101 protein-coding genes, 1 tRNA gene and 2 pseudogenes (1 of these 104 cut by a window edge) are annotated in these 113,725 nt (G+C 72.2%); 30 read left to right on the top strand and 74 right to left on the bottom strand.

Annotation, left to right across the window (positions count from 1 at the left end):
- The 11 genes from Plo01_RS02245 to Plo01_RS02195 form a co-directional block, all read right to left on the bottom strand.
- Positions 1–861, bottom strand: the 5' portion of a protein-coding gene (locus Plo01_RS02245; RefSeq protein WP_239315804.1) for an MCE family protein. It extends 288 nt beyond the left edge of the window; 861 of the gene's 1,149 nt are visible here — the first part of the coding sequence; it begins with the start codon at positions 859–861; its stop codon lies off the left edge, out of view.
- Complete coding sequence (locus Plo01_RS02240) at positions 858–1,883, bottom strand: MlaD family protein (RefSeq protein WP_203888760.1); 1,026 nt, start codon at positions 1,881–1,883, stop codon at positions 858–860. The genes Plo01_RS02245 and Plo01_RS02240 overlap by 4 nt, the downstream gene beginning before the upstream one ends.
- A complete protein-coding gene (locus Plo01_RS02235) occupies positions 1,883–2,941 on the bottom strand; it encodes an MCE family protein (protein ID WP_203888759.1) in 1,059 nt (352 codons plus the stop codon). The genes Plo01_RS02240 and Plo01_RS02235 overlap by 1 nt, the downstream gene beginning before the upstream one ends.
- 4 nt (positions 2,942–2,945) lie before the next feature.
- Positions 2,946–3,962, bottom strand: a complete 1,017-nt coding sequence (locus tag Plo01_RS02230; RefSeq protein WP_203888758.1) for an MCE family protein — start codon at positions 3,960–3,962, stop codon at positions 2,946–2,948.
- Positions 3,963–3,968: 6 nt separating this feature from the next.
- Positions 3,969–4,835, bottom strand: coding sequence for an MlaE family ABC transporter permease (locus tag Plo01_RS02225; protein ID WP_203888757.1), 867 nt, complete (start codon positions 4,833–4,835; stop codon positions 3,969–3,971).
- Positions 4,835–5,644 carry an MlaE family ABC transporter permease gene (locus Plo01_RS02220; protein WP_275415351.1) on the bottom strand — a complete coding sequence of 270 codons (810 nt, stop codon included), beginning with the start codon at positions 5,642–5,644 and terminating at the stop codon, positions 4,835–4,837. Before Plo01_RS02220 ends, Plo01_RS02225 begins: the two co-directional genes overlap by 1 nt.
- Before the next feature lie 277 nt (positions 5,645–5,921).
- Positions 5,922–7,190 carry an ABC transporter substrate-binding protein gene (locus Plo01_RS02215; protein ID WP_203888756.1) on the bottom strand — a complete coding sequence of 423 codons (1,269 nt, stop codon included), beginning with the start codon at positions 7,188–7,190 and terminating at the stop codon, positions 5,922–5,924.
- A gap of 8 nt (positions 7,191–7,198) precedes the next feature.
- Positions 7,199–8,317, bottom strand: a complete 1,119-nt coding sequence (locus Plo01_RS02210) for a branched-chain amino acid ABC transporter permease (protein ID WP_239315803.1) — start codon at positions 8,315–8,317, stop codon at positions 7,199–7,201.
- On the bottom strand, positions 8,310–9,200 hold the full coding sequence (locus Plo01_RS02205; RefSeq protein ID WP_203888755.1) for a branched-chain amino acid ABC transporter permease: 891 nt from the start codon (positions 9,198–9,200) through the stop codon (positions 8,310–8,312). Before Plo01_RS02205 ends, Plo01_RS02210 begins: the two co-directional genes overlap by 8 nt.
- On the bottom strand, positions 9,197–10,036 hold the full coding sequence (locus tag Plo01_RS02200) for an ABC transporter ATP-binding protein (RefSeq protein ID WP_203888754.1): 840 nt from the start codon (positions 10,034–10,036) through the stop codon (positions 9,197–9,199). The genes Plo01_RS02205 and Plo01_RS02200 overlap by 4 nt, the downstream gene beginning before the upstream one ends.
- Positions 10,037–10,055: 19 nt before the next feature.
- Positions 10,056–10,883 carry an ABC transporter ATP-binding protein gene (locus tag Plo01_RS02195; RefSeq protein ID WP_203888753.1) on the bottom strand — a complete coding sequence of 276 codons (828 nt, stop codon included), beginning with the start codon at positions 10,881–10,883 and terminating at the stop codon, positions 10,056–10,058.
- Positions 10,884–11,066: 183 nt separating this feature from the next.
- On the opposite strand from Plo01_RS02195, the gene Plo01_RS02190 reads away from it, so the two are divergent.
- Together Plo01_RS02190 and Plo01_RS02185 are read left to right on the top strand one after the other, a co-directional pair.
- A complete protein-coding gene (locus Plo01_RS02190) occupies positions 11,067–12,266 on the top strand; it encodes a PucR family transcriptional regulator (RefSeq protein WP_203888752.1) in 1,200 nt (399 codons plus the stop codon).
- Between the two features lie 86 nt (positions 12,267–12,352).
- On the top strand, positions 12,353–12,781 hold the full coding sequence (locus tag Plo01_RS02185; protein WP_203888751.1) for a CBS domain-containing protein: 429 nt from the start codon (positions 12,353–12,355) through the stop codon (positions 12,779–12,781).
- Positions 12,782–12,903: 122 nt separating this feature from the next.
- On the opposite strand, the gene Plo01_RS40815 is transcribed toward Plo01_RS02185, so the two are convergent.
- Entirely contained in the window at positions 12,904–16,209 is a 3,306-nt protein-coding gene (locus Plo01_RS40815; protein WP_203888785.1) for a S8 family serine peptidase, read from the bottom strand.
- Between the two features lie 402 nt (positions 16,210–16,611).
- Here Plo01_RS40815 and Plo01_RS02175 point away from each other — a divergent pair, with 402 nt between their 5' ends.
- Positions 16,612–16,866 (top strand): Smr/MutS family protein, encoded by a 255-nt coding sequence (locus Plo01_RS02175; protein WP_068922814.1) that lies wholly within the window; start codon positions 16,612–16,614, stop codon positions 16,864–16,866.
- Positions 16,867–17,024: 158 nt separating this feature from the next.
- On the opposite strand, the gene Plo01_RS02170 is transcribed toward Plo01_RS02175, so the two are convergent.
- From Plo01_RS02170 to Plo01_RS02150, 5 genes are all read right to left on the bottom strand, one after another.
- Entirely contained in the window at positions 17,025–17,396 is a 372-nt protein-coding gene (locus Plo01_RS02170) for a PTS-dependent dihydroxyacetone kinase phosphotransferase subunit DhaM (RefSeq protein ID WP_203888750.1), read from the bottom strand.
- Complete coding sequence (gene dhaL, locus Plo01_RS02165; RefSeq protein WP_203888749.1) at positions 17,390–18,046, bottom strand: dihydroxyacetone kinase subunit DhaL; 657 nt, start codon at positions 18,044–18,046, stop codon at positions 17,390–17,392. Before dhaL ends, Plo01_RS02170 begins: the two co-directional genes overlap by 7 nt.
- A gap of 1 nt (position 18,047) precedes the next feature.
- On the bottom strand, positions 18,048–19,040 hold the full coding sequence (dhaK, locus tag Plo01_RS02160) for a dihydroxyacetone kinase subunit DhaK (RefSeq protein ID WP_203888748.1): 993 nt from the start codon (positions 19,038–19,040) through the stop codon (positions 18,048–18,050).
- On the bottom strand, positions 19,037–19,465 hold the full coding sequence (locus tag Plo01_RS02155) for an STAS domain-containing protein (RefSeq protein WP_203888747.1): 429 nt from the start codon (positions 19,463–19,465) through the stop codon (positions 19,037–19,039). The genes dhaK and Plo01_RS02155 overlap by 4 nt, the downstream gene beginning before the upstream one ends.
- Positions 19,466–19,783: 318 nt before the next feature.
- A complete protein-coding gene (locus Plo01_RS02150) occupies positions 19,784–20,194 on the bottom strand; it encodes an ATP-binding protein (RefSeq protein WP_203888746.1) in 411 nt (136 codons plus the stop codon).
- A gap of 615 nt (positions 20,195–20,809) precedes the next feature.
- On the opposite strand from Plo01_RS02150, the gene Plo01_RS02145 reads away from it, so the two are divergent.
- On the top strand, positions 20,810–21,574 hold the full coding sequence (locus tag Plo01_RS02145) for a GAF and ANTAR domain-containing protein (protein ID WP_203888745.1): 765 nt from the start codon (positions 20,810–20,812) through the stop codon (positions 21,572–21,574).
- Between the two features lie 3 nt (positions 21,575–21,577).
- On the opposite strand, the gene Plo01_RS02140 is transcribed toward Plo01_RS02145, so the two are convergent.
- Positions 21,578–23,443, bottom strand: coding sequence for a CheR family methyltransferase (locus Plo01_RS02140; protein ID WP_275415350.1), 1,866 nt, complete (start codon positions 23,441–23,443; stop codon positions 21,578–21,580).
- Between the two features lie 24 nt (positions 23,444–23,467).
- On the bottom strand, positions 23,468–24,454 hold the full coding sequence (locus Plo01_RS02135; RefSeq protein ID WP_203888743.1) for a chemotaxis protein CheB: 987 nt from the start codon (positions 24,452–24,454) through the stop codon (positions 23,468–23,470).
- Positions 24,455–24,569: 115 nt separating this feature from the next.
- Between Plo01_RS02135 and Plo01_RS02130 the strand changes: the two genes are divergently transcribed.
- The 3 genes from Plo01_RS02130 (at position 24,570) to Plo01_RS02120 (ending at position 26,809) form a co-directional block, all read left to right on the top strand.
- A complete protein-coding gene (locus Plo01_RS02130; RefSeq protein WP_203888742.1) occupies positions 24,570–25,361 on the top strand; it encodes an STAS domain-containing protein in 792 nt (263 codons plus the stop codon).
- Positions 25,362–25,415: 54 nt separating this feature from the next.
- Positions 25,416–26,165 (top strand): lysophospholipid acyltransferase family protein, encoded by a 750-nt coding sequence (locus Plo01_RS02125; protein ID WP_203888741.1) that lies wholly within the window; start codon positions 25,416–25,418, stop codon positions 26,163–26,165.
- A 95-nt stretch (positions 26,166–26,260) separates the two neighbouring features.
- The gene (locus Plo01_RS02120) at positions 26,261–26,809 is read left to right on the top strand and encodes a hypothetical protein (RefSeq protein ID WP_203888740.1); all 549 of its coding nucleotides are present in this window, start codon (positions 26,261–26,263) and stop codon (positions 26,807–26,809) included.
- A 30-nt stretch (positions 26,810–26,839) separates the two neighbouring features.
- Here the strand turns inward: Plo01_RS02120 and Plo01_RS02115 are convergent, their stop codons facing one another.
- Genes Plo01_RS02115 through Plo01_RS02085 form a run of 7 tightly spaced genes read right to left on the bottom strand, consistent with a single transcriptional unit; the run spans position 26,840 to position 36,210 of the window.
- Positions 26,840–27,727, bottom strand: a complete 888-nt coding sequence (locus Plo01_RS02115) for a glutamate ABC transporter substrate-binding protein (protein WP_203888739.1) — start codon at positions 27,725–27,727, stop codon at positions 26,840–26,842.
- 11 nt (positions 27,728–27,738) lie between these two features.
- Complete coding sequence (locus tag Plo01_RS02110) at positions 27,739–29,247, bottom strand: GlnX family signal transduction membrane protein (RefSeq protein WP_239315801.1); 1,509 nt, start codon at positions 29,245–29,247, stop codon at positions 27,739–27,741.
- The gene (locus Plo01_RS40810) at positions 29,244–30,200 is read right to left on the bottom strand and encodes an FHA domain-containing protein (RefSeq protein WP_203888738.1); all 957 of its coding nucleotides are present in this window, start codon (positions 30,198–30,200) and stop codon (positions 29,244–29,246) included. Before Plo01_RS40810 ends, Plo01_RS02110 begins: the two co-directional genes overlap by 4 nt.
- 16 nt (positions 30,201–30,216) lie before the next feature.
- A complete protein-coding gene (locus Plo01_RS02100) occupies positions 30,217–31,533 on the bottom strand; it encodes a vWA domain-containing protein (protein WP_203888737.1) in 1,317 nt (438 codons plus the stop codon).
- Positions 31,530–32,564 (bottom strand): PP2C family protein-serine/threonine phosphatase, encoded by a 1,035-nt coding sequence (locus Plo01_RS02095; protein WP_239315800.1) that lies wholly within the window; start codon positions 32,562–32,564, stop codon positions 31,530–31,532. The genes Plo01_RS02100 and Plo01_RS02095 overlap by 4 nt, the downstream gene beginning before the upstream one ends.
- Positions 32,565–32,569: 5 nt before the next feature.
- A complete protein-coding gene (locus tag Plo01_RS02090) occupies positions 32,570–34,945 on the bottom strand; it encodes a serine/threonine-protein kinase (protein WP_203888735.1) in 2,376 nt (791 codons plus the stop codon).
- Positions 34,942–36,210, bottom strand: a complete 1,269-nt coding sequence (locus Plo01_RS02085) for a hypothetical protein (RefSeq protein ID WP_203888734.1) — start codon at positions 36,208–36,210, stop codon at positions 34,942–34,944. Before Plo01_RS02085 ends, Plo01_RS02090 begins: the two co-directional genes overlap by 4 nt.
- A 262-nt stretch (positions 36,211–36,472) precedes the next feature.
- Here Plo01_RS02085 and Plo01_RS02080 point away from each other — a divergent pair, with 262 nt between their 5' ends.
- Positions 36,473–37,468: a serine hydrolase domain-containing protein gene (locus Plo01_RS02080; protein WP_203888733.1), complete on the top strand. Its 996-nt coding sequence runs from the start codon at positions 36,473–36,475 to the stop codon at positions 37,466–37,468.
- Positions 37,469–37,490: 22 nt separating this feature from the next.
- Here the strand turns inward: Plo01_RS02080 and Plo01_RS02075 are convergent, their stop codons facing one another.
- Entirely contained in the window at positions 37,491–38,087 is a 597-nt protein-coding gene (locus Plo01_RS02075; RefSeq protein ID WP_203888732.1) for a DinB family protein, read from the bottom strand.
- A gap of 296 nt (positions 38,088–38,383) precedes the next feature.
- Here Plo01_RS02075 and Plo01_RS02070 point away from each other — a divergent pair, with 296 nt between their 5' ends.
- Positions 38,384–40,612 carry a transglycosylase domain-containing protein gene (locus Plo01_RS02070; protein ID WP_239315799.1) on the top strand — a complete coding sequence of 743 codons (2,229 nt, stop codon included), beginning with the start codon at positions 38,384–38,386 and terminating at the stop codon, positions 40,610–40,612.
- 85 nt (positions 40,613–40,697) lie between these two features.
- On the opposite strand, the gene Plo01_RS02065 is transcribed toward Plo01_RS02070, so the two are convergent.
- From Plo01_RS02065 to Plo01_RS02055, 3 genes are all read right to left on the bottom strand, one after another.
- Positions 40,698–40,952, bottom strand: coding sequence for a hypothetical protein (locus Plo01_RS02065; RefSeq protein ID WP_203888730.1), 255 nt, complete (start codon positions 40,950–40,952; stop codon positions 40,698–40,700).
- 116 nt (positions 40,953–41,068) lie between these two features.
- A complete protein-coding gene (locus Plo01_RS02060; RefSeq protein WP_203888729.1) occupies positions 41,069–41,845 on the bottom strand; it encodes an SDR family oxidoreductase in 777 nt (258 codons plus the stop codon).
- A gap of 195 nt (positions 41,846–42,040) precedes the next feature.
- Positions 42,041–43,255 carry a pyridoxal phosphate-dependent aminotransferase gene (locus Plo01_RS02055; RefSeq protein WP_203888728.1) on the bottom strand — a complete coding sequence of 405 codons (1,215 nt, stop codon included), beginning with the start codon at positions 43,253–43,255 and terminating at the stop codon, positions 42,041–42,043.
- 100 nt (positions 43,256–43,355) lie between these two features.
- On the opposite strand from Plo01_RS02055, the gene Plo01_RS02050 reads away from it, so the two are divergent.
- Positions 43,356–44,123 (top strand): winged helix-turn-helix transcriptional regulator, encoded by a 768-nt coding sequence (locus Plo01_RS02050; protein WP_203888727.1) that lies wholly within the window; start codon positions 43,356–43,358, stop codon positions 44,121–44,123.
- Positions 44,120–44,269, top strand: coding sequence for a hypothetical protein (locus Plo01_RS02045; RefSeq protein ID WP_203888726.1), 150 nt, complete (start codon positions 44,120–44,122; stop codon positions 44,267–44,269). The genes Plo01_RS02050 and Plo01_RS02045 overlap by 4 nt, the downstream gene beginning before the upstream one ends.
- On the opposite strand, the gene pruA is transcribed toward Plo01_RS02045, so the two are convergent.
- The gene (gene pruA / locus Plo01_RS02040; protein WP_203888725.1) at positions 44,251–45,876 is read right to left on the bottom strand and encodes an L-glutamate gamma-semialdehyde dehydrogenase; all 1,626 of its coding nucleotides are present in this window, start codon (positions 45,874–45,876) and stop codon (positions 44,251–44,253) included. The two genes, Plo01_RS02045 and pruA, sit on opposite strands and share 19 nt — an antisense overlap.
- A gap of 2 nt (positions 45,877–45,878) precedes the next feature.
- Positions 45,879–46,805, bottom strand: a complete 927-nt coding sequence (locus Plo01_RS02035; RefSeq protein ID WP_203888724.1) for a proline dehydrogenase family protein — start codon at positions 46,803–46,805, stop codon at positions 45,879–45,881.
- 76 nt (positions 46,806–46,881) lie between these two features.
- Here Plo01_RS02035 and Plo01_RS02030 point away from each other — a divergent pair, with 76 nt between their 5' ends.
- Positions 46,882–47,982 (top strand): PucR family transcriptional regulator, encoded by a 1,101-nt coding sequence (locus Plo01_RS02030; protein ID WP_203888723.1) that lies wholly within the window; start codon positions 46,882–46,884, stop codon positions 47,980–47,982.
- Positions 47,983–48,063: 81 nt separating this feature from the next.
- Here Plo01_RS02030 and Plo01_RS02025 read toward each other — a convergent pair whose 3' ends face one another.
- The gene (locus Plo01_RS02025; protein ID WP_203888722.1) at positions 48,064–49,053 is read right to left on the bottom strand and encodes a LacI family DNA-binding transcriptional regulator; all 990 of its coding nucleotides are present in this window, start codon (positions 49,051–49,053) and stop codon (positions 48,064–48,066) included.
- 193 nt (positions 49,054–49,246) lie between these two features.
- Between Plo01_RS02025 and Plo01_RS02020 the strand changes: the two genes are divergently transcribed.
- From Plo01_RS02020 to rhaI, 6 genes and pseudogenes are all read left to right on the top strand, one after another.
- Positions 49,247–50,758, top strand: a complete 1,512-nt coding sequence (locus tag Plo01_RS02020) for a sugar ABC transporter ATP-binding protein (protein ID WP_203888721.1) — start codon at positions 49,247–49,249, stop codon at positions 50,756–50,758.
- Positions 50,755–51,822 carry an ABC transporter permease gene (locus Plo01_RS02015; protein WP_203888720.1) on the top strand — a complete coding sequence of 356 codons (1,068 nt, stop codon included), beginning with the start codon at positions 50,755–50,757 and terminating at the stop codon, positions 51,820–51,822. The genes Plo01_RS02020 and Plo01_RS02015 overlap by 4 nt, the downstream gene beginning before the upstream one ends.
- 19 nt (positions 51,823–51,841) lie before the next feature.
- Positions 51,842–52,921, top strand: coding sequence for an ABC transporter permease (locus Plo01_RS02010; RefSeq protein WP_239315798.1), 1,080 nt, complete (start codon positions 51,842–51,844; stop codon positions 52,919–52,921).
- Positions 52,918–53,997, top strand: a complete 1,080-nt coding sequence (gene rhaS / locus Plo01_RS02005) for a rhamnose ABC transporter substrate-binding protein (protein WP_203888719.1) — start codon at positions 52,918–52,920, stop codon at positions 53,995–53,997. The genes Plo01_RS02010 and rhaS overlap by 4 nt, the downstream gene beginning before the upstream one ends.
- A gap of 69 nt (positions 53,998–54,066) precedes the next feature.
- Positions 54,067–54,384, top strand: coding sequence for an L-rhamnose mutarotase (locus tag Plo01_RS02000; protein ID WP_203888718.1), 318 nt, complete (start codon positions 54,067–54,069; stop codon positions 54,382–54,384).
- 13 nt (positions 54,385–54,397) lie between these two features.
- Positions 54,398–55,552 (top strand): annotated as a pseudogene (rhaI, locus tag Plo01_RS01995) (L-rhamnose isomerase).
- Between the two features lie 40 nt (positions 55,553–55,592).
- On the opposite strand, the gene Plo01_RS01990 reads toward rhaI, so the two are convergent.
- Positions 55,593–57,170 (bottom strand): aminotransferase-like domain-containing protein, encoded by a 1,578-nt coding sequence (locus Plo01_RS01990; protein ID WP_203888717.1) that lies wholly within the window; start codon positions 57,168–57,170, stop codon positions 55,593–55,595.
- Positions 57,171–57,347: 177 nt separating this feature from the next.
- Between Plo01_RS01990 and Plo01_RS01985 the strand changes: the two genes are divergently transcribed.
- Entirely contained in the window at positions 57,348–58,250 is a 903-nt protein-coding gene (locus tag Plo01_RS01985) for a DMT family transporter (protein ID WP_203888716.1), read from the top strand.
- A gap of 78 nt (positions 58,251–58,328) precedes the next feature.
- Here the strand turns inward: Plo01_RS01985 and Plo01_RS01980 are convergent, their stop codons facing one another.
- The 11 genes from Plo01_RS01980 to Plo01_RS01930 form a co-directional block, all read right to left on the bottom strand.
- On the bottom strand, positions 58,329–59,852 hold the full coding sequence (locus Plo01_RS01980) for an AAA family ATPase (RefSeq protein ID WP_203888715.1): 1,524 nt from the start codon (positions 59,850–59,852) through the stop codon (positions 58,329–58,331).
- A 163-nt stretch (positions 59,853–60,015) separates the two neighbouring features.
- On the bottom strand, positions 60,016–60,633 hold the full coding sequence (locus Plo01_RS01975) for an FMN-binding negative transcriptional regulator (RefSeq protein ID WP_203888714.1): 618 nt from the start codon (positions 60,631–60,633) through the stop codon (positions 60,016–60,018).
- 74 nt (positions 60,634–60,707) lie between these two features.
- Positions 60,708–63,842 carry an AfsR/SARP family transcriptional regulator gene (locus Plo01_RS01970; protein ID WP_203888713.1) on the bottom strand — a complete coding sequence of 1,045 codons (3,135 nt, stop codon included), beginning with the start codon at positions 63,840–63,842 and terminating at the stop codon, positions 60,708–60,710.
- A 48-nt stretch (positions 63,843–63,890) separates the two neighbouring features.
- The gene (gene lepB, locus Plo01_RS01965) at positions 63,891–64,496 is read right to left on the bottom strand and encodes a signal peptidase I (RefSeq protein WP_203888712.1); all 606 of its coding nucleotides are present in this window, start codon (positions 64,494–64,496) and stop codon (positions 63,891–63,893) included.
- Positions 64,496–66,316: an ABC transporter ATP-binding protein gene (locus Plo01_RS01960; protein ID WP_203888711.1), complete on the bottom strand. Its 1,821-nt coding sequence runs from the start codon at positions 66,314–66,316 to the stop codon at positions 64,496–64,498. Before Plo01_RS01960 ends, lepB begins: the two co-directional genes overlap by 1 nt.
- The gene (locus tag Plo01_RS01955; RefSeq protein ID WP_203888710.1) at positions 66,313–66,846 is read right to left on the bottom strand and encodes a TlpA family protein disulfide reductase; all 534 of its coding nucleotides are present in this window, start codon (positions 66,844–66,846) and stop codon (positions 66,313–66,315) included. Before Plo01_RS01955 ends, Plo01_RS01960 begins: the two co-directional genes overlap by 4 nt.
- Positions 66,843–67,385, bottom strand: a complete 543-nt coding sequence (locus Plo01_RS01950) for a MauE/DoxX family redox-associated membrane protein (RefSeq protein WP_203888709.1) — start codon at positions 67,383–67,385, stop codon at positions 66,843–66,845. Before Plo01_RS01950 ends, Plo01_RS01955 begins: the two co-directional genes overlap by 4 nt.
- Before the next feature lie 57 nt (positions 67,386–67,442).
- Positions 67,443–67,634: a hypothetical protein gene (locus tag Plo01_RS01945; protein WP_203888708.1), complete on the bottom strand. Its 192-nt coding sequence runs from the start codon at positions 67,632–67,634 to the stop codon at positions 67,443–67,445.
- Between the two features lie 260 nt (positions 67,635–67,894).
- On the bottom strand, positions 67,895–69,046 hold the full coding sequence (locus tag Plo01_RS01940) for a glycosyltransferase (protein WP_239315797.1): 1,152 nt from the start codon (positions 69,044–69,046) through the stop codon (positions 67,895–67,897).
- 115 nt (positions 69,047–69,161) lie between these two features.
- Positions 69,162–70,115, bottom strand: a complete 954-nt coding sequence (locus Plo01_RS01935) for an anti-sigma factor RsbA family regulatory protein (protein ID WP_203888707.1) — start codon at positions 70,113–70,115, stop codon at positions 69,162–69,164.
- A 135-nt stretch (positions 70,116–70,250) separates the two neighbouring features.
- Positions 70,251–72,110, bottom strand: a complete 1,860-nt coding sequence (locus Plo01_RS01930) for a SpoIIE family protein phosphatase (RefSeq protein ID WP_203888706.1) — start codon at positions 72,108–72,110, stop codon at positions 70,251–70,253.
- Positions 72,111–72,236: 126 nt separating this feature from the next.
- Between Plo01_RS01930 and Plo01_RS01925 the strand changes: the two genes are divergently transcribed.
- Entirely contained in the window at positions 72,237–72,953 is a 717-nt protein-coding gene (locus Plo01_RS01925; protein WP_203888705.1) for an ANTAR domain-containing response regulator, read from the top strand.
- A gap of 110 nt (positions 72,954–73,063) precedes the next feature.
- On the opposite strand, the gene Plo01_RS01920 is transcribed toward Plo01_RS01925, so the two are convergent.
- Positions 73,064–73,444 carry an STAS domain-containing protein gene (locus Plo01_RS01920; protein WP_239315796.1) on the bottom strand — a complete coding sequence of 127 codons (381 nt, stop codon included), beginning with the start codon at positions 73,442–73,444 and terminating at the stop codon, positions 73,064–73,066.
- Between the two features lie 196 nt (positions 73,445–73,640).
- Here Plo01_RS01920 and Plo01_RS01915 point away from each other — a divergent pair, with 196 nt between their 5' ends.
- The 3 genes from Plo01_RS01915 (at position 73,641) to Plo01_RS01905 (ending at position 76,409) form a co-directional block, all read left to right on the top strand.
- Entirely contained in the window at positions 73,641–74,417 is a 777-nt protein-coding gene (locus tag Plo01_RS01915; protein WP_203888703.1) for a SigB/SigF/SigG family RNA polymerase sigma factor, read from the top strand.
- A 62-nt stretch (positions 74,418–74,479) separates the two neighbouring features.
- The gene (locus Plo01_RS01910) at positions 74,480–75,007 is read left to right on the top strand and encodes an ATP-binding protein (RefSeq protein ID WP_239315795.1); all 528 of its coding nucleotides are present in this window, start codon (positions 74,480–74,482) and stop codon (positions 75,005–75,007) included.
- 82 nt (positions 75,008–75,089) lie between these two features.
- Positions 75,090–76,409 (top strand): NAD(P)/FAD-dependent oxidoreductase, encoded by a 1,320-nt coding sequence (locus tag Plo01_RS01905; protein WP_203888702.1) that lies wholly within the window; start codon positions 75,090–75,092, stop codon positions 76,407–76,409.
- 206 nt (positions 76,410–76,615) lie between these two features.
- Here the strand turns inward: Plo01_RS01905 and Plo01_RS01900 are convergent, their stop codons facing one another.
- The 4 genes from Plo01_RS01900 to Plo01_RS01885 all read right to left on the bottom strand — a co-directional run bounded on the left by Plo01_RS01900 (position 76,616) and on the right by Plo01_RS01885 (position 78,913).
- Positions 76,616–76,807: a hypothetical protein gene (locus Plo01_RS01900; protein ID WP_203888701.1), complete on the bottom strand. Its 192-nt coding sequence runs from the start codon at positions 76,805–76,807 to the stop codon at positions 76,616–76,618.
- Between the two features lie 3 nt (positions 76,808–76,810).
- Positions 76,811–77,506, bottom strand: a complete 696-nt coding sequence (locus Plo01_RS01895; RefSeq protein WP_203888700.1) for a hypothetical protein — start codon at positions 77,504–77,506, stop codon at positions 76,811–76,813.
- 5 nt (positions 77,507–77,511) lie between these two features.
- A complete protein-coding gene (locus Plo01_RS01890; RefSeq protein WP_239315794.1) occupies positions 77,512–78,291 on the bottom strand; it encodes a hypothetical protein in 780 nt (259 codons plus the stop codon).
- Positions 78,292–78,505: 214 nt separating this feature from the next.
- Positions 78,506–78,913 carry a hypothetical protein gene (locus tag Plo01_RS01885; protein WP_239315793.1) on the bottom strand — a complete coding sequence of 136 codons (408 nt, stop codon included), beginning with the start codon at positions 78,911–78,913 and terminating at the stop codon, positions 78,506–78,508.
- 142 nt (positions 78,914–79,055) lie between these two features.
- Here Plo01_RS01885 and Plo01_RS01880 point away from each other — a divergent pair.
- Positions 79,056–79,132, top strand: a tRNA-Pro gene (locus tag Plo01_RS01880).
- Between the two features lie 377 nt (positions 79,133–79,509).
- On the opposite strand, the gene Plo01_RS01875 is transcribed toward Plo01_RS01880, so the two are convergent.
- Complete coding sequence (locus Plo01_RS01875; protein ID WP_239315792.1) at positions 79,510–79,749, bottom strand: hypothetical protein; 240 nt, start codon at positions 79,747–79,749, stop codon at positions 79,510–79,512.
- Between the two features lie 591 nt (positions 79,750–80,340).
- Between Plo01_RS01875 and Plo01_RS01870 the strand changes: the two genes are divergently transcribed.
- The 4 genes from Plo01_RS01870 (at position 80,341) to Plo01_RS01855 (ending at position 83,126) form a co-directional block, all read left to right on the top strand.
- Complete coding sequence (locus tag Plo01_RS01870) at positions 80,341–80,727, top strand: hypothetical protein (RefSeq protein WP_203888698.1); 387 nt, start codon at positions 80,341–80,343, stop codon at positions 80,725–80,727.
- Positions 80,727–80,954: a helix-turn-helix transcriptional regulator gene (locus Plo01_RS01865; RefSeq protein WP_203888697.1), complete on the top strand. Its 228-nt coding sequence runs from the start codon at positions 80,727–80,729 to the stop codon at positions 80,952–80,954. The genes Plo01_RS01870 and Plo01_RS01865 overlap by 1 nt, the downstream gene beginning before the upstream one ends.
- An 11-nt stretch (positions 80,955–80,965) precedes the next feature.
- Entirely contained in the window at positions 80,966–82,492 is a 1,527-nt protein-coding gene (locus tag Plo01_RS01860) for an alpha/beta hydrolase (protein ID WP_203888696.1), read from the top strand.
- A 418-nt stretch (positions 82,493–82,910) separates the two neighbouring features.
- Positions 82,911–83,126, top strand: a complete 216-nt coding sequence (locus Plo01_RS01855; protein ID WP_203888695.1) for a hypothetical protein — start codon at positions 82,911–82,913, stop codon at positions 83,124–83,126.
- Positions 83,127–83,176: 50 nt separating this feature from the next.
- On the opposite strand, the gene Plo01_RS01850 is transcribed toward Plo01_RS01855, so the two are convergent.
- From Plo01_RS01850 to Plo01_RS01810, 9 genes and pseudogenes are all read right to left on the bottom strand, one after another.
- A complete protein-coding gene (locus tag Plo01_RS01850; RefSeq protein ID WP_203888694.1) occupies positions 83,177–84,418 on the bottom strand; it encodes a cation:proton antiporter in 1,242 nt (413 codons plus the stop codon).
- Positions 84,419–84,968: 550 nt separating this feature from the next.
- Positions 84,969–87,407, bottom strand: coding sequence for a PEP/pyruvate-binding domain-containing protein (locus tag Plo01_RS01845; protein ID WP_203888693.1), 2,439 nt, complete (start codon positions 87,405–87,407; stop codon positions 84,969–84,971).
- Complete coding sequence (locus tag Plo01_RS01840) at positions 87,385–87,849, bottom strand: MarR family winged helix-turn-helix transcriptional regulator (RefSeq protein ID WP_203888692.1); 465 nt, start codon at positions 87,847–87,849, stop codon at positions 87,385–87,387. Before Plo01_RS01840 ends, Plo01_RS01845 begins: the two co-directional genes overlap by 23 nt.
- A gap of 36 nt (positions 87,850–87,885) precedes the next feature.
- Positions 87,886–88,707, bottom strand: coding sequence for a class I SAM-dependent methyltransferase (locus Plo01_RS01835; RefSeq protein WP_203888691.1), 822 nt, complete (start codon positions 88,705–88,707; stop codon positions 87,886–87,888).
- A 142-nt stretch (positions 88,708–88,849) separates the two neighbouring features.
- A complete protein-coding gene (locus Plo01_RS01830) occupies positions 88,850–89,518 on the bottom strand; it encodes a response regulator (RefSeq protein ID WP_203888690.1) in 669 nt (222 codons plus the stop codon).
- Complete coding sequence (locus tag Plo01_RS01825; protein ID WP_203888689.1) at positions 89,515–90,651, bottom strand: sensor histidine kinase; 1,137 nt, start codon at positions 90,649–90,651, stop codon at positions 89,515–89,517. The genes Plo01_RS01830 and Plo01_RS01825 overlap by 4 nt, the downstream gene beginning before the upstream one ends.
- Positions 90,652–91,004: 353 nt before the next feature.
- Positions 91,005–92,360, bottom strand: coding sequence for a TrkH family potassium uptake protein (locus tag Plo01_RS01820; protein ID WP_203888688.1), 1,356 nt, complete (start codon positions 92,358–92,360; stop codon positions 91,005–91,007).
- 284 nt (positions 92,361–92,644) lie between these two features.
- Positions 92,645–93,021, bottom strand: a pseudogene (locus tag Plo01_RS01815) (hypothetical protein).
- A gap of 279 nt (positions 93,022–93,300) precedes the next feature.
- On the bottom strand, positions 93,301–93,774 hold the full coding sequence (locus Plo01_RS01810; protein ID WP_203888687.1) for a hypothetical protein: 474 nt from the start codon (positions 93,772–93,774) through the stop codon (positions 93,301–93,303).
- 215 nt (positions 93,775–93,989) lie between these two features.
- Here Plo01_RS01810 and Plo01_RS01805 point away from each other — a divergent pair, with 215 nt between their 5' ends.
- Positions 93,990–94,871: an FG-GAP repeat domain-containing protein gene (locus Plo01_RS01805; protein WP_203888686.1), complete on the top strand. Its 882-nt coding sequence runs from the start codon at positions 93,990–93,992 to the stop codon at positions 94,869–94,871.
- 289 nt (positions 94,872–95,160) lie between these two features.
- On the opposite strand, the gene Plo01_RS01800 is transcribed toward Plo01_RS01805, so the two are convergent.
- The 11 genes from Plo01_RS01800 to Plo01_RS01750 all read right to left on the bottom strand — a co-directional run bounded on the left by Plo01_RS01800 (position 95,161) and on the right by Plo01_RS01750 (position 108,699).
- Entirely contained in the window at positions 95,161–97,110 is a 1,950-nt protein-coding gene (locus tag Plo01_RS01800) for a copper-translocating P-type ATPase (RefSeq protein WP_239315791.1), read from the bottom strand.
- 58 nt (positions 97,111–97,168) lie between these two features.
- Positions 97,169–98,032 carry an alpha/beta hydrolase gene (locus tag Plo01_RS01795; RefSeq protein ID WP_203888685.1) on the bottom strand — a complete coding sequence of 288 codons (864 nt, stop codon included), beginning with the start codon at positions 98,030–98,032 and terminating at the stop codon, positions 97,169–97,171.
- A gap of 113 nt (positions 98,033–98,145) precedes the next feature.
- On the bottom strand, positions 98,146–98,757 hold the full coding sequence (locus tag Plo01_RS01790; RefSeq protein ID WP_203888684.1) for a Dps family protein: 612 nt from the start codon (positions 98,755–98,757) through the stop codon (positions 98,146–98,148).
- Positions 98,754–99,302, bottom strand: a complete 549-nt coding sequence (locus Plo01_RS01785; RefSeq protein ID WP_203888683.1) for a DoxX family protein — start codon at positions 99,300–99,302, stop codon at positions 98,754–98,756. Before Plo01_RS01785 ends, Plo01_RS01790 begins: the two co-directional genes overlap by 4 nt.
- A 34-nt stretch (positions 99,303–99,336) precedes the next feature.
- A complete protein-coding gene (locus tag Plo01_RS01780) occupies positions 99,337–99,999 on the bottom strand; it encodes a hydrolase (RefSeq protein WP_203888682.1) in 663 nt (220 codons plus the stop codon).
- Between the two features lie 176 nt (positions 100,000–100,175).
- Complete coding sequence (locus Plo01_RS01775) at positions 100,176–102,068, bottom strand: amidohydrolase (protein WP_203888681.1); 1,893 nt, start codon at positions 102,066–102,068, stop codon at positions 100,176–100,178.
- A 45-nt stretch (positions 102,069–102,113) separates the two neighbouring features.
- Positions 102,114–102,755 carry a GPR1/FUN34/YaaH family transporter gene (locus tag Plo01_RS01770; RefSeq protein WP_203888680.1) on the bottom strand — a complete coding sequence of 214 codons (642 nt, stop codon included), beginning with the start codon at positions 102,753–102,755 and terminating at the stop codon, positions 102,114–102,116.
- A gap of 79 nt (positions 102,756–102,834) precedes the next feature.
- On the bottom strand, positions 102,835–103,803 hold the full coding sequence (locus Plo01_RS01765) for an alpha/beta hydrolase (protein ID WP_203888679.1): 969 nt from the start codon (positions 103,801–103,803) through the stop codon (positions 102,835–102,837).
- Between the two features lie 265 nt (positions 103,804–104,068).
- The gene (locus Plo01_RS01760; protein WP_203888678.1) at positions 104,069–105,052 is read right to left on the bottom strand and encodes an alpha/beta hydrolase; all 984 of its coding nucleotides are present in this window, start codon (positions 105,050–105,052) and stop codon (positions 104,069–104,071) included.
- 203 nt (positions 105,053–105,255) lie between these two features.
- The gene (locus Plo01_RS39915) at positions 105,256–106,266 is read right to left on the bottom strand and encodes an AraC-like ligand-binding domain-containing protein (protein ID WP_275415352.1); all 1,011 of its coding nucleotides are present in this window, start codon (positions 106,264–106,266) and stop codon (positions 105,256–105,258) included.
- 165 nt (positions 106,267–106,431) lie between these two features.
- Entirely contained in the window at positions 106,432–108,699 is a 2,268-nt protein-coding gene (locus Plo01_RS01750) for an ATP-binding protein (protein WP_203888677.1), read from the bottom strand.
- Positions 108,700–109,553: 854 nt separating this feature from the next.
- Between Plo01_RS01750 and Plo01_RS01745 the strand changes: the two genes are divergently transcribed.
- Positions 109,554–110,252: an alpha/beta fold hydrolase gene (locus Plo01_RS01745; protein WP_203888676.1), complete on the top strand. Its 699-nt coding sequence runs from the start codon at positions 109,554–109,556 to the stop codon at positions 110,250–110,252.
- A gap of 203 nt (positions 110,253–110,455) precedes the next feature.
- Here the strand turns inward: Plo01_RS01745 and Plo01_RS01740 are convergent, their stop codons facing one another.
- The 3 genes from Plo01_RS01740 to Plo01_RS01730 form a co-directional block, all read right to left on the bottom strand.
- Entirely contained in the window at positions 110,456–110,983 is a 528-nt protein-coding gene (locus tag Plo01_RS01740) for a DUF3592 domain-containing protein (protein WP_203888675.1), read from the bottom strand.
- Positions 110,984–111,309: 326 nt separating this feature from the next.
- Positions 111,310–112,506, bottom strand: a complete 1,197-nt coding sequence (locus tag Plo01_RS01735; protein WP_203888674.1) for an NAD(P)/FAD-dependent oxidoreductase — start codon at positions 112,504–112,506, stop codon at positions 111,310–111,312.
- A 111-nt stretch (positions 112,507–112,617) separates the two neighbouring features.
- Entirely contained in the window at positions 112,618–113,562 is a 945-nt protein-coding gene (locus Plo01_RS01730) for an RNA polymerase sigma-70 factor (RefSeq protein ID WP_203888673.1), read from the bottom strand.
- Positions 113,563–113,725 lie beyond the last annotated feature (163 nt).

Raw genomic sequence — 113,725 nt, 5'->3', positions numbered from 1 at the left:
CTCGACCAGCGCGTCACCCCGCTGGACGAACTCGGCCAGGCCGGTGACGAAGCGCCGCATGCGCTCCCGCTCGTCGGCCAGGGTGGCGCTGGCCTCGGCGAAGGCGTCGATGGTCGTCTTGACCTGGCTCTCGCGCTCGTTGAGCCTGGTGGCGATCTTGTTCAGGTTCCCGGCCAGCTCGATCAGCTGCTCGTCCTGCCCCGCGAGCGTCCGGGTCAGCGAGGCCGCGTCCTCCAGCGCCTCGTTGATCTGCCGGCCCCGGCCGCGGACGCTGTCGGCCAGGTTCCCGGCGACGTCGCCCATCTTGTCGGTGTCCAGGGCGTCGGTGAGCTTGGTGAACGCCTCCAGAGCGTCGTCGATCTCCACGGGCAGGTCGGTCCGCTCCAGCGGGATCACCGCGCCCGGCCGGATACGCGGCATGCCGGGTTTCCACGGCGGGTGCAGCACCACGTTCCGCTCGCCCAGGGTGTTCTGCGGGGCGACGATCGCCTGGACGTCCGCGGGCAGCGGGACCCCGCCGTCCACCACGAGGTCCGCGCGGACCCTGTCGCCCTCGACGGTGAGCTTCTCCACCGTCCCCGCGTCCAGGCCCATCACCTTCACCTTGGCCTGCTCGTACAGGGAGGGCGCGGCGGCGAAGTAGGCGGTCAGCCGGTACGGCCCCGCCCCGCCCGGCAACAGCGAGCACCCCCCGGTCCCGGCCAGCAGCACCCCCGCGAGCAGGATCGAGGTGAGCGCGCGCCGGAGCGGGCGCGCCGGGGCCGCCGGACGGGGCACGGAGGCCGCCGGACGGAGGATGGAGGTCGCCGGACGGAGGATGGAGGTCGCCGGCGGGGCCGCCGGACGGGTCGCGGGGGTCACCGGTCCCTCCTGTCGTTGCGGATGGCGCCGAGCACCTCGGGGTTGATCGGGCCGAGCCCGACGGCGATGGCGTCCACCCACGGCCCCTGGCCGCCGGTGGTGGCCAGCCCGGAGAAGGTGGGACCGACCCAGGTCAGCACCGTGTTGAGGCCCTTGGCGCTGGTGGAGTCGAGGCGGTTGCTGATCGCGGTCACGTCGTCGACCACCGCGATCAGGTTCTTCTCGTGCTCGGTGACCAGGTCGGAGATGCTGTTGACCAGGTCGCTGCCCTCGCCGAGGAAGGTCTTCAGCTCGTCCCGCCGGAGCCGCAGCTCGTTGAGCATGATCTCGATCGAGTCGATCAGCTGGTCGATCTGCTCGTCCTTGGACTCCAGCACAGAGATGATCTTGTTGCCGTTGTCCAGCAGCTTCCGCAGCTCGGGCTCGCTCTCGCTGATGACCTCCGACAGCTCGCCGATGTTGTCCAGCAGCCGGGTGACCCGGCCCTGCGGGGCGGGCTCCAGCTCCGACAGCTCCGACAGCAGCTTGTCGACGGCGTCGGTGTCGAGCCGGTCCAGCAGCCGGGTGGTGTCCTTGAGGGCGTCGGTGATCAGCGTCGGGGTGCTGGTCCGCTCCATCGGGATCCGCCGCCGCTCCTCGGGCAGTTCGTCCATGTAGGGCCGGGTGACCGGCCCGGTGAGCTTGATGTAGCGGCCGCCCAGCAGGTTGGAGAGGGTGATCTCGGCGCGGGTCTGCGGGCCGAGCCTGATCCCGTCGTCCATCTTCCAGGTGACCACGACGTGGCCCTTGGCGTAGTCGGCCCGGACCTCGGTGACCTTGCCGACGGGCACCCCCGCCACCCGCACGTCGTTGCCCGAGCGCAGCCCGGCCGAGTCCGGCAGGATCGCCGACATCGTGTAGCCGCCTTCCAGCAGCCCCAGGTTGCCGACCAGGAAGGTGACGAGCAGCACGGTGCCGAGGGTCGCCAGCGACACCAGGCCGACGACGATCTTGTTGCGGTCACGGAACGACTTGATCGCCATCAGGGCCCCACCAGGACTCGCCGCAGGCTCCCCGTGCTGGTGAGCTTCGTGCCGTTGCGCAGCGGCGGGGGAGTGCTCATCGGATACGGGCAGGGCAGCGGGCCCAGCGCCACGCAGGGCACCGCCGTGGTGACGAAGTGGCCCCGGCCGGTCACCTGGTACGAGCGCCGCAGCGGCGGGCCGAGCGTGTTGAGCACCTTCTCGATGGAGGAGATGTTGCGCCGGACGCCGCCGGTGAGCCGGGTCATGTGGTCGACCAGGCGGCCGAACTCCTCGGAGTTCTCGCCCAGCACCCGGTCGTTGACCCGGACCGTGGTGGACAGCTCCACCAGGGCCTCGTCGATCAGCTTGCGGTTGCGGGCGAACGCGCCGGTCAGCTCGACCAGGTTGTCCACGAGCCTGGAGATCTGCTTGTCCCTGCGGGCGACCACGCCGGTCACCGTGGCGTAGTCCTCCAGCAGCCCTTGGATGATCTTCTTGCGTTCGGCGATGGTGGTGGTCAGGGCGTCGAGGTTGTTCACCAGTTCCGGGATGTTCTTCTGGTTGCCGTCCAGCGCCTCGCCCGCGGCGGTGAGCAACTGGTTGATCTGCTCGGGGTCCAGGCTCCGGGTGAGCGGGCCCAGATCGCTGACCAGCTCGCCGATGTCGACCACCGAGCTGGTCCGCTTCACCCGGGCGCCGTCGGGCAGCGTGTCCCGCGCGGTCCCGGGCTCCAGGTAGATCACCCGCTGGCCGATGGTGTTGCGCCAGCGGACCGCGGCGGAGGTGTCGGAGGGGACCCGCACCGAGGCCTGCACGCTCAGGGTGACCTCGGCCCTGCCGTTGACCACCTCGATCGTGTCGACCTGCCCGACCGGCGCTCCGGCGATCTTCACCTGGTCGCCCGTGTGGAGCCCGGCGACGTCGTCGAAGGTCGCGACGAGGGTGTAGGTGTCGCCCACGCCCACCCGGGCGATCTGCGCGCCGATCACGACGATCAGCGTGACCGTCACCGCGAAGAACAGGCCGAACTTGCCCAGCGTCCAGCGCCGCTGGATCTGCTCTCTCGACCGGGCCATCCCCTCACCTGCCGTTCGTGGGGCCGCAGGCGCCGACGAAGAGCTCGCAGATGTCGGTCGCGACGAAGGCCGCCATCTTGAGTTGGTTGGCGTCGCCGGGGCCCTGGCCCGCGATCAGGTCGTTCAGCACGGTGAGGATCTGGTTCAGCCCCCGCACCCCGTCACCGGCCAGGCCGAGCTGCGCGTAGATCAGGGAGGCCGCGCGCTCGCCGGAGTTCACCGCCGCCTTGAGGTTGCGGCGGTGCTTGCGCAGGCCGTACGCGCTCAGGCTGGACAGCTCGTCGAACTCCCGCAGCAGCGCCCGTATCTTGTCGGCCCGCTCCAGCAGGCCGGGGGTGAGCACGTTGACGTCGGCGGAGATGCCGATGATCTCGTCGCCCTTGTCGGCGAGGCTGCCGCTGAGCGCCGCGGTGTCGCCGATGAACCGCTGGAACTCCTCGCGGCGGCGGTGCGCGACGTCGATGACCTTCCCGCCGCCCTCGACGATCTCGCGGATCTGCGGGCCCTTGCCGTCCAGGCCGCGGCCCAGGGTGTGCACGATCGTGGTGATGTCCTGCGGGTCCACGGCGCTGAGGCCCTCGTACGCCTCGCCGAGGGAGTCCGACAGGTCCACCGGCGCCCGGGTCCTGGTGATGACGGCGCCGTCGCCCAGGTACGGGCCGGAGGTCTCGCCGCCGCCGGGGAGCAGGTCGACGAACTTGGGGCCGAACACCGAGGTCGGCTCGATCGCCGCGGTGACGGTCTCGGGCACCTTGACTCCGGGGTCGATGTACATCGTCACCACGGCCCGGCCGGCGGAGTCCAGGGTCACCGAGCCGACCCCGCCCACCGTGATGCCGCGGATCTTGACGGGGGAGTTGGGGTCCAGTCCCTGCCCGGCGTGGCTGAACGCGGCCGACAGGCGGGTGCCGCTCTCGGTGGAGGCGTTCCGGATGATGACCACCAGGGTCGCCAGGAGGGCGACGATCACGGCCAGGGAGATCGCCAGCCGGACCGGGAGCGGGGTCTCACCGCGGGCCATCGTCGCTCACCCCGTCAGCTTCACGCCGCTGCCCTGGCCCCAGAAGAGGTAGGACAGCAGCAGGTTGAGGATGATCACGGTGACGATCGACTGGCGGATCGCCCGCCCGGCCGCGACGCCCACGCCGACCGGGCCGCCGGTGGCGTTGAACCCGTAGTGGCAGTGGATGCTGATCACGGCGAACGCGAAGACGACGACCTTGATCACGCTGTAGACGATGTCCATCACCGGAAGGCCGAGATAGAAGTAGTAGTCGTAGACGCCCGGCGCCATGCCGAACAGGACCGTGCACATCAGCCGGGTGGCGAAGAAGCTGGCGAACAGCGCGATCATGTAGACCGGGATCAGCGCGATCAGCGCGGCCACCACCCGGGTGCAGATCAGGTAGGTGAAGGCGTTGATGCCCATCACCTCCAGCGCGTCGATCTCCTCGGAGATCCGCATCGCGCCCAGCTCGGCGGTGAAGGACGACCCGACCTGGGCGGCCAGCGCCACGGCCGCGATGATCGGGGTGATCTCCCGGACGTTGGCGAAGCTGCCCACCAGGCCGATGAACGACTCGGCGCCGATCGCCTGCAGGCCCTGGTAGCCCTGGAGCCCGACGGTGGCGCCGACGGCGAAGGCCATCGTGAACGCCACGAAGACCATGCCGCCGCCGATGACGGTCGCGCCGACGCCCACCACGACGTCGCTGACCTGGCGGAGCACGACCTTGGTGAACTTGGCCCGCAGGATGATGTCCCGGACCGAGTAGAAGATCACCTTCCAGAGGAAGAGCGGCCAGTCCGAGAGCGAGGCCACCCGCTCCGTCACGTCGCGGAACGCGCCGTACGCGCGCTGGCCCGTGGTGCGGGCCCCGGGGACCGCGGCCATCACAGCGCCCTCGGCGGGTAGGCGAGGAAGTAGATCATCGTGATGACGTAGTTGACGGCGAAGACCAGAACGAAGGTGACGACCGTGGACTGGTTCACCGCGCGCCCGACGCCGACCGGGCTGGTCTGGCAGGTCATGCCGAAGTAGCAGGCCATGATCGCGGCGATGAAGCCGAAGATCCAGGCTTTCAGGAGCGTGACCAGCAGGTCGCTGGTGACCAGCAGGGAGAGCGCGCCGTCGAAGTAGGCGCCGGGGGTGACGCCCTGGATGATGACGTTGAAGAAGTATCCGCCGGCCGCCCCCGCGACGATGACCAGCGGGACCAGCAGCACCGCCACCGTGCTCGCCGCCCAGAGGCGGGGGGTGACCAGGCGGTGGATCGGGTTGACCGCCATGACCTCCATGGCCGCCAGCTCGTCGCGGATGTTGCGGGCGCCGATGTCGGAGGTCATCGCCGACCCGCCGGCCCCGGCGATGAGCAGGGCCGAGGCCATCGGGGCGACCTCGCGGACCAGGCCGACGACGACGGCGCCGCCGGTGGCCGAGGACGCGCCGAGCTGCCAGGCCAGCTCGCCCACCTGGAGGGCGACGGTGGCGCCGAGGGGCAGCGAGACGAGGAGCACGGGCAGGCTGGTGACGCGGGCCAGGAACCAGCACTGGTGGACGAACTCCCAGAACCAGGTCCTGACATCCCAGGTGCGGCGGAATCCTTCGATGGTGATGACCGACATGTCGCCGATCCGGCCGAGCGCGTCGGTGGTTCTGCGGACGACGTAACCGGTGACCATGTCCCGCCCGCCGTCCGTCATCAGCCCGCCGTCCGCTGTGCCATGACCACCTCGGGATCCGCTCCGCCGACCGTGGATGAGTCACCTTACTGACGGGTAGTCCAGTAAGTCGATGCTTTCCTGGGAATTTGAGGAAAAGGTATGAGGCCCAGGTCACAACTTGTCAGGGCGTTCACACCTTTGTCGGGCGGCGGTGGAGCCGGGGCAGACGTACGGCCCGCACCCGCAGGTGAGAGACGCGGGCACGGGCCGTACGGGAAGGGGGAGACCGGCTCGCGGAGAGCCGGTCCGCGGGGGATCAGCCCACCGGGACCTGGTACTCCTTGACCAGATCCGACTCCGAGGCGTCCTTGAAGACGACCGCGCCGCCCAGGGCGTCCTTGTCCGGCTTGGCCACGTAGGACCGCAGCGACGCGGGCTTGTCGAACACGGTGAAGTCCATGGTGCCGCCGTACTCCTGGCCCCAGGCGTTCTGGCTGCGGTGCGCGGTGACCACCCCGGCCCGGGTCAGGTCCTTGCTCTCGCAGGCCTTCTTGAGCGCGTCGACGACGATCCCCGCGGCGGTGTAGCCGGCCGAGACGCCGCTGTCGATGGCGTCCTTGGGGTACTTCGCCTTGTAGTCGTCGGCCAGCTTCTTCAGCGCGGGCAGGTCCGAGCCGATCGGGGCGCCGCCGGTCATGTAGTAGAAGTCCTTCAGCAGGGCGGGACCGGCCGGCGTGGGCAGCAGCTGCGGGGAGTAGGCCGAGTTGCTGCCGACGAACGGGATGTCCATGCCGCCGGCCAGCGAGACGCCGACGAGGGAGGCGGTCTGACGGGGGCCGACCGAGACCAGCACGGCCTTGACGCCCGCCTTCTTGAACGCGGCGACCTGCGCGGTCATGTCCTGGTCGGTCGCCTTGATCTTCTGCTCCACCAGCTCCAGGCCGAGCTTCTCGGCGGCGAACTTCGAGCCGTTGAGGGCGCTCTCGCCATAGTCGCCCTCGAAGTACAGGTGCCCGATCTTGTCGCCGGACTTGACGCCCTTCTCCTTCGCCAGGAAGTCCACCGCGTTGATCATGTCGATGTCGTAGGTGGTGGCGGTGACCTGGATGGGCTCGCTGCCCAGCAGGCTGGTGGCCCAGGCCTGCGGGATGGTGAGCATCTTGTCGGCCTCGATGCGCTGCTTGACCGCGTTGACCATGGGCGAGCCCACGACGTGGGCCATCGCCACCACCTTCGGCCCGATCTCGGTGTAGGCGGCGACGGCCTTCTGCACGTCGTAGCCGTGGTCGCGCACGACGGCCTCGAGCTTCCGGCCGCACACGCCGCCGGCCGCGTTGACCTGCTCGAAGTAGAGCTGCTGGGCGTTGGTCAGGCTCTTGCCGAAGGAGGCGTAGGGGCCGGTCAGGTCGGTCATCATGCCGATCGAGATCGTGCCGGCGGTGACGCCGGGGCCGGTCTTCACCCCGTCGCCGGAGGCGGGGGCCTCGGCGCCGCCTCCGGTGGCCTTCTCGCTGGCGCACGCGGTGGCGGCCAGGGCGAGCAGGGCCAGTGCCGCTATCCGCCGGGAGGTTCGTGAGATTGCCATGGTCAGATTCAGTTCCTTGTCTCGGGGGTGGGAGTGAGGGAGTGCTTCGCCGCGGGCGCGGACGCGACCCGGCGGTTGATACGGAGACGCAGCTGGTTGACGAGGCCGAGGAGCCCGCCGGGCAGGAAGAGCACGACCACGACGACGGCGAGGCCGTACAGGATCTGGGCGGCCTCGGCGGCCCCGACCCCCTCCTGGCCGGGCTGGACGATCAGCGGCAGGGCGTCGCTGTAGCGGGTGAGCAGCCGGGGCAGCATCGAGACGAAGACCGCGCCGATCACCGCCCCCGCCACCGAGCCGAGCCCGCCGATGATGATCATGGCCAGGTAGGAGAGGGCGAGCAGGAGGCCGAAGTAGTCCGGCACGGTCTGCTGGAAGACCAGGGCGATCAGCACGCCGGCCAGCCCGCCGTACATGGAGGAGAGCACGAACACGCCGGCCCGGTAGCGGGCCACGGGCACGCCCATCACCCCGGCCGCGATCTCGTGGTCGCGGATGGTGTTCATGGCGCGTCCCGGACGGCCCCGCAGCACCCCGCGGGCGAACAGCCCCGCGCCGAGCAGCAGGACGATCCCGAGGAACCAGAGCCGCTCCAGCGCGCCGAACGGCACTCCGGCGATCACCAGGGGGGCGTCCGGGGTGTCGGCGAAGACGAACCCGAACACCTCCAGGGGCGGCACCGGCCGGCCGTTGTGGCCGCCGGTCACCGGCGTGGCGTTGGACATCGCGAACTGGCCGATGAAGATCAGCGCCAGGGTGGCGATGCCGAGGTAGGCGCCCTTCAGCCGGGCGGCGATGGGGCTGAACAGCCCGCCCGCGACGCCCGCCAGGAGCACCGCCAGGACGGCCGCCACCGGGGTGGGCAGGCCCAGGCCGCCGAGGGAGTGGGCGCCCTCCTCCGGGAGGGAGGCGAAGTAGACGTAGCCGAAGGCGCCGACCGCCAGGAAGAACGCGTGGCCCATGGACAGCTGCCCGGTGGCTCCGGTCAGCAGGTTGAGGCCGATCGCGCCGATCGCCGCGGCCATCGCGAACAGGCCGTCCTGCAGCCAGGAGGCATCCAGGTAGAACGGGATGACGACGGCCGCCGCGGCGAGCGCGATCGACCACAGGAGGGTGCTCCTAGACACGGGCCAGCTCCCTTGTCCCGAACAGCCCCGCGGGGCGGATGAGCAGGACGATGATCATTACGAGGAACGGCGCGACGTCGCCGAGCCCCCGGCCCAGGAAGACCAGCTCACCCTGGTAGCCGCCGACCAGCGACTCGGTGACCCCGATGATGAGCCCGCCGGCCAGGGCTCCCGTGGTGGAGTCCAGGCCGCCGAGGATCGCGGCGGGGAATGCCTTCATGGCGGTGGCCGTCACGGTGCGGTCCAGTCCGGGCGTGGGGAAGATGCACATGAACAGCGCGGCGAGGGCGGCCAGCGCCCCGGCGACCGCCCAGGCCCCCATCGAGACCCGGCCGCGCCGCACGCCCATCAGGGCGGCGGTCTCGGCGTCCTCCGCGGTGGCGCGCATCGCGACGCCCCAGTTGGTGTACTTGAACGCGAGCAGGAACGCGGCGATCACGGCGCTCGCGGCGAGCAGGGCGGCGATCCGGGCCAGCGGGATGTTGATCGCTCCGAGGTGCAGCACCTCGCTGCCCCACGGGTCGCCGAGGGCGAGGACCTCGGTGCCGATCTGCCGGGTCAGCTCCGTGGTCAGCACGATGTCCACGCCGATCGTCACGATCGCCAGGACGCTGTGGTTGACGACGTTCGCCCGGCGGATGACCAGGAACTCGATCAGGGCCCCCAGGACCGCCGCCCCGGCCAGGCCGAGCAGCAGGGCGGCCCAGAAGCCGAGGGCCTCGTGCGTCTTGGCGATGATGAAGCCGCCGACCAGCAGCAGCGAGGCGTGGGCGAAGTTGACCACCTCGGTCGCCTTGAAGATGACGACGAACCCCAGGGCGATCAGCGCGTACACCGCTCCGATGGAGATCCCGTTCACCAGGAGTTCGATGAAAGTGATCACGTGGAGGCCTCCTCGGTCTCGCTCGTCGCACCCAGGTACGCCCGGATGACCTCGGGATCGTTCTGCACCCGCTCGGGAGGGCCGTCGGCGATGCGCTTGCCGAAGTCCAGGACGGTCACCGCGTCGGCCAGCCGCATGACCATCCCCATGTCGTGCTCGACCAGCAGGATCGAGATGCCGAGGCTCTCCCGGACGGCGATGATCAGCTCGGCCATCTCGCGCCGCTCGCCGCCGTTCATCCCGGCCACCGGCTCGTCGAGCATCAGCAGCTTGGGCTCCATGCACAGGGCGCGGGCCAGCTCGACCCGCTTCTGCACGCCGTACGGCAGCAGCCCGACCGGCGTCGCCAGCTGGCCGGTGAGACCGACGAAGGCGGCGATCTCCGCCACCCGCTCGCCGTGCCGGGCGGCCTCGCGCCGGGCCGACGGCAGCCGCAGCCCGGCGGAGAGGAATCCGGCGCGGGTCAGCCGGTGGCGCCCGAGCATCATGTTGTCGCGCACCGACAGGTGCGGCGAGAGCGCGATGTTCTGGAAGGTGCGCGCCATGCCCAGGGCGGCGATGCGGTGCGGCGGCAGCGCCGTCAGCTCGGCCGCGCCGAACCGCACGCTGCCCGAGGTGGCCCGGTAGACGCCGGACAGGACGTTGAAGCAGGTGGACTTGCCCGCGCCGTTCGGGCCGATGACCGCGTGCACGCTGCCGGGCGCGACGGTGAAGCTGACCGAGTCGAGCGCGGTCAGACCGGCGAAGCGCACGGTGACGTCACGGACCTCCAGCGGGGGGATCGCCTCGGCCGGGGAGGCCGCCTCCGTACCGTCCGGTTGGTATGTGTCGCTCATGCCGAACCTCCGAGGGGGATCACGCCGACCACCTCGTCAGCGCCGGACGGGCCGGGGCCGCGCCGCTCAGCAGGGCCTCGTCGCGGTCGTCCCCGATCCCCAGGTAGCGGCGCCGTACCTCGTCGCTCTCGGCCAGCTCGGCCGCGGGACCGGACAGCACGATCTCGCCGACCTCCAGGACGTACGCGTGGGAGGCCAGGGACAGGGCCATCGCGGCGTTCTGCTCCACCAGGAGCACCGTCGTGCCCTGGGAGTTGATCTCCCGTACGGTGTCGGCGATGCGGGCCGCCATCATCGGGGCCAGGCCGAGGGTGGGCTCGTCGAGCAGGAGCATCTTCGGCCGGGCCATGAGCGCGCGGCCGATGGCGAGCATCTGCTGCTCCCCGCCGGAGAGCAGGCCGGCCCGCTGCCTGGCGCGTTCGGCGAGCACCGGGAAGAGTGTGAGCACGCGCTCCCTGGCCTCGGCGGCGGCCCTGCGGTCCCGCGCCCCGAGGGCGCCGGCCCGCAGGTTCTCCTCCACGGTCATCCGCGCGAAGACCTTGCGGCCCTCGGGGACCTGGACGACGCCGTGCGAGACGACCGCCGAGGTGGCCGCGCCGGACAGCCGGGCCCGGTCGAAGCCGATCTCCCCGGCCGTGATCCCGCCCCGGTGGAAGCGGAGCGTGCCGGATATGGCGCGCAGCAGCGTGGACTTGCCCGCGCCGTTGCCGCCGAGCACCGTGACGACGGAGCCGCGAGGGACGTCCAGGGAGATCCCCCGCAGGGCCGTCACGGGGCCATAGCTCACCGCCAGATCCCTGACCGTCAGCCCGGAGTCTCCGGGCGGTCCGGGGTCGTGGACGTTCATGTATGCCTCCTGACAACTGATGAACGCACCCAACCCAGGTGCTCCGCGCCAGTCCAGAGGGCCGGGTGAAGTCGGGACTCGTGCCCACGGGGAGACGGTGCGGGTTGTGCGCCAGCACAACCCGGGGTCACGAAACGAAACAGAACCTTGTTCCGCTCGGTGGGCGCCTGACACCATTGCCAGATGGGGATCCGCACAGCCGACGACGAAGAGGTCCGCAGAATCATGCGCCTGGCCGCCGGGCGGCTGCTGCGCCGGCTCCCCGAGCTCACCGACGAGCTCGTGGCCAGGACCCGGGACACCGACGAGGCGTATCGCCGGATGGTGGCCACCGACGACCACTGGCAGAGCGTCTACGAGGCCATGCGGGAGGGCATCGGCGCGATCCTGGTCGCCCCGCCGGAGCGGCGGGACGTGCAGCAGGCGGAGAAGACCGCGCGGCTCCGCGCCGAGCAGGGGCTGCCGATGGACTCGCTGCTGCGCAGCTACCGCATCTCCGCCCACGTGATGTGGGACGGGCTGGTCGGCGTCATCGCCGAGGAGGAGCCCGACAGCCTCCCGCTGCTCATCCGCAGCGCCACCAAGGTCTGGCACGCCGTCGACCGGCAGGCCGTCGCCGCCGCCGACGCCTATCGCAAGCGGGAGGCGGAACTGTTCGGCCGCACCGCCGAGCGGGTCCAGTCCCTGCTCGACGCCCTCCTGGAGGACCGGGCCGACGCCGCCCTGGTCCGCAGCGCCGCCGCCGCGCTGGACCTGCCCGACCTCGGCCGCTACGCGGTCGTCACCACCCGGCTGCCGGGGCGCGGCGGTCACACCGGGGAGCAGGCCCGCCCGGCGAGCCTGGGCGGGATGCGGCTGCTGTGGCGGATGCGCCCCGACTACGAGGTGGCGGTGGTCCTGCTCCAGGAGGAGGAGATGGAGGGGCTGACCGAGGCCCTCCGCCCGCACATCACCGGCTCGGCCGGGATCAGCCCGGTGGTCGAGGGCCTGGCCGAGCTGGGCCGCGCCCGCAGGCTCGCCGAGCTGGCGCTGCGGACCTGCGCGGGGGAGGGGCCCGAGATCGCCCGGCTGGAGGACCGGCTCCCGGCCGCCCTGGTGGTCAGCCAGCCCGAGCTGGCCGGGCACCTCAGCGCCGCCGTGCTCCGGCCCGTCCTGGCCCTGGACCCGGCCGACCGCGAGGTGCTGCTGGGCACCCTGGAGGCGTGGCTGCGCTGCGAGGGCTCGGCGATGCGCGCCGCCGGTCAGCTCTACTGCCACCGCAACACCGTCTTCAACCGCATCCGCAGGATCGAGCAGCTCACCGGGCGCTCCCTGACCCGCCCGCGGGACATCGTCGAGCTCACGCTCGCCCTTGACGCGGTCCGCCTCCTGCCGGTCAACTGAGGTTTGCCGCTACGGGCGCTTAGGCGGAGCCCCGGCGGGGCAAGCTACCGGATACACCTGAGCTGGGCTGAACCGAGGTGATGTGAATGCTTATCGGGACGATCCTGCAGGGCAAGGGATCGCGCGTGGCGACCGTCCGTCCCGACGCCACGGTCACTGAGCTCCTGGCCATGCTGGCGGACAACAACATCGGCGCGGTCGTGGTCTCCGAGGACGGCTCCTCGATCACGGGCATCGTCTCCGAGCGCGACGTGGTGCGCAGGCTCCACGACCGCGGCGCCGAGGTGCTGAACGCCCCCGTCTCCTCCATCATGACGACGGAGGTCCGCACCTGCCCGCCGACCGCCAACGTCGACGACCTGCGCCAGGCGATGACGACCCACCGCATCCGGCACGTCCCCGTCGTGGCCGACGGCCGCATGGTGGGGATCGTCAGCATCGGCGACGTGGTCAAGAGCTCCATCGAGATCCTGGAGACCGAGAAGGCCTCCCTGGTCGACTACCTGCACCGTTGAGCCGCCTGCACCGCTGAGCCACTTGCATGGCTGAGCCACTTGCATGGCTGAGCTACCTGCACGGCTGAGCCCGACGGGGGCCGGGACGGGCCCGGCCCCCGGGGCGTCACCGGGTCGCCGCGCTACTGCACGGTGATCCGGTCGACTTCGATGGTGATGCCCTTGACCTGCGGCGTCGACGTGCTCGTCGTCACCGTCCCGGCCCCCGGCGTGACTCCTCTGACCCTCATCGTGTAGGTCAGGGTGCCGCCGGGCGCGCCGGGCGTGCTGGTCACCCGCAGGTCCTGGGTGGGCGGGCCGCTGATCTGCTCGCCGGCGGTGCCCTCGTCGTTCTCGGCGCCGACGGTCAGGCCGTACCCGGCCGGCGGCTCACCGGGCAGGTTGGCGGGGTCGTAGGTGTAGGTGATGTCCTCGGTCCCGTTCAGCCCGATCCACTGCTGGAAGACCTTCAGGTCGGTGGTGCCGAAGACGTTGAGCCGCCACTCGACCACCAGCCAGTCGCTGGTGCCGTCGGTCAATATCGTGGCGAGCACGCCGGGCGCGCCGGTCCCGTCCAGGTCGGTCCAGTACGGGGCGAGCACCCCGTTCGGCCGTGCCGGGTCGGGCAGGGTCTGCGGCGTGACCTCGATGTCGGCCGAGCCCGTGGTTCCGCCGGCGACCGCGTAGCCGTTGGAGACGACGCCGATCCTCGTGTACGTCTTCCCGGCGAACGTGAACGCCGGGACGGTGAAGTTCAGCGCCTGCTCGTCGCCTATCGGCGTCGGGGTCACGCCGAAGGCGTCGAGCGGCAGGTACGGCGACGGCCCGGTGCCCGGGGCGATGCCCGGCCGGTCCGGCTGCCTGGCCGCCAGGGCGGTCCGCGCGGTGGCGATCTGGGAGCCGACCTGCGTGGCGCCGGTCACGCCGTTCAGCCGGAGCCGGGAGTTGAGCGTGCTGACCGCCGTCACCTCGGCGTCCTGCAGGGTGCTGTTGTTCACCGTGACCGTACAGGTCGACTCACCGGTGTTGCGGGCGATGGTGGACGGCGCGCAGGTCTGCTCGACCGGGATCGCGCCCTCCTGGCGGAAGAAGGCCACCGGCAGGTGCAGGCGCCGGTCGCCGCCGACCTGACGCAGGTTCACCTGGCCGAAGTACTGCCCGTCGGGCAGCTCGGGAGCGGTGATCACCACGGTGAGCTTGGCGCTCTTGCCCGGCGCGACGGTGAGCAGCGGGGGGAGCACCGTGATGTTCGCGCCGGCCACGGTCGTGCCGGAGGCGGTGAAGACGAGCGTCCGGTTCGTGACGTTGGTGACCGTCCGCTTGGCGGTGATCATTCCCGGCATGGTGGGGGCGTTCACCGACGGCAGGTTCAGGTCGATGCGGTTCAGCGGGTCGGCCGCCGAGGCGGTGAAGTTCGCCGCGGTCTCGTCGAAGGTCAGGCCGGGGTCGCCCGCCTTGGTCAGGTCGATCCGGCCGCCGCCGGTGTCGAACGGGTCGGCGGGGGTGACGCGGTCCTGCTTGGTGACCGACGTCTTGGCCGTCGTCTCCAGCGCGGACTTCACCTGGCCCGGCGTCCAGCCGGGGTGCAGCGCGAACAGCAGCGCCGCGGAGCCCGCGACGTGCGGCGCCGACATCGAGGTGCCCGCGATGGCCTGGTACAGGTTGCCGGGGGGACCGCCGGCCGCGTCCTCCGGCGTCGGCGTGTGCCCGGCCAGGATGTGCAGGCCGGGGGCGGTGACGTCCGGCTTGAGGAAGTCCCCGCCGGGGCCGCGCGAGGAGAAGGTGGTGATCGCGTCGCCCTGCCAGGTGGTCTTGGTCCCCTGGGTGAACGAGGCCGTCGCCCCGGGGTTGGCCGACAGGAAGGCGAGCAGGGCGTCGGTCTCGGGCTTGTCGATGTGGACGGTGGGGAGCCAGTGGTTGTCGGTCATCACGTCCAGCGGCGAGGTGTTGTAGAGGATCATCCCGGCCGCGCCGCCCTGCCGTACGTTGAAGCTCTTGATCACTCGTCCGGGCCCGCGCTCACAGGCGACGATCTTCCCGGTGAACAGGCCGGGGGGCGCCGGGGTGGTGCACAGCGCGTTCGAGTACGGCGGAGCCGACGCGAGCACCACCGGCAGCGGGGAGGCGACTCCCCCCGTGATGGAGGCGCCCTTCAGCGTGGCCGCGGCGCCGCCGGACCCGGCCAGCGTGATCGTGGACTGGAACGTCCTGGTCTGCGTGGAGGCCGCCACGGTGGTCACCCACGGGCTGACGTGGTCGACGGTGTCCGCGCCGGGACCGGCGTTGCCGGCCGAGGCCGACACCAGCACGCCCGCCGCGTAGGCGTCGAGGAAGGCCAGCTCGACCGGGTCGGTGTAGGGCGAGGAGCCGCCGGAGATCGAGAAGTTGATCACCTGCACGCCGTCGAGGATGGCCCGGCCGACCGCCTGCACCGAGTCGGAGTTGAAGCAGCCCTCCAGGCCGCAGACCTTGTAGACCGACACGTGCGCGGCCGGGGCGACGCCGTGGATCGGGCCGCGGCTGATGCCCAGCGGGTTGGCGTCGGGCGAGGGGCCGCCGGCCGCGGTGGTCGCGGTGTGCGTGCCGTGGCCGTTGGAGTCGCGGGCGCTGTCGGGGTACACCTCGCCGCCGATGACGGCGTTGTAGGTGTCCAGGAACGGCGCTCCGCCGATCAGCTTGTTGTTGCAGGGGAACGGGTCGGTGGCCGGGGTCAGCGGGTTGTCGCCGAAGTCGCAGACACGCGGGGTCCCGTCCCGGGTGGGCGGCGCGGCGGGCAGGGTGCCGGGGTCGGCGAACTGGGGGTGCTCGGGCCAGGCGCCGGAGTCGAGCACGCCCACGATGACGCCCTTGCCGGAGGAGGCGCTGCCGCCGAGCTTGCCGTAGATCGTGGGAGCCCCGATGAAGGCGGGGCTGGAGTCGGTGAGCAGCTCCTCGCGCCGGTCGTCCTGGACGGCCGCCACGCCGGGCAGCTTCAGCAGCTCGGCGGCCTTGTTGGCGGGGATGCTCAGCGCCATGCCGCCGTAGACGGTACGGAGCCGCTGTCCGGCGCGTGCCCCGGGCAGGCGCCGCTTCAGTTCGGCGAGGAAGGTGTTCTCGATCTTCTCGATGTGCACGCCGTACTTCTTGGCGTCGGCGCCCTTGACGTCGAGGGGTTTGCCGGTCTTCGCCGGGCTCGTCCCCGGAAGCCCTTCGATCCCGCCCCGGTAGGCGGCGAGGGAGTCGTAGTCGAGCTTGACCATCACGTTGACGGTCTCACCGGAGGTGGCCTTCAGCAGCTTCTCGTCGCTGCGGGCCAGCTTGCCCGTGGGCGACTTCGCGCCCTGGACGAGTTCGCCCCCGGTGAGCGGGGTGGCCGTCCACTTCTTGGGCGGCGTGGGGGTCGGCGGAGCCGGGGCGGCGCCGGCCGGCGGCGCCATCGCCACGACGAGCCCGACGCCCGCGGCGAGCATCGCCACGCGCTTCGCGCTGGATAAACGGGACTTCCTTGACACGAGACCTCCCTGTGGGGATCCGTTCAGGAAGGCGCGAGGGTGCTGCCCCGCCGCCCCGGTGAGGGCACGCTGAAGGAGGTCCTCGGCCCTCCCCGCGGGGTGACGAAGCGGCCGGCCTCCCGGTGGGAAGGCCGATCACGACAGGGACTCTAACCGGGGGTGATTTTCGCGCCTAGATCAAGAAGTTGACACAAATATCAAGGGAATTAGTCAAATCGCACGACACGCTGGGCCTGGTGCTTCAGCGGAACGTCGTCATGGCCGATCCCGGGAGCGGCCGCGCGGCGGGCGAGGCCGTAGCGTAGGCCGTGGCGGTCCCGGCGCGATCGAGTGTCCGGAACGATGGGTGAAGGAGATGGTGTGAAGCTCAAGCTGGATCTGCACCCGATCTACAACCGGGGCGGGGAGATCGACAAGGCGCTGCGGGGGATCATCGACGAGGCCATCAGGAAGCGCGCCACCGAGGTCGAGATCATCCCGGGGAAGGGGTCGGGCCAGCTGAAGAAGAAGGTCCTGCGCTTCCTGGAGCAGAAAGAGATCAAGGCTCTGTACCACCGCATCGACAAGGACGCCAAGAACCACGGCCGCCTGTTCGTCTACTTCCGCTACAAGTGACCCGGCATGCGGGAACAGCCGCAGACCCCGGTGCGGGACGGTCACCGTATCGGGGAGTGCCGCGGTTCCCGTCGCGGTCCGGGCGGGTTCCCGGGCGGCGGGCCAGAACTTGCGGGTCAGAGTTTGCGGGTCAGAGCTGATGGGTCGGAGCTCGCCGGTCAGAGCTTGCGGAAGTGCCGGGCCTCTTCGGCCGCCGCGAGGACGGCCTCCAGCGAGCCGCCCGCGCTCGCCGTGACGGCGGCGGAGATCGCGCCCTCCACGAACGGGACGTCGGCGACCACCACTCCCGGTCCCTCGAAGAGGCGGGCGGTCAGCGCCGCGCCGCCCAGGTCGGGGATGAGGAGCACGCCGTCGCCCCGGTCGGCCCGCTCGACCGCCGCCGCGACCAGGTCGGGGCTGGTGCCCAGGCCGCCGTCCTCGGTGCCCCCGGCCGCCTCCAGCACGACCTCCACCCCGCAGACCCCCGCCGCCAGCGCCGCCGTCTCGGCGGCCAGCGGGCCGCTGTGGGAGATCAGGACGATGCCTACCACCGGGCCGCCACGGTGTGGAGCGCCCTGAGGATGAGCGCGGCCGAGGTCGCGCCGGGGTCCTGGTGGCCGACGCTGCGCGGGCCGAGATAGCTGGCCCGGCCCTTGCGCGCCGGCATCGGGATCGTCGCCGCCGCTCCGGCCGCGGCCGCCGCGGACGCCGCCCCCAGCGCGTCGTCGAGTCCCCGCCCTTCCCGTACGGCCTCCGCCAGCGCCCCGGCCGCCGGAGCCAGCGCGTCCACCATGGTCTTGTCGCCCTCGGCGGCGGATCCCAGCCTCCGCACCCCGGCCACCCCGGCCGTCAGCGCCGCCGCGAGATCGGCCGCAGACACCGCCGGGGCGTCGCCCAGCGCCTTGCCCGCCTCGCGGAACGCCGTGCCGTACAGCGGCCCGGAGGCCCCGCCGACCTTGCGGATGAGCGTGCTCCCCACCAGGACCAGCACCGCTCCCGGGGTCGCGGGACACCTTTCGCCCAGGGCGCGCACCGCCTCGGTGAAACCCCGGTCGAGGTTGGTCCCGTGGTCGGCGTCGCCGATCGCGGCGTCGAGCCGGGTGAGCTCGTCCCGCTCGGCGCGGACGGACCGGGCGGCCTCCTCGATCCACGCGCCGAAGAACGCCGGGGTGAGGACCTCCGCGCCCACCTCCGCGCCCATCTCAGCGGCCCCAGCGCAGGGCCGGGGTCTCGACGGGGGCGTCCCAGAGCCGGGTGAGCTCGTCGGTCAGCCGGCAGACCGTGACCGAGAACCCCTGCATGTCGAGGCTGGTGACGTAGTTGCCGACGAGGCTGCGCGCGGCCCGCGCGCCCCGGTCCGCCAGATGCCCGGCGACCTCGGCGTAGGCGACGTAGAGCTCGATGAGCGGCGTGCCGCCCATGCCGTTCACCATGACCAGGACGTCACCGGAGAGCGGCATGTCCTCGTGGATCGCGTCGATCGCGACGCCGGTCAGCTCGCGGGCGTCGCGCATGGTGTCGCGGGTGCGGCCGGGCTCGCCGTGGATGCCGATGCCGAGCTCGACCTCGGCCTCACTCAGCTCGAAGGTGGGCTTGCCGGCGGCCGGCGTGGTGCAGGCGCTCAGCGCGACGCCGAAGGAGCGGCTGCGGTCGTTGACCTCCCGGGCGACCCGCGCCACCTCGGCCAGCGGCGCGCCGGCCTCGGCCAGGGCTCCGGCGATCTTCTCCACGAAGACCGTGGCGCCGGTGCCCCGGCGGCCGGCCGTGTAGAGCGAGTCGCGCACCGCCACGTCGTCGTCCACGAGCACGCTCGCCACCTCCACGCCCTCCTCGGCGCAGAGTTCGGCGGCCATCCGGAAGTTGAGGACGTCCCCGGTGTAGTTCTTCACGACGTGCAGCACCCCGGCCCCGCCGTGCACGGCGGTGCTGGCCTCGACGACCTGGTCGGGGACCGGGGAGGTGAAGATCTCCCCGGGACAGGCCGCGTCGAGCATGCCGTACCCGACGAAACCGGCGTGCAGCGGCTCGTGCCCGGAGCCCCCGCCGGAGACCAGCCCGACCTTGCCGGGGCGCGGGCCCCCGGCGCGGACCACGATTCGGTTCCCGGCGTCCACCCGGAGCCCGGGGTGCGCGGCGGCGAGCCCGCGCAGCGCGTCCGTGACGACCGCGTCAGCGCCGTTGATGAGCTTCTTCACGGATCCAAACTGTGCCCGCCGGCCGCCGGTGGCAAGCCCGATCGGGCGAAACCCGCGTCCGCGGGCTGTGGCCGCGGGTGGCCGGCGAGGGCGGACTGCAGGGTCGCGGCCTCCGCCGAGACGGGGAAGGACCTGCTCAGGCCGGTCATCCCGAGGATCGAGCGCACCGGGGGGGAGACGCGGGACAGCAGGAGTCTCGTGCCCATCTCGATCGCGTGGCGGCGCAGGACGACGAGGGCGCTCAGGCCGCGGGCGTCGATGAAGGTGACCGCGCCGAGGTCGAGCACGAGCGTGCCGGGGCGGGTGCCGAGGAGGTGCTCCACGCGGGCGCAGAGCTCCGGCCTGGTGGTGATGTCCAGCTCGCCCGCCACCGTGACCAGCGCGCGGCCGTCCACATGACGGGTCGTCGTTCGAAGGATGTTCATGGCCGTGTTCCCGCGGGTCGTCGGATCGGGATACGCGGCGACGGCGTGGGCCGGGCGCTCCGTCCCGGGGTAGCGGCCTCGCCTCCGCCTGCGTCACTCGGGGCCGCGGGGTCTGGACGGCTCAAGGATCGAGGAGTGTTGAATGCACCAAATGGTGCAAGTTATTGCATTCTGTAATCACCTAGCTCCATATTGAAGTATAGGAAATCCCTTCTAAATCGGCCACCGATTCGTGGAAGCCGTGGCCGGATGGCACGTCCGTCAGACCGGTTCGGTATGGCCGCCCGGTGGCGGACGGCCCGCCCTCAGGCGAAGGCCTCAGGTGAGGGAGGGGCCGCCGTCGAGGCGGAAGGCGATCCGGACCGTCGTCCCTCCGGGACCGGTGGTGAAGTCGGCGGACTCGCTGAGGCGGCGGATCAGCCAGAGGCCGCGGCCGCCGATCGCGTGGCCGGGCGGCATGAGGTCTCCGTCGATGGCGGTGACCGGTATGCCGGGTCCCCGGTCGGCTATCTCGCAGTGCAGCAAACCGTCGTCGGCCCAGAGCCGGACCAGTCCCCGGCCGCCGGCGTGTTTGACCGCGTTGGTCATGCTCTCGTAGACGGCGAGAAGGAAGTCCGAGCGCCGCACGCCCTTCAGTCCGTGGCGTGCGGCCTGTTCGGCGATGGCGCCTCGTACGGCGCTGGCCCGGGCTCGGGTGAACTCCCAGGTCGTCACCGGTTGAGTGATCATCCCGTCATGCCCGTCTCGGAAGGGGGGAAGGCCGGATGCCCACCCCCGCGGGGCACCCGGCCCCGCGGTCACATCCGGATGTCACCGGCCATGAACCGCTCGGCGGCATGGTCGTCACGATCGTTGTGACGGAACACGGAGGGGACCATCCGGAGGGGCGCCGGGGGTGTCGTCACCGGGAGGTCGGATGCGGGGGGCGGAGATCCTTCGAGGGCCGGTGGGCCGGATCTCCTCCTGTGGACGCGGCCTGGGGATCGGACGGTCGGCTCGCTGGTCATGAAGCGCTACTCCTCGCCGGCAGCAGATGGGCTCGTACCGGTCATGGAGGCGAGCGGAGATCTGGCGGCGCTCCTGGGCCGTGCCATGACCGCATCGAGGCCGCAGGGTCCGGACGGCTCGAAGATTGCGATGTTCGCGATCCCAAACAGTGCAAATCGCACTTTATGTCATAAAAAAGCCTTACGACTGATTGTAAGTGCTGACAGTGATATTTACTAGGGATAACGGGTTGCACCGGCGATGATTTCTTTCGGTGATCGGCTATATCCGCTCTTGAGAGGGTAAGGAGGGCGTAGCTCTGACCCCGTGACGCCTCTACCCCCCGGAGGAGAAAGGATGGGTTCCTCTGAGTGGCGTGTAGGTCAGGTCCTCGTGGAGCTGGCCGACACCCTGGTGGACGATTTCGACATCATCGATTTCCTGGACAACCTCGCCTATCACACCGTGGACCTGCTCGGCATCGCCGCATGCGGGGTCCTGCTGGCCGACCCCACCGGTCCGCTCAGCATGGTGGCCGCCTCCAGCGAGCAGGCGAGGGTCCTCGGGCTGTCCCAGCTCAACCACCAGGAGGGGCCCTGCCTGGAGGCATACCGCCACCGGACGCCGGTGAGCTGTCCCGATCTGGACGCCGCCGGCGCTCGCTGGCCGTTCTTCGCCCCCACCGCCCTTGCGGTGGGCTATTCCGCGGTGTACGCCCTGCCGATGATCCGGCGTGACCAGTGCATCGGCGCGATGAACCTGTTCGGCACCGCCCCGGGGATCCTCGACGAGGAGGTCACCGGGCTCGGCCGCTCCCTGGCCGACATGGCCACCATCGGCATCCTGCATCGCCGCGCCGTCCGCCACCACGAGACCGTCACCGAGCAGCTCCAGCTCGCGCTGAACAGCCGCATCCTGATCGAGCAGGCCAAGGGCCTGCTGGCCGGGCGGCTGAGGCTGGCCCCCGAGCAGGCGTTCGCCGTGCTGCGCGACTACGCCCGCACGCGCAACCTCAAGCTGACCACCGTCAGCCGCGCCCTCATCCAAGGGGAGATCTCCATCCCCCGGCCGAGGGACCTCCCGCTCCGATCCCGCCCGCCCGGCCGGGGGCGGGCCGAGTAGCGGTCACTCCTGGGGAAGCTGGTTCATCACCATGATCACGCCGTGCAGCGGGGAGTTCTCGGCGCGCAGGCGGGAGAACGCGACGTCGAGCCGGGTCGTCCGCCCCCGCCGGTTCACGGCGTTCACCACGGCGCCGTCCATCCGGCCGGCTCCGGCATCGGGTCCGGTCTCGACGAGCGGGCGCAGCCGGGGCAGGAGCTCCTCGACGGGCAGGCCGATGTCGAGGGCGGTGAGCTGGCGTCCGACGGTCTCGTCGGGACGCAGTCCCCACAGGTCCTCGGCGCCGGGGCTCCAGACGAGCACCCGGAGGCCGCTGTCGACCACGATCACGGCGTCGCCGAGGCTGCGCACCACCGAGGAGATGAAGTCGTTGGCCCGGTCGAGCTCGGCGCTGCGCGTGTTCAGCACCTCGTTGATCTGCTGGAGCTCGTCGTTGGTCGACTGCAGCTCCTCGTTCATCGTCTCGAGTTCCTCGTTGGTGGACTGCAGCTCCTCGTTGGTGGTCTCGAGTTCCTCGTTGGTGGACTGCAGCTCCTCGTTGGTGGTCTCCAGTTCCTCGTTGAGCGACTGCAGCTCCTCGTAGGCGTGCTCCAGCTCCCGGTTGGCCTGCTCCAGCTCGTCGCGGAGCCTGCTGTAGCGGGTGACGTCGTGGAAGTTGATGCCGATCCCGATCAGATCTCCCCCCGCGGAGATGAGGGGGATCACCGAGATGTCGAAGGAGCTGGTCTCCGCAGCGTTGGGGCGGCGCCAGGTGATGTCCTGCAGCTCGGTCGCGCGCAGGTCGGCCACCACCTGCTCGATCACCGAGCGGAGTTCAGCCGGGCGGTAGGAGACCTCCAGGTCCTGGAAGGGACGCCCGATGTCGCGCGGGGTGAGGTTGAACAGCACCTCGGCGCGCGAGTTGACCAGGGCGAGGTTGCCCACGCGATCGAGGACGAGCTGGGCGACCGGTCCCGAGGCCAGCGCGGCGCTCTGCAGGGCCGGATCACCGGTGTACGAGTCGCCTGAGGTCTCCCCCTCGGGCCAGGGGACGCGGGAGCCGGTGATCGGTGGTCCGACCTTCCGGAACAGCCGCATGCGCAGGTCCACCGGTTCGAACTTGTCGCCGTGGTTGAGCAGCATCTCGGCCTTGCCCAGGAACAGGTAGCCCGGGTTGCCGAGGGCGAAGTGGAACTTGCGGACGATGTTGAGCTGCGTCTCGGTGTTGAAGTACATCAGAGTGTTGCGGGCCAGCAGCAGGTCCACCCTGGAGATCGGCGCGTCGCGGGTCAGGTCGTTCCGGCCGAAGATGAGCTGCCTGCGCAGGTCGCGGCGGAAGGCGAAGCCGCCCTCCACCGGCTCGAAGTAGGTCTGCCGCATCGCCTCCGGGACCTCGCCCAGGTGGCGGTCGGTGTAGACGGCGGTGCGCGCGACCTGGAGGGCCTTCTCGTCCAGGTCGGTGGCGTAGATCTTCACCCGCTCCCGGAACTCGTCCATGCCGAGATCCCCGGCCAGCACCATCGCGAGGCTGTAGGCCTCCTCGCCGGTGGCGCAGCCCGCGCTCCACACGCGGATCGCCTTGCCCGGCCCCTTGGTCGACAGCAGTGCGGGAACCACCGCCTCGCGGAGGGTCTGCCAGGCCGCGGCGTCGCGGAAGAAGCTGGTGACGTTGATCAGCAGACTGTCGAAGAGCAGGCCGAACTCCTCGGGTTCCAGCTCCAGATAGTCGCGGTACTCCTCGTAGTCGCGGAGCTTCAGCGCCTCCAGACGGCGGCCGATGCGGCGCATGAGGGTGGTGCGCTTGTACCCCGTGAAATCAAAACCCCGAGTCTCCTTCAGCATGAGGAGGAGGTCGGTGAATTCACGTTCTTCTCCAGGCTTCACGACCATATAGCGTATGCCCGTCGCGGCCCGTCATGAAGAAAGCAGGTCGTCCTCGACCCCACCGATGCGTGATTGCAGCATGCGCATCGTCTCCAGCGCCTCGCCGACCTCCTCCGCCTGCTCCCCGAAGCGCCGCTTCGAGTGGGTCTGGCCGCGCCGCTCCGCGTCCTGGATCATGCGCTCCAGCACCCGCAGCCGCTCCTCCAGCCGCAGGATCGCCACCCACAACGCCCGCTCCACCGCCTCGGCCTGGCTGCTGGCCATGGTCTGGGCGGACCACGCGTGGCCCACCCGGCACTCGTAGCGGGGGGAGGGCCTGATCTCCGTCTCGTACAGCGGGCCGTTGCACTCCGGGCAGGTGAAGCCGGAGAGATCTCCGGCGGGCGTGGTGGGCTGGTTGGTCTTCAGGAAAAGGGACACCTCGCGTTCGACCTGCGGATCGGACACCTTCTCCTCCGCTCCGGTCGGCGTTTCGCTCTGCCCCACGATCCACCGGGCGATCTCCGTGACGGGCAGCACCTGCGGGTCGCGCGCGCTGTTCATCGCCGCGCGCGGCATCCCGTCGAAGAGGCTCTCCACCGGGTCCTGTACGGCGACCGCCCCGCCGTAGCGCTCCACGACCGCGCATCCCCGGGACCCGTCGTCGAGCATCCCGCTCAGCACCACGGCGAGGGTGCGCGGGCCGCCCTCGACCGCGGCGCTCAGGAACAGCGGGTCGGCCGCCGGGCGGTGCCCGTTGTGCCGGGGCCCGCGCGACAGCCGGACCGTCGCGTCCTGCACGAGCAGATGGCGGTCGGGGGGCGCGACGTAGACCCGCCCGTGCCGCAGGGGCTCGCCGTCGACGGCGGGGGCCGCCTTCAGCGGTCCGGAGCGGTCGAGGATCCCGGCCAGGGCGCTGCCTCCGCTGGAGGGGATGTGCAGCACCAGCAGGAGCGAGGCGGCCAGGTCGCCCGGCAGCGCGGCCATCAGGCCGCGGAGGGCCTCGACGCCCCCCGCGGAGGCGGCGATGACTACCAAATCTCGCCCGCTGAAGGCACCCATGTGCCCTACCTATCCGGTTACGGCGGATTCATTCGGTGTATTCTCGCGGTGTTGGGTAAACGTTGGCATGGACGGCCACGATGAGGTATCCATGAGCATGGATCTCACAGTGCGCGTGGTCCACCGCGATGCCGAGACCGCCTCGGCCGTCGTGGCGGTCTCGGGTGAGCTGGACGCCTGCAATCAGGGGCAGGTGGAGTCCGCGCTGGAGCTGCTGATCGCCGAGGGTGTTCTGCACGTTCTGGTGGACGCCGCCATGATGACCTTCTGCGACATCAGCGGGATGCGGATGCTGGCGCGGGCGCACCGGGATCTGCGCGACAGGGGCGGGGAACTGGTGGTCATCGCCCATGAGGCGGTGCACAAGCTGGGCCAGCTGATGTGGCCGGGGCCGTCGCCCAGCCGTCCCGCTCTCTTCCTGGCCCGTGATCAGCGGCCGGCGGTTCCGAAGAGGATGCGGCACACGTCCGTCCTGCGGGGCGTGGGGCGGCGGTCGCGGTCGCGCGGCGAGCGTAACGCGGCCGGCGCCTCCTCCGCGCCGCGACCGGCCCGGGAGCCGAATTCTCCCGTGGACAGACGTTCCGTTCTGGAGAAGTCCGAGAAACTGCGGAAGGAGATGGCGGCGGAGCGGGAGAGGATGCTCGCCCAGGCGGAGACGATCTGCGTCACGCTGGCCGCGGTGCACGAGCAGCTCGCGAGCCTGCACGTCATCATCGAGACCTGCAGGGGCGCGCTGTCCTTGGCGCGGCCGGCGGGCGCGCCCGTCCCGGAGTCGCCGGTCGTGCCCGTACGGGACCCGCTGACCTGCGACGGACACTCCCATCTGGCGGCGGCCGACAAGTTGCGCGACCGCGTCTCCCTGTTCGAGGGCTACGCCCTCTGACCCCGCCCCCGATGCCGGTCGGGGCGGGCGATCCGGCTGGGGTACGGTTCAGCCATGGCTGAGATCGTGTACCCCCCGGTCATCGGGGCGGCGTTGACCATGTTCCGGACGCTGGACATGAGGATCCGCATCGAGGGCGCCGAGAACATCCCCAGGACCGGTGGAGCGGTGCTGGTCAGCAACCACATCAGCTACCTCGACTTCATCTTCGCCGGGTTCGCCGCCCGCCCGGCCGGGCGGCTGGTGCGCTTCATGGCCAAGAAGGAGGTCTTCGACCACAAGATCTCCGGTCCGCTGATGCGCGGCATGCACCACATCCCGGTCGACAGGTCGGCCGGGGCCTCGGCGTTCGGCGCGGCGCTGAAGGCGCTGCGGGGCGGCGAGGTCGTGGGCGTCTTCGCCGAGGCCACGATCAGCAGGTCCTTCACCATCAAGGACATCAAGAACGGCGCGGTGCGGATGGCCGTCGCGGCGGGCGTGCCGATGGTCCCGATCTCGCTCTGGGGCACCCAGCGCCTGTGGACCAAGGGCCGCCCCAGGAAGCTCCTGCAGCGCCACGTGCCGGTCACCATCCTGGTGGGCGAGCCGATGAACCCCAAGCGGGGCGACGACTACGACGCCGCCACCGTGAGCCTGCGCGAGCGGATGGCGGAGCTGCTCGACCGGGCCCAGCGGACCTACCCGGAGATCCCGCAGGGCGTCTGGTGGCAGCCGCGGCACCTGGGCGGCACCGCGCCGACCCCGGAGGAGGCGGCCGCGATGGACGCCGCGGAGGCCGAGGCCCGGCGCAAGCCGGCGTCGTAGGCGGCCGGCGCGGTCCCGGCGCGCCGATCGAGGCGCGCCGCCCGGCGCAAGTTGTCGTCAGGTGAGTCGCAAGTGGGCTGGTGCACCATATGTCCATGAGTGACTCGTTTGAGAGCATCGTGGATGCCTTCCAGCCCGTGCGCCCGCAGCCGGGCAACCTGCCGGGGCCCGCCGCCCGGGTGATCCTCGTCCTGTGCTGGCTGGCGGTCGGCCTGCTGCCGATCCTGCTCGCGGTGGGCGACGTCAAGCTGGCGGCGGGCACGGTCGGCACACCCGGCACCCTCACGGTGGTCTCCTGCGAGGACCTGGGCAAGGGCCGTTACGACTGCCGGGGCAGCTTCGCCCCCGACGGCGGCGGCGCGGCGATCCCGGTGGCCGCCTCCCCGGACTCCGAGGCGGGCGACGTGACCCGCGCCCAGCTCGCCCCCGAGGGCGACCGCGCGGTCAAGGCGGGCGCGACCGGCGTGGTCGCCGCGCTCACCCTCCCCTTCGTCGGGGTCGCCGGACTGGCCTTCCTGCCCTACGTGATCATGTACTTCCTCGGCGCGCGGCGGGGCCGCCGCGCCGCGGTGGCGGCCGGAGCCCTGGTCACCGTGCTCGGCGTCACCGGGATGATCGTCGGCATGGTCGCCGCCTACTCCTGACGCCCCGCCTCCCAACCGCCGCCCGTCGGGTCAGGCGCACCCCTCGAACTGGGGGACGCTGAAGTTCAGCTCCAGGCCCGACGCGCCGAACCACTTCCTCAGCAGCTTCCCTGCGGTGCCGTCCTGGTACATGGCGGTGAGCGCCCGGTTGACGGCCTCGCAGCCGTCGAGGTCGCCCTTGCGCATGCCGATGCCCAGCCGCTCGTCGGTGAACGGGGCGTTGACGATCCGGAACGCCGACCCGGTCTCGGCGGAGAACCCCGCCAGGATCAGGTCGTCGGTGGAGACCGCGTCCACCGCCTTGTCGCGCAGCTTGTCCAGGCACTCGCTGTAGGTGGCGGCCGGGACGAGCCGGACGGCGATCTGCCGCTCCTCCTTCACCCGGCGCCAGGAGTTCGACCCGGCGGCCTGGCACAGGCGCCTGTCCTTCAGGTCCCGCACGTTGTCGACGTCCTTGTCCTCCGCGCGAACGAGGGTGTCCTGGTGGGCGACGTAGTACGGCCCGGCGAAGGTCACCTTCGACCGGTTCACCGGGGTGATCGAGTAGGTCGCGACGACCATGTCGACCTTCCCCTCCTCGATGAACCGCTGGCGGTTGGAGGACAGCACGGTGACGAACTCGACGCGGGGGGCTCCGATCCGCCGGGCCACCTCCGTGGCGACGTCGACGTCGAAGCCCTCGTAGCGGCCCTCGCCCACCTTCATCCCCAGGCCGGGCTGGTCGGGCTTGACGCCGACCACCAGGGTCTCGCGGTCCAGGATCGAGTCGGGGCGGCCGGTCCCGCACGCCCCGGCCAGCAGGACCGCCAGCCCCGCCGCCGCGGCGAGCGCGAGCGGGCGGGGCCTCCGCCCGGATCGCCGCCCGCGGCGGCCGGGGTCCGGGGGGAACGCCCCGGCGGACACGCTCACAGGTCGCATGGTCCCTCCCGTCAACGGTATTCCGAGAGCCGGGGCCAGACCCCGGCGACGATCAGCACGGCCGTGGAGATCATGGCCATCGGGAGCAGGAACCACAGTTCCTCGACCCGTTCCTCGCCGTCGCGCACCGCCCGGTCGAACGTGGTGCGGTGGATCCCGGCGAGCTTCACCAGGGCGGCGTCGTACGCCTCGAACCTCGTCGCCAGCTGTCCCACCAGAACCTGCACGGCCTCGCGTGAGGTCGCCCTGCGCAGCTGGGCGTCGCTCTGCTGGAACTCCCGGTACCGCCGGAGCACGTCGGCGATGGCCGCCTGGCGGGCGGACGGGCCGGAGCGGGCCGCCTCCTGCCCGATGAGGCCCAGGAACTCGGCCTTGGCGGGATAGGCGGCCACCCCCTCGGCCACCGCCGTGTAGTAGGCGCCGAGGTTCCCGCTGGGCGCGTAGAGCACCGACTGGGACTTGTCGAGGTAGGTCTGCTCGTAGGTGTCGGCCCGCTCCGGGTCGAGGAGGTAGCGGCTCTGGTCGCCGTGCATGCTGTTGCCCACGGCCCGCGCCCGGGCCAGGGCGAGCACGGAGTCGAACCCCTCCCGCTTGGCCTCCTGCAGGAGGCCGGCCTCCCCGCCCAGGACCGTGAACCCGGTCAGCGCGTACATCCCGGCGATCGCCGTCGCCACCAGCAGGGCCGGGTTGAACACCCGGCGGAACCGCCGGGCGAGGAACGCCTGGAGCCAGACCAGCCCGCCGAGCGCGAGGAGCCCGGCGGCGGCCACGAGCACCTGTCCCGTCCCCAGGGCGGAGGTGTGCTCGTCGTGGGCGCGGCGCACGATGGTCCCGCTCTCCAGCGTGAGGTTGTAGGCCATGGGCAGCAGTTCCAGCCGCATCAGGTCGGTCGCCTGGCGGTAGACCTCGAGGACCCGCTCCGGCGGGGGGCCCGCGGGGTGCCCGGCCTGTTCGTCCAGGAGCAGGGCGCGGGCGGCCAGCCGCTCGTACCGGCCCAGGCGGTCCAGGACCGCCTGGACGGTCCGCCGCTCGGCCGGGTCCGCGCCGGCCAGGGCCGACGCCTGGAGCACCGCCCGCCCGGCGTCGCTCCTGCGCCGCTCGTACAGCTCCAGCGCGCGCTGCCGTCCCTTGCCGAGCCCGTGCTCGTCTCCGATCAGCAGGACGTTGGCGACCTGGGTGTCCATGTCGCTGAGCGCGAAGTACAGGTCGGCCGTGGCCACGACCTGGGGTCCGGCGTCGTGGCCGATGACGTCCAGGCCGTCGTTGACGTCCTGGAAGGACGTCGACAGCGCGCCGAACAGCAGGACGAGGGCGAGAACGCAGGCGCCCGTGATGGCGAGGACCCGGCCGGGCACGCTCCGCAGCCGGGACGGCGGACCGGTCCTGCGCGGGGGCGCCGGAGGGGCCGGGGCCCCCGGGGACGGCGCCGGGCTCCGGGCGGGGGCCGCCCCCGGGGCGGGGGAGGCGGCCCGGTCCGGGGACGGGGGCGCGGGAATCTGGTTCACCGGGACGGATGTCATGCTTCTCTCCTGCGCCGCAGCGTGATGAGGGTCCACGCGCCGAGGTGGATCCGGTCGCCGTCACCCACCGGCACCGGCTCGTTCACCCCGACCTGCCTGCCGTTGACCACGGTGCCGTTGGCCGAGCCGGGATCGACCAGGGTCCACGCGCCGCCGGGGGAGGGGAGCAGGACGGCGTGCAGGTGGGAGACCCCGGGATCCTCGGGCGGGCCGCTGAGGTCGATCTCCGGGACCAGGTTCCTGGACCGGCTGGTCCGCCCGATGCGGATCTCCCCGTCCGCCAGGGGGACGTCCCGCCGGGGACAGTAGGGCGGGAACGCTATCCGTTCGGCGTCCGGCCCGCCCTGGGCGATCATCCGGTCGTAGTGGTCGCGGTCCGCCTGGACGACCGCCTCCCACCGCGTCGCCGGCCCGGCCGCGGGGACGCCCGGGAACGTCCCGGCCGGGCCCGGGGCTCCGCCGGCGGAGCCGGGGAACACGCCCGCCGGACCCGAGCCTCCGCCGGCGGTGGAGCGGGGGAACGTCCCCGCCGGACCCGAGCCTCCGTCGGCGGAGCCGGGGAACACGCCCGCCGGGCCCGGGGCTCCGGTGGCGCCGGACGCCGGGAATCCGCCGGAGGCCCCGGGACCGCTCGCCGCGCCGGGGACGGGCGCCGTCTGGTCGTGGCCGCAGTCCTCGCAGAAACGCCCGATGACCGGCGCCCCGCAGGCGGCGCACTCCTGCGGCTGCCCGGCCCCGGCGGGCGGCGCCTGCGGGCCCGGGACGGCGCCCGCCCGCCCGCCGGCGGAACCGGGACCCCAGGGGTGGGCCGTCCCCCCTCCGGCCGCCCCGGACGGCCCCTGCCCGGCTGCTCCCGCCCCGTTCGCACCGGTCAGGCGGGCGCCGCAGACGTCGCAGTACCCGTCGGCGAGGCCCGCCTCGCCCGGGGTGTGCCCCTGGGGGCAGATGACCATGGCGTCCCTCTCCCTCTCAGCCCGTGGCGCTGCGGAGCCCGGAGGTTCCCGGGTCGCCGGGATCCCGGCGCATGCGCGCCGTGCGCACGGATCCGGTGTCGAGCGCGATCTCGTCGGCCTTGTCGACGGAGCGCCGGAGCCGGGCGGTCCCGGTCCCCGGATCGATCTCGACGACCTTGGCGAGCAGCCGGGCGGTCTCGTCGTTGCCCGACTGCTCGGCCAGCGCCCTGGCCCGGCCCAGGCGCGCGGTCGCGGTGTCGAGGTCGCCCGCGGCCCGGGCGCTCAGGCCCTCCTGGATCAGGTCGAACAGCTCCGCCTGCCCGGTGTAGTGGGCCACGCCCGGGCTGACCCGGGTGGACAGGGCCAGGTCGTCGGTCCACTGGGCCAGCACGTTGCCCCGGGCGAGGATCTCACCGCCGCCCGGGACCACCAGCCGCACCCAGGCCCCCCGGATCTCCTGGCCGACCGTCCCGGGGGCCACCTCGACGCAGAGGTGGTAGACCCGCGTCTCCGCGCCCCAGGCCCCGGTCGGGTAGTCGCCGGTCAGCTGGTCGACGGGGGCGCGCATGCCCGTCAGGTCCGCCAGGGTCGGCGACACCTGCTTGAGGTAGCGCACCCTGCCGTTCTGCGGGGTCCAGATCCGCAGCGCGACCTCGGCCACGGCCTTGCCCATGGTGGTCTCGACCATCGCCCGGAAGTCGTCGGCGAGCTCCTCCGGCCTGCGGATGAACCCGGAGGTGCCCAGCAGCGCGTCGGCGACCTTGCGCAGCTCGGCCGGGGCCCAGTCGGTGCCGACCCCCCGGCTGTCGCACACGAACCTGCCCGCGCAGTGGGCGAGGGCGGCGCCGAACGTGCGCTCGTCCTCGTTGTTCTGGCCGTCGGTCAGCAGGATCGCGTGCCGGACCGCGCCGGGGTGGTCGGCCAGCAGCTCCGCGGCGAGCCGGAGCCACTTGCCGATCGCGGTGCCGCCGCCGGCGGCCAGCCTGCTCAGCGCGCTCCCCGCCTGCCTCCTGGTGTGCGGGTCGGCCCTGACCGTGCCGCGCGTCTCGGGGAAGATCTTGATCGCCTCGTGGGTGCCGGCGACGATGGCGAAGTGCACGCCGTCCCGCAGCGTGTCCACGGCGGCCTGAGCGGCCCGGCACGCCTCGGCGATCTTGTCGCCGCTCATCGAGCCGGAGGCGTCGACGATGATCACCTCGGCGGCCTCCACGGTCCCGCCGGCCATGGGCGCGCCCGTGGCCTGGACGGTGAGGATGGCGTGGATCTCCTGGCCGCCCGCGGCCAGGTACTTGTTCTGGTCGATGTCGAGCGTGAACACGGGCTGGTCGCTCATGCGTTCCTCCCCAGGTCGGCGGGTGCGGGTCCGGGCGGCGGACCGTACGGGACCACCAGGACGGTGATGTTGTCGCGGCCCCCGGCCGCGAGCGCGTGCCGCACCAGGGCGCGGGCCGCCTCCGGCGGCGCGTCCCCGGTGGCGAGAGGGGCCAGGGCCCGGGCCTCCTCCAGATAGCCCCAGAGCCCGTCGCTGCACACCAGGAGCACGCCCGGTCCCTCGGGCGCGAGCGTGCGGACATGCGCCTCCACCTCGCCGGCGTCCGCCCCGAGCCAGGCGGACAGCACACCGGGGGCGGCCGTGTCGTCCTCGGTGAGCAGCGCGGAGTCATCGGCCGGCGCGGACGCCACGGGCACGGGCACCACGGGCATGGGCACGGTGGGGGCGGATTCGGGCACCGGCGCGGTGGAGGCGGCGGGGCCGCCGGCGGGCACGGCGGAGGCATCGGCGGGCCGGTCCGCGGGGGACTCGGCACGCAGCCAGTAGGCCCGGCTGTCGCCGACCCAGCCGACGGTGATCGCACCGGGTTCCACGACGGCCGAGACATAGGTGCAGGCGGGCGCGTCCTCCGGGGACGAGGCCAGGGCGGCCACGGCCGCGGCGGCCCGGGCGACGGCGGCGCGGGTGGCGGAGGCCGGGTCCGCGCCCGAGCGGAGCTCCGCCAGGAGCGTGGCGGCGCCGGTCCCGGCGGCCGTGGACGAGGCGGTCTCGGGCCGGGGCGAGGAGGACACGCCGTCGCAGACCACGCCGATCGTCAGGCCGTCCGCGGCGACCAGCGCCATGGCGTCCTCGTTGCGGGCGTGCCGCAGGCCGCGGTCGCTCACCCCCGCCGCGCCGCCGGCCTCCACCTCGACGTGGTCGCTCTCCGCGGGCTGACGCAGGCCGCACCGCTCGCAGTACCCTTCCGGATCCACCGGCGCGGGCCCGCACCGGACGCACCGGGCCGCCTCCAGCGGCTGCCCGCAGCACTCGCAGAAGGACTCCCCGGGACGCACGCCCTCCCCGCACCGCGGGCACACGCCCGTCTCCACGCCGATCACAGCATCGTCCGGGGACGGGAGGCGTTGGCCCGGTCGACGAGCGCGTACCGCTCCGCGGGCGTGGCCGCCACCCGGGCCAGCTCGCGGTAGCGGCGTTCCAGCTCCCGGCGGAGCGAGCGCTCGGTGAACGGCGTCCCGAGCAGGGCGCCGGCGCCCGGGCCCGAGGCGGTCCGCGCTGCGGCGCCGCCCCCCGAGCCGAGCCAGTCGAGCGCTCTCTCCAGCACCTCGGCCGCCATCTCCCCCCGCCGCCGGGGATCGAGGTCGTCCAGGTCGGCGAGGCGCTCTCCCGCCGAGGCCAGCGCGGCGGCGTCCAGCGCGGCCAGGTCCCGGCTCCGGATGCTCCCCGCCACGACGGCCAGCTGCGCCGCCACGAAATGGCTGGAACTGTGCGGCACCTCGTCGAGCACCGCCATGGCCCCGTCCGGGTCGCCGGCCGCCAGCAGGGTCCTGGCCAGGCCGAAGGCGGCGCTCACGTAGGAGCGGTCGGTGCGCCACACGCTCCCGTACCGCCACGCGGCGGCCCGCGCGTCCCCGGCGCACTCCAGTGCGAACCCCAGCGCCAGCCGGGCCGCGCACTCGCCGGGCATCAGGTCGTAGCAGCGGTCGAAGATCCGTACGGCGTCCGCCGGATCGCCGGCGACGAGCGCGTGCACCCCCCGGGTCCACAGGACCCGCCAGTCGCCGGGCAGCTCCCGGGCCACCTGGCCGAGCAGGCCGCCGGTCTCCCCGGCCCCCTGCTCGGCGCTGAGCCGGGTGAGCGCGAGCAGGGTCTCCGGCGTGTGCGGGGTCGAGCCGAGCATGGTGATCAGCTCGCCGGGGGTGCGGGCGGTCAGGCCGGACAGGAACGCGGTGCCCGGGTCGGCGGGGTCGGCCAGCGGGACCGGCAGGGCGGTCCCGGCGGCGGCCCGCTCCAGCGGCGCCAGGACACGGCCGTCGCCGCGCCCCGCGACGGCGGTCCCGGCGGGGATCCGCTCGGGCCCGAACAGGGCCGACGGCGCGGGGTAGGGCATGCCGTCCTCGGCGGCGCGCACTTCCCGCAGGACCCCCATGAGCTGGTCGGCCATCTCCTCCGCGCTCGCGAAGCGGGCGGCGGGGGAGGGATCGGTCGCCCGGCGCAGGAAGCGGTGGAAGGACTCGTACCCGACCGCGGGCGGCAGCTCGCCGAGGGCGGGCAGGGGCGCCTCGGCGCCGCCGCGGACCGGGCTGAACGGGAAGCTCAGCACCGCCAGCGTCCGCCCGACCGTGTAGAGGTCGGAGGCGACCGACGGCCCCGCGGAGGCGATCTCCGGGGCCTGGTAGCCGACCGTCCCGTAGATGGGACTGTCCTGGTCGGAGGCCATCCGCACCGCGCCCAGGTCGATGAGCTTGAGCTCCCGTCCGACCTGGATCACGTTGGCGGGCTTGAGATCGCAGTAGAGCATGCCGCGGTCGTGCAGGTAGGCGAACGCGCGCAGGATCTCCAGCGCGTACGGGATCGCCTGGCGCAGCGGCAGCGCCTCGGTGTTGCCGCTCTCCCGGAGCCTGCGGCGGAGCTGGTCGTGCAGGGACTCGCCGCCGACGTACTCCATGACGAGGTATCCGGCCATCCGCCCGGCCTCGGCGCCGGGCTCCCGGTGCCGGACGAAGTTGAAGATCTTGACGATGTTGGAGTGGTCCACCCCGGTCAGGAACCGGCGCTCGGCCTCCGCCACGGCCAGCGCCTCGGCGTCGGCGGTGTTCAGCAGCCCCTTGAGCACCACCCAGCGGCCGTCGAGGTTCCGGTCGGCGGCCAGGTAGATCCAGCCGAGCCCGCCGTGGGCCAGGCAGCCCTTCACCTCGTACTGCCCGGAGACCAGGTCGCCCTCGCGCAGTTTGGGGGTGAAGGAGAACCGGGTGCCGTCGTGCGGACAGAACCCCTCGGTGCGGCCCGGGCGGCCGTTCCTGCTCCGGCCGACCGGCCTGGCGCAGTCGGGTTTGGCGCAGAACCGCTTCTCCTCGGGGACCTGGGGGTCCTGCAGCACCACCGCCATCGGGTCCCGGTAGACCACCGGGGGCACCTCGGCCAGCCCCGCGCCCAGCTGCCCGGGCCGGGTGCCCCCGGTGCCCCGGGTCCCGCGGCCGGAGGTGGGGGCGCTGCCGCGACTCCCGGACGGGATCGTGATGGGCGCGGAAGGGTGCGGGAACGGGGCGGATCCGGGCGCGGACGGGACGGAGCCGTACGGCGGCGGCGCGGAGCCGTAGGACGGCGCGGAGCCGTATGAGGGCGGCGCGGAGCCGTGCGAAGGCGGGGTGGCCGGGAGGGAGGCGGCGGGCGGCGAGGCGGGGTGGCCGCACAGGTCGCAGTAACCGTCCTCGATGGTTCCCGTGCAGTTCGGCTGGGCGCAAGCGGTCATCCGGCGGCTCCCTGGATCGCGCGTTGGTATCCGTTGACGGCCTCCGTCGCCTTGCGCAGGTCGCACGGGGCCGTCCAGAGCAGGTCTCGGGCGCGCAGGTGCGCGCGGGCGAGCGCGGGGTCCTCGGCCAGGCCGAGCCGTACGGCCCTGGCCCGGAAGGCCTCCAGCCGGCCGCGGAGCTCGTCGCGGCGCTCGATCAGCTCGCGCAGGGAGGCGGTGGCCCGCTCCGACTGGAGCAGGGCCTCCTCCGCGGCGCGCTCCAGCGCGGCGAGGAGGTCGGCGCGTTCCAGCCACCCCCCGCCGCCGTGTCCGCCCGGGTCCCCGATCGCGTCCGGGCCGCGGGCGCCGCCCTCCGGGACCGCCGCCTCCGCGGGGCCCGCGGAGCTCGCGGAGCTCGCGGAGCTCGGGGCGTCCAGCGCGGCCAGGCGCTCGTTCAGGGCGGACGCCCGGCCGGGGAGGGCGGGCAGCGCCGGAGAGGCGATCTTCGCCACCACGAGGTCGCGGGCGCGCAGGGACTCCTGTTCGGCGGCGGCCACCCGGCCGAGCAGGGACCGCAGCGCCTCGCGCCGGCGGCCGTACGCGCGCCGGACCTCGGCCGCCCGCCGCGCCCGCTCGTGCAGGCGGGAGGTGTCGGCGGCGACCCGTTCCAGGTCCCGCCCGCCGTCGCCGAGCGGGTCGTGGCGCAGCTCCTCGCGGACCCGTTCGATCTCCCGCTCGCACACGTCCAGGTCGGGGTCGCCCTCGCCCAGCTCGTGCAGGAACCGCCGGGCCGCCCCGGCCTGGGCCGCGGCGGCGTCGAGGCGCGGGAGAGCCGCGTTCCAGGCCGCGTCGACCTCGGCGACCAGGCCGGTGACGTCGTGGAAGGCCAGTTCCATCGCGGCCACGGCCTCGTCCAGGGTGAACCGCTGTTCCCCGGGCCCCAGCAACCGGCGCCGCTCCACCGGCCCGGTGTCCGGCGTGAGCCGTACGGCGGGCCCGGCCAGCAGCCAGGTGAGCTCGGCGAGCTCGTCGGCCCCGAGCCGCCGGTGGGTGCCCCGGATCCGCTCGGCCTCCTCCACGACGGCGCGGTAGGCGTCCAGCAGCGCCCAGAGCAGGGCCACGCGCCCCCGCACCTGATCCCACCGCCGCGCGGTCGCGCCGCGCAGCGGGGCGGTCTGCAGCAGCCGGACGATGGTGTGCGCGTCGAGGTCGAGGACACCGTCGGAGATGCGGTCCCGCTCCTCGCGGCGGCCGCGCAGGGCGTGATCGACACCCTCGGCGCTCATCGGCGGACCTGCCGCCCCCCTACTCCCCGTCAACGCTTCCCGTACCTCCCCGCGCGTGTTCCGACCCCCGTGGAAGCATGGCTTTTATCTGCTCTTTAACCCTTTGACGAAGGGTGGGAAGGGAAAGTTTCCGGATCGCCCGGGTCGTCTCGGCGCCGGAGAGCGGGGGGTGAGGGTGTTCTTCATGAAATTTGGTGATGCGCCAGTTTCTTCATTGCGGAAGGCTCGCCGCTAGATAAGTTCCGTCAAATTCGGAGGAACCATGTGGCAGAAAACCAGTCCTGAGAAGGCGGGGTTCGCCGCCGACCTGGCGGACCGGCTCGACGGCCTCGTCCGCGAGGGGCGCGCCCCGAACCTGCACGGCGTCGTGGTGGCCCGCCGCGGTGAGCTGGTCCTGGAGCACTACGGCAGCGGCCCGGACTTCTCCTGGGGCGTCCCGCACGGCACGGTCGACTTCGGGCCGGACACCCTGCACGACCTCCGCTCGGTCACCAAGAGCGTCACCGGCCTGCTGTACGGCATCGCGCTCGCCGGCGGCCTGGTGCCCGGACCCGGCGAGCCGATCCTGCGCCACTTCCCCGAGTATCCCGACCTGGCCGCCGACCCCCGGCGGGCGCGGCTGACCGTCGAGCACGCGCTGACCATGACGCTCGGGCTGGAATGGGACGAGAGCGCGCCGTACACAGGGCCGGAGAACAGCGAGATCGCCATGGAGATGGCGGAGGACCGCTACCGGTTCGTGCTGGAACGCCCGATCGTGGAGGAGCCGGGCGTCCGCTGGCACTACAACGGGGGCGCCACGGCGCTGATCGGCGCCCTCATCGCCCGGGGCGCCGGGCGGCCGCTGGAGGAGTTCGCGCGCGCCGCGCTGTTCGAGCCGCTCGGCATCGACTCCTTCGAATGGATGGCGGGGGACGACGGGGTCGCCTCGCCCGCCGCCGGGCTCCGGCTGACCCCGCGGGACATGGCCAGGATCGGCCGGGCCGTGCTGGAGCGCGAGGTGATCCCCGCGGACTGGGCCGACGCCATGCTCCGGCCGCGCGTGCCGGTCCGGGGGAAGACCTCCTACGGCTACCTGTGGTACGTCGACCCCGACGGGCGGGCCGCCGCGACGGGCAACGGCGGACAGCGGCTCTTCCTCCTGCCCGGCCTCGACCTCGTCGTGGCCGTCACCGCGGGCGACTACGACGGGCCCGACCAGGACGCCGCGCCCCGGGCGGTCCTGGAGGAGGTCGTCCTGCCCGCGCTCGCGCCCTGACCGCCGATCTCGCGGGGGACCCTCAGCGGGCGGCCTCGTCGGCCGCCTGTGACGGCCGCAGGGTGCGGCGGTCGCGGTAGAGGTCGCGCAGGAGCAGGATCTCGGCGCCGTGGTGGAGCACCTCGCGGTTGATGTGCAGCACGAGGGCGGCCATGGGCTCCTCGGCGTACGGCCCCTCGGCGGGACCGCACGGCCGGGCGAGGCCCTCGGCGCCGAGGCCGCGCGCGCCGTCCCGCCACGCCGCGTACGCCCCGTCCAGCTGGCGCAGGGCCTCCTCGGCCGTGCCCGCGTAGGCGAAGCTCCGGTAGTCCACGGCGGGCGCGCCGAAGTGCGAGCCGGCGCGCCCGCCCAGGACGCCGACGATGAGGTGCCCGAGCCGCCAGGCGATCGTGGTCACCGGCGCCGGATCGGGTTCCGGGATCGCGAACTCGATGACGAGGTCACCGCTCCCGGCGGCGATCGGGGCGCCGGCGGCGCCGCGCGGCCGTACGCTCCAGCAGCCGTCCACCGGCTCCCAGAAGTACTCGTCGTCGGTCAGGCCGTCGAGGCCCGGCCGCAGATGGTTCTCCCAGTGCCAGTCCAGCTGCTCGGTGAGGAGATGGTTCCAGTTCATGCTCATGTTCCTGACCGTAGGCACCATCGCGGACAGGTGGGGTCCGCTATCGGCGGAGCTCTCCGCTTCATGTCCCGCCCTCCCGGCGGAGGGCGGCGCGGGCCGCCGCGTCAGGCGGCCGTGCCCGGCCGTCCCTCCCTTACCAGGATATATATCCATTCATGTATTGATCGGATATCCATACCAATATTGGACACCTTCCGGCTGATCTGGTCTGCTTGCCGGCGATGTTTACGAACGAAGAGGTTTGGACGACCGGGGGCGGCGTCACGCCGGAACCTCGGCGGCGGGGGACGACGATCATGCGGCTCGCCGGGGCGGGGGCGCTCGCGGGGGTGCTGGCGGCCGTCCTCGCGCTGCCGGCGGTGGGCGGCGCGGGGGCGCTGGTCCTCACGGCGTCGGAAGAGCTGAACCTCGCCCCGGTGGACCTGCCGGAGCCGCCGCTGGCGGAGAAGACGACGGTCCTGGACGCCGAGGGCAACCGGATCGCGCAGTTCTACGAGGAGTACCGCGAGATCGTCCCGCTCGGCTCGGTGTCCGGGGCGATGAAGACGGCGATCATCGCGATCGAGGACTACCGCTTCTACGAGCACGGCCCGATCGACATCGAGGGGACCATGCGGGCCCTGGCCAAGAACCTCGCCTCGGGCGGGGTGAGCCAGGGCGGCTCCACCATCACCCAGCAGTACGTCAAGCAGGTGCTGCTCAACACGGCCGTGACCGAGGCGGAGAAGAACAAGGCGCTGGAGGCCAGCTACGCGCGCAAGCTCAGGGAGCTGCGCCACGCGATGGCCGTGGAGCAGAAGTACACCAAGGACGAGATCCTCGAGAAGTACCTGAACATCGCCTACTTCGGGGCGGGGGCCAACGGGATCGAGGCGGCGGCCAAGCGGTTCTTCGGGGTGTCGGCGGCCGATCTCGACCTGGCGCAGGCGGCCACGCTGGCGGGGGCCGTGCAGTCGCCCAACAGCACCGACCCCGAGGGCGGCAGGGAGAACCGGAAGCGGCTGCTGGAGCGGCGCGACGTCGTGCTCGACCGGATGGCGCAACTCGGGAAGATCACGCCGCGGGAGGCGGAGCAGGCCAAGGCCGGGAAGCTGGGCTACAAGGGCACGCCGCTGCCCGGCGGGTGCGAGGTCAGCCCGTATCCGTACTTCTGCATGTATGTACGGAATGAGATCCTCAACAACCCGAGCTTCGGCAAGACGGAGGAGAGCCGCGCCCGGTTCCTCAACCGCGGCGGCCTGACGATCGAGACCACGCTGGACCCCCGCATGCAGGCCGCGGCCGAGCGGGCGATCAGGAAGCGGGTCCACGCGGGCGACGACCCGGTCGCCGCCCAGGCGCTGGTCCAGCCGGGCACCGGAATGATCAAGGCGATGGCGGCCAGCCGCAGGTACGGGAACTCCGCGCGCAGGAACGAGATCTCGTACAACGTCGTCGCCGACGCCGCGCACGGCGGCGGCATCGGCTTCCAGGCGGGTTCCACGTTCAAGACCTTCACCCTGATCGCGGCGCTCAAGGAGGGCATGCGGCTCGACGACGGGATCAGCGTCGGCGCCGGCTACCGCGCCCCGGGCTACGCGACCTTCAAGAACTGCAAGGGCGAGAACATCGGGGACCCGACCCACACCGTCACCAACGACGAGGGGTCGGGCGGCTTCAAGACCCTGCGGACCGGCACCTGGGACTCGGTCAACACCTTCTTCCTCGCCCTGGAGGAGCGCGTCGGCCTGTGCGACACCGTGCGGACCGCCCGGTCGCTGGGCATCAAGCGGGCCGACGGCGAGCCGCTGAAGGAGTTCCAGACCTTCACGCTCGGCATCAACGAGATGGACCCGGTGACCGTCGCCACCGCGTACGCCGCCATCGGCGCGCGCGGCAAGTACTGCGCCCCGATGGCCATCACCCGGATCATCGACCGGGACGGAAAGGCGACCGACCACCGGCCCGAATGCCGCCAGGCGCTGGATCCGGAGGTCGCCGACGCCACGGCGGACATCCTGTCGGGGGTGTTCACCAAGGGCACGATGCGGCACGTGGGCGGCATCGGCCGCGACGCCGCGGGCAAGACCGGGACCACCGACGACCACGCCACCGCCTGGTTCGCCGGGTTCACCCCGGACCTGGCCGGCGCGGTCAGCATCGGGGACCCCCGGGGCTCGACGGCGCACAAGCTCCGCGGCGTCACCATCGGCGGGCGGTACTACGGCGCGGTGTTCGGGGGCGACATCCCCGGCCCGATCTGGAGGGACACCATGATCGCCGCGCTGAGGGGCGTCGGGGCCACCCCCTTCCACCCGGTGAACTCCTCCCGCTTCGGCGGGTGCGGCGCCGGCTGCGGCACCTCACGGCCGGTCGACGGCGACGGCGACGGTGGTGGTGACGGAGGTGGGGACGAGCGGCCGGCGGAGCGGGAGGGCACGCCGGACGGCGAGGAGAGGACGCCGGGCGGCGAAGGCAACACGCCGGGCGGCGGCGAAGGCAGTACGCCGGGCGGCGGGGACGGCGGGCCCGGCGGAGCGGGGTGACCGGAGGGTCCCGGCGGGGGACGGAGCAGGGCGACCGGGGGTCCTCGGGAGGGGGCGGGGACCCCGTTCGGCGCGCCGGTCCCGGTCAGGCGGTGGGGAAGGGACCCTGGTACTCGGTGTAGTCGGAGACGCCGTCGCCGTTGAGGTCGACGCGCACCTCGTCGGTGTAGCCGTCGCCGTTGTGGTCGAGGTAGACCACGTCGGTCACGCCGTCGCCGTCGGCGTCGTAGCGCTCCTCGTCGGCCACGTTGTCGCCGTCGGTGTCGATCAGCTGGGCGTCGGTTCCGCCGTCGCCGTCGGTGTCGTAGTAGTCGGTGGCGGTGACGTCGTACTCGCTCATCGGGGTTTCCCTTCCTTTCGCGGTGGTTCGTCAGATAAGAGTGGCGATTCCGGCCGATGGTTACAGCGGATTGCGAGGTTTTCCGGAGCCTTCCGCGAGCCGGGGGAGCGGGGGGCTCACCGGATGTCGGTGAACCCGTACTCCCCGGCCAGGTCGGCGACGGGGACCGTACGGCCCGCGTGCCGTCCCGCCTCCGGGTCCTCCAGCAGGGCGCGGACGGCGCGGCCGGGGAACTCCACGGAGTCGGTTCCCGGCAGGTCGTCGCCGAGCTCCGCGACGATCGCCTCGGTGCGGGTGAAGCCGGGGGAGACGGCGAGCGCGGTGACCCCGTGCGGGCGCAGGTCGTGGGCGAGGGAGCGGGCCAGGCGGCTGACGCAGGTCATGGCCAGGTCGTAGAAGAGGTGGCCGGCGATCACCTCGGCGGACGGGTCGGCGTATCCGGTGAGGACGACCATGCCCTTGCGCTCGATCAGCAGCGGGGCCGCGTGCCACGCCGAGACTAGGTGGCTGCGGACCCCGGCGTCGATCATGTTCCGCCAGTGATCGAGCGGGAGGGTCCAGAACGGGCCGCCGGCGAAGGGCAGGGCGTTGCCGTCGAAGGCGTTCGCGACCAGCAGGTCGAGGCCGCCGTGCTCGTCGCGGACCCGGGCGAAGAGCGCTTCGACGGCCCGGTCGTCGGTGTGGTCGACACGGACCGGGATCCCGCGCCCGCCGCGCTCCTCCAGCTGCTCGGCGGTGTCCTCGACCGTTCCCGGCAGGGCGGAGTGCCGGCGGTCGCGGCTCTCGCGGTCGGTGACGTAGACGGTCGCCCCGGCCTCGCCGAGCACGAGGGCGATCCCGCGCCCGATCCCCCGGGCGGCCCCGGTCACGACGGCGACGGTTCCATCTGCCATTCCATCCACCACGGCCTCCCGCGGGGTGAGGGGCGGGTGCGCCGGACGACAGGCGATCCCGTACGCAGCATAGACGGCCCCGGCCGTCACCGCCGGGTCCCCGGCGCGGTCGTGCGCCGGGACGGCCGGGACGGGACCGCGTGCAGCGGGCCGACCCGGCGGAACCGCGGCGCGGGCCGCCCGGCGGCGCGGGGGTCAGACCTGGCGGTAGCCGTCGAGGAAGCGGCCGATGCGGCTGATCGCCGCGTCCAGGTCGTCGGCGTGCGGCAGGGTGAGGATGCGGAAGTGGTCGGGGCGGGGCCAGTTGAACCCGGTGCCCTGGACGACCTGGATCTTCTCCCGGAGCAGCAGGTCCAGGACGAACCGCTGATCGTCGACGATCTCGTGCACCTCGGGGTCCAGGCGGGGGAAGGCGTACACCGCCCCCTCCGGTTTCACGCAGGAGACGCCGGGGATCCGGTTGAGCCTCTCCCAGGCCAGGTCGCGCTGTTCGTGCAGGCGCCCTCCGGGACGGACCAGGTCGGTGATGCTCTGCCGGCCGCCGAGCGCCGCCTGGACGGCGTACTGCGCGGGGGTGTTGGCGCACAGCCGCATGGAGGCCAGCGTCGTCAGGCCCTCCAGGTAGTCGCGGGCGTGCTCACGGGGCCCGGACACCACCAGCCAGCCGGAGCGGTATCCGGCCACGCGGTAGGACTTCGACAGCCCGGAGAAGGTCAGGCACACCAGGTCGGGCGCGAGCGCCGCGGTGTGATGGTGGACGGCGTCGTCATAGACGATCTTGTCGTAGATCTCGTCGGACAGGACCATCAGGCCGTGCCGCCGCGCCAGGTCGAGGATCCCCTCCAGGACCCGCTTCGGGTACACGGCACCCGTGGGGTTGTTGGGATTGATGATCACAACGGCCTTGGTCCGATCGGTGATCTTGGCGGCCATGTCGTCGAGATCGGGGTGCCACCCGGCTGACTCGTCGCACATGTAGTGCACCGCCCGCCCGCCGGCCAGGGTGGTCACGGCCGTCCACAGCGGATAGTCCGGGGCCGGGATCAGGACCTCGTCCCCGTCGTCGACCAGCGCCTGGACCGCCATGGAGATCAGCTCGGAGATGCCGTTGCCGAGGTAGACGTCGTCGACGTCCACGTCGAGCAGGCCGCGCTCCTGGTAGTGCTGGGCCACCGCCCGCCGCGCGGACAGCACACCCCGGGAGTCGGTGTAGCCGTGGGCCTTCGGCAGCATCCTGATCATGTCCTGCACGATCTCCTCGGGCGCCTCGAAGCCGAACAGGGCCGGATTGCCGGTGTTCAGCCGCAACACGCTGTGGCCCGCCGCCTCCAGGGCGTCGGCGTGCTCGATGACCGGCCCCCGGATCTCGTAGCAGACCCCGTTCAGCTTGCTCGACTGCCGGAACTCCATGTGACGGCCTCCAGTCCGTGTCCGCATCCCGTCCCACGGGCATACTTGGTTCTACCAAGTATGAACTTGGAAAGTCCAACCAAATGGCTGGAGTGGTCCCATGACGCGGCGAAGTTACGACCAGTACTGCGCGATCGCGCGAGCACTCGACGCCGTCGGCGACCGATGGGCCCTGCTGATCGTGCGAGAGCTGCTGGCGGGCGCGCGCAGATACACCGACCTGCACACCGACCTCCCGGGAATCAGCACGGACGTGCTCGCCGCGCGGCTGAAGGACCTGGAGCGCGACGGGATCGTCGCCCGCCACAAACTGCCGCCGCCCGGTGCGGCGACGGTGTACGAGCTCACCCCGCACGGCCGCGGCCTGCTGCCGGTCCTGACGGCCCTGGCGGACTGGGGCGCGCCCGCCCTCGCCGAGCGGCGCCCGACCGACGCCGTACGGGCCCACTGGTTCGCCGTCCCCCTGATGCGCCTGCTCAGCCTGAGCGCGCGGGGACGGAGCGGGGTCGTCGAGGTCACGCTGGAGGAGGGCGCCTTCCACGTACGGCTCGGCGAGGCGGATCCCGGTGAGGCGGGACCGTCCTACGGGGACGGCCCCGCCCGGGACGCGGACCTGCGGCTCGCCATGGACGCCGGCACCTGCCTGGCGATCGTCCAAGGCGCCAGGACGCTCGCGGACGCCGTCGCCGACGGCAGCGTCCGCCTCACCGGGCAGGGCCCGCTCGCCGACGCCCTGATGGGCGCCCTGCCGGCCGGGGGGACGGGCACTCCGGCGGCGGACGGGACGATGCTCAAGATCGCAGCCGATGAGCAGGCGCCGTACGGCCCCGATTTCGTCCGTGAGACCCTGCGCGAGGGCCGCCGGTGAGCCTGGTCGTCAGCGCCTCGATCGTTTTCCGCCTGCTGGCCGACGTGAAGGGCGACGACCTGCTCCGCCAGCGGCCGGCCCGCAGGCTGCACGCCCCGGCGCTGACGACGCCGAGTTCGCCGGGAGGTCAGCCCATGTGGGGGTAGCGGTGGTCGGTCGGCGGGACGAACGTCTCCTTGATCGTGCGGGCGTTCACCCAGCGGATCAGGTTGAAGATCGAGCCGGCCTTGTCGTTGGTGCCCGAGGAGCGGGCGCCGCCGAAGGGCTGCTGGCCGACGACCGCGCCGGTGGGCTTGTCGTTGACGTAGAAGTTGCCCGCCGCGAAGCGCAGCCGCTCCGAGGCCGAGGCGATCGCGTAGCGGTCCCGGGCGATGACCGAGCCGGTCAGCGCGTACGGCGAGGCGCTCTCCATCTGGTCCAGCACCCGGTCGAAGTCGCCGTCGTCGTAGACGTGCACGCCGAGGATGGGCCCGAAGTACTCCTTGACGAAGATCTCGTCCGTCGGGTCGGCGCACTCCAGCACGGTCGGCTTGACGAAGTAGCCGGCGGAGTCGTCGTAGGAGCCGGTCAGCACGCCGATCGAGTCGAGCGAGCGGGCCCGGTCGATCGCGGCCCTGTGCTTGGCGAACGCCCGGTCGTCGATGACCGCGCCCATGAACGTGGACAGGTCGGCGGCCACGTCGCCGACGGTCAGCGACTCGGCGGTGGCCACCAGGTCGTCGCGGATCGCCGTCCAGATCGAGCGCGGCACGTAGGCGCGGGAGGCGGCCGAGCACTTCTGGCCCTGGTACTCGAACGCGCCGCGGACCAGCGCGGTGGTCAGCACCGCCGGGTCGGCCGAGGGGTGGGCCAGCACGAAGTCCTTGCCGCCGGTCTCGCCGACCAGGCGCGGGTAGGAGCGGTAGGAGGCGATGTTCGCGCCCACGGCCGCCCACAGGTGCTGGAACGTCGCGGTGGAGCCGGTGAAGTGGATGCCGGCCAGCTCGGGGTGGGGCAGCGCGACCTCGGAGACCGCGGCGCCGTGGCCGGTCACCATGTTGATGACGCCCGGCGGCAGGCCGGCCTCCTCCAGCAGGCGCATGGTGTAGTGCGCGGCGAACTGCTGGGTGGGGGAGGGCTTCCAGACCACGACGTTGCCCATCAGCGCCGCCGAGGCCGGCAGGTTGCCCGCGATGGCGGTGAAGTTGAACGGCGTGATCGCCAGGACGAAGCCCTCCAGCGGGCGGTACTCCATCCGGTTCCACACGCCCGGCGACGACACCGGCTGCTCGGTGAGGAGCTGGCGGGCGTAGGCCACGTTGAAGCGCAGGAAGTCGATCAGCTCGCAGGCCGCGTCGATCTCGGCCTGCTGGGCCGACTTGGACTGGCCGAGGACGGTGGCGCCGTTCAGCGTCTGCCGCCAGGGCCCGGCCAGCAGCTCCGCGGCCCGCAGGAAGATCGCGGCCCGTTCGTCGAAGGACAGCGCCCGCCAGGCGGGGGCCGCCGCCAGCGCGGCGTCGATCGCGGCGCGCACGTCACCGGCGGTGGCGTCGGCCGTACGGCCGAGCACGGAGGCGTGGTTGTGCGGCTGCACCACGTCGATGGGGGAGCCGCCGGCCATGCGCCGCTCGCCGCCGATCGTCATGGTCAGGTCGAGCTGTGCCCCGGCCAGCTCCTTGACGCGGTTCTCGAGCGCGGTCCGCTCGGCGCTGCCCGGCGCGTAGCCGAGCACCGGCTCGTTGGCGGGGGCGGGGACGTTGGAGATGGCATCCATGGCTACTTGCCTCCAAGGGCACGGAGAAAGAAGGCGACGTTGGCCGGACGCTCCGCGAGGCGGCGCATGAAGTAGCCGTACCAGTCGTCGCCGTAGGGGACGTAGACGCGCATCGTGTGACCGGCGCCGGCCAGGGCCTGCTGCTTGTCGGTGCGGATGCCGTACAGCATCTGGTATTCGTATTCACCCCGGGAGCGCCCGAAACGGTCGGCGAGGGTCTCGGTGATCGAGATCAGCCGGTCGTCGTGCGTGGCCACCATGGGGTACCCCTTCCCCGCCATGAGGATGCGCAGGCACCGGACGTAGGCCTTGTCGACCTCGTTCTTGTCGCGGTGCGCGACGGAGGCGGGCTCGGCGTAGGCGCCCTTGACCAGGCGGACCCGGGAGCCCCCGTGCGCCAGGTCGCGGCAGTCGGCCTCGCTGCGGAACAGGTAGGACTGGATCGCGACGCCCGTGTCCGGGAAGTCGGCGCGCAGCGCGCGCAGGATGCCGAGCGTGGAGTCGACCGTGGTGTGGTCCTCCATGTCGAGGGTCACGTTCGCCCCGGCGGCGTGGGCGGCCTCGCAGATCTTCCTGGCGTTGTCCAGCGCGATCTTGTCGCCGTCGGCGCCGAGCGCCTGGCCGACCGCGGAGAGCTTCACCGACGCCTCGGCGCGGTCGCCGAGGCCCAGCTCGCGCAACGCGCCGAGCAGGGTGACGTACGCCTCGGCCGTGTGGGCGGCGGCCGCGGTGTCGCGGGTCTCCTCGCCCAGGTGGTCGATGGTGACCGCGAGGCCAGCGCCGGTCAGGCGGCGGACGGCCTCGACGGCTTCCTGGACGGTCTCGCCCGCCACGAAGCGGTCGACGACCTTGCGCGTCAGCGGGACGCCGGAGACCGCGCGCCGCACGAGCGGGATCCGCGACCCGGCGAGGAAAAGTTGACCGAACATGTCTTCAGCCTAAAACGGCAGCTCAGAACGGTCTCATGTGCATCTGCCACGATCATCGGGAGCGGGCTTCATACAGATGTATGAGAATGGCGGGGTGCTCCAGGAGACCATCGACGAGATAGCCGACGTGCTGGGCGCCTCCGCCACGCTGGAGGACCGCGCCTTCCAGTTGCTGGCCTACGCCGCGCAGAGCGGCGACATCGACGTCGTGCGCCAGGAGTCCATCCTGCGCCGGCGCGCCTCCGACGGGGTCCGCGCCTACTTCGAGGGGTACGGCATCGCCACGGCGCGCGGCCGGGTCCGCATCCCCGCCGACGCCGAGCTGGGCGTGCTCGCCCGCGTCTGCGTCCCGCTGCGGCACCAGGGGGTGACCTACGGCTACCTGTGGCTGCTGGACGACGGCACCCTCACCGAGGAGCGGCTCGACTCCGTCTCCGGGCTGGTCGCGAGGGCGGCCACGGTCCTCGCCCAGGAGGCCCGCCGCCGCCGGGACCTGGGCGGTCACCTGCGGGAGCTGTTCTCCGCCGACGCCGAGGAGCGCTCCTGGGCGCTGTCCCGGCTCGACCTGCGCGGCCCGGTGACGGCGATCGCGGTGCGCGCCTCCGCCGACCGGGTCGCCCCGTTGTGGACCCTCCCGCGCGACGTGCTCGCCGACCCCGGATTCCCCGACCCCGGCCCCGCCGACCGGGGCGAGCCGCTGGTCGCGCTGCTCGCCCCGGCGGCCCACGCGTGGGAGCTGGCCGTGCGGATCCAGGCCATGTACGGCACGGCGGCCGGGGTCGGCGACGCCCGGGCCGACCCGGAGGAGGCCTGGCGGAGCTGGCGGGAGGCGGTCCACGCGCTCCGGGTCGCCGGCCGGGTCCCGCAGCCCGCCCCCGTCGCCGCCTGGTCCGACCTCGGCGTCTACCGGACGCTCGCCAGGCTGACCCCGGAGGCCCTGCGCGAGCTGGCGGCGGAGACCGGGGGACTGGCCGCCGACCCCGAGCTGGCCAGGACCGTGGAGGGCTATCTCGACCGCGCCGGGCACGTCCAGGAGACGGCCGCGGCGCTGGGCGTGCACCGCCAGACGCTCTACTACCGGCTGGGCAAGGCCGAGCGGCTCACCGGCCGCGACCTGGCCGACGGGGAGGACCGCCTGGTGGTCCACCTCGCCCTCAAGGCCGCCCGGCTCCTGTGACCTCCCGCGTCCGCCCGGTTCCCGCGCCCCCGTGATCCCGCGCCGGGCCGTCCCCGGATCCGCCCGGTCCCGGCCCCCGGCTCACCGGGTGGACTCCCTGACGATCAGCTCGGGCTGGAACATGATCTGCTGGTGCGCGTGGGTGCCGGGGTTGTCGCACTCGTCGAGGAGGAGCTCGGCGGCCACCCTGCCGAGCTGGTAGGTGGGCTGCCGGATCGAGGTGAGCGAGACGGCCGAGGCCGCGGCGAAGTCGATGTCGTCGTAGCCGATCAGCGCGATGTCGTCCGGGACCCGGACCCCCGCGTGCATGAGGCCGCGCAGCATGCCGAGCGCGAGGAGGTCGTTGGCGCAGAAGACGGCGTCGGGCAGGTCGCCTTCGGAGAGGAGCTTCTCCGCCGCCTGCTGGCCCGCCCGCGGGTTCATCGTGGGCATCTCGACGGTCCGCAGCGGCCGGCCGCGCAGGGCCCGCTCGGCGCCGAGCCTGCGGTCCATGCACTGCCGTATGGTCAGCGGCCCCGTCACGTAGGCGATGCGGGAGGCGCCCCCGGACAGCAGGTGGGAGACGGCCGTCTGGCCGCCGACGATGTCGTTGACGGCGACGGAGCACTGGTCGGGCCGGTGCGCGGGATGGTCGACGAGCACGACGTTGATCCCGCGGTCGCGCAGCCGGTCGAGCGAGTCGGGGCTCTCATCGGAGGGGGTGATCAGCACGCCCCGCACCCGCTGCTCGGCCAGGACCAGCAGGTTGCGCTCCTCCTTGCTCCGGGAGCCCGCGGAGTTGCTGAGCAGTACGGCGTAGCCGCGGTCGCTGGCCAGGTCCTCCACGCCGGCCGTGACGTCGGTGAAGAACGGGTTGCCGATGTCGATGACCGACAGCCCGATGGTCTTGCTGTGACCGGCGCGCAACGTCGAGGCCGAGGCGTGCCGGACGAACCCGAGCTCGCGGATCGCCGCCTCGACCCGGGCCCGGGTCGAGGCCGAGACCTTCTCCGGACGGTTCAGCACGTTCGACACCGTGCCGGGGGACACGCCGGCGTGCTCGGCGACCTGCCTGATGCCTACAGCGCTCATCGTGTCTCATCGCCTCCGCTCGGACCTGATTAAAACGTAATAACAGCAGCTGGGCAAGGAAGGCCACTCGGGGGTCCTCTTCGGGATGTCACTCCCGTGAAACATCACAGAAACTCCTATTGACGCTCTGTTGCCGCTGTCCTACTGTCCAAATCTGCGTTGAAACGTTTTAGAACTCCCCTGGAGGGAGCTCATGCCAGACCGCCCCCCGGTTCCCCCCGTCCTGGCACTGCACCGCGTGAGCAAGTCCTTCGGCGCCGTCCGCGCGCTGCACGAGGTCTCCCTGGAGCTGTTCGCGGGTGAGGCCCACGCCCTGGCGGGCGAGAACGGCGCCGGAAAGTCTACGCTGGTGAAGATCCTGTCCGGGCTGCATCGCCCGGACGCCGGCCGGATCCTCCTGGACGGCGAGCCCGCCGAGTTCCACGGTCCCGCCGACGCCCAGCGGGCGGGCGTGGCGGTGATCTACCAGGAGCCGACGCTCTTCCCCGACCTGTCGGTGACCGAGAACATCTTCATGGGCCGCCAGCCGCGCGCCCGCTTCGGCCGCATCGACCGGCCCGCCGCCCGGCGGCGGGCCGCGGCGCTCTTCGCCGGGCTCGGCGTCCAGCTGGACCCCGACCAACCGGCCCGCGGGCTGTCGATCGCCGACCAGCAGCTGGTGGAGATCGCCAAAGCGCTGTCGCGCGACGCCCGGGTACTCATCATGGACGAGCCGACGGCGGCGCTGTCCGGCAACGAGGTCGCCCGGCTCTTCGGCGTGGTCGAGGCGCTGCGCGCGCGGGGCTGCGCGGTGCTGTTCGTCTCCCACCGGCTGGAGGAGATCTTCGAGCTCTGCCGGCGGGTCACCACGCTGCGGGACGGCGCCTTCGTCTCCGGTGACCTCATCGCCGACATGACCCCCGACGACCTGGTGCGGCGCATGGTCGGACGGGAGCCGGAGGCCCTGTTCCCCAAGCTGGACACCGTACCCGGGCAGGTGGCGCTCGCGGTGCGCAGGCTGACCCGCGAGGGCGTGTTCACCGACGTCTCCTTCGAGGTGCGCGCGGGCGAGGTCGTCGCGCTGGCCGGCCTGGTGGGGGCGGGGCGGAGCGAGGTCGCCCGGGCGGTCTTCGGCGTCGACCGCCCGGACGCGGGGCGGGTCGAGGTCGGCGGGCGGCGGCTGCGGCCCGCGAGCCCGTCCGCGGCCATGGCCGCCGGACTGGCGCTGGTCCCCGAGGACCGCCGCCAGCAGGGGCTCATCATGGACCTGTCGATCGAGCGGAACATCGCGCTGGCCGGGCTCCCGGCCGTACGGCGCGGCCCGCTGATCTCACGGGCGGCCGAACGCGCCCGGGCCCACGACTGGGCCGTGCGGCTGCGGCTGAAGTTCGCCCGGCTGGCCGACCCGGTCGGCGTGCTGTCCGGGGGCAACCAGCAGAAGGTCGTCCTGGCCAAGTGGCTGGCCAGGAAGCCGTCGGTGCTCATCGTGGACGAGCCGACGCGCGGCATCGACGTCGGGACGAAGGCCGAGGTCCACCGGCTGCTGTCGGAGCTGGCGGCCGGCGGCGTCGCCGTGCTGATGATCTCCTCGGAGCTGCCCGAGGTGCTCGGCATGGCCGACCGGGTGCTGGTGATGCACGAGGGCCGGCTGGTCGCCGACATCCCCCGGGCGGAGGCGACCGAGGAGAGCGTGATGGCGGCCGCCACCGGAAGGGGCGCGGCATGAGCGGCCGGGAGACCGGGCTCGCGGCGCCGGCCGCGGAGTCAGCCGCGGCGCCCGCACCGCCGCCGCGCGGCGACCGGCTCGTCAGCCGGGTGGCGCGGGTGCGGGAGCTCGGCATCGTGGTGGCGCTCGTCCTGCTGTTCGCCGTCACCGGCGCCGTCAACCCCGGCTTCCTGTCCCCCGACAGCCTGCGCGACATCCTGCTGAACTCCTCGATCGTGGCGGTGCTCGCGATCGGGCAGACCCTGGTCGTCATCACCCGCAACGTCGACCTGTCGGTCAGCTCCGTCGTGGGCCTGTCGGCGTTCGGCGGCGCGCTGGTCCTCGCCGACCATCCGGGCGTGCCGGCTCCCCTGGTGATCGCGGGCTGCGTCCTGCTCGGCGCGCTGTGCGGGGCGGTCAACGGCCTGCTCGTGGGCGTGGCCGCGGTGCCCGCCCTGGTCGCCACGCTCGGCACGCTCTACGCCTTCCGCGGCGTCGACTACGCCTGGGCGGGCGGGCGGCAGGTGAACGCCGCCGACATGCCCGAGGGCTTCCTCGCGCTGGGCTCGGCCTCGGTGCTCGGGCTGCCGCTGCTCGCCCTCGTGGCCCTGGCGGTGCTGCTGGCCGTCGGCTGGGCGCTGCGCAACCTGCCGCCGGGCCGCGAGCTGTACGCGATCGGCTCCAACCCGGAGGCGGCCGTGCTGGCGGGCATCCGGGTGCGGCGCCGGGTCGTCGCGGCGTTCGTGGCCAGCGGCGCGCTGGCCGGGCTCGCGGGGGCCATGTGGGCGGCGCGGTTCGGCACCGTCGACGCCACCGTGGCGACCGGCAAGGAACTCGACGTGATCGCCGCCGTGGTGGTCGGCGGGGTGGCGATCTTCGGCGGGAGCGGCACCGTGTACGGCGCGGTGCTCGGCGCGGTGCTGCTGGCGAGCATCTCCAGCGCGCTGGCGGTGCTCCGGGTCGACGCGCTGGCCCAGACCGCGATCAACGGCGCCCTGATCATCACCGCCATCGTCCTGGACCGCGTCCTCGCGCTGCGGGTGGCCGCCGCGCTCCGCCGCAGGAGGTACCGCGATGCCGCGTGAGGCCGGGGAAGGTGCCGCGATGCCACGTGACGCCGCAGGAGGCGTGGTGGAGCCCGGTGACGCCGCAGGAGGTGCCGCGATGCCGCGTGAGGCCGCAGGAGGCGCCGCGGCGCCCCGCGATCCGGCCGGTCGCCTGATCCGCCGATGGGAGGGACTGATCCTCGTCCTGCTCGTCACGGTCACCCTGTGGGCCTCGGCCGGCGTGGACGGGTTCGCGAACGCCTCCAACGTGTCGTTCCTGCTGCTCGACACCACCGAGATCGCCCTGATGGCGCTCACCATGACCCTCGTGGTGGTGGCCGCCGAGATCGACCTGTCGGTCGCCTCCACGCTCGGCCTGTCCTGCGCGGTGCTGGGGTGGCTGTGGAACGCCGGGCTGGCGATCGAGCTGATCATGCCGATCTGCCTGCTGACGGGCGCGCTCTGCGGGGCCGTGAACGGCGTGCTCGTCACCCGTCTCGGGCTGCCGTCGCTGGCCGTGACGATCGGGACGTTCGCTCTCTACCGGGGCCTGGCCTACGTCATCCTCGGCGACCAGGCGGTGGCCGACCTGCCGCCCGCCTACACCGGCCTGGCCACCCAGACCTTCGGCCCGGTGCCGCTGGCGACCGTGCTGGTCGCGGTCCTGGCCGCGCTGGCCGCGACGGTGCTGCACGCCACCGGGCTCGGCCGGTCGATCTTCGCGCTGGGCGCCAACGAGGAGGCCGCCCACTTCGCGGGCGTCCGGGTCAAGCGGATCAAGTTCTGGCTCTTCGTCGCCTCGGGCGCCTGCGCCGCGCTGGCCTCGCTCGTCTACACCTTCCGCTACGCCAGCGCCCGCGCCGACAACGGCGTCGGCCTGGAGCTGGCCGTGGTGGCGGCGGTCCTGCTCGGCGGGGTGTCGATCTTCGGCGGGCGCGGGACGCTGCCCGGCGTGCTGATGGCGGTGCTGCTCCTGGGGGTGGTGCGCAACGCGCTGATCCTGGCCGACGTGGCCAACGAGGTCCTCAACTTCGTGACGGGCCTGCTGCTCGTCGCGTCCGTGCTGGCGCCGAACCTGGGGGCGATCCGGCGACGGCGGCACCTCCCAACACCATCGGAAGGAAAGTCGGTCCCATGACGACGAGAACCCCCTGGCGCCGGTTGGCGCTCCTGACCGGCCTGGCCCTCATGGCCACCGCGTGCGCGGGCACCACCAGGAGCGACGTGACCCAGCAGACCTCCGCCCCCGCGGCCCCCGCCTCGTCGGCCGCGGCCGACCCCAACGCGCCGATCAAGCAGGGTCTGAAGATCGCCTTCCTGCCCAAGCAGGTCAACAACCCCTACTTCACCATCGCGGACGAGGGAGGGATCGCCGCGCTCAAGGAGGTCGGCGGCGAGGGCAAGGAGGTCGGCCCGTCCGAGGCCAGCGCCTCCTCGCAGGTCTCCTACATCAACACGCTCACCCAGCAGAAGCAGGACGCCATCGTCATCTCCGCCAACGACCCCAACGCCGTGGTGCCCGCGCTCAAGCAGGCCAGGGCGGCCGGGATCAAGGTCGTCAGCTACGACTCCGACACCGCCCCCGAGGGCCGCGACCTGTTCGTCAACCAGGCCAGCGCCGAGGACCTCGGCCGCACCGAGGTGCAGCTGCTGGCCGAGCAGATCGGCTTCAAGGGGAAGATCGCGATCCTGTCGGCGACGCCGAACGCGACGAACCAGAACACCTGGATCGAGTTCATGAAGGACGAGCTGAGCAAGCCCGAGTACAAGGACATGGAACTGGTCAAGGTCGCCTACGGCAACGACGAGGACCAGAAGTCCTTCACCGAGACCCAGGGCCTGCTGCGCTCCTACCCGGACCTGGCCGGCATCATCTCCCCGACCACGGTCGGCATCGCCGCCGCGGCCCGCTACCTGTCGAGCTCGCCGCACAAGGGCAAGGTCAAGCTGACCGGCCTGGGCACCCCCAACCAGCTGCGCAAGTTCGTCAAGGACGGCACCATCGAGGGCTTCGAGCTGTGGAACCCGGGCGACCTCGGCTACCTGGCCGGCTACGCCGCCGCGGCCCTGGCCTCCGGGCAGATCACCGGCGCCGAGGGCGAGAAGTTCAAGGCCGGCAAGCTCGGCGAGTACACCATCGGGCCCAAGGGGGAGATCCTGCTCGGCAAGCCGACGGTGTTCACCAAGGACAACATCGACGACTTCGATTTCTGACGTGACGGCGTTCCGGTACGGCGCGCGTCACGCGGGCGCGCGCCGTACCGGGCCCGGAGAGGAATGTGAATGGAACGCATCTGCTTCGTGCTCAGGGTCCGGCCCGACCGGCTGGAGGAGTACCGTGCCCGGCACGCGGAGGTCTGGCCGGAGATGCTCGACGCCCTGCGCGACACCGGGTGGCGCAACTACTCCCTCTTCCTGCGGGAGGACGGCCTGCTGGTCGGCTACCTGGAGACCGACGACTTCGGCAAGGCGCGCGAGGGCATGGCCGCCACCGGGGTCAACGCGCGCTGGCAGGCGGAGATGGCCCCCTTCTTCGCGGGCCTCGACGGGAACCCGGATGAGAGCATGCGGCCTCTGACAGAGGTGTTCCACCTTGACTGAATCGGGCACTCCCATGGACATCGCGGCCCGCCTGGGGGCGCTGCGCATCGAGACGCCCTCGTGGGCGTACGGCAACTCCGGCACGCGCTTCAAGGTGTTCGCCCAGCCCGGCGTGCCGCGCGACCCGTACGAGAAGATCGCCGACGCCGCGCAGGTGCACGCCTTCACCGGGGCCGCGCCGACCGTGGCGCTGCACATCCCCTGGGACCGGGTGGACGACTACGCCGACCTGGCCCGCCACGCCCGGGGACTGGGCGTGGGCATCGGCGCGATCAACTCCAACGTCTTCTAGGACGACGACTACAAGCTGGGCAGCGTCACCAACCCCGACGCCGGGGTGCGCCGCAAGGCGGTCGACCATCTGCTGGAGTGCGTCGACATCATGGACGCCACCGGCTCCGGCACGCTCAAGCTGTGGTTCTCCGACGGCCTCAACTACCCGGGCCAGGACGACCTGCGCGCCCGCCAGGACCGGCTGGCCGAGGCGCTGGGCGAGGTGTACGGCAGGCTGGGGGAGGGGCAGCGGTTCCTGCTGGAGTACAAGCTGTTCGAGCCGGCCTTCTACGCCACCGACGTGCCCGACTGGGGCACCGCCTACGCCCACTGCCTGCGCCTGGGCCCCAAGGCCCAGGTCGTGGTGGACACCGGGCACCACGCCCCGGGCGTCAACATCGAGTTCATCGTGGCGTTCCTGCTGCGCGAGGGCAAACTCGGCGGCTTCGACCTCAACTCCCGCTTCTACGCCGACGACGACCTCATGGCCGGGGCCGCCGACCCCTTCCAGCTGTTCCGGATCATGTTCGAGGTGGTCCGGGGCGGCGGCCTGGAGCCGGAGGCGGGCGTGGCGTTCATGCTCGACCAGTGCCACAACGTCGAGCCGAAGATCCCCGGCCAGATCCGGTCGGTGATGAACGTGCAGGAGGCCACCGCCAAGGCGCTGCTGGTCGACCGGGAGGCGCTGGCGCGCGCCCAGGCCGCCGGTGACGTGCTGGGCGCCAACGCGGTGCTGATGGACGCCTACGCCACCGACGTGCGCCCGATCCTGGCCGGGCTGCGCCGCCGGGCGGGCCTGGATCCCGACCCGATGGCCGCCTACGCCCGCTCGGGCTACGCCGGCAGGATCGTCGCCGAGCGCGTCGGCGGCGCCCAGGCGGGCTGGGGCGCCTGAGACGCGGAGGTCCACCGGAGGCACCGGGAGCCGCGCGCTGTCAGCCGTCGCCGCCGAGGCACGCCGCCAGCCGCCGCAGGCCCTCGTCGACCAGGGACGTCCGGATCGCGCCGTATCCGATCACGAGGCCCTCCTGCGCGGGGGCCTCTCCGCAGTAGCGGGCGAGGCTCTCGACGCCGACCCCCGCCTCGCGGGCGCGGTCCAGCGCCCGCCCGAGGTCGATCCCGGCGTCCGGGGCGAGCCGCGCGCACAGGTGCAGGCCGGCGGCCGAGGGAACCGGGCGGAACCGGCCGGCGAGGCGCTCCCGGAGCATCGTCATGATCTTCGCGTGGCGCACCGCGTACTCCCGCGTCGCCCTGCGGATGTGGCGTGACAGCAGCCCCTCGTCGATGAAGCGCGCCAGCGCCCCCTGGGTGATCAGGTCGCCGTGCCAGTCGGTGAGGCGCTTGGCGGCGTGCAGCGCGGGCCGCAGCGAGGCCGGGGCGACCAGGAAGCCGAGCCGCAACACGGGCAGCAGCGTCTTGGAGAAGGACCCGACGTAGACGACGCGGCCGTACCGGTCGAGGCTCTGCAGCGGCTCGAGCGGGCGGCCGGCGAAGCGGTACTCGCTGTCGTAGTCGTCCTCGATCACCACGGCGTCGTTGCGCTCCGCCCAGGCGAGCAGCGCCGTACGGCGCGCCAGGGACATCGGCGTGCCCAGCGGGAACTGGTGGGACGGCGTGACGTAGACCAGCCGCGTGCCGGTGGGCAGGGCCGCCACGTCCAGGCCCTCCCCGTCGACCGGGACGCCGCTCACCCGGGCGCCCAGCGACCGGAAGAGCAGCCGGGCCGGAGGGTAGCCCGGCTCCTCGACCGCCACCCGGTCGCCCGGTTCGATCAGCACGCGGGCGACGAGGTCGAGCGCCTGCTGCGCGCCCTGGGTGACGAGGACGTCTCCGGCCCCCGCGCGCACCGAGCGGGAGACGCCCACGGAGCGCGCGATCGCCGTCCGCAGCCCGGGATGTCCGGCGGGGTCGGCGTAACGGCCGAGACCGGCGGCGGGATGGTGGGGCTCGTGGAACGCGTGGGGCCCGTGGGAACCGCCCCGCTCACTCCGCTCACCGCGCTCACCGAGTCCGCGGAGCTCGCGGAGCTCGCGGGCGATGAGCCGCCGCCACGCCTCCAGCGGGAACAGCCCGGGATCGGGGACCCCGGTCTGGAAGTCGTACTCCGGCCGGTCGTCCCCGGCGATGGTGTGTCCGGTCGCGCCGCCTTCGGCCCAGGCTTCTCCGGTCAGGACACCCCCGGCCATGGTGTCCTCGGCCAGGATGGCCTCCCACACCGGCCGGGGCCGCACGCCGCCGCCCGCCGGGGCGTTCCGCGGCAGCCCGCGGGGGAGGGGCCGGGCGCGCACGAACGTGCCCGAGCCGACCTTGCCCGTGAGGAAGCCCTCGGCGGTGAGGCTGTCGTAGGCCACGGCCACGGTGTTGCGCGAGACGCCCAGCCGCCCCGCCAGCTCACGTGTGGGCGGGAGACGCTCCCCGGGCCGCAGGCGGCCGTCGAGGACGGCCTCGCGCAGTTCCCGGTAGATCCGCGCGCTCAGGTCGCCGCGTCCGGTGAGCGCGACGTGGAACTCCATCCGTTCCTCCATTGGCCCAATCGGATCGGCTGTTATTGGACCTTACATCCGGCCAATCGTTTTCCTAGGGTCGTGGGTGACTCCGCACCGACCTGTTCGCGACGGATGCCAAGGAAGCGAGGTCCGCGTGGGAACGACGGCCGACGAGCGGCCCGGCCGGGCCGGGAGCGTGATCCGATGAGCAGGCGCGGCTGGATCCTGTTCGCCCTGATGAGCGTCATCTGGGGCGTCCCGTACCTGATGATCAAGGTGGCGGTGGACGGCGTGTCCGTGCCCGTGCTGGTGTTCGCGCGGACCGCGGTCGGCGCCGCCGTGCTGCTCCCGCTGGCGCTGCGGGGCGGCCGGCTGCGGGGGATCCTCCGGCACTGGCGGCCGCTGGCCGCCTTCGCGACGATCGAGATCATGGTGCCGTGGTGGTTGCTGTCGGATGCCGAGCGCCATCTCACCAGCTCGATGACCGGCCTGCTCATCGCGGCCTCGCCCATCGTCGCGGTGCTGCTGGGACGGCTGACCGGCGACACCGAGCGGCTCGGCGCCGTCCGGTGGGCCGGGCTGGCCGTGGGGCTGGCCGGGGTGGCCGTGCTGGCCGCGCCGGAGCTGCGCGGCGGGGACCCCTGGGCGATCACCGAGGTGCTGCTGACCGCGACCTGCTACGCCATCGCGCCGATCATCGCCGCGCGGCGGCTGCAGGACGTCCCCGCCCTGCCCATGACCGCGGTCTGCCTCGGCCTGGCGGCGCTCGTCTACACGCCCCCGGCCGTCCTGACCTGGCCGGACGCGCTGCCCAGCGGGCAGGTGCTGGCCGCGCTGGCCGGTCTCGCCCTCATCTGCACGGCGCTGGCGTTCATCGTGTTCTTCGCGCTCATCCGCGAGGTCGGCACCTCCCGCGCGCTGGTGTTCACCTACGTCAACCCGGCGGTCGCCGTCACCGCGGGCGTGATCGTGCTCGGGGAGCCGCTCACCGTGCCGATCCTCGTCTCGTTCGCGCTGATCCTCGGCGGCTCCGTGCTGGCGACCGTGTCCCGCCGCGGCGACGCGAGCGAGTCTCCGCGCCCCGCCGAAGAACGGCTCGTCGGCTGACCTCCACGGGATCCGGCCTCCACGGGATCCGGCCTCCACGGGTCCGGCATCCGCGAGATCATTCCCGGGCGGCGGTGCTCAGGGCCCGAAGCTGACGAACCCGACGGAGGTTCCATCGTCGTAGTCGCCCGGGTAGACGTCGCCGGAGACCGTCAAGGGAGGTTCACCGTCCGGGTCGTGCTCTCCCGACCCGAGCAGGGCCCTGGTCAGCGCCTCCCGCTCACTGAGCATCTCCTCCAGCGCGGTCTCCAGGTGCGCGCCCGTGAGCACGAGGCCGGCGCCCCCGGGCACCGCCCCGCCCTCCGCCCCGCCCCCGGCGCCGTCCTCGCGCAGGGCGGTCAGTACGGCGCGGCGCAGCAACTCCTTGAAGAAGGACGCGGTCGCCCCCTCGGTCGCCGTGACGATCGGGTCGAGGTCGGCCTCCAGGCGCAGGTCCCGGGCGTAGAGGCGGAGCAGCGCGGCCCGGCCGGCCGCGTCCGGCTTGGGGATCTCCACCGCCAGGTCCACCCGGCCCGGGCGGTCGGCCAGCGCCCGCTCCAGGACCCCCGCGCGGTTGGTGGTGAGCACGAACGTCACGTCCGAGTCGGCGCCCACCCCGTCCATGGCGTCCAGCAGCGCGAACAGCAGGGGGTTGCCCTCGGGGCTGAAGGAGCGGTCCATGGCGACCAGGTCCACGTCCTCCAGGACGACCACCGCGGGCTGGAGCCTCCGGGCCAGCCCGGCCGCCTCGCTGACGAACCTGATCGCCGACCCGGTCATCACGATCACCGTGGACCCGGTCATCCGGCCCATCAGGTAGCGGACCGTGTGGGTTTTGCCGGTCCCGGGCGCGCCGTGCAGCAGCAGGCCGCGCTTGAGGTGCTGGCCGTGCTCGCGCAGCCGTACGGCCAGCTCGCCGATGCCGACGATGTGCCGTTCGACCGTGTCCAGCACACCCGGGGGCAGCACCACCTGGTCGGCGGCCATCTCCGGCCGCGGCAGGAACGTCACCAGGTCGTTGCCCCGGTGCTCGCTCCACATGAACGACAGGACCTGCCCCCGGTAGACGTCGTTCTCGCGCATCAGCCGGCCGGCCTCGTCGCGGGTGGCGACGGCGTCCCGCCGCTCGGCGGCCAGCACGGTGATCTGGGACTGCTGCATCCCGCGCTCCTGCGGGCCGCGCAGGCCGATCACCACGGGGGATCCGCCGGGCGAGCGGGTGAGGACCAGCCCGAGCGCGATGATCTCCATGGTCGCGTCGGGGCCGATGGACGCCGTGGCGTAGTCGACCGCGCCGATCTCGTACTGCTCGTAGCCGCGCGCCGCGCCGGCCAGCATGTTCACGTAGTCGTCGTGCTCGCGTCCCTGCCCGGCGACGCCGAACCACTCGGCCTGCGGGCTGTGCCGGGCGAGGTAGGCGTCCACGCCGCGCTGGAGGTTGGCCTGCTCCCAGGCGGCGAAGGTCTCGGTGACCGACACCACGTGCTTGAGATCGCAGCCGAGGTGGCCGGTGACCCTGGCCACCAGCTCGGGCGTCTTCCTGTTCTCCTCCAGCGTCAGGTGGGCGTCCCGCATGAGGGTGCTGAGCGCGTGGGACAGGTGCTTGGCGTCGCTGAGATCCATGTGTCATCCGCCTCCCGTGCCCTCCACCCTGACAGAGGGGTACGGGAGGCGCGCGGGATTTTTCGCTTCATAGGCCGTATGTGGCATTGATCGGCCTTGGCGGGATTCATGGCCTCAACACGCATCCGCGCTCTCGCCCGCGACGTTCACCGGCCCGCGGGGCTCATCCGCCCAGGCGGCGCAGGAGGTGTCCCCGGGCGGCGGCGTCGCCGGGGGCGCCGCGCTCGGCGAGCCGCCCGGCGACGTGCCGCCGGTGCGCCTCGTCGACGTTGCCGCCGTACTTGAACTTCCCGTCCACCTTCTGGATCGCCAGCCTCAGCCCCCGGATTCCGGCGAAGCGCCGCTCGTGCTCGGCGGGGTCGACCAGCGCCCCCTCGTTCTCCAGGCGGCCGATCTGCGCCCGGAGGATCTCGGCCTTGCCCGCGGCGTCGGTGACGATCTCGGCGCGGCAGACGAGCTGGACCGCCGCGTAGTAGGTGGTCGGCACGCCCCGGCGCGGGTCGTCCTCGCCGGGCAGGACCTTCCAGCCGCCCGGGACGTAGGCCCAGTCGCCCGCGACGGACAGCAGCACGGCCGGGTTCTCCTCGATCGCGGCCCAGATCGGGTTGGGCCGGGCCAGGTGGAGCAGGATCTCGCGGTCGCCGGCGAGCAGGAACTGCGTCGGGACCACGACCGGCACGTCACGGTCCCGGCCGGAGGCGATCAGGTGGCCGAACTCGTTGGCGCGGACGAAGTCCAGGGCCTCGTCCTCGGTCGCGGCGTCCCATGGGTGAATCAACATGCGGTAAACCGTATATCCATCCAAACGGTTCGTTCAACACCGTTCCGGCGCGATACGGCCGGCACGGGCGGCGGTCAGGAGGAGAGCAGGGCGCCGATCCTGTCCGCCTCCCGGTCGTCGCCGAGCCTGCGATACTCGCACCGGGCCTCCTCCAGCGCGGCGCGCGCGGCGGCCCGGTCGCCCCCCTTCGCGTGGGCCTCGCCGAGAGCGGCGAGCGTGCGGGCCCTGCCCAGCGTGTTCTGCAGCCCGTCCCAGATCTCCATGGCCGCGCGGAGCCTGCCGGCGGCCTCCTGCGGGCGGTCCTCGGCGATCTCCAGCAGCCCGAGCCCGTGCAGGGCGACGGCCCGGCCGAAGTCGTAATGATGGACGGTGCCGAGCAGCAGCGCCCGTTCCAGCGTCTGCCGCGCCTCGGCGTGGCCGTCGTCGGCGTACAGCTGCCCGAGGTGGGCGAGCATCTGCGCCTCCATCAGCGGGTCCGCGGCGGCCTGGGCCTTCGCGGCCGCCCGCCGCAGCTGCGCCTCGGCGGGGACGAGCTCGCCGCGCCGGCGGTGGATCATGCCGAGCAGCCCTCGCACGACGCACTCGTCCCGGGGGCTGGCCAGTTCCTCCGCGATCGACAGAGCCCGTTCGGCGTACCGGAGGGCGGCGTCCGGGCTCCCCTGCGCCTGGCTGATCCCGGCGAGCTGCTGGAGGGTGTGCAACTGGCCCAGCAGGTAGCCGTGGGCGCTCGCGACGGCGGAGCTCTCCCGGAAGCACCGCAGGGCCCGTTCGTGGTCGCCGCGCAGCCTGTGCACGTCACCGCAGAGGTAGAGCGCGTCGGCCTCGCCCTCGCGCTCACCCAGCTCCCGGAAGATCATCAGGGCGCTCTCGGCCCATCCGAGCTTGTCGTCGAGTACGGCGCCGGCCGTTCCCGTGTGGAGATCCGCCAGATTCCGCAGCATGACCGCCTCGCCCAGGCGGTCCCCCGATCTCCGGCAGGCGGCCAGCGCGACCTGGTGGACCTCCGCCCCCTCGCCGACGTCCCTCAGCTCGTAGAAGGTCTGCGCGGCGGCGGCCAGGCCCCAGGCGAGATCCGTGAGTCCTGCCGCCGCCGCCTGCCGCACCGAGGCGGAGACGGTCTTCCGCTCCGTCTCGAACCACTCGAAAGGGTCGCCCACGAGCACCTCGGGGCTGTCCATGAGCGTCTCGGGGCTGTCCGCGGGCGCCTCGGGCGAGCCGGGCGCGCCCCGGGGGACGGCCGGGCGGAGGCGGGCCACGGTCCGGACCCCGAGCCGGGCGTCGGCCTCCTGGGCGAGCAGGAGCAGCCCCCCGAACGCCCGGCGCAGCGCGGCCGTCCGGGCGGCCGCGTCCTCGTCCGTCTCCGCGCGGCGGCGGGCGAAGAGGCGGACGAGATCGTGCAGCCGGAACCTGGACCATCCGGTCTCGTCGACCAGCCGCGCCTCCACGAGCGACGACAGCAGCCGGCTCGTCTCCCGCTCGGGCAGGCGGGCCAGCGCAGCGGCGAGCCAGGGGGAGAAGTCGGGCGCGCCGAGCAGCCCGAGCAGCCGGAAGAGCCTCCGGCAGCGCGGGTCCAGGCTCGTGTAGGTGCCGGTGATGGCCGCCTCGACGTCGAGGTCGCCCGCCCTGAGCAGGTCGAGCCGGTCCGCCTCGTCGGACAGCTCCGCGGCGAACGCGGACAGCGGCCGGGCCGCCCTGGCGGCGGCGCGCGCTCCGGCGATCCTGATGGCCAGCGGCAGCCTGCCGCACAGCTCGACGATCTCCGACGCCGCCTCGCTCTCGCTCCCGACCCGCTCGGCTCCCGCGATGCCCGCCAGGAGGTCGAGCGCGGCTCCGTGGGGGAGCACGTCGAGGTCGGCGAAGTGCGCCGACTCCAGGCCCAGCAGACGGCTGCGGCTGGTCACCAGCAGCGAGGACCCGGGCGATCCCGGAATCAGCGGGCGGACCTGGGACTCGGAGTGGGCGTCGTCCGCGACGATCAGCACCCGGCGGCCGGCCAGGACGCTCCGGTAGCACTGGAGGCGTTCGGCGAGACCGCCCGGCACCGCGGTGCGGGGGAGGCCGAGCGCGCGGAGGAACTGGCCCAGCACCTCGTCCGGGGTGGTGTGCGGCGCGGAGAAGTCGGCGTAGAGCTGCCCGTCGGGGTAGGCCCCGCGCAACCGGTGCGCCAGGTGCACGGCCAGGGTGGTCTTGCCGACCCCGGCGCGCCCGGACACCGACAGGATCCGGGGAGCGGGGCCGTCCGCCGCCGAGAGCACCGACAGGCACTGGGCGACCTCCTTCTCCCGCCCGGTGAAGTCGGCGATGTCCGGGGGCGTCTGGGCGGGGACGGGCGGGGTGAACGCGGGCGCCCGCCCGGCGCCCTCATCGGCTCCGTCCTTCCCGGCTCCGTCCTTCCCGGCTCCGTCCTTCCCGGCTCCGTCCTTCCCGGCTCCGGCGTCATCGGCTCCGGCGTCCTCCTCGGCCAGGAGAAGCGCGTGCAGCCGCCGGAGCTGCGGTCCGGGCTCCAGCCCCAGTTCCCGCACCGTGTGCCCGCGCAGGAGGGAGTAGGCGTTCAGGGCCTCCGCGCGCCGGCCGGTCTCCCGCAGCGCCCGCATCAGGAGCAGGGTGAACGGCTCGTGCAGCGGATGTTTCCCGGCGAGCTGCCGCAGCCGGGGGACGGCCTCGCGATGCCGGCCCGTGCGCAGGTCGATGTCGGCGCGGGACTCCAGCGCGAGCAGCCGCCGTTCCCGCAGCGCCGAGACGTGGGGCAGCAGCGTGAGCGTCGGGGGGACGCCCGCGAAGACGGGGCCCCGCCACAGCGCCAGCGCCTGGTCGAACAGCCGGCCCGCCGATTCCAGGTCGCCCGCGCCGTGCATCTCGCACGCCTGGTCGCACAGCAGCTCGAACTGCTCGGAGTCCAGCTCGCCCGGCTCGACCCGGAGCAGGTAACCGTCATTGTGATGCCGTACCACGTCCCGTTCCGAGTCGCCCAGGAGCCGCCGCAGCTCCCGCACGTAACCGCGGACGAGCGTCCGGTGCGTGGCCGGGGGATCCCGGTTCCACAGCTCGGCGACGATGTCCCCCGCCGGCACGCTGCGCCCGGCGCTGACCAGGAGGACGGCCAGAAGATGGCGGACCTTCAGGCTTCCCGGGACCACCCAGCCGGTCCCGTTCCGGATCGACGGCGGGCCGAGGCATCGGAAACGCGGAACCGGAGCGGTCGCCCTCATGATCAGGAGAATATCCGGGCCCCGGGGCCGGACCAAGGCGTCCCGTCGTCACGCGGGGGCGCGCATCCGGTGGATCACCACGCCCAGGACGCGCTCCACCGGCACGGCGCCGAACGTCCGGGAGTCGAGGCTGACCTCGGGATTGTCCCCGAGCACCAGGATGCGGCCCGGCGGCACGGCCCGGGCCCCGTGAGCTCCGCCAGCTCCGTCAGCCCCGCCAGTCCGGCCAGCTTCGCGAGCCTCGTCAGCCCCATCAGCCCCATCAGCCTCACCAGTCCGGCCAGCTCCGTGAGTCCCGTCGAGCTCACGGGCTGCGGCGGCTCCGGGGCCTCCGGTCGCGTCCGCGAGCGCGGCCGGCACCGGATCGCCGGAGACGGCGGCCACCCGTTTGACCATCCACCGGCCGGGCTCCCAGCCGACGATCTCGGCCTCGGAGCCGAGTTCCGGCCTGGTGATCACGATCACCTGGCCCGCGCGGACGCCGCCGCGCGGCGCCCTCCTGGCCAGGGCCCGCTGCCCGGCGCGCAGGAACGGCTCCATGCTCCGGCCCTCGACGGTGACGACGAACAGGCGGCCGCGCAACCACAGGAGCACCGCGGCGAGGACCGCGATCACGGCCGCGACCACGGCCACGAGCGCGACGGCGGCCGGCATCACGGCCGCCCCGGGACCACGGCGTCGGCCTGGTAGCCCTCGGCCTGGAGCCTGAACAGCCGGGCGTAGACCTGGCCGCGGGCCATGAGCTCCTCGTGGGAGCCCTCCTCGGTCACCCTGCCGTCGTCCAGTACCACGATCAGGTCGCTGTCCCTGACCGTTCCGAGGCGATGGGAGATGAGCAGGCTGGTCCGCCCCGCCCGGTGCTCGCGCAGCATGGCGTGGATCTCGTGCTCCGCCCGGGGATCCAGCCCGGAGCTCGGCTCGTCCAGGATCATCAGGTCGCGCTCGCCCCGCAGCAGGGCCCTGGCCAGCGCGACCCGCTGCCACTGGCCGCCGGACAGCAGGACGCCGGCCTCGGGGTCCTCGTGCTCGGCCTCGCTGGAGAAGGTACGGCTGAGCAGGGTGTCGTAGCCGCGCGGCAGGGCGGACAGCACGTCGTGGACCCCCGCCCTCCGCGCGGCCGTCTCGACGACGCCGGGCGCGGCCTGCAGGTCGCTGATCGTTATGTTCTCGGCGGCCGTCAGGTCGTAGCACATGTAGTCCTGGAAGACCGGGCTGATCCGGCGGCGCAGCTCCCGGGCCGGGACCTGCCGGATGTCGACGCCGTCCCACAGGATCGTCCCCCGGCCGGGGTCGTAGAGCCGGCACAGCAGCTTGACCAGCGTGCTCTTCCCCGCGCCGTTCAGCCCGACCAGCGCGACGGAGCGGCCCGAGCCGATGCGCAGGCTGACCCCGCGCAGCACCCACGGCTGGTCGTCGGCGTAGCGGAACCAGACGTCGCGCAGTTCGATCCCCTCCCGCAGCGGCGGCAGGGCCCGGGGCCGCGCCGGCTCGGGCAGGTCGGGACCCGCGGAGGTGACGGCGGTGAAGTGGTGCATCATCAGCAGCGCTTCGTGGGTCTGCGCCAGCTCGCCGACCAGGGCGCCCACCGCGCCCTGCGAGCCGGCGACCGCGGCGGCGAACAGGACGACGTCGCCGGCGGTCAGCCGCCCGCCCGAGGCGGCCCAGTAGAGGCCGCCCATGGCCACCGCCCCGCCGAGCGCGGCCAGACCGCCCTGGACGAGCAGCGTGTGCCGGTCCACGGCCCGCTTCGCCGCGTCCGCGGTACGGCGCTCGGCGAGCATCCTGCCCCGCAGGAACTCCCCGACGCCGAACAGCCGGATCTCCTTGGCGGCCTCGGCGGTGCTCAGCAGGCCGCCGTAGAAGAGCTCACGGCGTTCGGCCGGGCTGATGCGCCACATCATCCGCGCCCGGCGGCGGCTCAGCGCGAGTTCGGCCAGCAGCACGGGGACGGCCGAGGCGACCAGGATCGCCGCCATGGCCGGGCTCAGGGCGGCCAGGGACGCGAGGAACCCGCAGAAGGTCAGCAGGTTCTGCGCTGCGCCGAGCCCTCCCTCGACCACCTGGTTGGGCGCGGTGAGCGCGGCCTGCTCGGCCAGCCGGAGGCGGTCCAGGAGGCGGGGGTCCTCGAACCGGGACAGGCCGGTGAAGTCGTTCACCGCCGCGTACAGCTCCCCGGTCGCGCGCAGCCGCGCGGCGCGGTTCATCTCGGCCCTGGAATAGGCCAGCAGCTGCGGCGTCACCGCGGCGGCCAGCCCGGCCGCCGCGAGCCCGAGCAGGGGGCCGGCCGGGTCGGCGCCGGCGGTCAGGGCGTCCAGCAGGAGCTTGGTCAGCCAGGCCGCGGCGACCGGGGTCGCGGCCCCGGCCAGGGTGAGCAGCACGTGGCACAGCAGCCAGCCGGGGGCGGAGCGCCGGGCCAGCGCCACGGCCCGGCGCGCTCCCGCCACGGTGGCTCCGGGCGAGGAGGGATCGATCATGCCGGGACGGCGGCGGGGAGGTCGCGGTGGTCGAGCCCGACCGCGGCGACGGTGCCGTCCTCGCCGACGAGGCAGAAGGTGGGGAACGCGTCGACCCCGAAGGCCCGGGCGACCGGCCCGTCGATCCCCTCGACCACCACGGTGGCGGCGGGGGAGAGCAGCTCGGCGGCCGGGCCGGCCTCCTCCGGCGCGGCGGCGACCACCACGGCCAGCACGGGGCGCGTGTCCGCGGCGGCGAACCGCGCGAACTCCGGCAGTATCCGCTCGCAGGGCCCGCAGCCCGGGGAGAGGAAACCGACGATCGTCCCGCCGGCCAGCTGTTCGGCGGCCAGGGTGGCGCCGTCGGCCGTGGGCGCGCGGAAGTCGCCGATCGTCCCGCCCGGTTCGAGCGAGGGCCCGGGGCCGGGGCGGCCGCCCGCGGCGAGCAGGTCGGAATGCTGCCGCAGGCGCTTCACGACGCCCAGGAGCAGCACGAGGTTCAACAGGCACAGCAGGCCGACGAAGACCACGGCGGCGGTCAGGTACGTCATCTCCGGTCCTTGAGGTGAGAGGGGGATGCGGTGAACAGCCCGGCGATGTCGTCGAGCGTGATGACCAGCGCGGCGAGCACGGCGCCGGTGGCCGCGGCGATCATCAGGCCCGCCGGGTGCGGCGGCTGTCCGGCGGCGGCGGAGAACGCCCCGGCCGTCAGCGCCGCGCAGGCCAGGACGAGGTTGCGGGTGACGTGCAGGACCGACACGGGGGTGGCCGACGCGCCGAAGCACCGGCAGGGCACGCGCGCCCCGCGGCGCAGGACCCGCGCCATGGCCCAGGAGAACACCGCGAGCAGGGCCGTGGCCAGGGCGAACCCGAAGGGAACCGTGTCCGGCAGGGCGAGCAGGACGAGGACGGCGGCCTCCGCGGCCACGACGGCGCCGGCCACGCCGCGGGCCCGGCCGGCGGGGACCCCGAAACCGGGCAGGGACGCGGTGAACGAGGCGAAGGAGACGCGGCCGCGGACCTTGCTCACCAGGGAGGCCGCGAAGACCACGAAGAGCGCGCAGCGGACCGCGACGACGAGATAGTCCATCAGTCTCCCGAATCTCGGGCCCCGCGGGCGGGGGTGCTCACCCGCGGGGCGTTCGGATCAGCCGCAGTCGTGGTAGTACTTGCACTGGGTGTTGCACCGGCCGTTGAGGCAGCAGGTGTAGGCGCGCCACTTCCGGACGCTCTGGCAGCCGCAGCTGCCCCAGTAGCAGTACTCCGCCGCGGACGCCGAGATCTTCGGCAGCGCCAGGCCGAGCAGCCGGTCGCCGAGTTCTTCCAGTTTCCGGATCATGCATGACCTCCCTCGGAGGGGCCGGACGGCCCCGCGGGACGAGCCTCGCCGACGGGCGTAGGGAAGCCGTAGGGGGACCGTAGAGCAGGCGTAGAGGGACCGCCCGCGCGGCGCCGTCCGCGAGGTCCCCGAACGCGGTACGGCCGGCGCGGGGCGAGCCCGTGCCGGCCGTACCGGATGGATATGTGAGACCGCGTGACGCGGTTCGTCCGAGGTGGAGGTTCAGCTCCGCGTGGGAGTCCCGGCTCCGGGGCGGAGCCTCAGCGCTGTGCGGCGAGGGCGTCCTCGTACACGCGCACCAGTTCCTGGCTGATCCGCTCCCAGGAGTACCGCGAGCGGACCCGGTCGGCGGCCGCGAAGCCCAGCGCCGTGCGCCGGGTGGGGTCGGCGAGCAGCTCGCGGGCGAGCCGGGCGGTCTGCGCGGGACGGTCCGGCGCGACCAGCAGCCCGGTGACCCCGTCCACCACCGAGTCCATGTGGGCGCCGACCGCCGAGGCGATGACCGGCACGCCGCAGGCCATGGCCTCCAGTGCGACGACGCCGCCCGCGGCCTCGCGGGGCAGCGAGAGGACGACGTCGGCGCTGCGCATCAGCTTGGGCACCGAGGCGTGCGGGACCTGCCCGAGAAGGCTGACCCGGTCGTCCACGCCCAGCTCCTTGGCCAGCATCCGGACCCGGTAGGCGTCGGCGTCGTGCTCCAGGTCGGAGGCGGCCGGTCCGCCCGCCACCAGCAGTTCCGCGTCGGGGATCCCGGCCAGCGCCCGGATCGCGGTCCGCACGCCCCTGTCGTCGGAGAGCGGTCCCACGTGCAGCAGCCGCGCCCGGGTGCCGCGCGGCGCGGCCGGGCCCTGCCGGCGGAAGCGCTCGACGTCGACCCCGCAGGGGATCACGGCGATGTTGCGGCGCGGCACGCCCAGCCGGATCAGCTCCGACTCCTCGTCCCCGCACCCGGCGATCACCGCGTCGGCCCGGCGGCCCAGCGCGCGCTGCAGCCGTGCCTTCCGGGCGTCGCCGCCGGTCTGGCGGGTGAAGGTCTGGGTGACCGGGACGTGCAGGCCGCTCGCGCCGGCGAGGGCGGCCAGGCCGCCGGTCCAGGAGTGGGCGTGGATGACGTCGGGCCGGTTCTGTCCCCAGCGGCGCATCAGCTCGCTGCCCATGTCCGGCAGGTAGGGCAGAACTCCGTCCTCGGGCAGGTCCTGGGCCGGTCCGGCGGGAAGGTGTTCCATGGTGACGCCGTGGGCCACGCGGACGCGCGTCTTGCTGGAGTCTGCGCCCCTGCGCGTGTAGATGGTGACCTTGTGCTCCCTGCCCAGTTCACGGGCCACGGCCAGGATCTGGTTGCGGTGCGCGGACGGCACGGGCTGGTCCTGGGTGGCGGACAGGGCGTCGGACGAGACAAATGCAATATTCACGGCACACCTCTGGGGGAGATAGGCATGGAAAGCCTGGACTTCCAGGGGGTGCCTGCGTCTTAGGCACTCATCTGTATGCCTGACACAATACCCCGATCACTATCGGTGGCAAACATCAGTATTTCCGACTCTGTCGTAATTCTTCCGCCCGGGAGCTGGGCACATGCAGCTGGACCGTGCACCCGTCCCCGCCGTGGTGGATGTCCAGCCGATCACAGAGCTGGTGGGCGATCCACAGCCCGTCACCCGGGCCGGAGGTCGGGCTCGGCGGGACGAAACCGGCCAGCGGGTCGGTCAGGCCGCCCCCGGAACGGTGGATCTGGCAGGTGATGGCGCCGAACCGCTCCCACAGGTGGACGTCGATCGGCGGGTCCAGGTGCGCGGCCACCTCGTTGACCGCCACCGCGAGCAGGGTCGCGCGGTCCTGGGTCAGCCCCAGCAGGGACGCGTGGTCGGAGACGAAACCGCGCAGGGCCGGCAGCGTCTCCACCGACTTGGCCACCGCGTCCGCGGGGGGCCGGGGCAGCGGGACCGCGTCGCACTCGCGGACGAACTCCAGCGGCTCGGTGTAGTCGGGGCAGGGGAGGAGGCCGCGGCCGTCCTCGGACAACGAGGGATGCGTCCGCCGCGCGGTCGTGATCACCGAGGGGTCGTGGATCCGTGCGTCGTACGTGCACACCATCCAGACGTTGGTGCTCCGCAGCAGCAGGTTGAGAATCGACTCCATGCGCTGCCAGGCCCGCATGTCACCGGAGGACCTGCCGATCCAGAGCGGTTCGGAGAGCACCCGGACGTGCCCGCCGTACGGCGCCTCCGGGCCGCGCCGGAGCCAGTAGCGGTGGAAGGCGGTGGTGCGCTGCACCGGGCGGCGGCCCAGGAAGGTGGTGTCGGCGTAGTCGACCCGGCGGCCGTCCCGGCCCAGGGCGTCACCCAGGAGCTCCAGATTGGCCGAGGTGGTCACGACCAGCACCGGATCGTCTTTGGCCAGCCCGTCACGGACGAACGGCAGCGCGATCTCCAGGAACTGCTTGTCGGAGTCGTAGACCGCCGCTTGGTGAATCGAAGTCATCGAAGGTCATCCCGCTCAGGGAGGCCGGGCACCGGGTCCCGACCGGTCGTCGTACTCGCCTCGCCCGCACACCTCGTCTCCGCCTCGCACGGCTCAGGCACACGTCAAGTGATGAAACGCTAAGTTATACGATCCCTACACAACGCGCAGGGCAAGTATCACGATCTCGTCCCACACCCTTCCGCCGGAGAAGGCGTGCCGGTCCTCCTCCACGGTCTTGACCACCGTGGCCGGTGCCTGTGACACGCACCGCGCCAGCACGTCGGCCAGGCGGCCCTCGCCGTAGGCCTCGCCGTGTTCGTTGCGCGAGTTCACCAGGCCGTCGGAGTAGAACAGGAGGGTCTGGCCGGCGGCCAGCGTGATCTCCTCCTCGAACGTCTCGCCGTCGGCGGAGATGCCCAGCGGAACGCCGCCCCCGCTGGTGAAACGCACCGTCCCGTCGGGCTGGAGCAGGGCGGCGGGATGGTGGCCCGCGCTGGCCAGCCTGATCCGCCGTCCCTTGACGAACCCGGCCACGGCCATCACGAACATGCCGTTGCGCTGGGCGGACAGGGCCTGGTTGAGCTTGCGCAGGGTCTCGCCGGGATCGCTCTCCCAGACGCTGAGCACCCGCAGCCCGTTGCGCACCATGGCGCTGACCGACGCCGCCTCCTCGCCCTTGCCCGCCGCCCCGCCGAGCGCGAACGCCCACCCCTCGGAGAACGGGAAGACGTCGTAGAACTCGGCGCCGACCAGGCTGGAGCCCGCGTGGTAGATCGCCGCCGCCTCGAACCCGGGGATGTCCGGCAGGGTGCGGGGCAGCACGCTGGTGCGCAGCGCCTCGGCGGCCTGGGAACTGTTCTGGAAGCTGCGCCGGGCCCGCAGGGCGAGCCCCAGGTGGACCCCGATCTCCTCCATGAGGCCCAGATCGGCCAGGGAGAACGGCTCGCGGTCGCGCAGCCGCAGGAGGGTGAGGGCGCCCGCGGGACCGTCCTGCCCGCTGATCGGCACGCACAGCGCGGAGGCGGCGCCCATCACCCGCAGCAGCGGCGGGCCGTCGGCGATGCCGCCGAGCAGGGTCTCGTCCTCGAGCATCTCGTGCACCACGCCCGTGCCGCCGGTCAGCACGTGGGCGATGAGCGGCGCGGTCAGCGGGTTGAAGTTCTCGACCAGCCGGATCAGCTCGTTCACCGGCTTGTCGGCGGGGCCGAGCACACAGGCCCGGCGGGGCGAGCCGTCGCGCACCACGTCGGCGATCACCCAGTCGGCGGCCTCCGCGGCCAGCAGCCGCGCCGCCCGCGTGACGGTCACCGGCTGGTTCAGGCTGTCCTCGTCCAGCAGCAGGCGGGTCATCCGCGACAGCAGCTCCTGGCGGTGGGCGGCGGCCATGATCAGGGCGGAGTCCGCCCGCTCGATCGGTCCGGGGGGCGCGTCGGCCACCTGGGTCTCCAGCGGCAGGACCAGGACCGCGGTCATCTCGTGCGGCTCGCCGGGCATGGTCAGCCGGGTGAGGGCCAGCTGCACGGTGTGCGCCCGGCCCTGGTGCGCCAGCCGGGTCTGGAAGGTCACCGTCCGGCCGCCCTGCTGCACCGAGGTCAGATGCGAGCGGAAGGCGGCCCGCCGGGAGATGTCGACGAACAGCGCGAACGAGCGGCCGATCAGATAGCCCGCCGGGCTGCCCAGCATCCGGGAGGCCTCCGAGCCGATCCGGCGGACCGTCCCCGACCCGTCCAGCACCAGCACCGGGACCGGGAACGTCTTGAACACCTGACGCAGCAGTTTCAGCTCCCGCTGGGAGCCGCTCTCACGCTCACCCGAGCGCCGGGGAGTCTTGCGCACCTCGCGCAGGGCGGCGTCCAGCAGCTCGCGGGCGGTGTCCAGTTCGGCCAGGGCGGCGTCGAGCGTAGAGCGGGGGTCGGCCGGGTAGGCGGAACGGGCCTCGCGCAGTGAGGAGACCCTGGACGTCAGGGCGCTCAGTGCGTGCTCCAGGGCAGGAAGGCCAAGGGCTTCGGTCAATGCTCATCCTCATCGCCGGCCGAGGTGGAACTGGTCCCGTCGTAGACGCTACGCCACCCGGTGAAGCTTATCGATGTGCGGTCAGATAGTGATTAAGTTATCCATACCGGGAAGGGGACTCACGACATGGACATGGTGACGCCCGTTCTCGCACGCGATCTCGCCACCCTCGGAAGGGTCAGCGAGGAGACCTCCAGTGAGAGCGTGCTGTCCGGGCTGACCGCCACCCTCGCCGGGGGCGTGCCCGGCTGCGCGGGCGGCACCGCCGAACTCTGGCGGCGGGAGCGGCTGGTGGTCTCGGCCTCCCACAGCGAGCTCGTCGTCCTCGTCGAGAGCGAGAGCGAGCTGGGAGAGGGCCCCGCGACCGAGGCGCGCGCCACCGGCGGCCACGTGATCGTCCAGGACGTGCTCCGCGACCCCCGCTGGCCGGACTACGCGGCGATGGCGATCCGGTGCGGGGTCCGCTCGATCCTGGCCATGCCCATCACCGTCGAGCGCGCGGTCCTGATCCTGGGCCTGTACGGCGTGCGCCCCGGCGCCTTCGCCGCCCGGGGCGTGCCCTCGCTGGCCGACATGCTGGCCGAGCAGGTGACCGTGGCGCTGGCCAACATGTGGGACTACGACGAGGTGCGCACCGACGCCGCCCAGATGCAGGAGGCGCTGGCCGGTCGGGCGATCATCGACCAGGCCAAGGGCATCATCATGAAGTCCAGCGGGTGCTCGGCCGAGGCCGCCTTCGAGGAACTGCGCCGGGTCTCCCAGCACCACCAGGTGAAGGTGGCCGACCTGGCCAGGCTCCTGGTCGACGAGCACCAGCGCAACCGGGGCCTGAAGGAGGGCTGACCGCCGCGCCGGAGACTGCCGGGCGGATCGGCCCGTCGAGCCGATCGGACTGTCAGGCGGAGCGGCCGGACGGCGGTCGGCCGGACCGGACCGTCAGGTGAATCGGCCCGTCAGGCGGACCGGTCGAACGCGGCCAGCGCGTCGTCGACGGTGTCGTAGAGCGGGAGCCGCTGCGCCAGCCCGGTGATCCACATCACCCGGGTCTTGGAGTATTCCACCCCGGTCAGGGCGAACCTGCCGCCCCCGGCGGTGCTGACCTGCCACTGGTGCACGATGAGCCCGAGCGCCCGGGAGTCCATGAAGGTGACGCCGCTCAGATCGATGACCATGTCGGCGCCGTGCTCGGCGGCCTCCGCCGCGAGATAGTCGGCGAACTGGTCCCTGGTGGTGGCGTCGAGCAGACCCGTCACGCGGATCACATTGACCCCGCCGACCAGCCCCGAGGCCAAAGTCAGCGCGACCGCGCCACCGCCGTTCTCCGACACCGTCACCCAACGCCTCCTCGCCGTTCGCATAGCAACCTTACTGTTACCTGCGGGCGAGTAATACTCCCGCAATCGTGGGAATACTCTCGCCCAGAGGTCCAGCAGAGGGCCTCGCCTCGAAAAGTGGTCGAGGCGATGCCGTCTGCCCGGAAACTGCTCCGCTGGCCGCCGGTGTCGCCGACAGTCATAGCAGGGAGCAGCAATGTCTGTTCAGGCAGTCGAACTCACCGACATGACCGCCGAGGAACTCCTCGCCGAGATGTCCATGCCTGAGATCTCCGAATATCGTGCCGAGCGCCTGCGCGAGCGGATCGTCGAGATGCACCGTCCGCTCGCCATGGAGATCGCTCGCCGTTACCGCTACCGGGGCGAACCGCTGGAAGACCTCCTGCAGGCCGCGTACGTCGGGCTGATGAAGGCCATCAACGGCTACGACCCCACGCTCGGCCACGCCTTCCGCGGCTACGCGGTGGTCACCATGACCGGCGAGGTGAAGCGGCACTTCCGCGACCGCACCTGGGCGATCCGCGTACCCCGCGTCTACCAGGAGCGCCGGGCCGAGCTGAACCGCCTGGTCGCCGACCTCAGCCAGGAGCTGGGCCGGGCCCCGACGGTCGCCGAGCTCGCCGAGAAGATGAACATCACCGAAGAGGACGTCCTGCTCACGCTGGACGCCTCGGCCGCCTACAGCGCGCTCTCGCTCGACGCCCCGCTCGGCACCGACGACGACGCCGCCGCACTGGGCGACGTCATCCCGGACGAGGACGACACGCTCTCGTTCCTGGTGGACCGGGAGGCGGTCAAGCCGCTGATCGACAAGCTTCCGCCGCGGGAGAAGAAGATCCTCCTGCTGCGCTTCTTCGGAAACATGACCCAGGCCGAGATCGCCGCCGAGTTCGGCATCTCCCAGATGCACGTCTCCCGCATCCTCCGCAAGGTGCTCGACCAGCTGCGGGAAGAACTCGTCGCCGAATGCTGAATATGAGCCTCGCTACGGGGCACCGGAGCCGACGGAGTCCGATGTGGCATAGAGTGCGTTCGATGAGCCCCAGCCGCCGGGAGGACGGCACCATGGGACAGGGAGGCGGATCACGGGTGAAAGAGGACGGCGCTCGTCCGGGCCGCCTCCCGGCGGCCGGTGACCGACGCCTCCGCGCGAGGCCCGTCGCGGCCGAGGTCGCCTTCTGCCTGCCCGACCTGCCCGACGTGCGTGACTTCGCCGCCGCTCAGGCCCTGCGCAGCGGCATCGCCGCCGAACGGCTGGCCGACTTCCTGGTCGCCGTGAACGAGGTGGCGACCAACGCCGTCACGCACGGGCACACCAGCGCCAAGGCGTTGCTGCGCATGTGGGTCGAGAACGGCTTCCTCTCCGTCGAGATCCGGGACGAAGGGCGGTGGAACCCCACCGCCCCTCCCGGCGAGACGCCCCCGGCCCCCTACGCCACCAGTGGCATGGGGCTGTGGGTGGCCCGGATGGTCAGCTCCGACATCGCCTTCCGGACCGGGGCCGAGGGGACGGTCATCACCATGCGCTTCGCGGTGCCGCCCCGGGGAGGCCGCGAGTCCTGACTCGCGGCCGCCGTACCGCGGGGACGGGGACCTGAAATCGCTTTCCTGGGGTGAGGCCGCTTTTCTGGGTAGAGGCAGGCCCATGACCACACCCCCGCGCATTCTGATCGTCGGCGGCGGCTACGTCGGCATGTACACCGCCCTGCGCCTGCAGCGCCGGCTCCGGCGCGGAGAGGCCCGCGTCACCGTCGTCGACGCCGACTCGTACATGACCTACCAGCCCTTCCTCCCGGAGGCCGCGGCAGGGAACGTCGAACCCCGGCACGTCGTCGTCCCCCTCCGCAGAGTCCTGCGGAAATGCGAGATCCTCAACGGCTGGGTGATCGGAATCGACCCGGAGGCCCGGACCGTCGAGATGCGGCCGCACCAGGGCCCGCCCCGCATCCTCGGCTACGACCTCCTCGTCCTGGCCCCCGGCTCCGTCTCCCGCACCCTGCCCATCCCCGGGCTGGCCGAGTACGGGATCGGCTTCAAGACCGTCGAGGAGGCCATCCACCTGCGCAACCACGTGCTCGCCCAACTCGACCTGGCCGCCTCCACCACCGACGAGACGGTCCGGAACAGGGCTCTGACGTTCGTCTTCGTCGGCGGCGGCTTCGCCGGGGTCGAGGCCCTGGCCGAACTGGAGGACATGGCGCGCGACGCCTGCCGCAACTTCCCGTCCATCCGCCCCGGCGACATGCGCTGGATCCTGGTCGAGGCCACCGGGCGCATCCTGCCCGAGGTCGGCGCGGAGATGGGCCGCTGGACGGTCGAGCAGCTCCGCAGCCGGGGCATCGACGTGCGCCTCGGAGTCCGGTTGAAGTCCGCCGACGACGGCCGCGTCGTCCTCGACGACGGCAGCGAGTTCGACACCGCCACGCTGGTGTGGACCGCCGGAGTCAAGCCGCACCCCCTCGTGCGGGCCAGCGGCCTCCCGCTGGACGACAAGGGACGGGTGAAGGCCACCGCCGAACTCCTCGTCGAGGGGCGTCCCACCGTGTTCACCGCCGGGGACAGCGCCGCCGTACCGGACCTGACCCGGCCGGGCGAGATGTGCTCGCCCAACGCCCAGCACGCCGTACGGCAGGCACGCACGCTGGCCGACAACGTGCTGGCCACGCTCAGGGGCACCGAACTGCGGCCGTACCGGCACGCCTACGCGGGCTCGGTCGCCAGCCTGGGCCTGCACCAGGGCGTCGCGCAGATCTACGGGCGCAAGCTGCGCGGACCCCTGGCCTGGTTCATGCACCGGACCTATCACCTGTCCCGGGTGCCGACCGTGAACCGGAAGGTGCGCGTGCTGATCGACTGGACGCTCGCCCTGTTCTTCCGGCGGGACATCACCTCGCTCGGCGCTCTGGCCCACCCCCGGCAGGAGTTCGAGTTCGCGGCCCGGCCGGACCTCGGCCAGAGCGAGTGACGGATCTCGGCCGAAGCGCGTGACGGCCGAACGGAAAGATGACACGACGACCGGCGAAGGGGCGCCGTCCCGGCGGACGGCGCCCCTGAGAATCTGCGGAAGCCCCGCTCCCGGCGGGACAGCCTGTCTCGGTGTCTCGGTGTCTCGGTGTGCTCGGCGGGTCTCAGCGGGGCGACCTCTGCGGAACGGCGGTCGTCCCCGCGCGGTCACCTCCTGCTACGGCGCCAGGTGCCGCTCCCGCGCCATCCCGCCGTGCCCACACCGGCCTGGTGCAGCGAGAGCAGGAGCAGCCCGAGAAGCAGGAAGGCCGTCGAGCCGAAGCCCCCGCCCAGACTCGCGTCGAGCAGTTCGAACAGCAGGCCGATACCGAAAACGATGGCGGCGGCGATCGCCAGCATGATTTACCTCTTTCCTGCGGACGTGACGGGCAGGCCGAGCAGTTCCTCGAGCGTCGAGCGGTACTCCCGCAGGACCGTGCGGAGCCGTTCGGTGTCGCTTCCCTCGGCGCCCTCCTGGCCGCCGTCCTTCCACCGGCCCTGGAGATCGGTCGCCCGGGCCTCCAGCGCGGCGCGGATCGCGTCCGTCACCTCGCCGAGGAGCGAGGACGCGCGCTCCACCGCCTGCCGGGGGTCGTCGACGAAACCCGCCTGGACCTCCTGCCAGCGCCGCCGTACGTCCTCGGGGTCCTGGCCGAACAGCGTCGTCCGGCCGGGAGACTGGGGCGCCTGCACGGGTGCCGGATGAACGGGACCGGCCGTCTCCGCGGGCTGCCGGTCATTCGGCCCGGCATGCTTCGGGCCGGTCCGGTCGCCGGGGCGAAGAGCGTCGGCACTCGGGTCGCGCTCGGTGCTCTCCGCGCGATCGGCGTCCGTCAGCGGCGTCTCCCGCTCCGGCCTGTCACCGGGCCGGCCGGTGGGAGCCTGATCGGGGGACACCTGGTCGGGAGCCGCCGGCTGACCGGGGTGCGCCGAGCGGACGGGGTGCACCCGCTGATCGGGGGGCACCGCGTCGTCGCGCTGCGGTGGCACCTGCGGCTGCGTGTCCTCGTCCGCCCGGGTCGGGCGGCCGTGGACCAGCCGATCAGGTCGGTCGTTCATATATGTCACCGTCCTCGGGAGTCGCGGGGAGCGCCCCGCTCGTTCTCACCGGCCCGCTCACCGGGGCCGGGCCGTGCGTCGTTGTGGTGCGGCTCGTCATGGCCGGGCTGCACGTCGTTGTGGTGCGGTTCGTGGTGGCCGGGCCGTACGTCGTGGTCATCACGCTCGGACTGCGCCTCCCGGCGGGGCGGGACCGCGGCGTGCCGGGGGGTGTGCCCGTCGTCCGCGGCTTTCGCCGCCTCGGCCGTGGGGGCGCCGAGCAGCTCCTCGAACAGGGCGCGGTAGTGCACCATGGCCTGGCGGAGCTCCTCGGTGGAGGCGGCCTTGCGAGCGGCGCGGCCGCTGATCTCGTGGGCCTGCCGGTAGTGGTCGAGGGTGCTGCTGTGGTCCACCGACAGGTCGGCGATCCGCTGCTCGAAGTCCTCGACCGGATAGCCCTTGTCGGCCATCACGGAGGTCACCAGGTGATCGGCCTCGGTCACCGCGAACCCGGGCGCGTCCACGAACCGTTCCTGGACCTCGATCCACTTCTTGGCGTAGCCCGCCCGCGTCTCGTCGTCGAGCGGGCGGATGTCGAGCGAGCTGAAGCGCTGCTCACGGGCGAGGAGTTCCTGCTCGGCCTCGCGGCGGTTCTCACGCTCGCGCAGGGTGCGGTCGTACTCAGGGCCGAATCGTTCGCGGAGTCGGTGCCGGCGTTGCTGTTGCAGTACGACGTAGCCGACTGCGATGATCGCCACCACCGCGACCGCGATGACGGCCACCCAGATCAAGGTCTCGGTGGACATGTGCGCCTCCGGTTGCGTCAGCGGTTGTCCCCGCCCGCTGCCCTGGAAAGCCGCGCCAAAACCGCCCGGTTACTCCTGCATTGCCGCAGCGTTACCCTTTCTCCCTCGGAACGGGCGACGCTGCCGGAGGAGCTCTCCGGCACACCGCGGTGAGAGGCTCTCAACCGGCGTCTACGGCTCGGAAGCCCTCAAGGCTCCTACGACTCGGGAGCCCTCAATCGGCGATGGCCTTCCTCGCCTCCGCGAGGACCCTCTCGATGAGCGATCCGCCCTCGGGCGCCGGGACCTCGTGGAACCCGCGTCCCGCGTCGTAGGCGATGTCCAGGCCCGCGGCCACCAGCCGGCCGGCCCAGCGCAGCGCGGTGTTGAGCTTCTCCGGCGGGATCGCCCGCCCCTGGGCGACGGACGACAGGTTGCGCAGGTTCGTGGCCGGGCCGGACTGGTTGTGGGCGCGGTCGAGCTTCCACGGGATCGCCCGCGAGTGGTCGAGCATCGGCTTGGACAGCCCCGCGGCCCGCTTCGCCTGCAGGATCCCCGACTCGCTCACCCCGAAGTGCGCGGCCAGCTCCGCGGTGGACAATCCCCGCCCGGCCAGCCGCCGAAGCTCGTCCTGATCGATCAACGCCTTCCGCCCCACGCGTTCCCGCCCTCCGCATGATCACAACCGCCCGGTGCGCACGTTGGCGTGCACACGCCCGCTAGATCTGCGCTAAGGTTATGACGTCCCCCCGAGAGGGGCGGCCCGCAAGGGTCAAAGGACAAACCGGGACGTAGCGCAGCTTGGTAGCGCACTTGACTGGGGGTCAAGGGGTCGCAGGTTCAAATCCTGTCGTCCCGACCAGATAATCGCTGGTCGACAGGGGTTTCGGAGGTTCTCCGGAGCCCCTTTTCCGATCTCCGGGAGCCGAACGGGGAGCCACCCGGTCATGCGGACCGGTTCCGCTTCTTGAGGATCTTGCCCATGGCCGGGGCGCCCTTGGGCTCCTAACGTAACCAGCACGACATCGGCCCGCCGAGGGCGGCCGCGCTTGCCGCGCACCTTGATCGATGGCCTCCAGCGGCGGCTCGATGATCGCCCGCAGCTCGTCACCGACCTCCCACGGCTTCAGCGGGGCCGTCTGCTCCTCGCGCCATCGCTACAGCGAGAGATCAAAGCACAACGGAGATCACTCTGTTGGGAGCTCTAAGCGTGCTGCGGCCCCTTGCGCCTCATGGTGATCACATCAGGTAGCGCAGCCACAGGTACGGCGCGGCCAGCGCGACGGTCGCCGCCGTGACGACGAGGCCGTGCCTGGTGAACTGCCAGAAGCTGATCGGCGTGCGGTTGCGCGCCGCGATGCCCAGCACCACCACGTTGGCCGCCGCGCCCACCGCGGTGGCGTTGCCGTCCAGGTCGGGGCCGAAGGCCAGCGCCCACCACAGCACCTGGGCCGTCTCGTCGCCTCCGCCTGCCTGCACCAGGTCGGCGCCGCCAGCTCCAGCACGGTGGCGTCCGGGTCGGCGACCGGCAGCTCACGCGGACGGGGCGGCAGACACTCGCGCACCGTCCGGCCGCGCAGATCACGAAGGAAGCCGTCGGCGTAGGCCTCGTCGATCACCCGGGCCAGCGCAGGGTCGTCCTGGCAGTAGGCGGGCACGGCCAGGCGCAAGACCTCGGTGCCGGGCAGGATGGCCAGTGGCGAGCCGTCGTGATCGATCACGACGAGGCCGGGCAGGTCCTGGTCGGCGAGCAGCCTCGCTGCGTCGATGACGGGCGAGTCCAGTCCGACCACCGGGAAGTCGGCAAGCAGATCACGGGCACGCACGGGCATGTCCTTCGTCCACGGGAACAGGACATGCCGGCCAGGCTTCCCGGCTCACCTGCCGTCACCGTATCAGCAACCCCACCGCTGGATCGGCGCTGAGGTCACCGCTCGCACGTAAGACGAAAAGGAACTTTTAGGTTACATAATGAGTGATATATGGTTCTCCATGAGTAGTAGAGGTTACTTTCAGGGGGTTGTCGTGTCCTCAACATCGATCAAAGCCAGCCGTGCCCGGCGGAGCCGGGTGTTCGACGGCGCACTGTTCGCCTGGGGCGTCGCGGCCGCGGCGAACCTCATCGCCGCCGGCGTCAACGATGCCCGGCAGAGCGACGTCTGGCCGCACTGGCTGGAGCTGATCTATCTGCTGTCGTTCCTGCTGGCCATCCCCGCCCTGGTCGTGGCGGTGTGGGCGAAGGCGACGCTGAAGCGCATGGGCGCGGTCGTCGAGGACGAGCGCACGGTGATCACCAACCGGCACGCCTCGGCCGTCGCACTGGGCGGCGCGCTGGCCGCCCAGGCGCCGTACTTCTTCGACGTGACGACGGTCTCCAGTGCCCAGGCGAAGTTCACCGTCGCGGCGGCGCTGGTGAGCTATGGCGCGGCCCGGCTGTGGCTCAACCGGGAGGCGTGATGCGCGGCGCCGACAGCGGTCACCCGCTGCGCAACCGGATCAAGGTGGCCCGGGCCCAGCACGACCTGACCCAGGAGCAACTCGCCGACCTGGTCGGAGTCACCCGCAAAACGATCAACACGGTGGAGACGGGCAAGTTCGTGCCCTCCACCGTGCTGGCGCTCAAGCTGGCGCGTGCCCTGCACACCACCGTCGAAGAGCTGTTCTACCTCGCTGACATCGAATGAAGGGAACTGATATGTCCCCCCGCGCCATTCGTGCAACCCTCACCGCCGTCGCCACGCTGGCCGCTCTGGCCGTCGGCGCGCCCGCCACCGCCGCTGCCGGCCCCTCGCCACCCGGCGCCGAAGCGCCCCGGCCGTCGTTGACATGGGGCCCCTGTCCGCCCGCGGAGCAGCCCGCCCACGTGCGACAGCAGTGCGCGGACCTGTCGGCGCCGCTGGACTACCGGCGTCCCCACGGCCGGCGCATCACGATCAAACTGTCCCGCATCCCCGCCGCCGATCCCGCCCGCCGCCTGGGCACGCTGGTGCACCTGGCCGGCGGGCCGGGGGAAAGCGGCCTGAACTGGCCCAGCGAGCAGTACCGCGACGGGGCGCCCGACCTGCGCGACCGCTACGACCTGGTCGGCTTCGACATCCGCGGTCTGGGCCACAGTACCCCCGTCACCTGCGGTCTCGCGGCTGCCGACCCCGGCCTCCGCTACCCGGACCCCGGCGGCTCCATCGACGCCGTGATCGACTACTCCCGACGCACCGCCGCCACCTGCCTGCGCACCGGCGGCGACCTCATCCGCCACCTCAGCACCGCCAACGCGGCCCGCGACCTCGACCGCATCCGGGCCGCCCTCGGCGAAGGCACGATCTCCCTGTACGGCATCTCCTACGGCACCTATCTGGGGGCCGTTTACGCCACCTTGTTCCCGCACCGCACCGGCCGCGTCGTCCTGGACAGCGCCGTCGATCCGCACCGGGTGTGGTACGACTTCATCCGCCTGGGCGGGCGGGGTGTGGCCGAGCGGCTGCCCGACCTGACCGCCTGGGTCGCCGCCCGGCACGACGCCTACGGCTTCGGCCGCACCCCGGCCGAGGTGCGTCAGCGCTATCGCAGCCTGACTGCCGGGCTGGACGCCGACCCGGTGGAGCACTCCGGCGTCCGTATCGACGGCAACATGCTGCGCCAGATGACCCTCGGGGCGTTGAAGACCGCCGAAGCGCACGGTTTCCCGCAGATCGCCGCAGCGTGGGCCTACCTGGCCGCGCTCGCCCAGGGCCGCGCTGCGGCGGCTGCGACGCCGCCGGTCCCCGCCCCCGCACCGGCTCCACCCGAGGACAACCGGATCGCCCTGGAGACCGCCGTTCACTGCAACGACGCCGTCTGGCCCCGCGACACCCGCTTTTACGCCGAGGCCGTACGCGCCGATCGCCGACGTCATCCCGACGACGCCGGCCGCTCGGCCAACATCCGCCCCTGCGCCTTCTGGCCCGCCCCGATCGAACCGCCCGTGCGCGTCACCGGCCACGGACCCCGCAACATCCTGGTGGTCCAGAACCGCCGTGATCCCGCCACCCCCTGGATCGCCGGCCTGGGCATGCGCAACGCCTTCGGCAGGCGCGCCGCTCTGCTCACCGTCGATGCCGGCGGGCACGGGGTGGTCGGCTACAACGAATGCGCCACCGGGATCGTGCTGCGCTACCTGGTCCGAGACGGCCGCGCGCCGCTGCCCATCGACCAAAGGTGCCCGGCCGCCGGGAGCGCCCGATGACCGCTCCCGGCCAGGCCCGGCAGCACCACCCGCCGGCGGGGGTCGGCCCAGACGCAGCGGTGGCCGCCGTGGGACGGCCCGGACGCTGCGCCGCTGCGCCGCTGCGCCGCGCTGATCGTGATCGGCGGCCTGCGCATGGTGTTGCTGTGGCTCGGCGACATCCTGCTGGCCTACGGCATCGCCGGGCCGGCCCTGCCGGCCTTGCGCCGGCTGCGACCCCGGACGGGATCCTCCGTACCGCCGCCTACGGGCCGCGGCGCACGCGTTCCGGCCCGCCCGGCCGTGCCCGTGACTAGCTGACCGGTATCGGCGCCTGCCGCGTCGCTGAGGCGCCGATATCACTGCTGTCAAGGTGAGTGCTGGTGCGCCGGGAAGTCCGGTCGGCAATGTCCATGTCGGATCCGGCGGGGAGGCGCCCATGGCGGACCAGATCGCGATGCCCGCCCCGGCCCCCGCTGCCGATCGGCGCTGGGCGGACCTGCCCTCCTTCATCGCCCTCGTCTCCTTCGTAGCGGACTGCGCCGCCGGAGGATCGGCCGCTGCCGTGCTCGGCCACCTGCTGGTGGCGGTGGTCGGCCTCGCCGGAGCATTCACCACCGCGGCTTGGTGGCAGCGTGCCGACCAGCACCGGTGAGGCCGGCGATCGATGCCCCTTCCCTGACACGCCCGGCGTGGTGAACCCGCTCAGGACTCGGTATCGGCCGGGTCGTCCCTGCCCCGCAGCCGGGCGCGGACCCGGCTGGCGGCGCCGTACCAGGCGGGCACCTCGCGCTCGTCGTCGAACCAGCGCGCCACGACGATGTCGGTGGAGGAATGCAGCAGGATCGACAGCACGATGGTGACCGCGACCAGCTGGAACACCTCCTCCGCTGCGGAGATGCCCGACCCTAGGACGATCAGGCCGTAGACCACCGAGGCGAAGCCCTTGGGACCGAACCAGGCCACCGCGGCCTGCTCGCGCACCGACAGCCCGGAACCCAGGAAGGAGATCCAGATCGCGATCGGCCGGGCGGCCACCAGCGCCAGCACGGCGAACAACCAGCCGGTCCAGCCGACCGCGCCCAGCAGGGCCGGGGTGATGAGCGCGCCGAAGACCAGCAGGGCGGCCAGCTTGAACAGCTCGGCGATGAGCTCGCCGAAGTGCTCGAAGGACTCACGCTGCCGGGTGCCGAAGGTGGCCACCGTGATGCCCGCGGCGAAGGCGGCCAGGAACAGGTTGCCGTGGGTGGCCTTGCCCAGCGCCAGCACCAGCAGGCCGATGGCGAGTGCGTTGAGCGGCTCGTAGGCGGTGGAGGCGGCGAACCAGCGGGTCTGCTCCAGCTTGATCGCCGCCCACGGTACGGCGACGCCGATCAGCACGCCGAGCCCGAGCTCCAGGCCGAGCTCGCCCAGGTGCAGGTTCTCGGAGCCGGCGGCCACGGCCAGGAACACCATGACGAACGGCAGCGCCAGGCCGTCGTTGATGCCGGACTCGACGTTGAGCAGTTGCCGCAGCCGGGGCGGCACTTTTTCGTTGCCGACCAGGGCGGCGGCGAAGACCGGGTCGGTGGGCGCCAGGATCGCGCCGATGAGCAGGGACTCGATCCAGCCCAGGCCGATCAGGTAGTGCGCGCCCAGCGCGGTGACGATCAGGGTGAGCGGCAGGCCCCAGCCGAGCGCCCGGCCGGGCAGCCGCCAGGCGCTGCGCAGTTCGGCCCAGCCCAGGCGCATGCCGTCGGTGAACAGCACCGCGAACAAGGCGAGTTCGGCCAGCACGGCGACGACCTCGTCGGCGGCGCCGATCGACACCACGCCGAGGACCCCGTCGCCGAGTACGAACCCGGCGATGAGGAACAGCGCCGCGGTCGACAGGATCGTGCGGTGGGCCAGGCTGGACAGCAGCACCGCCAGCAGCAGCACGCAGGCGAAGACAAGCAACAGGGTCACAGGCAGCTCCGGTCGAGTTGATGGAACACGTCACCGACTCGCCGACCAGACTTCCCGGCACACCGCCGCCACCTTAGCAACTGCGGTGACGACCTTTTCGGCCAGGACGGGCGGGCCCACCGGCAGCGCCAGGTCGCGGGTGCGGCGTCAGGGCCGGTGATCGCATCCGGGGCCCCGGGGGCGCCATCGGCGCTACCGGCGGCAGTTCGCAGATGCCCGCGGACCCCCGGGCGAACCCTTTACCGGTCGGCCTCGGCTCGCCCGGTGACGGTGCAGGCGGGGTCAGCGGAGGCGGGAAGAGGACTGTTGCGCCAGCTGGGCTTTCCGCCTCCGGTGCTTGTCACCAGGCCCACAGCGGGGCGCCGGTGGCGGCCTGGGAGGCGCTCCACCTCAGCGGGATGCCTCGGGTGCGAACGCTTCACACCCCGGTGACCTAGGTGACCTATGACGCCTGCCGGTGTCGCGGCCGGTTGTGAGGTGGGCATCCCGGTGCTGATCCATGAGCGTGCGCCGCTCGCACAGGGCAGCGGGGTGTTGCGGTACCCGCGCCTCAGTCGTTGCCCTCGATCCGCACCGTGCCCGCCGCTCCGTCGATGGTGATCAACTGTCCGGTCTTGATCTCGTGGGTGGCGTTGCGGATGCAGATGACGGCCGGGATGCCGTACTCCCTGGCGACGGTGGGGCCGTGCGCCATCGGTGATCCGGTCTCGGTCACCAGCCCCGCCGTCGTCATGAACAGCGGGGTCCAGCCGGGATCCGTGGTGGGGGCCACGAGGATCTCGCCCGGTTCGATGTGCGCGCCGGCCGGGTCGCGGATCACTCGCGCCCTGCCGGTCGCCCGGCCGGCGGCCCCGGCCATCCCGGTCAGCACCCCGGCCTCCGCCGGCCCGGATGGGGCGAGCGCCTCCACATCGGTCCCATCCGACAGCAGGGCTCCGGGGACGGCGGGGCGCCGCAGCTCCCGGGCGTAGTCGGCGCGTCGCGTCGCGACCGCATCCCGGTGGTCGGCCCCGTCGTGGACGGCGGCCCGGACCTCGGACAGATCGAGGAACATGATGTCGTCGGCACTCTCCAGCAGACCGCGGAAGACCAGGTCCTCTCCGATCAGCAGGAGCTGGCGGCGCGCCGCCTGAAGCGGTGACAGCCAGGCGAACTTCGCGATCTCCCGGAGCCCGGTGAGCTTGCGCGAGCGGCGCATGAGGAAGGTCGCGAGCCGGCCGCGCACCGGTCGCCTGCGACGCGCCCGCCGCGACAGCGTCTCGATCGTCTTCTCGGCCCTCTCTGCGGCCTGCCGGAACCGCAGGTCGGGCGCCTGATCGGGGTCGTCCACCCGGAGGTAGTTGGCGATCGTGGCGAAGAGGGGCGCCGGGTCCTCCTCCCAGCGGGCCATGCCGACGTCGATCTCGGCGGCCGCGCGCATGCCGTATCTGTCGAGGAAGCCGGTCATCCCGATGTCGGGGAGCTCCCCCGCACGATACTTCGCGGCCAGTTCCTCCGGCGGGGTGGTGAGGAACAGGTCGCGGTGTTCGCGCGCGCCCGCCGCGATCCCCCAGAGCGCCAGGTCCATCTCCGTGGTCACGTTGTGCGGCATCCCGCCCAGGACGGCGTCCAGCTCCTCCTCGGTGGCGACGCCTCTGAGCAGTCCGGATGGCGCCATGCCGACGAGTATCCCGGTCATCAGCGGCCACACGATCCCCAGCATGTCGATGCTCATGATCGCTCGGTGGGAGTCCTCGATCACCCAGCGCAGCCGCTCGGCCGAGGTGGCCGACTCGCCCGGCGGCGTGATCCGGCGCCTGATCTCCTCCACGGCGCGGTAGGCCCTGGCCCTGGCGGCGTCCGGCCGGGCCAGGCTCCGGAGGATGCCGAAGACCGCGCCGGGCGCCAGCCGTACCGTCATCTTCACGGCGCTGCCCGGGCGGAACGGCAGGCCGCGCCGCGGGGCGAACCGCGGATCGTCCAGCATGCGTCGGACGGCGCCCTGCACCCGCGGACCGTACACCTCCAGAGACGCCGGCAGTCCCTCGCGCATGGTCTTGTTGCGGATGAAGTCGGTCAGGTCGAAGTAGAGCCGCCCGCCGATGGGGACCAGCCGGGGCAGCGGATCGCGCGGGTCCACCGTGGCGCCCACGGCCGCAAACCACATGCTCGAAGTCGTCTTGAGCAGCGACACCCCCATCGGCGTGGTCGGCCGGAGCATCCCCTGGATGTGGCCGAACTCCAGGTAGAGCCGCGTGTCCCCGGTGTCCGGCGGGGCGGGGAACAGCGTGGTGACCGGCCGGGACTGCAGCAGCCACAGCGTGCCGTCCGCGTCGATCGCCCACTCGATGTCCTGGGGAGCGCCGAAGAGTCCCTGCAGCCGCAGTCCGGCCTTTCGCAGCTCTTCGAGCTGCTCCTCGTTGAGGCACCCGTCGCCGTTCGGCGCGGCCGGCACCCGGTGGTCGAGGAGGTAGTGGTCGGGAACCACCGTGCCCTCGACGATGGCGGTGCCCAGCCCGGGGGCGGCGTCGACGACCATCTCGGTGCGGCAGCCGGTGATCGGGTTGGCGGTGAACAGCACGCCGGCGACCGCGGGGTCGATCATGCGCTGGACCACCACGGCCATGGCGGCCTCGTCGATGCCCGCCGCGGCGCGGTAGGCCACGGCGCGGTCGCTGTGCAGGGAGTCCCAGCAGCTGCGCACCGCGTCGATCAGCTCATGCGGGCCTTCGACGTTGAGGTAGGTGTCCTGCTGGCCGGCGAAGCTGGCTTCCGGCAGGTCCTCGGCGGTGGCGCTGGAGCGCACGGCCACGCGCCCGCCGCCGAGCCGTTCGTAGGCGTCGGCCAGTTCCTTCTCCGGGAGATCCCGGGAGACGTAGGACTCGACGGTCAGGCAGAAGCCCTCCGGGACGCGCTCACCCGCCTTGACCATCGTGCCGAGCCCGGCGGCCTTGCCTCCCACCAGATCGATCATGGAGGCGTCGATCTCAGCCAGGCGGATCAGTCGCATCCCGTATCCTCCTCGCGGCCTTGGCGTAGATCTCCATGGAATGGAGCACGATCTCCCGCTCTTCCGGCGTGAACTGGTTCCAGAGCGCCATCTGCCCGTCGATCCGGACCTGCCGGATCCGCTGGAGGGTCGCGGCACCCTCCGGGCTGATGCGGATCCTGCGGATCCGGCGGTCGGCCTCATCTCCGTATCGCTCGGCGAGCCCGCGCCGGACCAGGCCCTCGACGATCCGGCTGGTCCGCGAGACCGACCGGCCGACCAGGGCCGCCAGCTCCTTGACGGTCGGCGCCCCGCTCCGGTCGAGGACCTGGAGCATGACGCTGTCGAGCATCCGCAGATCGTCGCCGTCGTGCATGCGCATTAGCGACGGCATCAGGTCGCGCTGCATCGAGGCGAGCAGGTGGAGGAGATGCTCCCGGTCATCCGTGTGCCGGTCGTCCATGTGCCATCCCGCACTAGTTGCCAACCAGCAACTAAATTAACCCGGCTGCGGTCGGCCGTCCATCCCCTTCCACAGGAGGGATGGCGGTGCAGTGGTCAGTGGTGCGCCGGGAAGTCTGGTCGGCAAGGTCCGATCCTGTACGTCCGAAGCAGCAGCGCGAGGATCTTTCGCAGGCGCGGCTAACCATGGCCTTGCAGGCCGTTCTCGCCGCGCCCGGGCGGCTTGGTAGACGGCCACGGCGAAGGGTCGGTGCACGCTGGTGTCCACATGCTCGCTGAGCTTGACCACCGCCGTACCGCTCTCCAGATAGCGGTGGAGCCGTGCGGCCTCCGGCCAGGGGTGCACCACGACCAGCAGACCGGTGGGGTCCAGGAGGTCGCTCAGCCGGGCCGAGGCGCGGCGCAGGCGGTCGTCGCGTCCCAGGTAGTAGAGGGTCTCGGCGCAGAAGACCAGGTCGAAGCGGTGCCCGGGATGGTGGCTGAGGAGGTCGGCCTCGAGGAAGCGCACGCGGCGGTCGGCGCCGATCCGCCGGCGGGCACGGCTCAGAGCGCGCGCGGAGATGTCGATGCCGGTGATCTCGGCATCGGGGTAGGCCGCCGCCAGCAGCCGGGTGAAGACGCCCTCGCTGCAGCCCACCTCCAGGATGCGCCGGTAGGGCCGGGCGGGCAGCTGCCGGAGCGTGGCGGTGTACTTGTGGCGCTCGTAGCCGTCGACGGTCAGGTTCCACGGATCCGGACGGCGGTGCCACCAGTCGAAGTACCGGCTCAGCACCGCTCCCTGGCCTCGTGGGCTCAGCAGGGACACCGTCCGGAAGAGCGTGCGGTGCATGGTCTCGGCAAGCCGCGCTGCGATGGTCATGCTGCTCCTTCTGCGCCGGTCCGGACGGCCGGTGCCGCCGGCGGGTTCGAAGGGAACCTACGGACGCGGGCAGCTGGACGTCATGGGCCCGCAGATCGATCCGCGCAGCTGGTCCTCAAGGACGAGGCAGACCGGGGCAGGGTCACAGCGGTTCCGGCGGGCGGCCGTTGGGACGCACCAGGCCGACCTGGAAGGCGTACACCGCCGCCTGCGTGCGATCGCGCAGCCGCAGTTTGGTCAGCAGGTTGCTGATGTGGGTTTTCACCGTGGGCTCGGCGATCGTGAGCCGCTCGGCGATCTCCCCGTTGGACAAACCGTGCGCGACGAGCGCGAGGATCTCGTTTTCGCGCTCGGTCAGCGGCTCGACCCGCAGGCCGGTGCGCGCCGGGGACGGGGCCAGCCGGGAGAAGGCGTCGAGGAGCCGCCGGGTCACCGACGGGGCCAGCAGCGCGTCGCCTCTGGCCACCACCCGCACCGCCTCGCCCAGCTCACGGCCGGTGGCGCTTTTGAGCAGGAATCCGCTGGCTCCGGCCCGCAGCGCCTCATAGACGTACTCGTCGAGATCGAAAGTCGTCAGCACCAGTACCTTGGTACGGCCCGCCAGCTGCCGGGCGGCCTCCAATCCGCTGAGCGTGGGCATGCGCACGTCCATCACGACCACATCGGGCTTCAGCTCGGCGGCCTTGGCGACGGCCGCGCGACCGTCGGCGGCCTCGCCCACCACCTCGATGTCGGGCTGGGCGTTGAGCAGCACCACGAATCCCTCGCGCACCATGGCCTGGTCATCGGCGACCAGCACGCGGATGCTCATCTGTCCTCGCTCTCCTCAAAGGGCAACCGTGCCACGACGGCGTAGCCGCCGTCGTCGCGGGGACCGGAACTCAACTGCCCGCCCAGCATCGCGGTCCGTTCCCGCATCCCCAGCAGCCCGTGCCCGGCTCCTGCGGAGGCCGGCGGCGGAATCGGCGGAACCGGAGGAGGGCCGTTCGTCACGTGCAGCTCCAGGCAGACCGGCCGGTAGACGACCTCGATGCGCACCGTGGCACCGGGGGCGTGCCGCAGCACGTTGCTCAGCGCCTCCTGAACGATGCGGTAGGCCGACAGCTCCACTCCGGCGGCAAGCATCCGCCGGTCTCCGATCGTGTTCACCGTCACGTCCAGGCCCGCCTGCCGTACCCGGTCCACCAGATCGCCCAGATGCTCCAGAGTCGGCTGCGGGCCGGACTCCGCTGCGGATGCCTCCCCTCTGAGCAGGCCGAGGATCCGGTGCAACTCGGTCAGCGCCTCCAGGGCGCTGGTGCGGACGGTGGCGAAGCTGCGCATCAACTCCTGCGGCGGATCGGCCACCCGGTACGGCGCGGCCTCGGCCTGGACGGCGACCACCGACATGTGGTGGGCCACGACATCGTGCAGCTCCCGGGCGATGCGGGTGCGCTCTTCCAGCACCGCGCGCCGGGCCTGCTCCTGACCGCTCACCAACTCCGCACGGGCCATCCGGCGCAACGCCTCACTGCGCCCCCGCAGCGCGCCGACCGCGACCAGGACCGCGGCCGAAAGCACCGTCATGTCGGCCAGAGCCGCCAGCTCCCGCCCGCCCGGCAGCACGACCGCCAGGACGACGCCCGCCACAGCGGTGATCAGCCACATCTCGGCCAGCACCCGCGCCCCGGCCTTCAGGCCGGCCAAGGCCAGCACACTGATGTGGACGGCCAGGCAGGGAGCGGGCCAGATCGTCTCCTCCACGACGGGTTGCACGATCACCGCGGTGAGCGCGGCGGCGGCCAACGACAGCCACCAGCCCGCCATCGGCCAATACAGGCACAGCGGCAGCGCCAGCGCCTGGGCGATGCCCAGCAGCCCGGCCATCTCGGTGCGCAGACCGTAGTCCTCAATCAGGGTGTGCCAGGCGACCGCGGCGATCAGCACCGAGTAGATGCCCACCACCAGATGCACCGTCCAGGCGGTGGAGGGAAAGCGCGCCGACGGCAGAGGAAGCAGCGGCGCCTGCCGGCCGGGAGCCAGATCATGGCGGAGCGCGCGCAGCCCGGCACCGATACGCCACCGCCGATCGCTTAACCGTCGCCTCAGTGCCGAGCACCTCCAGCAAGAACCGCACATCCGATGACGCCGATATCGACACCGATCCCCTCATCGAGGGAGCGCGCCCATCCAGTGTGCCCAAAAAGATCCACATGGTGGTGCATGTTCACTGAGGCATCAGGGCGAATGCCTCATGATCGACCCGCCGCCCGCCGCCCGCCGCCCGCCGCCCGCCGCCCGCCGCCCGCCGGCGCGGCTCAGCCGACGATGACTTTTTCCTCGGGCAGCTCATAGCGGCGGGTGCGGTCGCGCAGGGCCAAGGCGGAGAACAGGGTGGCCGGGCCGACCCGGCCGGCGAACATCAACGTCGCGACAAGCAGCTGCCCGGCCGTGGTGAGATCGGCGGTGATCCCAGTGGACAGCCCCACCGTGGCGATGGCCGAGACCACCTCGAACAACACCCGATCCAGGCTGTGCGGGGTCAGCGCGAGCAGCGCGTAGGTACTGGCGATGACCAACCCCACGCCCAGCAGGGCGATGGCCAGCGCCTGGCGCTGCACGGCGGCGGCCAGGCGGCGGTGGCCGGCGTTGACCTGGGTCTCACCGCGCAGCTCGGCCCACAAAACGTAGGCCAGCACGGCGAAGGTGGTGACCTTGATACCGCCGGCGGTGCCGGCGCTGCCGCCGCCGATGAACATCAATACGTCGGTGGCCAGCCAGCTGGTCGGGTACATGCCGGCGATATCCAGGCTGTTGAATCCGGCGGTGCGGGGCATCACGCCGGTGAACAGGCCGGCTAGCAGCTTGCCGCCCACATCCATCGGTCCCAAGGTCTTGGGGTTGGCCCACTCGGTGATGGTGAAGGCCAGGAAACCGAGGACGAGCAGGACCAGCGTGGTGACGACGGTGATGCGGGTCAGCACCGACCACCGGTTCGGGTGGCGCCAGAAGCGATGCAGCTCGAAAATGACCGGAAAGCCCAGGCCGCCGACGATGACCGCACCCGCGATCGGCAGGCAGATCCATCCATCGGTGGCGAAGCGCATCAGGTTGTCGGGCCACAGCCCGAAGCCGGCGTTGTTGAACGCCGAGATCGCGTGGAACACGCCCAGGTAGAGGGCCCGGCCGAACGGCTGGCCGTAGCCGAGTGCGAAGCGGGCGGTCAGCACCGCGGCGGTGAGCGCCTCAGTGGCCAGGCTGAACAGGACCACCTTGACGATCACCCCGCGCAGGTCGCTCATCGCCAAGGTCTTGGTCTCGGCCTGGGCCCACATCCGGGCGCGCAGCCCGATCCGACCGGAGATCATCATCGCGAACAGGGTGGCCAGCGTCATGATGCCCAGACCGCCGGCCTGGATCAACACCAAGATGACGGCCTCGCCGAAGACCGACCAGTGACCTGCGGTGTCGACGACCACCAGCCCGGTCACGCACACCGCCGAGATCGCGGTGAACAGCGCATCGATCCACCGGGTCGCGGTGCCGGACTCACCGGCCCACGGGCTGGCCAGCGCCGCGGTGCCGAGCGCCGCGGCGACGGCGAACGCGGTCACGATGATCTGAGCCGGATGCTGGAAGCGCTCCAACAGCACTCGAGAGGCGAAACGACGCATTGATTGCACCATCCTGTCGCTTGAGTCGCGCCTGGGCATCGGCGGGGTGATGACGGCCCAAAAGCCGATCTCGATAGGTGGGGCTCGGACCGCGGGCGGATCCATGGCTCACCGCTGGATCTCCTCCCACCACCCACTCGACGGATCTAGCGGAAACAGTCGGTCCCGGCGATGAAGGAGTTTTTCACCGGCGGGCATCCCCGATGGTGCGGGGGCCGGTGGCTGCTTGGCCGACATGGACCAGCGGGCGGGGTCCGGCTCGGTCTGGCGCGATACCTCGCGGGTCAGCGGCGGGATGTCGCTGCCGGAGACCGGGTAGCGCAGCAGCGCGCCGATCGGGTCGCCCTCGGCGGCCCAGCGGTAGTCCGAACTCCGAGCGGCGCCTGGGGAACCATGCCGACTAGCCGGACCTGGCCGGCCCGCCGTACGACCTCATCCGGCACGGTCTCGTGCCGGGCCGCCCCGATGATCTGCCGTACCGCGTCATTGAGCGACTCCGAGTGCTGGATGTTGACCGTGGAGACGACGTCGACACCGACGTCGAGGATCTCCTCGACGTCCTGCCGGCGCTTGGCGTTGCCCGCCCCGGAGGATCGGCATGGGCGAGCTCGTCGATCAGGGCGGCTTCCGGTCCGCGGGGGATGACCGCCGCGCTGTCCAGTTCGGTGAAGCTCTCACCTCGGTGTACCAGGGTCCTGCGAGGGATGATCCCGACAGGGCGGCGGCGCGGGCCCGGCCGCGTTCCACGCCGCGCCGCCCCTCGCTCAGCATCGCGAAGGTCTTACCGACCCCGGCGCCGCGCCCAGGTAAATCCGCAGCCGCCCCCCGTGGCACACCGATCACCATTCCCCAGATCCCGGAAACCTATTGAGGCCCTCGCAAGAGCCAAAACTCATGAAATAGCGACAGCCCGCGCTTTCCCCGCATCTTGACGCTTTCCCTACGCCGCCGGGCAGATTGTTGACGCGATCCATACGCCTCTTGCCGACGTACTCGCCCGCCTGCCCCGGAGGTTTTCCATCCTCGTGTGATCTCGCGGTCCAGCAGGACGCAGCCCCCTGGAGGTTGTGGAAGGCCATGGTGCCGGCGGCACCCGCGGCCCGCCGTCTCCATCGGAGCGGCGATGGCCGCCGCCGAGGTCGGTCAGGTGCAAGGAGTGGTGGCCGTGCACGCTGATGTGCTTGCGCATGGCCTTGATGTCGCAGCGGTACGGCTCGTCATCGACGTAGGTCAGCACGTGCAGGCTCTCGAAGATGCGCCCGTAGCCGGCCGGGCGCGCTGCGGCGGTGCCGGTCGCCGGCGCGAAGCAGCCCATCGTGCTCATGAGCGCGGTCCGGGCCGACTCGATGCGGTGAAGTGCTTGGTTCAAGGAGTCAAGGTCGAAAGCGGTGTATCCGAGCTCGGTCGAGGTCACGTCCAGACGCGCGCGGTGCGGGCGGCGGCATGGGCCCGCAGGTGGTGGGTACGGCGCACCCTCCTCCCAGGCGGGACGGCCGAGCGGCGCCGGTCCTTCGCCGCCGGGCCGGGAGCCGTCGGGTCCGGCCGCGACCGCTCAGCCGTCGGGCCCGCCCCCGGCCGCCGAGCCGGTGGTGTCGGTAGCCGCGAAGGGGGTGCCGCGGGGGGAGTGCATTGAGCGATGACGTCAACGGGGACGGCTACCCGGACGCGGTGATCACCTCAGAGCGGGCCGAGGGGGTCGTCCCCGGACAGCCGAAGTTGAGATCTCTCATCGTCCTGTACGGCTCGGGCCGTGGCCTGGACCCGGAGCGGCGGTCCGTGGTGCGGCCGGGGGATCAGACGCTGTGGCCGTTCGGTTCCGACTGGCGCGTCCGGCGGCCGGAGAGCGCCGATCTCGACGGTGACGGATATGCCGACATCCCGATCCGGATCGGACCGCCCGGTGGCTCCGACCCCGCGCTGCACATCGTGTGGGGCGGTCCGGACGGGCCCGTGACGGGCGCTCTGTCGCCCACGGTGCCGGTGCCCCGCCCCGGACGCGGGTCCTCGGAATGGCCGGCCGTCGGGGACTTCGACGGGGACGGCCGCAGGGACGTCGCGGTCGGCGACGACGGCAGCCGCAACGACGAGCCCGGCTACCGGACCACCGGCGCCACGCAGGCGATCACGGTCTACTACGGGCGCGCGCCGCGGGCGCCGGTGGTGATCCGGGTGCCCGGTCTGCCCGGCCGGCCCGGCCTGCGCGGCAAACTGACTGCCGCAGACGTCGACGGCGACGGCCGCGACGATCTGGTCTTCCGCGCCGGCCGCCGGATCGAGCTGCTTGCGGGAGGTCTGTCCGACCGGCGGGAGATCGGCCCGTTCGCCTGCCCAGGGGACGACCACTACACGGCGACGCTGATACGGGCGGGAGACTACGACCGGGATGGACGCGCCGAGGTCTTGGTCGACTGCTGGGCGGACCACAGGCCCGCGCCGGATCCGCACCGCTGGTGGGTATGGGACGCCGACGCTCCGCTGACCGGCTTTGACGTTTCCAGGTTCGGCTCCTGAGGCGTGCGGAGCCGCCCGAGTCCCCGGACCACACTTGCGCATTTACGGATGATCGAGGTTGAGGTGACGCCGAGGACGGTCAGGAGCCGAGGGTGATCTCGCCCCCGATCGGGGACGAGATCACCGGGTTGTGGGAACTACTTCTTGAGGGCACGTTCGACTTCGTCGGCGGGCTCGCGCGGCTCGGCGGCGAGTTTCGCGGGCGTCGATCCCCGGCGCTGAACGGCGTCGGCCGAGCGGATCACCCGGAGCGGGAGACCCGGTACGGACGACGTCTCCGGCGGCCGGCCTACTCACGTGGAGTGAGCCGGACTCGGCGCAGGAGCTGGGCGTTGAGCGCCACCACGACGGTGGAGGCGGACATCAGCAGCGCGCCCACCGCCGGGCTCAGCGCCACTCCGGCCCAGGCCAGGACGCCTGCGGCGAGCGGCAGGGTGATCAGGTTGTACCCGGCGGCCCAGGACAGGTTCTGGATCATCTTGCGGTAGGAGGCGCGTGACAACCGGGCCACGGCGGCCACGCCGCGGGGATCGGAGGAGGCCAGCACGACGCCCGCCGACTCGATGGCCACGTCGGTGCCCGCGCCGATGGCGATGCCGATGTCGGCACGGGCCAGGGCGGGGGCGTCGTTGACGCCGTCGCCGACCATCGCCACGGTCAGCCCGCGGCCTTGGAGCTCGGCGACGGCCTGGTCCTTGCCGGAGGGCAGCACCTCGGCGAAGACCTCGTCGATGCCGAGTTCGGCCGCGACTTTCTCGGCGACGGGCCGGGCATCACCCGTGATCATGACGATGGATCCGACGCTCTCCCGCCGCAGCTCCGAGACGGCCTGCGCCGCCTCGGGACGGATCTCGTCCCGCAGGGTGAAGGCCGCGACGGCGTGCGGCTCCGGGTCCAGGGCGATCAGGTGCAGGACGGCGGCGCCGTCGCTCTGGCGCGGCAGACCGTCCGGGACGCGGGCGCCGGTCTCGCGCAGCAGCGCCGGGCCGCCCACGGCGTAGGGCACGCCGTCCACGACCGCCCGCACGCCGCGTCCGGCCAGCGACCGGAAACCGGTGGCGGGGCGCGGAGCGGCGGCGGCCGAGACGATCGCCTTGGCCAGGGGGTGTTCGCTGAGGCTCTCGACGCCCGCGGCCAGGTCGAGCGCCGCCCGCTCACTCAAGCCGTTGTGGGTGGTGACGGCGGTGAGGGCGTGCGCGCCTGTGGTCAGGGTGCCGGTCTTGTCGAACAGCACCGCGTCCACCGTACGCATGCGCTCCAGCGCCAGCCGGTCCTTGACCAGGATCCCGGCCTTGGCCGCGACCGCGGTGGACAAGGCGACGACCAGCGGGATGGCCAGGCCCAGGGCGTGCGGGCAGGCGATCACCAGGACGGTCACCGTACGCACCACCGCTTCGCGCGGCTCGCCCGCGATCGACCAGACCGCGAAGGTGGCGACGGCGGTCAGTGCCGCGACGTAGAACAACGCGGCGGCGAACCGGTCGGCCAGCACCTGGGCGCGGCCCCTGGACTCCTGGGCCTCGGCGACCATCCGCTGGATCCCGGCCAGCGCGGTGTCGGCCCCGACCGCCTCCACCCGGACGCGCAGCACCGAGTCGGTGGCGACCGTTCCGGCCACCACCGCGTCCCCCGCGCCTTTGACGACGGGCCTCGACTCCCCGGTGATCATGGACTGGTCGACGCCGGCCTCGCCCTCCGCCACGCGGCCGTCGGCGGGGATCCGGCCGCCCGGCCGTACCAGGACCAGATCCCCGATCCGCAGGCCGGAGAGCGGCACCCGGGTACCGTCGGACAGCTCGGCCTCCTCGGGCAGGAGCGCCGCCAGAGCCGACAGCGCTCCTCGCGCCTGGCCGATGGCCTTGGTCTCCTGCCAGTGGCCGAGCAGCATGACGGTGACCAGCGTGGCCAGTTCCCACCAGAAGTCCAGGTCGAACCAGCCGAAGGTGGTGGCGAGGGAGGCGGCGTAGGCGACGGTGACGGCCATCGAGATGAGCAGCATCATGCCCGGCGCCCGATGATGGATCTCGTGGAAGGCGCCGGCCAGGAACGGCCACCCGGCGTGGAAGTAGGCGATGGAGCCCAGGACGGGCCCGGCCAGCCACAGGCCGGGCACGTCCAGGGTGTAGCCGAACCATTCGCCCACCATCGGGCTGGTGACGACCAGCGGCACCGACAGGATCAGACTGAGCCAGAACCGGTGGCGGAAGACCGCCGGATCATGATGGCCGTGGGCGTTCACGTGCGGGCGCCCACATGGGCGGCGCGGCTACGGTTGACGATGGGCACGAGGGTTCCTTTCACGGGCAGGCGAAGCGCTGGATGAAGGTCAGGGCGGTGCCGCACACCTCGCGCCAGCCGCTGTCGATGGTCAGGGAGTGGCCGCGGCCGGGCATCTCGACGATCTCCGTGACGTGGTGGGTGTTGCGTGCCTGCTTCTTGTAGGAGGCGTTGGTGATCGCCCAGGGCACGGTGTTGTCCTTCTCGCCGGAGACGAGCAGCAGCGGGCCGCGCTCGGGGCCGGTGCTGTCGACCTTGGTCTCGCTCCACGGGTTGACGTTGGCGACCGCGGCCTGGAACAGCGGCGCGCCCGGGGCCGGGACGGCGAACGTCTCGTACAGGTGCTTGGCCTCCTCTTCGCTGACGGCGTTGGCGAAGGCGTAGCGGAACTGCTCGTAGGTGAGCGGGACGGCGCGGTGGATGTTGGCCGGGTTGGTCAGCACCGGCGCGGCCGAGCGCAGCGAGGAGATCGGCAGCGGCAGCACGCCCTGGAACGGGGCGGGGTCGATCGCGACGGAGGCGACCGACATGCCGCGCCCGGCCAGGATCTGGGTGAGCAGGCCGCCGAAGGAGTGGCCGACGACGGCGGGCCTGCGCTCCAGCTTGCCGATCAGGTCGCAGTAGTGGTCGGCGACCTGGCCGACGGTCTTGTGCGCGAACACCTCGGGGTGGGCGTTGGCCTCGGCCACGGTGTCGGGGTCGTCGGGCCAGCCGGGTGCGATGGGCGCGTAGCCGGCCTCGTCGAACACCCGCGCCCACCGGTCCCAGCTGGTGGGCAGCAGCCACAGCCCGTGCACGAAGACGACCGGGATCCGGCCGGAGGCGTTGGCGCGTTCGATCTGGGCGAGGTCGCGGGCGTAGGACGCCTCGGAGGTCGATGACATGAATCCGTCCTTCAGATGAGAGAGACAAGGGCGAGGCGGGGTCACGGCGGCGTCGCGGGCCGCCGGCGCCCCGGCGCGCACGGCCGGTTGCCGTCGTGCGCGCCGGGAGGTTCTCAGACGCGGGTCAGCGGGGTGTCCGTCAGGTGCGCGGCGAGGAACCACGCCTGCGTCTCGCCGGTGCGGATCACAGCCGAGACGATCAGGTCGTTGCTGCCATCGTCACCCAGGGCCGCCAGCCGGGTCGCGGCGTCGCGGGCGTCGATCAGGATCGACTCGTGCGCCTGCAGCAGGCGCGAGAGCATGGCGGGCACTTCCTCGACTCCGTCGGGCGGGCGCGGCACCGCAGTGATCTCGGCGGCATGCCGGGGGTCGCCCACCGCGACGCCGCCGAGACTCTGGACCCGCTCGGCCAGGGCGTCGACGATCACGAGCTGCTCGCCGGCGTGCTTGTCGAGCAGGAGGTGCAGCTGGTAGAAGGTGGCGCCGCGCAGGAGCCAGTGGTGCTTCTTGTACAGGCCGTACAGCATTTGAGCGTCGGCCAGGAGCCGGTTGAGCCGTCGGCAGCCGTACACGCGGGCATCGTGGGCCAGCCCGATCGGCAGCTGCCTGACGGTGCCGAAGGACTGCAGTTCATGACCCTTCTGGATCAGCGGCGGCTGGATGCCGTCGCGGATCGGCGTCTGCCGGTCGCTGTCGGGAGTCGTGGTGGCCGGGGGTGAGGTCATCGTGGGCTCCGGTCATGGAAGGGGCGGGATGTGCCGGGCCGGTCGGCGCTCGTCGTGGAGGGGCGGTGCAGGAGCAGCCGGACGGCCAGGCCACAGCCGGCTCCGCCGGCCACCGCGAGGGCGGCCTGCCAGGCAGGCCAGGGAAGCAGGCGCAGAGCGTGGTCGGCGGACCAGCGGCCGGGCCCGGTCAGCGTGAGCGCGGTGAAGACGGCGATGAGGACCAGCGGGTACTCGTAGCCGTCCTTCTGCACCCACAGGCCGTGACGCCATTTGACGGTGAACGCGACCGTCATCACCCCGATCGCGCCGGCCACGGCGAGCGGGGTGAGCGCTCCGCAGGCGAGCAGGAGCCCGGTGCCGATCTGGGTGGCGCCCGCGGCCAGGGCGGTCGCCGCCCCGCCGCGGAAGCCGTCCCGCCGGAACTCCTGCGCACCGCCCGCCAGCCCGGCGCCGCCGAGACGGAAACTGACCTTCTGTACTCCGTGACCGGCCAGCAGCAGCCCGGTGACCAGGCGCAGGATCAGCAGGCCCAGGTCGATCGTCATGATGGATGCGATCTCTCGCGGGGCGGCGGCGGGGTCAGCCGCCGGCGTGCGAGCCGAGCATGGACTGGGCGTAGACCACGCCCATGCCGTAGGCGCCGCCGTGCTCCTTGACCACCTCCAGAGTGGGCGCGTAGGTCTCACCGCGCGCCCAGTCCCGCTGGAGCTCCAGCAGCACCTGAAGCCAGGTGACCGGGATCGCGCCGGCGGCGGTCATACGCTGCATGGCGAGCTCGTGGGCGGTGGGGGTGACACCGGCGGAGGCGTCGGCGACCACGTACACCTCATAGCCCTGCGCGAGCGCGGACATGGCGGGCAGCACCACGCACACCTCGGTCCACAACCCGGACAGGATGATCTTGCTGCGGCCGGTGGCCCGCACCGCGTCCACCAGAGCCGGATCCTCCCAGGCGTTCATCGTGGTGCGGTCCACCACTTCGTGCTTGGGAAAGAGCTCCGCCAGCTGCGGCAGGATCGGGCCGGAGAAGGACTCCGCGGCCACGGTCGACAGTACGACCGGGACGTCGAAGACGAGGGCCGCCTTGGCCAGGCCGACGGTGGCGTTGATGACGCCGGCACGGTCGGCGCTGGCCGCGCCGAAGAACATCTGCGGCTGGTGGTCGACGAAGAGCATCATCGCGTTGCCGGGCGTCAGCAGGTCGGGGCTGGGAGCGGCGTGCACGTTGTCGAGGTTGACCATGATCATTCCTTTCGTGAGGGGTGGGAGGCGAGCAACCGTCATGAACGGTGCGAGGGGCGGATCTCACTCGCCTGCCGCACCGTCCATGCGGTTCCGGCGCTTTTCGCCGGCGGGACGTTCCGCGCGCGGCTGATATGTCATGGCGCGGGAACCGGGGGTCGACGCGGATGTGGGCGTCAGGGGGCAAAGCAGGGGTCGAAGCTCTGAGGCTCGAAGACGTGGCCGCGGGCGATGCGCCACCGGTGGTGCTGCTCGGCATCCGCAGCGGCCTCACCCAGCCGGTCGGCCTGGCGCGCCCCCGCGACGCCGGGAGCGGGGGTGGCCTGGTAGCCGCCGAAACGGGCGACCGGACTCCAGGCGGGGCTGACCGGCGGGACGAGTTCGTCCATGCCCGCGTACTCGGCCTCGGCGTACACGATCCGGCCGCCGACCACGGTCAGCACCGATTCGATGTGCGCGATGTCGTCGGCATGGACGGTGAAGTAGTCGTGGGTGAGTACGGTGAAGTCGGCGAAGCAGCCCTCGCGCAGGACGCCCTTGACGTCTTGTTCGCCGGTGATACGGGCGCCGGCGTGCGTATACAACTCCAGCGCCTTCTCCCGGGAGATCAGCCGCTCGGCGGGGTACAGGCGCAGACCGCCGACGGTGCGTCCGGTGACCAGCCAGTGCAGGGCCACCCACGGGTTGTAGGAGGAGACGCGGGTGGCGTCGCTGCCCGCCGCCACGGCGAGCCCGCGCTCCAGCATCTGGCTGATGGGCGGGGTGCGGGCGGCGACCGCCGCACCGTACCGGTCGGCGAACGCCCTGCCCTGAAACGACATGCGGTTTTGCACGCCGATCGCGCCGCCGAGCGCGGCGATGCGATCCAGGCTGGCCGGTGAGACGGTCTCGGCGTGGTCGAACAGCCACCTGTTGCCGGCCGGGAACAGGCCCTCGGCGGCGAGCTTCTCGAACACGGCCAGGTCCCGCCGGATCGTCTCGTCGTAGGTTGCGTGCAGCCGGAAGCCCCAGCCGTTCTCCATCAGCAGCCGCACCGCCTGCTCGAACTCCGTCTCGTAGCCGGGGGCGAGCTCGGGGCGCGGTTCGGAGAAGTTCTCGAAGTCGGCCGCGGCCCAGGTGAGGTTCTCGCCCGCGCCGTTGAGGCGCAGCCACGCGTCGCCGTCGCCGGGCCGCACCGTCTCGATCCACCGCTTCAGGTCCGCCAGCTCCTGCCCGGGAGTCTGAGGGAACAGATGGTAGGCGATGCGTAGAGTCAGCTCGCCGGCGCGGGCCAGCTCGATGACGGTGCGGTAGTTGTCGGGGAAGTTCTGGAAACCGCCTGCGGCGTCGACGGCCGAGGTGAGGCCGAAACGGTTCAGCTCGCGCAGGAAGTGCCGGGTGGAGATCTTCTTGTCGGCGTCGTCGAGGGTGGGCGCGCCGGCCAGCGTGGAGTACAGGATCAGCGCGCTCGGGGCGGCCAGCAGGATCCCGGTGGGCTCGCCGTCGCGGTCGCGGACGATCTGGCCCCCCTTGGGGTCGGGGGTGTCGCGGGTGAAGCCGGCCGCGTGGACGGCGGCCCGGTTCAAGACGGCCGACTGGTACAGGTGCAGCACGAAGACGGGCGTGTCCGGGGCGGCGGCGTTCAACTCGGCCGCGGTCGGCATGCGTTTTTCGGCGAACTGCTCGGCCGTCCAGCCGCCGACCACCCGGATCCACTGGCCCTTGGGGGTGCGGGCGGCCTGCTCGCGCAGCATGGCCAGGGCCTGGCGCAACGAGCGCACGCCGTCCCAGCGCAACTCCAGCACGTAGTTGAGCCCGCCGCGGATGACGTGCAGGTGGGAGTCGTTCAGTCCGGGGACGAGGCGGCGTCCCAGCGCATCCACCACCTTGGTGTCCGCGCCGACGTGCGCGGCGACGTCGTGATCGTCTCCGAGGGCGGTGATGAGGCCCGCGCGGACGGCGACGGCGGTGGCGGCGGGGTTGCGGGGGTCGCCGGTGAAGATCTTCGCGTTGCGGACGACGAGGTCGGCGCTCTGACGCCCTTCTCGGGAAGGTGCGGGGATGATACCGGCGACCGGCATCGTGGTCATGGCTCTCTCTTTCACACGTGGCAGGTGGCGATCGTCAGGTGCGAATCACAGGGTGCGGCGCACGCCGGCCTGGCGTTCGAGGTTGCGCAGCTGGACGGCCAAGTCGCCTTCGACGGCGTGGTGGGCGGGTCCGCTGCGGCCGATGGGCAGCACCTCGTGGCCGCGCATGTCCTCCAGCATCAGCGCGAACGCCGCATACAGCGCCACGGCGGCCAGCAGCAGGCCGAGCACGCCGGACGCGGTCGTCAGCCAGGGGGCGCCGGTCAGGTTGGCGGCGGCGGCCACGGCGAAGCGGGGCACGGCCGTGACCAGCACCAGCCACAGCGCCCGCTTGGGTCTGGCCACGCTCGCCATCAGCACGGCGAACAGGGCGAAGACCGCATTCAGTGCGCCCAGCACCGCGGCGCCGCCGGGCGGATCCAGGGCCAGTACCAGCGAGCCGGCCAGCCACATGCCGGAAAAACAGGCCATCAGGGTGGCCGCGATCACATCTCGGGCGCCGAAGGCGAAGACGCCGACCACGAGCTGCAGAATGAAGGCCGGGATGACGGTCAGGGCGACCGCACGGTGGGCGCCGGGCGGGAACAGGCCCAGCTGGAGACTGGCGATCATCACCGAGGCGATGGCCACCGCGTAGAAGCCCAGCGGCATCGGCGAGGCGATCGGCCGCAGGTTGATCCGCGTCATGGCGCGCAGATCGGGTTCGAAACGCCTTCCGCTGGGCTGAGGACGCTCAGCGGGGAGGCTGTCGCCGGTGGTCATCGGCTCAGCTGCCGTGCAGCGCCCGGCGCAGCGTGCCGGCGGCCAGCTCGATCGCCGAGTCGGCCGCGTACGTCTCACGCAGCGCGTTGAGCATGACGAAGTCGTGGATGATGCCCAGGTAGCGCACGGCGGTCACCGGCACCCCGGCGGCGCGCAGCTTGTCCGCGTACGCCTCGCCCTCATCGCGCAGCACGTCGGCCTCGGCGGTGATGACCAGCGCCGGGGGAAGCCCGGTCAGCTCCTCGACGGTGGCCCGCAGCGGGGAGGCGGTGATCTCGGCGCGCTGGGCCTCGTCGGTGGTGTACTGGTCCCAGAACCACTGCATGGCGTCGCGGCGCAGGAAGTAGCCCTCGGCGAACCGGTGGTAGGAGCCGGTGTCGAAGGAGGCGTCGGTCACCGGGTAGAACAGCACCTGCTGGCGCAGCGGCAGCCCACCGCGCTGCTTGGCCATCAGCGTCAGGGCGGCGCTCATGTTGCCGCCGACGGAGTCACCGGCCACCGCGATCCGGGTGGCGTCCAGGTTCCTGGACGCGCCCTCGGCGACGACCCACTGCGCCACCGTCCAGTTCTGCTCGATCGCGACCGGGTAGCGGTGCTCGGGCGACAGGTCGTACTCGGGGAAGACGACCGCGGCCTCGGCGCCCACCGCGAGCTCGCGCACCAGCCGGTCGTGGGTGTGGGCGTTGCCGAACACCCAGCCGGCACCGTGGATGTAGACGACCACCGGCAGATCGCCCGTGCTGCCCGCCGGGCGGACGATGCGGGCCCTGACCTCACCCGTGGGCCCGCCGGGGACCGTCACCCACTCCTCGTCCACGGCGGGCTTGTCGACGGGGCCGGACTGGACGTCGTCGACGGCCTTGCGGCCCTCCTCCGGCAAGATCTGAAACAGGTACGGCGGCTGCGCGGTCGCCTTGGCGAAGTCGGTCGCGGCGGGCTCCAGAACGGGAGCGGTGGGAACGTAGTCGGTCATGGTTCGAACCTGTTCGTTGAGGACGGCGAAGTGCACATGGCGACGGCCAGAGGCCCGTCACCTCGGCCCAGTGGGCGCGAAAAGGACGCTATTGCGGTGATGGCCCGGTGATCGGACCTCGTGTGCACAGGCGCTTGACCGCGCGCGCACAACCGCCCCGCCGCCGTCTCGCCGAGGCAGGCGAAAGGCCCGCTCCCGCACCGGACGACGTGGTCGCCGCACCCCGGTACGAGGCCGGTGACCGGAAGAGGGGTTCGTCTGCGGCTCAGCCGCGATGGCTGTGCAGTGCCACGTGCAGGGTGTCCATGATCTGCGTGCGGGCCGCCTGGGAGGCGTCGCTGCCGCGCAGCGCGTCGAAGAGGATGAATCCGTGGATCGTGCCGTGGTAACACACCGACACCACGGGCACGTCGGCCTCCCGCAGCTTGGCCGCATACGCCTGGCCTTCATCGCGCAGCACGTCGGCCTCGGCGGTGAGGATCAGCGCGGGCGGCAGCCCGGTCAGCTCCTGGGGCGCGGCGCGCAGCGGGGAGGCGGTGATCTGGGCGCGTTGGGCCGGATCCGGCGCGTACTGCTGCCAGAAGCTGCGCATCGCCGAGCGCCCCAGGAAGTAGCCCTCGGCGAACCGGCGGTAGGAGGAGGTGTCCATGCCGGCGTCGGTGACGGGACATACCAGGATCTGGTGCACGAAGCGCGGCCCGCCGCGCCGGTTCGCCAGCAGTGTGGTCGCGGCCGCCAGGTTCGCGCCGGCGGAGGTGCCCGCCACCGCCATCCTCTCGCCGTCCAGGTGGCATTCGGCGCCGTTGTCGGCGATCCAGCGCGCGACGGTGTAGCACTGTTCGAGGGCCACCGGGTAGCGCGTCTCGGGGGACCGGTCGTACTCGGGCACGACGACGGCGGCGTCTGCTCCCAGCGCGAGGTCGACAAGCAGCTGCTGGTGAGCCGCGGCGTCGGTGAGCATCCAGCCCAGCCCGTGCAGGTAGAGGACCACCGGCAGCGGGCCCCGGCTACCGGCGGGGCGCAGGATCCGTACCCGGATCCGGTCCTTGTCGCAGCCCGGGATCGCCAGCCAGTCCTCCTCCACCTCGGAGCCGGGCCCGGCCCCGCCCCACAGCGCCCCGATCGCGGCGCGGGCCGCGGCCACATCCGCGCTGTCCGGAGCCACGCAGCGATGGTGCTGCCGGATGAATGCCCGGGCCAGACGATCGAGGACGAGCGGCGGCTGCGGGGCGGGAAGGTCATGTTCCACGAAGCCTCCTGCGCGGGGCGCGGCCGCGGGCCGTCGGACGAGTCGGCCTGCCGCGCTCGGGCAGGCGAGCGCGGTGCGGGCAGCGAAGGCTCCCGGCGCCGCGCTTCACCCTACGGATCAACCGCGGCCAAGACGACACGCGGCCCGAGAGCAGACGCGCCGCTCGGGACCCGCCTCGAGCTTCCCGATGACGAAGGGACACCTTACGTGGCAGACAGCGCGCGGCCGGCCTCCGCGGGGGCGGCCGGCTCGGCCGTACGGCCGCCTTCCGCGGCGCGCAGGGTGCGCCATTGCTGGGGGGAAAGACCGTAGGAGGCCCGGAAGGCCCGGCTGAAGTGGGCGGGGCTGACGAACCCCCAGCGCAGCGCCACAGCTGACACGCTCGGGGCCCTCCTGCCGCGACGGGCCAGCTCCCGTACGCACTCCTCCAGGCGCCGCTGCTGGATGAGCCGGCCAACGGTGATGCCTTCACCCTCGAACAGCCGGTGCAGGTAGCGCACGGAGATCCGGTGCGCCTGCGCGATGCTCTCCGGTGACAGGGCGGGGTCGCCTAAGTGCTGGTTGATGTGATCGCGCACCCGCCGGATGAAGTGGGTTCGGGCGCCATCCGCATACCGGGGAAGCGGCCGGGTCCGCTCGGCCACCAGGGTGGCCAGCAGGTCGGTGACGTTGCCGGCCAGCCGGTCCGCCACGGTGGGCGCGAAGGTGTGCGCCGAGGCGGCCAGCGTGGTCAGAAAAGGCAGCAGCGCCGCGCCGAGGCCGTCCCTGGTGCCGATGGCGGTACCGGTGACCTGCATGAGGTCGTCGTCCGGCAGGCCCAGCACGCGGCGGGGCAGCTGGAAGACGTGCACGCAGAACCGTTGCGGATACTCCATGCAGTACGGCCGCGTCGTGTCGTAGACCACCAGGTCTCCCGCCTCCACCTGCGCCCGACGGCCGTCCTGGCTGAGCGTCGCCGTGCCCGACACCTGGACGCCGACCGCCACGAACGCCTCCGAGGCCCGTGCGATCAGCGCCGGTGTCCGGTCGACCCGTTTGGCGTCCGCCTCCATCGAGCAGATCTGCAGGTACCCGAGGGTGTCGGCGACGATCCGCCCGTTGAACGGCCCATCGCCTCCAGGGGCGATGGTCACCGGCACCAGCGTCCTGCTCATGGCGTCGCGCCAGTAGGTGAGCTTGTCGCGATCCGGAACCGAAGCAGTCGTCAACACCACGCTCAACGGGCTCCCCCTCGGCCGATGTGAACCGGCAGCCTCACCGCGGGCCGGCTTGATCAGCCAAGCAGCGGAGCGCGCCGCTCTCCAGGCGGATCACAGGCAGAAAACTCCCACGCCGACCGTGCCCAGCCCTCGTGCCGATGGCGGCTACGCCCCGATGGGTCAGCCGATCGCCGCAACGGTGGAGAGCTTCACACGCAAGCGGTCGGCGCTGGAGTGATCGAGCGGAATGAGGAGGTCGAGCGCCTGCTGCCAGGCACTGCCCGCCGCACTCGCCGCGCCCATGGCGTGGTGGGCGTCGCCGAGATGCTCCAAGACTTCGGCCTCCAGCGCGGGGCGACCGGTGTGACGGTAAAGATCGAGAGACCTCCGGTAACAGGCGACGGCCTGCAGGTGATCTTTCCGATGGTGGTGAACATAGCCCAAGGTGTCCCACGCTGAGGCTTCGGCGGCCGCCATGTGCTGCTCGGCCAGGCGCGCGATGGCCTGTTCGCCGTAGGTGACGGCCTCGTCGTAATGGCCGAGCAGGGCGTGATACCAGGCCACAGAGGCGAGCTCCCGGGCACGGCCGGGCAGGTTGCCGACCTCGTGGTAGAGGCTGAGGGCGGCCAGGGAGTGGCGCAGCGCATCGTCGTATTCGCCGAGTGCGCCGTGCAGCCAGCCCAGGTCATGGTGGATGCGGGCCTGATCCAGGGATCGGGCGGGCGAATCGGGCGCGCGCAGAAGCGCTTCAAGGCGCGCTTTGGCCTCCTGGGAGCGTCCGAGCTGGTGTTCCTGTATCGCCACCCAGCCCACGACGGCGCTGGCGTACCGAGCTCCACCGGGATCGCGGCGCACGGCTTCGGCGGCACGGATGAGAAAGGCGAGCGATTCCCCGCCCAGAGACCAGACGTGACCGGAGAACGCATCCACGGTGGTCCAGGCGAGCTGCCACAGATGGCTGTCGAACCCGCCCAAGATCTCCGCCTGCTGCTGAGCCGCCCACACCACCCTCAGCTCACGGGCGGCCCAGGCGGCCGCCTGCTCCCGGTTGTGAAAGACCTCGACGACCGCGCCCGGTCGCGGAGGCGCCGGCTCGATGGGCGTGGAGACGACGGGATTGATGACCTGGTCGGCGGCGTGCGCACTGTGCAGCAGATGATCGACGAAGCGGTGGAAGGCCTGTCTGCACTCGGTGGGGCCATCGTGTTCCTCAGCGCTCTCGGCGGCGTAAGCGCGCAGCAGGTCGTGCAGGCGCCAGCGGCCCGGCGCATGCTCGGTGACCAGGTGAGCGGCGCTGCACTCGTCCAGCAGGACACGGACCCGGCGCGGCGGCAGGGCGACGAGGGAAGCGGCGGCCGACAGCGTGAGGTCGGGCCCCGGATGCAGGCCCAATAGACGAAACAGACGAGCAGCGGCCGGGCTGAGTGCCTGATAGGACCAGGAGAAGACAGCACGCGGATCGACCCCGTCCAGGGTGTGGAAGGCATCCAGGGTGCCGTGCGCCTCGCGCAGTTCGGCAGCGACGTCGGTGAGGGCGAAGGACGGCCGGGCGGCGGCGCGGGCGGCCACGACCGCCACCGCCAGCGGTAGATGCCCGCACAGCTCCAGAATCTGCGCCGTCGCCTCCGGCTCGGCCGCCACCCGGTCCGCACCGAGCCGGCGGGCAAGAGCCTCCTTCGCCTCCTCAGTCGTCCAGACGTCCAAGGTGAGTGTGCGCGCACCATGCGTAGCGGCCAACCCGGTGAGCTGGTTGCGGCTGGTCACGATCGCCAGACAGCCCGCGGTGGCGGGCAGCAGCGGACGGACCTGCTCACTGTCACGGGCGTTGTCCAGCACCACCAGCACCCGGCGGCCGGACAACTTGCTGCGGAACAGCGCGGCCCGATCATCGGTGCCGGCCGGAATGCGGCTGTCGGCGACCCCCAGGGCGCGCAGGAACCCGCCCAGCACCTGCCCCGGATCCAGCACCTGCCCACCCCGGTCGAAACCTCGCAGGTCCACCCACAGCTGTCCGTCGGGGTAGAGGTCGGCGATCCGGTGCGCCCAGTGCAGGGCCAGCGCCGTCTTACCCACCCCGGCCATCCCGCCGATCGCGCCGATCACCACAGCCTGTGCTTCCTGGCCTTGCCGGTCCAGAAGCGCGAGAGCCTCCCGGAGTTCGGCGCGGCGGCCGGTGAACACCGGAAGATCGGCCGGAAGCTGGGCCAGGGCCCCCGCCCGCGGCCGGGTCTTCACCGCGGCAAGGAACCTTTCCCGGTCCTGAACGGCCAGCTTCAGGCCGTCCGCCAGCGCCTCGGCGGTACGGCGCTGCGGCGAGCTCACCTTGCCCCGCTCCATATCGCCGATCGCCCGGACGCTCACTCCCGAGGCCTCCGACAGCTCCTCGATCGTCATCCGCGCATCGGCGCGCAACTCCCGCAGCAGGGAACCGAATTCCCGCTCAGCCACTCGCCTGCCCTCACACGATGGTGATCCAACGAAACACGATCATCACACGGCGACGGCTCACGCAGCCCGCCTATCTCACATGCCGGGCACACGTCCAGAAGAGGCGTCCGGACAACGGGTTCGTCTGAGATTCCCCAGGGGAGCATCCAAATGGCGAGGCCGGCAATCGCGTCCGTCCATGACCGTAATCGTTCCGGGATCACCCTTCGCGCTACGAACCGGATGCCTTCGGGGCCATGGGCCGGTCGGTTGGCTCGCTAGGCGCAGCAGGACGGACCGCCAACCCCTGCATGTGAGAACTTTCGGTACAGCTTTAAAGCGGCCCCGACCGGCCGCACGCGCCGCCGACTCGGCGCGGACCGGCTCCCGCCGCGCGCACTCTGTGACCGGGACTGGCCTTACTGCATGTCCCTGTTCCATGCTTGGGCTTTCGAACCGCACTTGCTTCTGAATGATTGTCAGTCACTCCCGTGGTCAAATGCAATAGTCGCGACGTTGAATTTAGCGGAACCTGAAAGGTTTGGTTATCGCTATTTGAAATGCCATTGCGCATAGGTGGAATTGATTTCTTCGGTTTTCTGTGAGACGAACACTTTGGGGCGCTCGTTTGGTCCGGTATGCCCCACAAGGAAAGATCGGAAGGCTGAATGGGTTGTTTATGGACAAATCGTCTAGAAATCAACTCCAATCGCGGGAGCGAATGGCGAAGTGAGTGACGTCCGGGGTGCCCAGCTGACCGTCCCTCCGCTCACGTGGAGATCCGGACCGCCGCCTCTGCGCCGCTGAGCAGCACTGGGGCGCTATCGAACGTGTTCGGGACGGGGGCTGTCAGGCTGCTCCGCTACGGTGCGGCCATGGCGAATTTCGTACTGGTTGCAGGTGCGCGGCTCGGGGCGTGGGCGTGGGACGAGGTGGTGCCGTATCTGCGTGCGGCCGGCCACGACGCTCACCCGTTGACGCTGTCCGGTCTCGCCGACAAGCGGGGCGTGCCGGCCGGGCAGCAGACCCACGTCCAGGACATCGTCGACGAGGTCGAAGGCCGGGATCTGCGCGACGTCGTCCTGGTGGGCCACAGCTACTCCGGGATCCCGGTCGGTCAGGCCGCGGAGCGCGTCGGTGACCGGCTGGCCCACGTGGTCTTCGTCGATTCCAGCGTTCCGGCCGATGGCGAGGCGTTCGTCTCCGCCTGGCCGGACGGCGGGGCGATGGTGAAGGCGTCGATCGCCGAGAACGGCGGGTTCTGGCCACGCGTGCCCGCGGCCTACTACGACGGCCAGGGCCTCACCGACGAGCAGATCGCACGGATCGTGGACGGCTCGACGCCGCACCCGGGCGCCACGTTGACCGAGCCCGCCGTGCTGGCACGGCCACTCGACGAACTCCCGGCGACGTACGTCCGATGCCGGCTGGCCGCAGACGAGCTCGACGACGAGGTGGCCAAGCTGCTGGCCAGCGCGCACTGGCGGCTGGTCGAGATGGGCACCGGCCACTGGCCGATGTTCTCCCAGCCGCGCGAACTGGCGCAGATCCTCCTTCAGGCAGCCGGGCAGTGATGGTCTGCGGGCTGATTCCCAAGAGCGCTGATTCCCAAGAGCCGGGCGGCCTCGGCGACAGACTCAGAGCACACCACCGTCCAGGTCGCTGGTGAAGGCATTGGCGCCCCGCCGTGCCAGACGGGACAGTCCCGGGTCATGTCTTTCCGGATCAAGCCCACTTGCCCGGGTGAACTTAGGGACAGATCCCTATGGCGGATTGATCAGGCGCTGGGGTGCAGGAAGGCCCGTCGAAGGCTCACGACCGCCACGACAGGGGATGCGAGGGCGAGCAGGCCGAGCACTACGGGGGGCATGAAGTCAGGGCCGACGCGGCGATCCACGACGTTTCCGGATGGATCGTCCCGGTCGTAGAGGACAGTGATGCGGTCACCCGGCTTGAGCACGGGCCGTACGGGGAAATCGTCGATCCAGGTGACCACCTGGTCGCCTTCGAGCGTGGTGAAGTCGACCATTATCCCGCCCCATCTCCAAGAGGCCGGGCGATCGACCTCCAAGACCGTGGCGGGGGCTTCGGCGCCGTTGCGCAGGTTGAGGGCGCTGCGGCCGGTGACCACGCTGAACAGCACACAGAAGGGCAGCGCCAAGAGCACCGCGATTCCCGCACCGAGGTATCGGGCGGACCAGGTGCGGGGGCGCTTGGTGAGCGCGAGAGGGGGATAGGGGTCGGCGGTTCGGGGCGGCTGGTCGTTCCGCTTGGACGACTTCTTCCGCTTGGGAGATCGCCTCACTCCTTCATCAACGCGAAGGACGTATTCGTGGTTCCGCCCGCATCATCCCGCCGCCCGCGAGATGGTGGCGGCTGGAACGGTGACGAGGCTGGGTGGTCTATCCGGCATCCCTGGCCGTTGTCACCACGGTCCGCTCCTGACATGTGCAGGCCCCATCCATCTCACGACGGCTGGGGCCTCGTTGCGCTTTGGAGCTGCTGGCGGTTCTTGTCGTCGTAGCGGGTGCTGTTCCAGATGACTGCGTATTCACCGTTGACGCTGCTGTTCCACGGGCCCTGTGTCCCGAAGCCGCGCCGAGCCGCCGCCGCGCGGCCTCCGGTGTGGCGCTACGCCGGGGCCTTGACGGCCGAACCCGCCGCGGCGCGTTCCCGCGTGACGGGGCGGCGACGGGTCGGCAGGCCGAGCGTCGGGTTGGCGACGCCCCAGGCGGCGCCCTTGCAGACCAGTTCCTTGTAGACGGCGGCGAGGCGTCCGGTCAGGACCGCCCGCACGGCGCGGTCGTCGGCGGTGACGTACTGGATCAGGCCTTCCCCGCGGCCCAGCGAGATGCACTGGTTGAAGTAGCGGATCGGCGTGTTCGGGAGCTTCCCGCCGGTCAGGCGTGCCGCGATCGCGTCGGCGGCCTGCCACGCGGTCGGCGTTCCCGAGGCGCACGACATCCGCAGCGGCTTGTCCCCGGGGCCCATCACCATGGCCGCGTCGCCGACGGCGTACACGTCCGGGTGCGAGACCGAGCGCATGGTCCCGTCGACCACGATCTGGCCGGTGCCGGCGACCTCCAGGGCGGTCGCCTCCGCGATCGGGTGGACCGCGAAGCCGGTGGTCCACACGGTGACCGCGGCCGGGACGGTCTCGCCGTCGGCGGTTGTGACGTGGTCGGCTCCGACGCCGGTGACGGCGGTGTGCTCGTGCACGGTGATCCCGAGCTTGCCGAAGACCTTCCGCAGGTGCTCGCGACCCTTGGGCGAGAGCCAGTCGCCGAGGCCGTCGCGGGCGGCGAGGGCGACGTCGAGGTCCGGGCGGGCCTCGGCGATCTCGGTGGCGGCCTCCAGGCCGGTGAGGCCGCCGCCGACGACGACCACGGTCTGCCCGGCGTCGAGGCGGGCCAGGCGCTCGCGCAGCCGGAGCGCTCCGGGACGGCTGGCGATCTCGTAGGCGTGCTCGGCGGTCCCGGGGACGCCTTGGGCGTTCCAGCCGCTGCCGAGGGCGTAGACGAGCGTGTCGTAGGCGAGTTCTCCGGCGCCGCCGGCGTCGACGACGGCGACGGTCTTGCGGTCGACGTCGACGCCGGTGACCTTCGCGAGCCTCAGCTCGACACCGGTGCCCGCGAACATCTCGCGGAACGGCCGGGGCTTGAGGTCCTGGCCGGCCGCCAGCTGGTGCATGCGGACGCGTTCGACGAAGTCGGGCTCGGCGTTGACGAGGGTGATGGCGACGTCCTGGCGGCGGAGCCGCTTGGCCAGGCGGCCGGCGGCGATGGCTCCGGTGTATCCGGCTCCGAGGACGACGATGCGGTGCTGCATTTCCTGCTCCTGTCTGTGCGGGGTTCGCCGTTTGAACCGGGCGGCCCGCCGTTTCCTGACAGGAACGCGATGTGAAACACCTCACATCACAGGAAACGCCTCGCACAATGGTCAGAAGGCGCTGAACAAGGGCTCTCCGTGGTCGACGGCCGCCCAGTGCGCGGTCGCGCGTTCGAGCTTGTCGGGGTTGACCTGGTTGCGGAACGCGACGATGCCCTCGGCGGTGACCTCCAGGCACATGACGCCGATGACCCGGCCGTCCACGACGGCCACCACGGCGGGGTCTCCGTTGGCGGTCCAGGCGTAGACCTCGACCGTGCCGCCGGCCAGGGCGCGCTTGGCCTCGCCGGGTTTGAACAGGCCCCGCAGGAACTTCGCGACCGCGACGGCGCCCTCGAACGCCTTGGCGCGGGCCGGGACCTTCCCGCCGCCGTCGCCGATCGAGACGGCGTCCTCGGTGAGCAGGCGCACGAGCGGCTCGATCCGGCCGCTGGTGGCGGCCGCCAGGAACTCCTCGACGATCCGCCGGGCGGCGGCGTCGTCGATCTCGGCGCGGGTCCTGCCGTCCGCGACGTGCTTCTTGGCGCGGTGGAAGATCTGCTGGCTGGCGGCCTCGGTGATGTCGAGGATCTCGGCGATCTCCCGGTGCGGACAGTCGAAGGCCTCCCGCAGCACGTACACCGCCCGCTCGCTGGGGGATAGGCGCTCCATGAGGGTGAGGACCGCGTACGAGACCGATTCGCGCTGCTCGGCGGTTTCGGCCGGGCCGAGCATCGGGTCCCCGGCCAGCAGCGGTTCGGGAAGCCATTGACCCACGTACGTCTCGCGGCGCGCCCGCGCGGAGGTGAGCTGGTTGAGGCACAGGTTGGTGAGAACCTTCGTCAGCCAGGCCTCGGGGACCTCGATCCGGTCGACGTCGGCGGCCTGCCAGCGCAGGAACGTCTCCTGCACGGCGTCCTCGGCCTCCCCGGCGGAGCCGAGGAGGCGGTAGGCGATGGCCTGCAGGCGCGGCCTGGAGGCCTCGAACCGGTCGACGTCGTCCGCGGTCAAGGGCATGCCCCGATCCTAGATCGTGCGGTGCGGGGCGGCCGCCGCGGTATGGCCCCCGGCCGTTCGGCGGCGCGCCGTCCCGGCCCCGCGCTCCGGCCCCGCGCTCCGGCCCCGCGCTCCGGCCCCGCGCTCCGGCCCCGCGCTCCGGCCCCGCGCTCCGGCCCCGCGC

It is taken from the genome of Planobispora longispora, assembly GCF_016863135.1.
GTDB lineage: Bacteria > Actinomycetota > Actinomycetes > Streptosporangiales > Streptosporangiaceae > Planobispora > Planobispora longispora.
The sequence above is the reverse complement of the archived record's forward strand: the minus strand, read 5'-3'. Positions and strand labels throughout refer to the sequence as shown.

Coding starts and splice junctions, on each gene's coding strand:
- Plo01_RS02110 (WP_239315801.1), bottom strand. CDS start 29,247: ATGACATCCGTCCCGGTGAACCAGATTCCCGCGCCCCCGTCCCCGGAC.
- Plo01_RS02060 (WP_203888729.1), bottom strand. CDS start 41,845: ATGGCAGATGGAACCGTCGCCGTCGTGACCGGGGCCGCCCGGGGGATC.
- Plo01_RS01795 (WP_203888685.1), bottom strand. CDS start 98,032: ATGTCATCGACCTCCGAGGCGTCCTACGCCCGCGACCTCGCCCAGATC.
- Plo01_RS01855 (WP_203888695.1), top strand. CDS start 82,911: ATGGCGGACCAGATCGCGATGCCCGCCCCGGCCCCCGCTGCCGATCGG.
- Plo01_RS01925 (WP_203888705.1), top strand. CDS start 72,237: ATGGACATGGTGACGCCCGTTCTCGCACGCGATCTCGCCACCCTCGGA.
- Plo01_RS01905 (WP_203888702.1), top strand. CDS start 75,090: ATGACCACACCCCCGCGCATTCTGATCGTCGGCGGCGGCTACGTCGGC.
- Plo01_RS01735 (WP_203888674.1), bottom strand. CDS start 112,506: ATGCAGCACCGCATCGTCGTCCTCGGAGCCGGATACACCGGAGCCATC.
- Plo01_RS01960 (WP_203888711.1), bottom strand. CDS start 66,316: ATGATCGATCCCTCCTCGCCCGGAGCCACCGTGGCGGGAGCGCGCCGG.
- Plo01_RS02235 (WP_203888759.1), bottom strand. CDS start 2,941: ATGGCCCGGTCGAGAGAGCAGATCCAGCGGCGCTGGACGCTGGGCAAG.
- Plo01_RS01845 (WP_203888693.1), bottom strand. CDS start 87,407: ATGCGACTGATCCGCCTGGCTGAGATCGACGCCTCCATGATCGATCTG.
- Plo01_RS02155 (WP_203888747.1), bottom strand. CDS start 19,465: ATGAACATCCTTCGAACGACGACCCGTCATGTGGACGGCCGCGCGCTG.
- Plo01_RS02075 (WP_203888732.1), bottom strand. CDS start 38,087: ATGAGCATGAACTGGAACCATCTCCTCACCGAGCAGCTGGACTGGCAC.
- Plo01_RS02115 (WP_203888739.1), bottom strand. CDS start 27,727: ATGCGACCTGTGAGCGTGTCCGCCGGGGCGTTCCCCCCGGACCCCGGC.
- Plo01_RS01745 (WP_203888676.1), top strand. CDS start 109,554: ATGGCGAATTTCGTACTGGTTGCAGGTGCGCGGCTCGGGGCGTGGGCG.
- Plo01_RS01985 (WP_203888716.1), top strand. CDS start 57,348: ATGAGCAGGCGCGGCTGGATCCTGTTCGCCCTGATGAGCGTCATCTGG.
- Plo01_RS01770 (WP_203888680.1), bottom strand. CDS start 102,755: ATGACGCGGATCAACCTGCGGCCGATCGCCTCGCCGATGCCGCTGGGC.
- Plo01_RS02150 (WP_203888746.1), bottom strand. CDS start 20,194: ATGATCACTCAACCGGTGACGACCTGGGAGTTCACCCGAGCCCGGGCC.
- rhaS (WP_203888719.1), top strand. CDS start 52,918: ATGACGACGAGAACCCCCTGGCGCCGGTTGGCGCTCCTGACCGGCCTG.
- Plo01_RS02070 (WP_239315799.1), top strand. CDS start 38,384: ATGCGGCTCGCCGGGGCGGGGGCGCTCGCGGGGGTGCTGGCGGCCGTC.
- Plo01_RS02080 (WP_203888733.1), top strand. CDS start 36,473: ATGTGGCAGAAAACCAGTCCTGAGAAGGCGGGGTTCGCCGCCGACCTG.
- Plo01_RS01790 (WP_203888684.1), bottom strand. CDS start 98,757: ATGACCTCACCCCCGGCCACCACGACTCCCGACAGCGACCGGCAGACG.
- Plo01_RS02035 (WP_203888724.1), bottom strand. CDS start 46,805: ATGTTCGGTCAACTTTTCCTCGCCGGGTCGCGGATCCCGCTCGTGCGG.
- Plo01_RS01835 (WP_203888691.1), bottom strand. CDS start 88,707: ATGACCATCGCAGCGCGGCTTGCCGAGACCATGCACCGCACGCTCTTC.
- Plo01_RS01945 (WP_203888708.1), bottom strand. CDS start 67,634: ATGATCCGGAAACTGGAAGAACTCGGCGACCGGCTGCTCGGCCTGGCG.
- Plo01_RS01765 (WP_203888679.1), bottom strand. CDS start 103,803: ATGACCGACTACGTTCCCACCGCTCCCGTTCTGGAGCCCGCCGCGACC.
- Plo01_RS01910 (WP_239315795.1), top strand. CDS start 74,480: ATGAGCCCCAGCCGCCGGGAGGACGGCACCATGGGACAGGGAGGCGGA.
- Plo01_RS01895 (WP_203888700.1), bottom strand. CDS start 77,506: ATGAACGACCGACCTGATCGGCTGGTCCACGGCCGCCCGACCCGGGCG.
- Plo01_RS02100 (WP_203888737.1), bottom strand. CDS start 31,533: ATGAGCGACCAGCCCGTGTTCACGCTCGACATCGACCAGAACAAGTAC.
- Plo01_RS01975 (WP_203888714.1), bottom strand. CDS start 60,633: ATGTTGATTCACCCATGGGACGCCGCGACCGAGGACGAGGCCCTGGAC.
- Plo01_RS01830 (WP_203888690.1), bottom strand. CDS start 89,518: ATGAGCATCCGCGTGCTGGTCGCCGATGACCAGGCCATGGTGCGCGAG.
- Plo01_RS02065 (WP_203888730.1), bottom strand. CDS start 40,952: ATGAGCGAGTACGACGTCACCGCCACCGACTACTACGACACCGACGGC.
- Plo01_RS02195 (WP_203888753.1), bottom strand. CDS start 10,883: ATGAACGTCCACGACCCCGGACCGCCCGGAGACTCCGGGCTGACGGTC.
- Plo01_RS01970 (WP_203888713.1), bottom strand. CDS start 63,842: ATGAGGGCGACCGCTCCGGTTCCGCGTTTCCGATGCCTCGGCCCGCCG.
- Plo01_RS02025 (WP_203888722.1), bottom strand. CDS start 49,053: ATGAGCGCTGTAGGCATCAGGCAGGTCGCCGAGCACGCCGGCGTGTCC.
- Plo01_RS01990 (WP_203888717.1), bottom strand. CDS start 57,170: ATGGAGTTCCACGTCGCGCTCACCGGACGCGGCGACCTGAGCGCGCGG.
- Plo01_RS02020 (WP_203888721.1), top strand. CDS start 49,247: ATGCCAGACCGCCCCCCGGTTCCCCCCGTCCTGGCACTGCACCGCGTG.
- Plo01_RS02225 (WP_203888757.1), bottom strand. CDS start 4,835: ATGGCCGCGGTCCCCGGGGCCCGCACCACGGGCCAGCGCGCGTACGGC.
- Plo01_RS02130 (WP_203888742.1), top strand. CDS start 24,570: ATGAGCATGGATCTCACAGTGCGCGTGGTCCACCGCGATGCCGAGACC.
- Plo01_RS02015 (WP_203888720.1), top strand. CDS start 50,755: ATGAGCGGCCGGGAGACCGGGCTCGCGGCGCCGGCCGCGGAGTCAGCC.
- Plo01_RS01840 (WP_203888692.1), bottom strand. CDS start 87,849: ATGGACGACCGGCACACGGATGACCGGGAGCATCTCCTCCACCTGCTC.
- Plo01_RS01785 (WP_203888683.1), bottom strand. CDS start 99,302: ATGACGATCGACCTGGGCCTGCTGATCCTGCGCCTGGTCACCGGGCTG.
- Plo01_RS02125 (WP_203888741.1), top strand. CDS start 25,416: ATGGCTGAGATCGTGTACCCCCCGGTCATCGGGGCGGCGTTGACCATG.
- Plo01_RS02185 (WP_203888751.1), top strand. CDS start 12,353: ATGCTTATCGGGACGATCCTGCAGGGCAAGGGATCGCGCGTGGCGACC.
- Plo01_RS01775 (WP_203888681.1), bottom strand. CDS start 102,068: ATGACCACGATGCCGGTCGCCGGTATCATCCCCGCACCTTCCCGAGAA.
- Plo01_RS02220 (WP_275415351.1), bottom strand. CDS start 5,644: ATGACGGACGGCGGGCGGGACATGGTCACCGGTTACGTCGTCCGCAGA.
- Plo01_RS02190 (WP_203888752.1), top strand. CDS start 11,067: ATGGGGATCCGCACAGCCGACGACGAAGAGGTCCGCAGAATCATGCGC.
- Plo01_RS01935 (WP_203888707.1), bottom strand. CDS start 70,115: ATGACTTCGATTCACCAAGCGGCGGTCTACGACTCCGACAAGCAGTTC.
- Plo01_RS01955 (WP_203888710.1), bottom strand. CDS start 66,846: ATGACGTACCTGACCGCCGCCGTGGTCTTCGTCGGCCTGCTGTGCCTG.
- lepB (WP_203888712.1), bottom strand. CDS start 64,496: ATGCCGGCCGCCGTCGCGCTCGTGGCCGTGGTCGCGGCCGTGATCGCG.
- Plo01_RS01900 (WP_203888701.1), bottom strand. CDS start 76,807: ATGCTGGCGATCGCCGCCGCCATCGTTTTCGGTATCGGCCTGCTGTTC.
- Plo01_RS02200 (WP_203888754.1), bottom strand. CDS start 10,036: ATGAGCGACACATACCAACCGGACGGTACGGAGGCGGCCTCCCCGGCC.
- Plo01_RS01915 (WP_203888703.1), top strand. CDS start 73,641: ATGTCTGTTCAGGCAGTCGAACTCACCGACATGACCGCCGAGGAACTC.
- Plo01_RS01865 (WP_203888697.1), top strand. CDS start 80,727: ATGCGCGGCGCCGACAGCGGTCACCCGCTGCGCAACCGGATCAAGGTG.
- Plo01_RS02000 (WP_203888718.1), top strand. CDS start 54,067: ATGGAACGCATCTGCTTCGTGCTCAGGGTCCGGCCCGACCGGCTGGAG.
- Plo01_RS02215 (WP_203888756.1), bottom strand. CDS start 7,190: ATGGCAATCTCACGAACCTCCCGGCGGATAGCGGCACTGGCCCTGCTC.
- dhaL (WP_203888749.1), bottom strand. CDS start 18,046: ATGGGCGCGGAGGTGGGCGCGGAGGTCCTCACCCCGGCGTTCTTCGGC.
- pruA (WP_203888725.1), bottom strand. CDS start 45,876: ATGGATGCCATCTCCAACGTCCCCGCCCCCGCCAACGAGCCGGTGCTC.
- Plo01_RS02085 (WP_203888734.1), bottom strand. CDS start 36,210: ATGAGCGCCGAGGGTGTCGATCACGCCCTGCGCGGCCGCCGCGAGGAG.
- Plo01_RS40815 (WP_203888785.1), bottom strand. CDS start 16,209: ATGCTCGCCGCGGGCGTCGGGCTCGTCGTGGCGATGGCGCCGCCGGCC.
- Plo01_RS01890 (WP_239315794.1), bottom strand. CDS start 78,291: ATGTCCACCGAGACCTTGATCTGGGTGGCCGTCATCGCGGTCGCGGTG.
- Plo01_RS02050 (WP_203888727.1), top strand. CDS start 43,356: ATGACGCGGCGAAGTTACGACCAGTACTGCGCGATCGCGCGAGCACTC.
- Plo01_RS02240 (WP_203888760.1), bottom strand. CDS start 1,883: ATGGCGATCAAGTCGTTCCGTGACCGCAACAAGATCGTCGTCGGCCTG.
- Plo01_RS02230 (WP_203888758.1), bottom strand. CDS start 3,962: ATGGCCCGCGGTGAGACCCCGCTCCCGGTCCGGCTGGCGATCTCCCTG.
- Plo01_RS01860 (WP_203888696.1), top strand. CDS start 80,966: ATGTCCCCCCGCGCCATTCGTGCAACCCTCACCGCCGTCGCCACGCTG.
- Plo01_RS01980 (WP_203888715.1), bottom strand. CDS start 59,852: ATGGATCTCAGCGACGCCAAGCACCTGTCCCACGCGCTCAGCACCCTC.
- Plo01_RS02090 (WP_203888735.1), bottom strand. CDS start 34,945: ATGACCGCTTGCGCCCAGCCGAACTGCACGGGAACCATCGAGGACGGT.
- Plo01_RS02055 (WP_203888728.1), bottom strand. CDS start 43,255: ATGGAGTTCCGGCAGTCGAGCAAGCTGAACGGGGTCTGCTACGAGATC.
- Plo01_RS02140 (WP_275415350.1), bottom strand. CDS start 23,443: ATGGTCGTGAAGCCTGGAGAAGAACGTGAATTCACCGACCTCCTCCTC.
- Plo01_RS02030 (WP_203888723.1), top strand. CDS start 46,882: ATGTATGAGAATGGCGGGGTGCTCCAGGAGACCATCGACGAGATAGCC.
- Plo01_RS01820 (WP_203888688.1), bottom strand. CDS start 92,360: ATGCGTCGTTTCGCCTCTCGAGTGCTGTTGGAGCGCTTCCAGCATCCG.
- Plo01_RS02120 (WP_203888740.1), top strand. CDS start 26,261: ATGAGTGACTCGTTTGAGAGCATCGTGGATGCCTTCCAGCCCGTGCGC.
- Plo01_RS02145 (WP_203888745.1), top strand. CDS start 20,810: ATGGGTTCCTCTGAGTGGCGTGTAGGTCAGGTCCTCGTGGAGCTGGCC.
- Plo01_RS40810 (WP_203888738.1), bottom strand. CDS start 30,200: ATGGTCATCTGCCCCCAGGGGCACACCCCGGGCGAGGCGGGCCTCGCC.
- Plo01_RS01730 (WP_203888673.1), bottom strand. CDS start 113,562: ATGCCCTTGACCGCGGACGACGTCGACCGGTTCGAGGCCTCCAGGCCG.
- Plo01_RS01950 (WP_203888709.1), bottom strand. CDS start 67,385: ATGGACTATCTCGTCGTCGCGGTCCGCTGCGCGCTCTTCGTGGTCTTC.
- Plo01_RS02010 (WP_239315798.1), top strand. CDS start 51,842: ATGCCACGTGACGCCGCAGGAGGCGTGGTGGAGCCCGGTGACGCCGCA.
- Plo01_RS01780 (WP_203888682.1), bottom strand. CDS start 99,999: ATGGTCAACCTCGACAACGTGCACGCCGCTCCCAGCCCCGACCTGCTG.